General features: G+C 71.6%; 88 protein-coding genes and 1 tRNA gene (1 of these 89 cut by a window edge). 46 read left to right on the top strand and 43 right to left on the bottom strand.

What is annotated here, in order from left to right:
* Nucleotides 1-743 precede the first annotated feature (743 nt).
* Nucleotides 744-1,175 carry a DUF6069 family protein gene (locus GFD30_RS05865; RefSeq protein ID WP_153024261.1) on the top strand — a complete coding sequence of 144 codons (432 nt, stop codon included), beginning with the start codon at nt 744-746 and terminating at the stop codon, nt 1,173-1,175.
* A gap of 101 nt (nt 1,176-1,276) precedes the next feature.
* Nucleotides 1,277-4,123 (top strand): hypothetical protein, encoded by a 2,847-nt coding sequence (locus GFD30_RS05860; protein ID WP_153024260.1) that lies wholly within the window; start codon nt 1,277-1,279, stop codon nt 4,121-4,123.
* Nucleotides 4,124-4,165: 42 nt separating this feature from the next.
* Here GFD30_RS05860 and GFD30_RS05855 read toward each other — a convergent pair whose 3' ends face one another.
* From GFD30_RS05855 to GFD30_RS05845, 3 genes are all read right to left on the bottom strand, one after another.
* The gene (locus GFD30_RS05855) at nt 4,166-5,077 is read right to left on the bottom strand and encodes a glycoside hydrolase family 19 protein (RefSeq protein ID WP_153024259.1); all 912 of its coding nucleotides are present in this window, start codon (nt 5,075-5,077) and stop codon (nt 4,166-4,168) included.
* A gap of 99 nt (nt 5,078-5,176) precedes the next feature.
* Nucleotides 5,177-5,860 (bottom strand): YqjF family protein, encoded by a 684-nt coding sequence (locus tag GFD30_RS05850; RefSeq protein WP_153024285.1) that lies wholly within the window; start codon nt 5,858-5,860, stop codon nt 5,177-5,179.
* Between the two features lie 103 nt (nt 5,861-5,963).
* Nucleotides 5,964-6,719, bottom strand: a complete 756-nt coding sequence (locus GFD30_RS05845) for a VOC family protein (RefSeq protein WP_153024258.1) — start codon at nt 6,717-6,719, stop codon at nt 5,964-5,966.
* Between the two features lie 139 nt (nt 6,720-6,858).
* Between GFD30_RS05845 and GFD30_RS05840 the strand changes: the two genes are divergently transcribed.
* Nucleotides 6,859-7,467 (top strand): hypothetical protein, encoded by a 609-nt coding sequence (locus GFD30_RS05840; RefSeq protein WP_153024257.1) that lies wholly within the window; start codon nt 6,859-6,861, stop codon nt 7,465-7,467.
* Entirely contained in the window at nt 7,464-8,576 is a 1,113-nt protein-coding gene (locus GFD30_RS05835) for a PrsW family intramembrane metalloprotease (RefSeq protein WP_153024256.1), read from the top strand. Before GFD30_RS05840 ends, GFD30_RS05835 begins: the two co-directional genes overlap by 4 nt.
* A 227-nt stretch (nt 8,577-8,803) precedes the next feature.
* Here the strand turns inward: GFD30_RS05835 and GFD30_RS05830 are convergent, their stop codons facing one another.
* Nucleotides 8,804-9,304 (bottom strand): hypothetical protein, encoded by a 501-nt coding sequence (locus tag GFD30_RS05830; protein WP_153024255.1) that lies wholly within the window; start codon nt 9,302-9,304, stop codon nt 8,804-8,806.
* 266 nt (nt 9,305-9,570) lie between these two features.
* On the opposite strand from GFD30_RS05830, the gene GFD30_RS05825 reads away from it, so the two are divergent.
* The 8 genes from GFD30_RS05825 to GFD30_RS05790 all read left to right on the top strand — a co-directional run bounded on the left by GFD30_RS05825 (nt 9,571) and on the right by GFD30_RS05790 (nt 19,092).
* Nucleotides 9,571-10,287 (top strand): YqeB family protein, encoded by a 717-nt coding sequence (locus GFD30_RS05825; RefSeq protein WP_194201860.1) that lies wholly within the window; start codon nt 9,571-9,573, stop codon nt 10,285-10,287.
* 92 nt (nt 10,288-10,379) lie between these two features.
* On the top strand, nt 10,380-10,997 hold the full coding sequence (locus GFD30_RS05820; protein ID WP_153024254.1) for a LysE family translocator: 618 nt from the start codon (nt 10,380-10,382) through the stop codon (nt 10,995-10,997).
* 211 nt (nt 10,998-11,208) lie between these two features.
* Nucleotides 11,209-12,021, top strand: a complete 813-nt coding sequence (locus tag GFD30_RS05815) for a class I SAM-dependent methyltransferase (RefSeq protein ID WP_153024253.1) — start codon at nt 11,209-11,211, stop codon at nt 12,019-12,021.
* 107 nt (nt 12,022-12,128) lie between these two features.
* On the top strand, nt 12,129-12,707 hold the full coding sequence (locus GFD30_RS05810) for an RBBP9/YdeN family alpha/beta hydrolase (RefSeq protein ID WP_153024252.1): 579 nt from the start codon (nt 12,129-12,131) through the stop codon (nt 12,705-12,707).
* A gap of 95 nt (nt 12,708-12,802) precedes the next feature.
* A complete protein-coding gene (locus GFD30_RS05805) occupies nt 12,803-13,705 on the top strand; it encodes a hypothetical protein (RefSeq protein ID WP_153024251.1) in 903 nt (300 codons plus the stop codon).
* 128 nt (nt 13,706-13,833) lie between these two features.
* Nucleotides 13,834-15,072 carry a methyltransferase, FxLD system gene (gene fxlM / locus GFD30_RS05800; RefSeq protein WP_153024250.1) on the top strand — a complete coding sequence of 413 codons (1,239 nt, stop codon included), beginning with the start codon at nt 13,834-13,836 and terminating at the stop codon, nt 15,070-15,072.
* A 232-nt stretch (nt 15,073-15,304) separates the two neighbouring features.
* Nucleotides 15,305-17,179 carry a CASTOR/POLLUX-related putative ion channel gene (locus tag GFD30_RS05795; RefSeq protein ID WP_153024249.1) on the top strand — a complete coding sequence of 625 codons (1,875 nt, stop codon included), beginning with the start codon at nt 15,305-15,307 and terminating at the stop codon, nt 17,177-17,179.
* A gap of 140 nt (nt 17,180-17,319) precedes the next feature.
* On the top strand, nt 17,320-19,092 hold the full coding sequence (locus GFD30_RS05790; RefSeq protein ID WP_153024248.1) for an ABC transporter ATP-binding protein: 1,773 nt from the start codon (nt 17,320-17,322) through the stop codon (nt 19,090-19,092).
* A 374-nt stretch (nt 19,093-19,466) separates the two neighbouring features.
* Here the strand turns inward: GFD30_RS05790 and GFD30_RS05785 are convergent, their stop codons facing one another.
* On the bottom strand, nt 19,467-20,444 hold the full coding sequence (locus GFD30_RS05785; protein ID WP_322632982.1) for an aldo/keto reductase: 978 nt from the start codon (nt 20,442-20,444) through the stop codon (nt 19,467-19,469).
* A gap of 90 nt (nt 20,445-20,534) precedes the next feature.
* On the opposite strand from GFD30_RS05785, the gene GFD30_RS05780 reads away from it, so the two are divergent.
* From GFD30_RS05780 to GFD30_RS05765, 4 genes are all read left to right on the top strand, one after another.
* The gene (locus GFD30_RS05780) at nt 20,535-21,095 is read left to right on the top strand and encodes a TetR/AcrR family transcriptional regulator (protein WP_153024246.1); all 561 of its coding nucleotides are present in this window, start codon (nt 20,535-20,537) and stop codon (nt 21,093-21,095) included.
* Nucleotides 21,096-21,248: 153 nt separating this feature from the next.
* Nucleotides 21,249-22,295, top strand: a complete 1,047-nt coding sequence (locus tag GFD30_RS05775) for a glycerophosphodiester phosphodiesterase family protein (RefSeq protein WP_153024245.1) — start codon at nt 21,249-21,251, stop codon at nt 22,293-22,295.
* 257 nt (nt 22,296-22,552) lie between these two features.
* Entirely contained in the window at nt 22,553-22,783 is a 231-nt protein-coding gene (locus GFD30_RS05770; RefSeq protein WP_153024244.1) for a FitA-like ribbon-helix-helix domain-containing protein, read from the top strand.
* On the top strand, nt 22,780-23,178 hold the full coding sequence (locus tag GFD30_RS05765; protein WP_153024243.1) for a type II toxin-antitoxin system VapC family toxin: 399 nt from the start codon (nt 22,780-22,782) through the stop codon (nt 23,176-23,178). The genes GFD30_RS05770 and GFD30_RS05765 overlap by 4 nt, the downstream gene beginning before the upstream one ends.
* Nucleotides 23,179-23,214: 36 nt before the next feature.
* On the opposite strand, the gene GFD30_RS05760 is transcribed toward GFD30_RS05765, so the two are convergent.
* From GFD30_RS05760 to mscL, 3 genes are all read right to left on the bottom strand, one after another.
* Complete coding sequence (locus GFD30_RS05760) at nt 23,215-24,021, bottom strand: VOC family protein (RefSeq protein WP_153024242.1); 807 nt, start codon at nt 24,019-24,021, stop codon at nt 23,215-23,217.
* 92 nt (nt 24,022-24,113) lie between these two features.
* Nucleotides 24,114-24,929, bottom strand: coding sequence for a VOC family protein (locus GFD30_RS05755; protein WP_153024241.1), 816 nt, complete (start codon nt 24,927-24,929; stop codon nt 24,114-24,116).
* Nucleotides 24,930-25,038: 109 nt separating this feature from the next.
* Nucleotides 25,039-25,425: a large conductance mechanosensitive channel protein MscL gene (gene mscL, locus GFD30_RS05750; RefSeq protein WP_153024240.1), complete on the bottom strand. Its 387-nt coding sequence runs from the start codon at nt 25,423-25,425 to the stop codon at nt 25,039-25,041.
* Between the two features lie 144 nt (nt 25,426-25,569).
* On the opposite strand from mscL, the gene GFD30_RS05745 reads away from it, so the two are divergent.
* Entirely contained in the window at nt 25,570-26,415 is an 846-nt protein-coding gene (locus tag GFD30_RS05745) for an aldo/keto reductase (RefSeq protein ID WP_153024239.1), read from the top strand.
* A 60-nt stretch (nt 26,416-26,475) separates the two neighbouring features.
* Here GFD30_RS05745 and GFD30_RS05740 read toward each other — a convergent pair whose 3' ends face one another.
* The 3 genes from GFD30_RS05740 to GFD30_RS05730 form a co-directional block, all read right to left on the bottom strand.
* A complete protein-coding gene (locus GFD30_RS05740) occupies nt 26,476-27,087 on the bottom strand; it encodes a Uma2 family endonuclease (RefSeq protein ID WP_153024238.1) in 612 nt (203 codons plus the stop codon).
* Between the two features lie 185 nt (nt 27,088-27,272).
* Complete coding sequence (locus GFD30_RS05735) at nt 27,273-29,678, bottom strand: carbohydrate-binding protein (protein ID WP_153024237.1); 2,406 nt, start codon at nt 29,676-29,678, stop codon at nt 27,273-27,275.
* A 44-nt stretch (nt 29,679-29,722) separates the two neighbouring features.
* Nucleotides 29,723-30,730 (bottom strand): LacI family DNA-binding transcriptional regulator, encoded by a 1,008-nt coding sequence (locus GFD30_RS05730; RefSeq protein ID WP_322632981.1) that lies wholly within the window; start codon nt 30,728-30,730, stop codon nt 29,723-29,725.
* 511 nt (nt 30,731-31,241) lie between these two features.
* Between GFD30_RS05730 and GFD30_RS05725 the strand changes: the two genes are divergently transcribed.
* The 4 genes from GFD30_RS05725 (at nt 31,242) to GFD30_RS26185 (ending at nt 36,295) form a co-directional block, all read left to right on the top strand.
* Nucleotides 31,242-32,579 (top strand): ammonium transporter, encoded by a 1,338-nt coding sequence (locus tag GFD30_RS05725; RefSeq protein ID WP_153024235.1) that lies wholly within the window; start codon nt 31,242-31,244, stop codon nt 32,577-32,579.
* A 121-nt stretch (nt 32,580-32,700) separates the two neighbouring features.
* Nucleotides 32,701-34,251, top strand: a complete 1,551-nt coding sequence (gene ffh, locus GFD30_RS05720; protein WP_407648968.1) for a signal recognition particle protein — start codon at nt 32,701-32,703, stop codon at nt 34,249-34,251.
* A 303-nt stretch (nt 34,252-34,554) separates the two neighbouring features.
* Entirely contained in the window at nt 34,555-35,646 is a 1,092-nt protein-coding gene (locus tag GFD30_RS05715; RefSeq protein WP_153024233.1) for an amidohydrolase family protein, read from the top strand.
* A gap of 127 nt (nt 35,647-35,773) precedes the next feature.
* Nucleotides 35,774-36,295 (top strand): DUF4190 domain-containing protein, encoded by a 522-nt coding sequence (locus GFD30_RS26185; RefSeq protein ID WP_194201859.1) that lies wholly within the window; start codon nt 35,774-35,776, stop codon nt 36,293-36,295.
* 134 nt (nt 36,296-36,429) lie between these two features.
* Here the strand turns inward: GFD30_RS26185 and GFD30_RS05705 are convergent, their stop codons facing one another.
* The 9 genes from GFD30_RS05705 to GFD30_RS05665 all read right to left on the bottom strand — a co-directional run bounded on the left by GFD30_RS05705 (nt 36,430) and on the right by GFD30_RS05665 (nt 45,013).
* Nucleotides 36,430-36,786, bottom strand: coding sequence for a VOC family protein (locus tag GFD30_RS05705; protein ID WP_153024232.1), 357 nt, complete (start codon nt 36,784-36,786; stop codon nt 36,430-36,432).
* Between the two features lie 40 nt (nt 36,787-36,826).
* Nucleotides 36,827-37,309, bottom strand: a complete 483-nt coding sequence (locus tag GFD30_RS05700) for a Sec-independent protein translocase family protein (RefSeq protein ID WP_153024231.1) — start codon at nt 37,307-37,309, stop codon at nt 36,827-36,829.
* A 79-nt stretch (nt 37,310-37,388) separates the two neighbouring features.
* Nucleotides 37,389-38,684 (bottom strand): S1C family serine protease, encoded by a 1,296-nt coding sequence (locus tag GFD30_RS05695; RefSeq protein WP_153024230.1) that lies wholly within the window; start codon nt 38,682-38,684, stop codon nt 37,389-37,391.
* Nucleotides 38,685-38,870: 186 nt separating this feature from the next.
* Nucleotides 38,871-39,038 (bottom strand): DUF3117 domain-containing protein, encoded by a 168-nt coding sequence (locus GFD30_RS05690; protein ID WP_091053443.1) that lies wholly within the window; start codon nt 39,036-39,038, stop codon nt 38,871-38,873.
* Between the two features lie 226 nt (nt 39,039-39,264).
* Nucleotides 39,265-39,762: a hypothetical protein gene (locus GFD30_RS05685; RefSeq protein WP_153024229.1), complete on the bottom strand. Its 498-nt coding sequence runs from the start codon at nt 39,760-39,762 to the stop codon at nt 39,265-39,267.
* Between the two features lie 12 nt (nt 39,763-39,774).
* Nucleotides 39,775-40,323, bottom strand: a complete 549-nt coding sequence (locus GFD30_RS05680) for a DivIVA domain-containing protein (RefSeq protein WP_194201858.1) — start codon at nt 40,321-40,323, stop codon at nt 39,775-39,777.
* An 18-nt stretch (nt 40,324-40,341) separates the two neighbouring features.
* Entirely contained in the window at nt 40,342-40,995 is a 654-nt protein-coding gene (locus tag GFD30_RS05675) for a hypothetical protein (protein ID WP_153024227.1), read from the bottom strand.
* Nucleotides 40,992-43,532, bottom strand: coding sequence for an FtsK/SpoIIIE domain-containing protein (locus tag GFD30_RS05670; protein ID WP_153024226.1), 2,541 nt, complete (start codon nt 43,530-43,532; stop codon nt 40,992-40,994). The genes GFD30_RS05675 and GFD30_RS05670 overlap by 4 nt, the downstream gene beginning before the upstream one ends.
* A 215-nt stretch (nt 43,533-43,747) precedes the next feature.
* Nucleotides 43,748-45,013: a M18 family aminopeptidase gene (locus GFD30_RS05665; protein ID WP_227995860.1), complete on the bottom strand. Its 1,266-nt coding sequence runs from the start codon at nt 45,011-45,013 to the stop codon at nt 43,748-43,750.
* Between the two features lie 83 nt (nt 45,014-45,096).
* Between GFD30_RS05665 and folP the strand changes: the two genes are divergently transcribed.
* Nucleotides 45,097-45,960, top strand: a complete 864-nt coding sequence (gene folP, locus GFD30_RS05660; RefSeq protein WP_153024224.1) for a dihydropteroate synthase — start codon at nt 45,097-45,099, stop codon at nt 45,958-45,960.
* 51 nt (nt 45,961-46,011) lie between these two features.
* Here folP and GFD30_RS05655 read toward each other — a convergent pair whose 3' ends face one another.
* The 3 genes from GFD30_RS05655 to dapE form a co-directional block, all read right to left on the bottom strand.
* On the bottom strand, nt 46,012-46,632 hold the full coding sequence (locus GFD30_RS05655) for a Uma2 family endonuclease (RefSeq protein WP_153024223.1): 621 nt from the start codon (nt 46,630-46,632) through the stop codon (nt 46,012-46,014).
* Between the two features lie 163 nt (nt 46,633-46,795).
* A complete protein-coding gene (locus GFD30_RS05650; RefSeq protein WP_227995859.1) occupies nt 46,796-47,500 on the bottom strand; it encodes an LOG family protein in 705 nt (234 codons plus the stop codon).
* Nucleotides 47,497-48,567, bottom strand: a complete 1,071-nt coding sequence (gene dapE, locus GFD30_RS05645; protein ID WP_322632980.1) for a succinyl-diaminopimelate desuccinylase — start codon at nt 48,565-48,567, stop codon at nt 47,497-47,499. The genes GFD30_RS05650 and dapE overlap by 4 nt, the downstream gene beginning before the upstream one ends.
* A 39-nt stretch (nt 48,568-48,606) precedes the next feature.
* Between dapE and GFD30_RS05640 the strand changes: the two genes are divergently transcribed.
* Entirely contained in the window at nt 48,607-49,536 is a 930-nt protein-coding gene (locus GFD30_RS05640) for a DapH/DapD/GlmU-related protein (RefSeq protein ID WP_153024220.1), read from the top strand.
* Between the two features lie 294 nt (nt 49,537-49,830).
* Here GFD30_RS05640 and GFD30_RS05635 read toward each other — a convergent pair whose 3' ends face one another.
* Nucleotides 49,831-50,964, bottom strand: coding sequence for an Mrp/NBP35 family ATP-binding protein (locus tag GFD30_RS05635; protein ID WP_153024219.1), 1,134 nt, complete (start codon nt 50,962-50,964; stop codon nt 49,831-49,833).
* 88 nt (nt 50,965-51,052) lie between these two features.
* Between GFD30_RS05635 and GFD30_RS05630 the strand changes: the two genes are divergently transcribed.
* Nucleotides 51,053-51,892 carry a PhzF family phenazine biosynthesis protein gene (locus GFD30_RS05630; RefSeq protein ID WP_153024218.1) on the top strand — a complete coding sequence of 280 codons (840 nt, stop codon included), beginning with the start codon at nt 51,053-51,055 and terminating at the stop codon, nt 51,890-51,892.
* A gap of 37 nt (nt 51,893-51,929) precedes the next feature.
* On the opposite strand, the gene amrA is transcribed toward GFD30_RS05630, so the two are convergent.
* Nucleotides 51,930-52,514, bottom strand: coding sequence for an AmmeMemoRadiSam system protein A (amrA, locus tag GFD30_RS05625; RefSeq protein WP_194201857.1), 585 nt, complete (start codon nt 52,512-52,514; stop codon nt 51,930-51,932).
* Nucleotides 52,515-52,695: 181 nt separating this feature from the next.
* On the opposite strand from amrA, the gene GFD30_RS05620 reads away from it, so the two are divergent.
* Entirely contained in the window at nt 52,696-53,559 is an 864-nt protein-coding gene (locus GFD30_RS05620) for an SDR family NAD(P)-dependent oxidoreductase (protein ID WP_153024216.1), read from the top strand.
* Nucleotides 53,560-53,675: 116 nt separating this feature from the next.
* Nucleotides 53,676-54,335 (top strand): vitamin K epoxide reductase family protein, encoded by a 660-nt coding sequence (locus GFD30_RS05615; protein WP_322632979.1) that lies wholly within the window; start codon nt 53,676-53,678, stop codon nt 54,333-54,335.
* 36 nt (nt 54,336-54,371) lie between these two features.
* On the opposite strand, the gene cysC is transcribed toward GFD30_RS05615, so the two are convergent.
* Nucleotides 54,372-55,916, bottom strand: a complete 1,545-nt coding sequence (gene cysC / locus GFD30_RS05610) for an adenylyl-sulfate kinase (protein WP_153024215.1) — start codon at nt 55,914-55,916, stop codon at nt 54,372-54,374.
* Nucleotides 55,917-56,201: 285 nt separating this feature from the next.
* On the opposite strand from cysC, the gene ppc reads away from it, so the two are divergent.
* Nucleotides 56,202-58,961 carry a phosphoenolpyruvate carboxylase gene (gene ppc, locus GFD30_RS05605; RefSeq protein WP_153024214.1) on the top strand — a complete coding sequence of 920 codons (2,760 nt, stop codon included), beginning with the start codon at nt 56,202-56,204 and terminating at the stop codon, nt 58,959-58,961.
* 59 nt (nt 58,962-59,020) lie between these two features.
* Here ppc and GFD30_RS05600 read toward each other — a convergent pair whose 3' ends face one another.
* On the bottom strand, nt 59,021-59,506 hold the full coding sequence (locus GFD30_RS05600; RefSeq protein WP_153024213.1) for a hypothetical protein: 486 nt from the start codon (nt 59,504-59,506) through the stop codon (nt 59,021-59,023).
* A 107-nt stretch (nt 59,507-59,613) separates the two neighbouring features.
* Between GFD30_RS05600 and GFD30_RS05595 the strand changes: the two genes are divergently transcribed.
* The gene (locus tag GFD30_RS05595; protein WP_153024212.1) at nt 59,614-60,483 is read left to right on the top strand and encodes a TrmH family RNA methyltransferase; all 870 of its coding nucleotides are present in this window, start codon (nt 59,614-59,616) and stop codon (nt 60,481-60,483) included.
* A gap of 13 nt (nt 60,484-60,496) precedes the next feature.
* Here GFD30_RS05595 and GFD30_RS05590 read toward each other — a convergent pair whose 3' ends face one another.
* On the bottom strand, nt 60,497-61,393 hold the full coding sequence (locus GFD30_RS05590; protein WP_153024211.1) for an arylamine N-acetyltransferase family protein: 897 nt from the start codon (nt 61,391-61,393) through the stop codon (nt 60,497-60,499).
* A 169-nt stretch (nt 61,394-61,562) separates the two neighbouring features.
* On the opposite strand from GFD30_RS05590, the gene GFD30_RS05585 reads away from it, so the two are divergent.
* Both GFD30_RS05585 and mfd read left to right on the top strand, forming a co-directional pair.
* Entirely contained in the window at nt 61,563-62,393 is an 831-nt protein-coding gene (locus tag GFD30_RS05585) for a metal-dependent hydrolase (protein WP_227995858.1), read from the top strand.
* Between the two features lie 204 nt (nt 62,394-62,597).
* Nucleotides 62,598-66,206: a transcription-repair coupling factor gene (mfd, locus tag GFD30_RS05580; protein WP_153024210.1), complete on the top strand. Its 3,609-nt coding sequence runs from the start codon at nt 62,598-62,600 to the stop codon at nt 66,204-66,206.
* 1,993 nt (nt 66,207-68,199) lie between these two features.
* On the opposite strand, the gene GFD30_RS05575 is transcribed toward mfd, so the two are convergent.
* Nucleotides 68,200-68,922, bottom strand: coding sequence for an SDR family oxidoreductase (locus GFD30_RS05575; protein WP_153024209.1), 723 nt, complete (start codon nt 68,920-68,922; stop codon nt 68,200-68,202).
* Nucleotides 68,923-69,222: 300 nt separating this feature from the next.
* On the opposite strand from GFD30_RS05575, the gene GFD30_RS05570 reads away from it, so the two are divergent.
* The 5 genes from GFD30_RS05570 (at nt 69,223) to GFD30_RS05550 (ending at nt 73,718) form a co-directional block, all read left to right on the top strand.
* Complete coding sequence (locus GFD30_RS05570; protein ID WP_153024208.1) at nt 69,223-70,380, top strand: epoxide hydrolase family protein; 1,158 nt, start codon at nt 69,223-69,225, stop codon at nt 70,378-70,380.
* Nucleotides 70,381-70,384: 4 nt separating this feature from the next.
* Nucleotides 70,385-70,807 (top strand): hypothetical protein, encoded by a 423-nt coding sequence (locus tag GFD30_RS05565; protein ID WP_153024207.1) that lies wholly within the window; start codon nt 70,385-70,387, stop codon nt 70,805-70,807.
* Between the two features lie 60 nt (nt 70,808-70,867).
* Nucleotides 70,868-71,458 carry a hypothetical protein gene (locus tag GFD30_RS05560; RefSeq protein WP_153024206.1) on the top strand — a complete coding sequence of 197 codons (591 nt, stop codon included), beginning with the start codon at nt 70,868-70,870 and terminating at the stop codon, nt 71,456-71,458.
* An 84-nt stretch (nt 71,459-71,542) separates the two neighbouring features.
* Nucleotides 71,543-72,724 (top strand): NAD(P)/FAD-dependent oxidoreductase, encoded by a 1,182-nt coding sequence (locus tag GFD30_RS05555; RefSeq protein WP_153024205.1) that lies wholly within the window; start codon nt 71,543-71,545, stop codon nt 72,722-72,724.
* Between the two features lie 64 nt (nt 72,725-72,788).
* A complete protein-coding gene (locus GFD30_RS05550; RefSeq protein WP_153024204.1) occupies nt 72,789-73,718 on the top strand; it encodes a sigma-70 family RNA polymerase sigma factor in 930 nt (309 codons plus the stop codon).
* A gap of 94 nt (nt 73,719-73,812) precedes the next feature.
* Here the strand turns inward: GFD30_RS05550 and GFD30_RS05545 are convergent, their stop codons facing one another.
* Nucleotides 73,813-74,061, bottom strand: a complete 249-nt coding sequence (locus GFD30_RS05545; protein ID WP_153024203.1) for a DUF397 domain-containing protein — start codon at nt 74,059-74,061, stop codon at nt 73,813-73,815.
* On the bottom strand, nt 74,058-74,864 hold the full coding sequence (locus GFD30_RS05540) for a helix-turn-helix domain-containing protein (protein ID WP_153024202.1): 807 nt from the start codon (nt 74,862-74,864) through the stop codon (nt 74,058-74,060). The genes GFD30_RS05545 and GFD30_RS05540 overlap by 4 nt, the downstream gene beginning before the upstream one ends.
* A 205-nt stretch (nt 74,865-75,069) precedes the next feature.
* Between GFD30_RS05540 and GFD30_RS05535 the strand changes: the two genes are divergently transcribed.
* Together GFD30_RS05535 and GFD30_RS05530 are read left to right on the top strand one after the other, a co-directional pair.
* The gene (locus GFD30_RS05535) at nt 75,070-75,390 is read left to right on the top strand and encodes a hypothetical protein (protein ID WP_153024201.1); all 321 of its coding nucleotides are present in this window, start codon (nt 75,070-75,072) and stop codon (nt 75,388-75,390) included.
* Complete coding sequence (locus GFD30_RS05530) at nt 75,383-75,673, top strand: hypothetical protein (protein WP_153024200.1); 291 nt, start codon at nt 75,383-75,385, stop codon at nt 75,671-75,673. The genes GFD30_RS05535 and GFD30_RS05530 overlap by 8 nt, the downstream gene beginning before the upstream one ends.
* 169 nt (nt 75,674-75,842) lie before the next feature.
* Here GFD30_RS05530 and GFD30_RS05525 read toward each other — a convergent pair whose 3' ends face one another.
* From GFD30_RS05525 to GFD30_RS05510, 4 genes are all read right to left on the bottom strand, one after another.
* Complete coding sequence (locus GFD30_RS05525) at nt 75,843-76,724, bottom strand: hypothetical protein (RefSeq protein ID WP_153024199.1); 882 nt, start codon at nt 76,722-76,724, stop codon at nt 75,843-75,845.
* A complete protein-coding gene (locus tag GFD30_RS05520) occupies nt 76,724-78,703 on the bottom strand; it encodes a hypothetical protein (RefSeq protein WP_153024198.1) in 1,980 nt (659 codons plus the stop codon). The genes GFD30_RS05525 and GFD30_RS05520 overlap by 1 nt, the downstream gene beginning before the upstream one ends.
* A 161-nt stretch (nt 78,704-78,864) precedes the next feature.
* Entirely contained in the window at nt 78,865-79,881 is a 1,017-nt protein-coding gene (locus tag GFD30_RS05515) for a hypothetical protein (RefSeq protein ID WP_153024197.1), read from the bottom strand.
* Nucleotides 79,882-79,960: 79 nt separating this feature from the next.
* Complete coding sequence (locus tag GFD30_RS05510; protein WP_153024196.1) at nt 79,961-80,665, bottom strand: Crp/Fnr family transcriptional regulator; 705 nt, start codon at nt 80,663-80,665, stop codon at nt 79,961-79,963.
* 237 nt (nt 80,666-80,902) lie between these two features.
* Between GFD30_RS05510 and GFD30_RS05505 the strand changes: the two genes are divergently transcribed.
* From GFD30_RS05505 to thpD, 6 genes are all read left to right on the top strand, one after another.
* Entirely contained in the window at nt 80,903-81,472 is a 570-nt protein-coding gene (locus tag GFD30_RS05505; RefSeq protein ID WP_153024195.1) for a hypothetical protein, read from the top strand.
* Complete coding sequence (locus GFD30_RS05500; RefSeq protein ID WP_153024194.1) at nt 81,469-82,419, top strand: MazG family protein; 951 nt, start codon at nt 81,469-81,471, stop codon at nt 82,417-82,419. The genes GFD30_RS05505 and GFD30_RS05500 overlap by 4 nt, the downstream gene beginning before the upstream one ends.
* Before the next feature lie 74 nt (nt 82,420-82,493).
* On the top strand, nt 82,494-83,198 hold the full coding sequence (gene ectA, locus GFD30_RS05495) for a diaminobutyrate acetyltransferase (protein ID WP_153024193.1): 705 nt from the start codon (nt 82,494-82,496) through the stop codon (nt 83,196-83,198).
* A 106-nt stretch (nt 83,199-83,304) separates the two neighbouring features.
* Complete coding sequence (gene ectB, locus GFD30_RS05490; protein ID WP_153024192.1) at nt 83,305-84,579, top strand: diaminobutyrate--2-oxoglutarate transaminase; 1,275 nt, start codon at nt 83,305-83,307, stop codon at nt 84,577-84,579.
* A complete protein-coding gene (locus GFD30_RS05485; RefSeq protein WP_153024191.1) occupies nt 84,576-84,989 on the top strand; it encodes an ectoine synthase in 414 nt (137 codons plus the stop codon). Before ectB ends, GFD30_RS05485 begins: the two co-directional genes overlap by 4 nt.
* A gap of 36 nt (nt 84,990-85,025) precedes the next feature.
* A complete protein-coding gene (gene thpD, locus GFD30_RS05480) occupies nt 85,026-85,913 on the top strand; it encodes an ectoine hydroxylase (RefSeq protein ID WP_153024190.1) in 888 nt (295 codons plus the stop codon).
* 94 nt (nt 85,914-86,007) lie between these two features.
* Here thpD and GFD30_RS05475 read toward each other — a convergent pair whose 3' ends face one another.
* The 4 genes from GFD30_RS05475 to GFD30_RS05460 all read right to left on the bottom strand — a co-directional run bounded on the left by GFD30_RS05475 (nt 86,008) and on the right by GFD30_RS05460 (nt 89,230).
* The gene (locus GFD30_RS05475) at nt 86,008-87,591 is read right to left on the bottom strand and encodes a hypothetical protein (protein WP_153024189.1); all 1,584 of its coding nucleotides are present in this window, start codon (nt 87,589-87,591) and stop codon (nt 86,008-86,010) included.
* A 20-nt stretch (nt 87,592-87,611) separates the two neighbouring features.
* Complete coding sequence (locus tag GFD30_RS05470; RefSeq protein WP_322632978.1) at nt 87,612-88,127, bottom strand: SigE family RNA polymerase sigma factor; 516 nt, start codon at nt 88,125-88,127, stop codon at nt 87,612-87,614.
* A gap of 177 nt (nt 88,128-88,304) precedes the next feature.
* Nucleotides 88,305-88,916, bottom strand: a complete 612-nt coding sequence (locus GFD30_RS05465) for a permease prefix domain 1-containing protein (protein ID WP_153024188.1) — start codon at nt 88,914-88,916, stop codon at nt 88,305-88,307.
* Nucleotides 88,913-89,230, bottom strand: a complete 318-nt coding sequence (locus GFD30_RS05460) for a PadR family transcriptional regulator (RefSeq protein ID WP_153024187.1) — start codon at nt 89,228-89,230, stop codon at nt 88,913-88,915. The genes GFD30_RS05465 and GFD30_RS05460 overlap by 4 nt, the downstream gene beginning before the upstream one ends.
* Nucleotides 89,231-89,298: 68 nt before the next feature.
* Here GFD30_RS05460 and GFD30_RS05455 point away from each other — a divergent pair, with 68 nt between their 5' ends.
* Both GFD30_RS05455 and GFD30_RS05450 read left to right on the top strand, forming a co-directional pair.
* Nucleotides 89,299-89,895 carry a hypothetical protein gene (locus tag GFD30_RS05455; RefSeq protein WP_153024186.1) on the top strand — a complete coding sequence of 199 codons (597 nt, stop codon included), beginning with the start codon at nt 89,299-89,301 and terminating at the stop codon, nt 89,893-89,895.
* A 127-nt stretch (nt 89,896-90,022) separates the two neighbouring features.
* Nucleotides 90,023-90,097: transfer RNA gene (locus GFD30_RS05450), tRNA-Gln, on the top strand.
* 59 nt (nt 90,098-90,156) lie between these two features.
* Here GFD30_RS05450 and GFD30_RS05445 read toward each other — a convergent pair.
* From GFD30_RS05445 to GFD30_RS26180, 3 genes are all read right to left on the bottom strand, one after another.
* Nucleotides 90,157-90,564 (bottom strand): DUF7144 family membrane protein, encoded by a 408-nt coding sequence (locus GFD30_RS05445; protein WP_153024185.1) that lies wholly within the window; start codon nt 90,562-90,564, stop codon nt 90,157-90,159.
* A 98-nt stretch (nt 90,565-90,662) separates the two neighbouring features.
* Nucleotides 90,663-91,472 carry an endonuclease/exonuclease/phosphatase family protein gene (locus GFD30_RS05440; RefSeq protein WP_153024184.1) on the bottom strand — a complete coding sequence of 270 codons (810 nt, stop codon included), beginning with the start codon at nt 91,470-91,472 and terminating at the stop codon, nt 90,663-90,665.
* A 15-nt stretch (nt 91,473-91,487) separates the two neighbouring features.
* On the bottom strand, nt 91,488-91,859 hold the full coding sequence (locus GFD30_RS26180; protein ID WP_194201856.1) for a hypothetical protein: 372 nt from the start codon (nt 91,857-91,859) through the stop codon (nt 91,488-91,490).
* A gap of 406 nt (nt 91,860-92,265) precedes the next feature.
* Between GFD30_RS26180 and GFD30_RS05430 the strand changes: the two genes are divergently transcribed.
* Nucleotides 92,266-92,799, top strand: a complete 534-nt coding sequence (locus GFD30_RS05430) for an NUDIX hydrolase (protein ID WP_322632977.1) — start codon at nt 92,266-92,268, stop codon at nt 92,797-92,799.
* A gap of 68 nt (nt 92,800-92,867) precedes the next feature.
* On the opposite strand, the gene GFD30_RS05425 is transcribed toward GFD30_RS05430, so the two are convergent.
* Nucleotides 92,868-96,179, bottom strand: partial view of a LamG-like jellyroll fold domain-containing protein gene (locus GFD30_RS05425; protein ID WP_153024182.1) — the 3' portion only. The gene runs 2,622 nt beyond the window's last position; 3,312 of the gene's 5,934 nt are visible here — the last part of the coding sequence; its start codon lies off the right edge, out of view; the stop codon is at nt 92,868-92,870.

Raw genomic sequence — 96,179 nt, 5'->3', positions numbered from 1 at the left:
GGATCCGACCGCTTGCGTCGGGGGCCCTGCCTCGAAGTCAGTGTGGTCTACCGGCCGGCCAGAGGCTTGTCTCAGTCTGCTTGCACCGCCCTGCACCTGCACCGAACTCCCTGTCCCTGTGCGTACCTCAAGTATCGCACCCCTGTGCGACACCGTCATCACCCACACGCCACACGCGCACAGAACACTCACATTCGAGCACCAGTCGCCAAGCGGCCCAAGCGATATGGCCAGAACCCGAGCCCGGGGCGAGCGCAACCGGCCCCGGCCCGAGCCTCGAACACCCGCCCAGCCGACACTCCCTCGTCGCCCGCTCTGACCCCGACCCGGATGCACCCGCAGCACGCCCCCGAACCTGCGCCATGCACCGGCTTTCGTCGCCGCCGCCCTGACCCCAGCCCGCGCGAACCGGCAACACGCCCCCGAGCCCCGCACAGGACTCCCGCCCCCTTCGTCGCTGCCGCCCTGACCGCAACCCGCGCAGGCTCTCAGCTCACAACCAGGCCTCAAACCGACTCCCGCTCTTCGGTGCTGCCGCGGGGTGGCGTCCGAGGTCGGTGAAGGGAGGGTCGTGGGTCGCGTATCGGGCGCTCAAGTGGCCAAGGGTGCAACACGACCGGCCCGGACCCGACCCGAGCTGGGACGATCGGACATGAAGCGAGGACGCTCGCGGATTGGCGTCGGGCGCGGCCGGAACTACCGTCGACGGTGTTCCCCCGATTCGAGACAGTTGGAGACACCCCGTGACCGAGACCGACACCGCCGTCAACCCCAAGGCCGCCCCCGTCTGGCGCGCCCGGCTCATCGCCCTCGCGGCCGCCGCCGTCGCGACCGGCCTCACCGCCGTGATCGCCGCGGCGGCCGGCGTCGAGATGCGCGCCGCCAACCCCGGACAGGACCCGATCGAGGTCGGCTTCGCCGCCGGGGCCCTGATGACCCTCCTCGCGGGCGGGCTCGGCTGGATCGCCCGCGCGCTCCTCGACCGGTTCGCACCCCGAAAGGCCGTGCTGCTGTGGCTCATCGGCGCCGCCGTCGTGTTCGCGGTCGAGATGGTCCCGCCGTTCTACACCGAGGCCACCACCGGCACGCGGATCGTCCTGATCCTCATGCACGTCGTCGTCGCCGCGATCCTCGTGCCCGTCTTCGCCAGGCCCCGCCGGCCCGCCGAGGCGTGAGGCGCCGCGCCCGGGCCGCACCGGCCCGGGCGCGCCGACGGTGTGGACCGCTTGTGGCACACTGCCAGACACCCCGTCCCCTGCCGCAATGGAACGCCCTCATGCCGGACACCTCGCAGCTGCGCGACACCTTCGACCGCATCACCGCCGAACCCCCGGGCGAGGCCAGGACCGTCGCGCTCGAGGCGCTCCTGGAAGCCGTCGACGCCGCCGGCGAGCAGCCGCTGCTCAACGAGGTCCTCGCCGCGATCCTCGCCTCCTACCGGTGGTCCGAGGACTCCCTGCGGCACCTGACGGCGTTCGCGCGGCTGTTCCGCAACCTCCAGACCGCCCCCGAGTGGTTCGACGAGCCCATCCTCAACACCGTCTACTGGTGGATGCACAACAACGTCGAGCGGATGCTCGAGCGCCCCGACGTCCCCCTCGCGTCGATCGAGGAGTTCATCGACCGGATGCACGGCTTCTACGCCGAGGCCGGCCGCCCGCTCTACCCCGTCCACCTGGGCGAGCTCGTGCTCGCCGTCCACCTCGGCGACGACGCGCGCACCGCCCGGGCCCTCGCCGTCCTCGACGCGACCGAACCGGACTACACCGACGACTGCGAGCCGTGCGTCCGCCACTCCCTCGGCGCTATATGCGCGAACGCCGGCGACCACGACGGGGCCTTCGCCCTCTGGGAGCCGATCCTGCGCGGCGACATGACCTGCCCGAACCAGCCGCACGCGACCCTCGCCGCGTCCCTGCTCCCGCTGGTGCGCCTCGGCGAGCTCGAGCAGGCCCGCGCGAACCACCTGCACGGCTGGCGCCTCATCGACGGCAAGGACCAGATGGTCCTCCCGTTCGCCGACCACGTGCGCTTCTGCGCCCTCACCGGCAACGAGGCCCGCGCGGTCGAGCTCCTCTCCTCCCGGCCGCACCTGTTCACCGCCGCCCTCGACCCGATGTTCCGCCTCCGGCTCCTCGAATCCGTGCAGCTCACCTGCGCCGCCCTCGCCGCCCGCGGCCACGGCGACGCCGTCCTGCCCGGGCCCGACGGCGCACCCGCGCCCGCCGGCGCCCTCCACGACCGGGTCGACGCCGAGCGGCGCGAGATCGGCGCGCGCTTCGACCTCCGCAACGGCAACGACGTCCAGTCGCGCCGCTCCGCCGACCGCGTCCGGTTCACCGGCGCCCACCCGCACCTGCCCCTCGGCATCCGGACCGCCGCCGCCCGGCCGCCGGCCCCCCGGCCCTCCGGGTCGACCGCCGCGGACCTGGAACGGCTCCTCGCCGACGCCCGCGCCGCCTCGGACGCCTTCGCCGCCGACCGCCTCGAGCACTGGCGCCGCGTCGGCGACCTGGCCGACCGGCTCGGCACCGCACTCGAACCCGCCGACGAGGCCGCAGTGCTCGTCCAGCGCCTCAACGACGCCACCGACCCCGATGCGAGCCGCGACCTCGCGGAGCGGGCCGCCGCCCTCCTCCGCAAGGCCGGCCACGAGGGCAAAGCGCTCTCGCTCGACGCCTCCACCCTCGCCACCCGCCACCCCGACGACCCCGAGGCCCTTCGGGCCGAGGCCGAGCGCCTCCTCGACGACGCCGAGCGGCTCGCCGCCGACGACCCGGTCCACTCCCTGCGGACCCGCACCGCCGCCTGGTCCGCCCTCGCCCAGGCCGCCCGGCCGCTCGGCGGCGAACCGGACCCGCGCCTGCGCGAAGCGATCCGCGGCCTCGACGCCGAACTCGCCGCCAGGCCCGGTGAACGCGGCCTCACCGAGGCCCGCGCCCGCCTCTGCATGGTGGCGGCGATGCTCGCGGCGTCGGAGGAGGAGGGCCGCGCCGCGGTCCGCTCGGGCTACGAACTCGCCCGCGCCGCAGGCCACCCGCACGAGATGGTCGTCCTCGCGATCTACCACGCCGCCGCGCTCCGCCGCGAGGGCCGCTTCGAGGAGGCGCTCGAGACCGCCGAGGACGCCATCGCCGTCATCCCCGCGGCAACCCCGGACCGGACGGCCGCCGCGCTCCACTTCACGGCCGCCGAGACCGCGGTCAACCTGGGGCGCTGGCCCCGCGCCGAGCGGTACGCGGTCAAGGCCGCCCACCTCGACGACCGCTGCGGGTCGATTGTCACCGCGACCGCGGCCCGGCACCTGGCCGGGTTCGCGATGGCGATGCAGGAGCGCGACGGCGCGGCCGTCCCGCTCCTCGAAGCGGTCCTCGAGGAGCTCGCGGACGCGCCCGAGGGCGAGCAGTGGCGGGCCGTCGACGCCCGCACGCTGCTCGCCGACGCCTGCGAGCGGCTCGGCGACGTGGAGCAGGCCGCCGAGCACGCCCTGGAGGCGCTGCGGCTCATGGACACCGGCGTCGCCCACCCGGACGCGGCCCGGTACGCGCGGACGGCGCACCGGGCCGGGGAACTGCTCGACCGGATGTGGGCCGAGGAGGACGCGGTCCTCGCCTTCCGCCGCGCCGAGAACGCCTGGCGCGAGCTGGGGTCGCTGCCGATGGCCGCCCGCTCGATCCGCGCCGGGCTGCGGGTCGACGCGGAGTCCGGCGACGCCGACGAGGAGGCCGCGGCCGCCGCGTTCGCGGCACTCGAGGAGGAGCTGCGCGCGGACTGGCGCGGCGAGGAGGGCCCGCCGTCCTACCGGGACGCGTGCCGCCTCGAACTCGCCGAGACGCTGCTCCAGCACTTCGACCGCGTCCCCTTCGACCACGCCCCCTTCGACCGCGTCGGCGACGGCGCGGACGGGCGGGAGCTGCTCCGCGAAGCGCTCGCGGTGTTCGCCGAGGGCCCGTTCGACGACCGCGAGGTCCCGGCCGTCCTGCGGCTGATGCGCCTGCTCGGCGAGGCGGGCGACGCCGGCGGCGCCGCCGCGGCGGCCGCGCGGGTCCTCGACCGGCTGGACCCCGTCGAGCACGCCGACCACCGGAAGCTCATCGAGGACGCCCTGGCCGAGAACGCGTGAGCGGGCCGGCCGGACGGCTCCGGCCGGCCCGCGTCCTCATCCTCAGCAGTAGAGATTGGACCCCGGCGCGACGCCCAGGATCGACGTGAACGACTGGTAGTTGTTGACGCGGCTCTGGACCTGGGCGGGGTTGCCGCCGTTGCACTCGATCGAGCCGTTGATGGACCGGATGGACTCGCCGAAGCCGGCGCCGGTGGTCAAGGCGGTGTGCCCGGACATGCTGCCGGGGCCGCTCTGGGTGTTCCAGTACCACAGGGCGGTCTGCCATGCGACCGTGGCGTTCTGCTCGACCAGCCACGGGTTGGACAGCAGCGGCAGGCCGAGGGCGCTGCCCGCGGCGTTGTAGTTGAAGTTCCAGCTCAACTGGATCGGCCCGCGGCCGTAGTAGGCGGCCTGGCCGGCCGGGCAGCCGTATGACTGGCTCCAGTCGCAGTAGTGCGGGTAGTTGGCGGTGTTCTGCTCGACGATGTGGACGAGGCCGCCGGTCTCGTGCGCGACGTTGGCGAGGAACGCGGCGACCTCCTGGCGGCGCACGGTCTCGCCGCCGGTGGTGCCGAAGGCCGGGTACGACGCGGTCGCGTTGACGAAGCCCTGGTAGGTGTAGAACGGGTTCCGGTGGGGGAACATCTGGTTGAACTGCGCCTCGGAGACGACCAGGCCCGAGGGGTCGGGGTCGCCGGGGCCGCTGCCGCCGCCGCACGCGACGGGGTTGCGCCAGACGCCCCACTGGCCGGTGGTGCCGGGCGTCTCGCCCTGGGTCCACCACTGGGCGGTCCAGTTCTGGCCGTTGTGGGAGACGACGTGGCCCTGGGTGTAGACGGAGCCGGCGTTCCACGGTGCGGCGCAGGCGGTCTGGGCGCTCGCGGTGGACGCCGAGATCCCGGTGACCAGGGCGAGCGCGAAGACGAACGAGCCGAGTAGTGCCAGGAGTCTGCGGCGGGGTCGACGGAGCATTCGATCACCTCATATCATCAAGAAACCTTCCTTATAGATAAATGTAACTTTTCCCATGGAACGGCACAAGAGCCGGTAAACGGTGTCTGCCGGAAATTCCTACGCGCCGACGAAGCGGGGCCGCCCGAACCGCGCCCGCACGCCCGGGGAGTACAACACGCTCACCGGCGCCTCCCCGATCGTCGCGAGCCCCGCGCTCGCGACCAGGTTCTCGTCGCATTCGAGGAGTTCGGCCCGGTGCAGCGGCCACCGCGGATGCGCGTTCGGCAGGTACAGCAGCCGGCCCGCGACCGCGGTGTGGAGCCCCCACCGCGCGGTCAGGAAGTGCTCCAGGCCCGTCGGGTCGGCGATCCGCTCGCCCTTGCGGACGACGATGCGGCTGCGGGCGCCGCGCGGGCCGGGCCAGCGGCGCCCGCTCGCGTACGCGACGGTGCGCGCATCGGCGCGGACGCTCATGTTCGACCACACGTAGGGGATCCGGGGCCCGAGGCGCGCGGCCAGGACCGGCAGCAGCCGCGACGCGTCGAGCGACAGGAAGACCACCCCGCGCCGGCCCTCGCGGTCGACCGAGTACAGGCGGACGTTCGTCTCGGGGAAGCTCCCGAAGTACGGGATGCCGGGGAGTTCGAAGGGCGCGACGCCGTGCATCCGGAACGGCACCAGCCCCACGTACGCGGCGCCCTCGTACGTGTCCGGCACGGTGCCGCGCGGCAGCAGCGCGGCCACGTCCTGCGGGTCGACCTCCCAGTGGAGGAAGACGAGCTCCAGCCACGACTGGGTCATGAGCGGTCGGCGGATCGGCCGAGGAGGGTCGGCCGTGACGGGTTCTGGCTGGTGCGCGGTCACGCGTCCAGCATCGCAGGCGCCGCCCGGCCGCGCCGGCCGATCAGTCCAGGACCGCGCCGGCGTCGGGGTCGCGGGTGGTGATGCAGTACGTCAGGCCCGCCGGGTCGCGCATGACCTGCCACCCGTGGTGCCGGCGGACCGCGGTCGCGCCGAGGGCGACGTGGCGCTCGGTCTCCGCGTCGACGTCCGAGCAGGCCAGGTCGATGTGCGCGGTCGTGGACTGGCCGCGCTCGGCCACGTCCAGACGCTGCAGCAGGAACCGGAGCGGCAGTTCCGCCGGGGAGAGCAGGCGGCGGAACTCCACGGACCGGGTGCTCGCCTGCGGCCAGCCGGTGAGGCTCAGCCAGAACATGAGCTCGGGCTCGAACGCCTGCGGCGGGATGTCGACGCACACCTGGTCGGCGCGGCTGCGGTGGCCGCCGGGCCACGGCTCGGGCGCGGGCACCTTGACCTCGCCCTGGTGGCGGACCAGGCAGAACACGAAACCGCCGGGGGAGCGCAGGACCGCCAGGCCCGGCTCGGCCGCCACCACCGCCGCGCCGAGCACCTGCGCGCGTTCGGCTTCGGCCTCCACGTCGTCGACGTGCAGGTCGAGATGGTTGCCGCCCTTGCCTTCCCGCACGCGCTGCACCCGCAGGCACGGGTCGCCGGCGGGCGGCACCAGGGTCGCGAACTCGCCCTCCGGGCCGCGCCGCGGCGAGAGGGTCGAGCCGGTCGCCTTGAGCCAGAAGGCGGTGCCGTCCTCGAAGCCGTCGGCGGGGAAGTCCCAGAACGCGGTGGTCCATCGAATCGCCATGTCCCGAGACTAATACGGATAGCGACGTTCTTTCGGGTTCTCTCGCGTTCGGGTCCCTCGCGGTCCGCCTCCCGGGACGCCCGTCCGGCCGCGCCGCCGTTCCCGCGCCCGTTCCACAGGGACCGATTAGGTTGTGCAGGTGGACGATTTCAGGAGCGCGGGGAACGCGGTCCACGGCGCGCGGCGGATCTGGGTGCCGCTGGTCGTGGTGGGAGTGCTGTTCGCGCTGACGGCCGTGGAAGGGCTCGCCGCCAAGGCGCTTCCGGACGGCGAGGCGCTCGCCGCGGGGACTGTGATCGAGTTCGGGTCCGCGCGGCAGGTCGCCGTCCAGGTCGGTGAGGGCTGGACGCTCGACGAGTCGGCCAGCGACCTCCGCTCGAGGCTGGTGCTCGTCCGAGACGACGTGGTCATGCAGCTCAGCGTCATCGTGTTCAGCGCCGGCCGGCCCGACGGGGTCCGCGAGATCTGGGACGGCATGGCGCAGACGATGAAGATCGAGGAGTACCGGGGCACCGAGGTGGCGCTGGGCGAGCCCGCCGCGTTCGACACGAAGTGGACCTCCGGCGGCCTCCAAGGGAGCCTCCAGGTCGAGACCCGCGTCGGCGCCGTGTACGTGCTCCCCGCCGAGGACGGCGCGCAGGCGGTCGAGGCGACGGTCCTCGGCCCCCTCCGCCCCGACCCGGCAGTGTGGGACGCCGCCATCGCGGTCGTCGACTCCGTCGCCTTCGCCGGCGAGGAGGGCGCGTGAGCGGCGCCCCGCCCGCCGCGGCGCCCCGCGTCCGGGCCATGGACGTCAGGTCCCTCGCGTTCTGGGGCGTCATCGCCATGTCGGCCTTCGGGCTGTGGACGCTCCAGCGCAACGCGGTCCCGGCGGCGCTCGCGTTCCCGCCGAGCACGGCGCTCAACCTGGCCGTGCTCCTGTCCTGCCTCGCGGTCGGCGTGTGGCTGGCGCGGCGGGTGCTGCGGCCGGTGCAGGCGCCGCCCTGGTCCGGGACGTGGCTGGCGCTCATGTGGGGCGGCCTGGCCGCGTGCGGCATGGCGATCCTCATGAACGGCCGGCTCCTGTCGTTCTGGTCGAAGGCGCTCGGGCTCGAGGCGTCCGGCGCCTGGTCGGCCGCACTGACCGCGCCGCTGAACGAGGAGGCCGCGAAGGCCGCGGGGGTGGTGATGCTCGCGGCGGTGTCGACGCGGCTGGTGCGCAGCGCCGCGGACGGGCTCGTCTACGGCGCGCTGGTCGGCCTCGGATTCCAGATCGTGGAGAACTTCACGTACGGGTTCAACGGGATCGTGATGGCGGGCGGGGTGGAGCCGTTCGCGGCGACGTTCCAGACGCTGTGGGCGCGGATCGTGCTGACCGGGGTCGGCTCGCACTGGGCGATGAGCGCGGTCGCGGGCGCCGGCATCGGGTACCTGGTGAGCGCGTCGGGGCGGTCGGCGGCGCGGCGGGTGCGGGTCGCGTTGGGCTGCTTCGTCCTCGCGATGGCGATGCACTTCCTGTTCGACAGTCCGCTGCCCGGCGGGACTGCGGGGACGCTGGTGAAGCCGCTCGTGAACTTCGCGGCGGCCATCGCGGTCTACGCCGTGGTGCGGCGAGGCTTCCGGGCCCGGTGGGCGGCGGTGTCGCACGAGGAGACCGCGGCCGGGAGCCTCACCGCGGACGAGGCCCGGAGCCTGTCGCGCCGCGGCGCGCGCCACCGTCGCCTGCGCGGGTTCCGGTCCGGCCCCGAGCGCGAGGCGCAGGCCCGGTTGCAGCGGCTCCAGTTGGCGCTCATCGAGGAGCGGATCCCCGAGCGGCTCCCGGCCGAGGCCGCCGAGCCTTGGAGGAAGGCGGTGGCGGCGGCCCGGCCGGCGGGCTGAGTCGCGGGCGGCCGCTGGTCGGGCGGGTCTCGGCGCGTCTGCGCGAATCGGGCGCCCGGAGCGCCCCCGGTTCGATGGTGCCTCAGGGGACCGACGGTCCGGTCCGCGACTAGCGCCGGATCGGGCGCGTCTCGGAGCGTCTGTGCAAATCGGACACCTGGGGACCCCCACTGAAATCCTGCCAGGCGCATGTGACGGTTCTTGTTGCAGCGCAATGCGAGTGAGCCTCAGTTGAAGCTGAAGGCGGCGCGGTCGAGCTGGACCGAGCGCGGGCACAGGAACGAGCCCTGGACCTTCTTGCCCCGGTACGGCCCGCCGCGGTACTCACGGGAGGCGCCGTCGCGGTGGAAGACGACCCTGGTCGCCTCGTAGCCGCAGGTGAAGCCGTGCTTGACGCCGACGATCCGGAGCACGTCGGCGGTCGCGGTGCCCTTCGCGTCGTCGAAGGCGAACCGGGTGTCGCGTCCGAGGCGGAAGTCGATGCTGCCGGAGCAGTCGAACGACACGTCGCCGGACTCGATGCGCACCGGCGAGGGCGGCGCCGCGCCGACCGGTACGTCCAGCGCCGTGCAGGTGCCCTTGTTCTCGGCGAGCGTGATGTCGACGGTGTGCCCGGCCTCGGCGGCCGCGTCCGGGACCGCGGCGGCCAGCAGGAGTACGGCGGCGGCCGCGACGACCGGGAAGCGGACCGGCATCGGGAAGCGGTACTGCGGCGAGCGGAGTCGCAAGGGGATCGGCCTTTCTCGTGCGCGGCGCGCGTTCCGCGCACCGGAGATCGAACGGATCGTAGCCGCGGCATGTCCGCTTCCGGATGGTTTCAGGTGAAACCCGACGTGCTCGGGTCATACCGGAGTAGGGCCCGCCGCGACTTCGGTATCGCGCCGCGTTCTCCTTCCCCTACTTGAGAACTACTCCTTCGGGATAGAGTTTTCGCAGGTGGGAAGGCATGTTATAGGCTGGGTCCGTTCGCACTCAACGGAAAGGCGGCCGCCCGATGCCCACCGAGAACACCCACGGACACGCCGGGGCCGCCGATGCCACGGTCGTCGCCGACGCGCCCTGGACCGTCCCGGCCGTGTACACGGTCCTCCCGGTCCTCGGAGCGGCGCTGGGGTGGGGGCTGACGCGGATCGCCGAATGGGTCACCGGGCTCTCGTGGTTCCCGTTCCAGGGCCTGTTTGAGCTGTTCCTGCGCCTCCCGGACGCCGTGGAGCTCATCGCCGGCATCGCGCTCGGCACCGCCGTCGGGCTGTTCTTCGCCGTGTGGATCGCCAACGAGATGCTCACGGTCACCGTCGGGCGCGATGCGATCCGGCTCAAGCGCGGCGACTTCGAGCAGGAGGTCGCGCGCGCCGACGTCGCATCCGTGTTCGTGGAGGACAAGCTCCTCGTCGTCCTCGGCCACCGCCGCCAGGAGCTCGCGCAGGTCCACTTCGACCTCGACCGCGACCGGCTCGCCGAGGCGCTGCGCCGCCACGGGTACGGCCGGCTGTCGGACGGCGACCCGTACGGCGATCGGTTCAAACGCTGGGTGCCCGGCGCGGACGGCCTGCCGCGCGGCGCCGACGCCCTCCTCAAGGCCCGCGGCCACGCCCTGGAGAAGTCCGACGAGAGCGACCTGCGGGAGCTGCGCGAGGAGCTCGCCGGACTCGACGTGGTCGTGCGCGACAGGGACAAGAAGCAGTACTGGCGCCTCGCGGACCCCGCCTGACCGCCCGGAACCCGGTACCGGCCCCGGTCGATCGCCGGATGCGCCCGGGCCCCCATGGTGCGACGATCGAGTCCACCGGAAGGGGACTCCACATGACCATGCCGCTGATCTTCGGACTGGCGATCCTCCTGGCCGCCGCCGTCCCCGGCCCCGACTTCGCGATGGTCGTGCGCAACACCGTCCTGTCGGGCCGCGGGAGCGGCATGTGGACGGCGGTCGGAATCGGCCTCGGCATCGTCGTCTGGATCGTCGCCACCTCGATCGGGCTCGCCGCGCTCCTCGCGGCCTCTGCCGTCGCGTTCACCGCCGTCAAGCTCGCCGGCGCGGCCTACCTCGTCTACCTCGGCGTCCGCTCGATCATCACCGCGGTCAAGGAGCGGCGCAGGCCCGCCGCGGACATCGAACTGGACCGCGCGATGAGCCGCTGGGCCGCCTTCCGCTCCGGCCTCCTGTGCAACCTCCTGAACCCCAAGGCCGTCGTGCTGTTCACCGCCCTCATGCCGCAGTTCATCGGCAATGGCGAGGACTGGCCCGTGATCGCCGAGCTCGCCGCCGTCGGCATGGCCGTGTGCGCCGGGTTCTACCTGCTGCTGGCCAACCTGATCGGACTCCTGCGCACGGTCCTGGAGCGGCCGCGGGTGCGCGCCTGGATCAACGGCGCCACCGGCGCCGTCATGGTCGCGCTGGGCCTTCGCGTGGCCGCGAACTGACGGCGGCTTCCGTTGCACGCCATGGCCCGACCGACTCCCGGGGGAGCCGCGCGACAGCGCCCCGGAGCGATGCGGTGAGATAGCACAGCGGCGGCCAGCCGACCGGACCTTGCGCGCTTGCGGGAGTGCGCGGAACCGGCAGACCGGCCGCCGTTCCCGTGCGCGGGTTAACGAGTGGCGCAGGCGTTCTCACGCCGGGAGAATCGGGCCCATGAACGAATGGGAGCTCGAGTCCGAGATCGCGGCCTACTACGAGCGGGGCGGCGAACGCGAGCGGTTGCGGCACGACGCGCGCGGCCGCCTGGAGTTCGCTCGCATGCAGGACCTGCTGCGGCGCCTGCTGCCCGGTGACGGACTCGACGTCCTCGACGTCGGCGGCGCGACCGGCGCGCACTCCTCCTGGCTCGCCGCCGACGGCCACAAGGTGACCCTCGTCGACCCGGTCGCGAGCCAGGTCGCCGTCGCCGCCGAGATCCCCGGCGTCACCGCGCTGGTCGGCGACGCCCGCGAACTCCCGTTCGGAGGCGCCGAGTTCGACGCGGTCCTGCTCATGGGCCCGCTCTACCACCTGCTCGACCGGGCGCACCGGGTCCGCGCGATCGCGGAGGCGCGGCGCGTCGCGCGCGCCGGCGGCCTGGTGGCCGCGGTGACGATCAACCGGACCGCCGGCTGGAGCGACTGGCTGCTGTGGCACGCCCACGGCATCGCGCACTCGATCAGCGCGGAGGAGAGCCTGCGGGTCCTCCGGGAGGGCACGCTGCGCTACTTCGACCAGGACATCTTCACGACCGCGTACCTCTCCCACCCCGGCGAGGTCGCCGCCGAGTTCGCCGACGCCGGGTTCGACGGGCCCGTCCAGTACGCGGTGCAGGGCTTCCCCGGGTTCATCCCGGACCTGGAGGCCCTCATCGACGACGACGCGGTCCGCGCGCACCTCATGGAGGGCCTGCGGGTCATCGAGCGCGAACCGTCGCTCCTGGGCGCCAGCAACCACGTCCTGACGGTCGCGACCGTCCCCGGATAGCCGCGCCGCGGCCGGGGAGCCCGCCGGGCCCCGGCCGCGCATCCTGCCGCGCTCTCCCGTGGGACGGTTCACGCGTCCGAAACCGACTGCCGCTAGTCTCCGCAACCATGTGGACCCGAAGCTTTCTCATCCTCCACGGCGTGGAGAACCGGCGGCCCGCCGGACACTGGCAGCACGACCTCGCCCTCGACCTGCGCGCCGCCGGTGAGCAGGTGTTCTACCCGCAGCTCCCGGACCCCGACCGGCCCTCTCTCGCGGCCTGGACCGAAGCGGTCCTCGCCGAGCTGGCCCTCATGCGCGGCGAGAAGGTCGTGGTCTGCCACAGCCTCGCCTCCACCGCCTGGCTGCACGTCGCGGCCGCGGCGCCGGCCGCCGCGGACCGCGTGCTGCTGGTGAGCCCGCCCGGGCCCGCCGCGTTCGACTGGGACGCCATCGCCGGCTTCGACCCCGCCGGCCTCGACCTCGGGAGCCTGAAACTCGCCGCCGAGACCCCGCGCCTGGCCTGCTCCGACGACGACCCGTACTGCGTCGAGGGCGCCGCCGACGTCTACGGCCGCCCGCTCGGATGCGACGTCGACATCGTCCCCGGCGCCGGCCACATCTCGCTCGACGACGGCTACGGGCCCTGGCCCTCGGCCCTCGCCTGGTGCCTCGATCCGGCTGAACGGTTGGCGCCCAACCGCTGACACGCGGCGCTCCGTGTTCTGAACGGCTTCCCAAGTCGGTGCGACGGTGCCAGACTGGACGGGTCCGAGGGACGCGAGTGCCGCAGGGAGGCGCCATGCGATGGGTCCGGATCGGCGTCATCGGCGCGTTCCTGCTGGCCGCAGTGACCGCCGCGCTCACCGGCAGCGTCGCCGGACGCGACGAACCCGCGGCCACGCCCCACGCTGCCCCGACCCCCTCGGTCCCGATGCCCTCGGCCCCGCCCGACCTGAGCGCGACCGCCGAGATCCGGCGGTCCTTCATGGCGCCCGGCGTCGTCGCGATCGCCGTGACCAACCACGGCGACGCCCCGGTCCGCGTCGTCGGCGTCGAACTCGTCACGGAGTCCTTCGCGCCCATGGGCGTCCAGGAGTTCGACGCCCACGTGCCGCCCAGCGTGAACCCCCGGGACCTCCTCACCGTCTACGGAGCGGCCCGGTGCCCCGACGGCGTCGACTCGACCGCGCAGCCCGCCTCGGTCGTCCTCGACGTCGAGACCGAGGACGGCGCGGCGCACCAGGTCGTCGCCGAACTGTCGTACCCCAACGGCACGCTTGACCGGCTGCTCCGCGAAGCCTGCGCCGCCGAGGCGATCGCCGCCTCGACCGCGATCGACCTCGGCGCGCTCACCGAAGCGCCCGACGGCACCTTGGAAGGGGGACTGACACTGCGGCCGCTGGAAGGCGCCGCGATCGGTGCGACCGACGTCCGCGGAAGCGTCCTGTTCACCGTCGAATCACCGCCGTTGGCGACCGGCCCGCTCGCAGGCGCCGCCGGCGAGCCCCTCGTGGTCCCGCTCGCCTTCGACGCCTTCCGCTGCGAAGGCCACGCCGTAGGCGACGCCAAGCAGCCCTTCGGCTTCACCGTCTGGCTCACCATCGACGGCGGCGACCCGATGCCCACGCCGATCCCGGTCCCCGACGCGCAGCGCGACGCCCTCTGGGCCATGCTCGAGGCGCGCTGCGGCCACACCGACTGACCCGGCCCCGTGGGCCCGATTTGCGGCCGACGCTCCCGGGCGCTCCCGAATCGCCTCCTGGCGTGGCGGGCGTCTCCGCCGCGGAAGTGGAGGAGGCGATCGAGGCACATCGGACGTACGCTTGACTTGTGGGTGATCACACCGATACCTCCGGTAACGAAGCGCAACGACTGCGAACCCGCCTCGTCGGCGGCCTGCGCTCCATCGGTGTGCTCCGGAGCCAAGCGGTCGAGAACGCCATGCTCACCGTCCCGCGCCACCGCTTCCTCCCCGAAGCGTCGCTCCGCGCCGCCTACGCCGACGACGTCTACGTCACCAAGCGCGACAGCACCGGCGAGGCCGTCAGCTCCGCCTCCCAGCCCGCCATCGTCGCCGAGATGCTCGAGCAGCTCGACGTGCGCCCCGGCCACCGGGTCCTCGAGATCGGCGCCGGCACCGGCTACAACGCCGCCCTCCTCGACGCCCTCGCCGGCCCCGAAGGCGCCGTCACCACCGTCGACATCGACGCCGACACCGTGGGCCGCGCCCGCAGCGCCCTCGACGACGTCGGCTGCGACCGCGTGGCGGCCGTGCGCGGCGACGGCGAACTCGGCTGGCCCGACGGCGCCCCCTACGACCGCATCATCGCCACCGTCGGCACCTGGGACCTCCCCCCGGCCTGGTGGGACCAGCTCGCCGACGGCGGCCGCCTCGTCGCCCCGCTGAGCATCCGCGGCTGCGAGCACTCCGTCGCGTTCGACCACACCGGCGGCGTCATGCGCAGCCGCTCCATCGTGAGCTGCGGCTTCATGCCCATGCGCGGCCTCGGCAGCCACGAGGGCGCCGCCGTCGAACTCTCCAGCGGCCGCATCCTCACCTTCCACGTGGACAGCGAAGTCGACGCCGCCGGCGCCGAGGGCGCGCTCGACGGCCGCGGCTCCACCGTCTGGACCTCCGTGCGGCTCAAGGTGAACGAAGACGCCAGCCAGCTCTCGCTCTGGCTCGCCTGCGCCTTCCCCGGCTACGGGCGCATGAGCGCCCCCTTCGGCGACCACGGCGCCCAGCGCCTCCTCATGCGCTGGGCCAACCCGGCCGTCGTCGAAGGCGGCGACTTCGCCTACGTCGTGTGCCGAAAGGTCCCCGGCGGCAACGAGATCGGCGTCCGCGGCCACGGCCCCGACGGCGCCGCGCTGGCCGCCCGCGTCGCCGACCAGGTGAGCCTGTGGGACCGCGAGTGCCGCGACGGCGTGAGCCTCCAGATCACCGCCTACCGCGCCGGCGGCCGGGCCGAGGAGCCCGAGGAGGTCGCCGACGCGCGCTTCGTCGTCCCGAAGCGCCACACCCGCTTGGCGATCCGGGTCGCGCCCGTGTCCGAGGCCCTCGGATAGCGGCCCGCCCGTACCGGCCCCGCGGGCCGTTCTAAGGTGGTGGTTCGGTCTCCGCCGGCCTGCGCTCCCCTCCGCCACGCTCCGGGTGACCCCGAGTAGCGAATTCGCTTCAACCGGTCGCAGTGGACGCAATGCGCTAATAATGGTCGGCGCCCCGAGGACCTCCCGGCCCCACTCGCCTCCGCCCCGAGTCGGTCGGACGACACATGCAATATGAGAAAGGACGCCCCCGATGTCCGATCCGACATTCAAGCAGCGGGCTCGCTATTGGTTCGACAACACCATGTCGAAGGGCACGAAAGCGCTCATCGGATGGCTCACCGTCATCACGCTCGCACTCACCGCCATCGGCGCCCTCTTCCTGCTGATCGTGGGCGAGGGCGACGGCGTCAGCGGTACATTGTGGACTTCGTTCATCCACATCCTGGACGCGGGCACCATCACCGGCGACGCCGAAGTCGGCTATCCGTTCATGGTGATCATGTTCATCACCACGATCGGCGGCCTGGTGATCCTGTCGTCACTCGTCGGTGTGCTCACCACCGGTCTCGACGCGAAACTCGAAGACCTCCGAAAAGGCCGCTCCCTCGTCGTCGAAAAGGATCACACCGTCATTCTCGGATGGTCCGATCAGGTCTTCATCATCATCTCGGAACTGGTGGAGGCCAACGAGAGCGAGAAGCGCGCGGTCATCGCGATCCTCGCCGACCGCGACAAGGTCGAGATGGAGGACGAGATCCGCGCGAAGCTCCCCGACCTCAAGACCACGCATGTGGTGTGCCGCACCGGCGACCCCGCCGACCCCGACGACATCGCGATCGTCAATCCCGGCCAGGCCAAGAGCATCATCCTGCTCACCTCCGCCGAGGACGACCCCGACGCGCAGCTCGTGCGCAGCCTCCTCGCCGTCACCCACGGCGGCCAGGGCGACCTGAAGTGCCACGTCGTCGGCGCGGTCGCCGAGAGCCGGAACCTCCCCGCGGCGCGCCTGGCCGGCGGCCGCGCCGCGCACGTCGTGGACGCGAACGACCTCATGGCCCGCCTCATGGTCCAGACCTGCCGCCAGTCGGGCCTCTCCGTGGTCTACACCGACCTGCTCGACTTCGGCGGCGACGAGATCTACATGGTCGAGGAGCCGAACCTGTTCGGCCGCCCGCTGAGCCAGGCCCTGCACTCGTACCGGACCTCCTCGTTCATCGGCGTCCTCACCAAGGACGGCCGCTGCATCGTCAACCCGCCTTCGAACGCCCCGCTCCAGCCCGGCGACAAGCTCATCCTCATCGCCTCCGACGACTCGGCGATCCGGCTCGACGGCTCGCGCCCGGTCATCGACGAGTCCGCGATCGTCGCCCGCGCCGAGGCGGGGAACCGGCCCGAGCGCACGCTCATCCTCGGCTGGAACGCCAAGACGCGGATGGTCCTGGAGCAGCTCGACCAGTACGTGGCCCCCGGCTCGGTCACCGACGTCGTCACCGACCACCCCGAAGCGGCGGAGGCGATCCGCAAGATCGGCCCGACGATGCGCGTCCAGGGCCTGAACTTCAAGCAGGACGACACCACCGACCGGGTCCTGCTCGAATCGCTCAACCCCGGCTCGTACAACCACATCATCGCGCTGTGCTCGGACGACGTCCCGCCGCAGCTCGCGGACTCGAAGACGCTGGTGACACTGCTCCACCTGCGCGACATGTCGCAGCGCTCGGGGAAGCGCTTCAAGGTCGTCTCGGAGATGGCCGACGACCGCAACCGGACGCTCGCGCAGGTCACGCAGGCCGACGACTTCATCGTCAGCGACAAGCTCATCAGCCTGCTGCTGACGCAGACCGCCGAGAACCCGCACCTGTCGCACGTGTTCGCGAACCTGTTCAGCCCGGACGGCTCGGAGATCTACCTCAAGCCCGCCGACCACTACGTGCGCCCCGGAGTGCCGGTCAACTTCTACACCGTCGCCGAGTCGGCGCGCCGGCGCGGGGAGACCGCGATCGGCTACCGCGTCGTCGCCGAGGCGCAGCGGGCCCCCAGCTACGGCGTCCACTTGAACCCGGACAAGGCGGTGCAGATCATGCTCAATCCGGGGGACAAGGTCATCGTGCTCGCCGAGGACTGAGGGTCTTACGACCTTCGGAGGAGGCCGAATTACTTCCCCGAGCGGATGGCGGTGTCGGTCGCCCCGGGTAGCTTCGATGAGGTCCGCGGCACCCGGCGGACGCAGCACCGACGACGCTGCACCTATTGAAGGAATCCAGGATGACCGACACCACCCCAGCGGCTCCGGCCGCCGAAGCCGAGGCCCCCGCGAGGGCGCCGATCACTCGATTGTGGGCGTACGCCCGCCGGCACCTCCGCCTGCTCGCCATCGGCGGGGCCCTCTCGTTCGCGGGGGGCCTCGTCGGCCTCGTCCAGCCGCTCATCGCGATGGACGTGATCGACACCCTCGCCGCGAACGAGTCCCTCACCCGGCCGCTGCTCTACCTCGCGGCCGTGGTCGTCGTCGGCGGCGCCCTGAGCGCCCTCGGCCCCTACCTCATGCAGATCGCCGGCCAGGACGTCGTCCTGACCGTCCGCAAGGACCTCATCGGCCGCCTCGTGCGCCTCCAGGTGGCCGAGGTCGACCGGCTCAAGCCCGGCGACCTCGTCTCCCGCCTGACCTCCGACACGAACCTCCTGCGCACCGTCGCGAGCACCACCGTCATCGGCGGCGTCACCGACACCTTCATGATCCTCGGCGGCATCGGCCTCATGGCCTGGCTCGACCCGGTCCTGTTCGGCACCACCATGGCCATGGTCGTGATGGTGACGGTCATGATGCTGTTCATCATGCCGCGCATCCAGAACGCCACGGTCGACTCGCAGAAGGCCCTGGGCGACATGGGATCGCTCCTGGAGCGGATCTTCAGCGCGTTCCGCACCGTCAAGGCCTCGGGCGCGGAGGACCACGAGATCGCCCGCCTCGAGGCGGCGGCGACCACCGCCCGCGACAAGGGCGTCAAGGCGTCGCTGTGGGAGGCGCTCGCGGGCGTCGCCGCCTTCATGCCGGTCAACATCGCGTTCCTGCTGGTCCTCGGCGTCGGCGGCGCGCGCGTCGCCTCCGGGGCCATGGAGGTCGGCACCCTCATCGGCTTCCTGCTGCTGCTGTTCTACCTGATGGGGCCCATCAGCGGCCTGGTCGCCTCGCTCTCGCAGCTCCAGACCGGCCTCGCCGCGATCCACCGGGTCGAAGAGGTCGCGAGCCTCGACTCCGAAGCGGCCCAGAGCGAACCGCGCACCACCCGTTCGGGCGGACCGGCGCAGGTCGCGTTCGAGGACGTGACGTTCCGGTACGCCGACGACCTCCCGTTCGTGCACCACGGCGTGAGCTTCGCGTCGAGCGGACGCGGCCTGACCGCGCTCGTCGGGCCCTCGGGCGCGGGCAAGACCACCGTGTTCTCGCTGATCGAGCGGTTCTATCCGGTCACGACCGGGCGGGTCACCGTCGACGGCGTCGACGTGCGCGACTGGCCGCTGGAAGACCTCCGCGGCATCATCGGCTACGTCGAGCAGGACGCGCCGGTCCTCGACGGCACCCTCCGCGAGAACCTCGTGATGGCCGCCCAGGACGCCTCGGAGGCCGAGATCGAGGACGTCGTGAAGACGGCCCGGCTCACCGAGCTGGTCGAGAAGCTCCCCGAGGGCCTCGACTCGCGCATCGGCTACCGCGGGACCACCCTCTCGGGCGGTGAGCGCCAGCGCGTCGCGATCGCGCGGGCGCTGCTGCGCAAGCCGCGCCTGCTGCTCTTGGACGAGGCGACCTCGCAGCTCGACGCCGCGAACGAGGCGTCCCTGAAGCAGGTGATGCTCGACGCGGCCGAGCGCACCAACGTCCTGGTGGTGGCCCACCGGCTGTCGACCGTGACGAGCGCCGACCAGATCGTCGTGTTCGACACCGGCGTGGTCCGCGCGGTCGGCACGCACGCCGAGCTGGTGGAGAAGGACGAGCTGTACCGCGACCTGGCCGCTTCGCAGCTGCTCACGGCCGCTTAGGATGATCGGCGAAGGGTGCCCCGCGACAGGTCGCGGGGCACCGTTCTCGTCGTCCGCGAACAGGTGACGGGGCCGTCACCGCATATTTGCAGGCTTCGATCCTTGACGTTCGGCGGCGGCTGTATCAAGATGTCTTAGAAAGCGGTTCCTATCGCTTTCGAAGGCTGGACAGAGCGGTTCTCGGCTGTGGTGGCGTCGGTTGAGCGCCCGATCGCAGAAACCGGTTCCCGGATCACCGGAGCGGTAACGAGGACCGCCGCGTTCGGCCGGGGGCCGCTGCTCCGGTGACCGGACGGATGGTCGCGGTGGTGCATGCCGGGGTGGCCGCCACCGCCGGAGCGGCGGCCCCGCTCCGCGACGCGCCGCGGCGCCGTTCACCGGGTGCGGCGGGCGACCGCGAGCGAGCGCTGAGCGAGCGCGGCCGCTTCGCGCTCGCTCAGCCGCAGGTCGCCCGCGGCGGCGAGTTCGGCGGCCTGTTCGGGGCGGGAGGCCCCCGGAATCGCGACGACGGTGTCGCCGTAGCGGGTCAGGAGCCAGGCGAGCGCGACCTGTCCTCGGGTGGCCCCGTGGGCGGCGGCGACGGCGGCGAGCTCGTCGATGAGCGGCCGGGTCCGCTCGAGGGCCTTCGCGGTGAACCCGCCGAGGATCCTGCGGATCGGCAGCACCCGGGCGAGGCGCTCGGGCTCGTCGTGGAACTTGCCGGTGAGCAGGCCCGACCGCAAGGGAGAGAAGGCGATGAGGGTGACGCCGAGGTCGCGGGCCGCGGCGAGGACGCCGTCCCGTTCGGCGTTCCGGTGCAGCAGGCTCATCTGGATCTGGTTGGAGGCCAGGGAGAGTCCCTCGGCTTCGAGGACGGCGGCGGCGCGGCGCATCTGGGCCGCGCTGAAGTTCGAGACGCCGACGGCGCCGACCTTCCCGTCGAGTTGGAGCCGGGCCATGGCCTTGACCTGCGCACCGATGGGGGAGAGGCTGCCCCACGGCATGTGGATCTGGTGGAGGTCGACCGGGTGGCCCTGGAGGGCGTCGAGCCGGTCGCCGATGGTCGCGCCGATGCTGCGGGCGGTCCGCATGAGCGGCGGCCACTTGGTGGCGATGGCGACCTCGCCGGGCTTCACGCCGAGTTCGCGGAGGGCCGTCGTGAGCGCCCGCTCGGAGTGGCCGCCGCCGTACATCTCCGCGGTGTCGAACCAGTTGACGCCGCCGTCGAGCGCGGTGCGGACGATCGCGGTGGCGGCGTCCTGCGCGGTGGCGCCGTAGAAGCGCGCGCCGGCGCCGGTGTTGCTGAACTGCATGCAGCCGAGGCCGATCGCGGTGAGTTCGCGGTCGGTGCGGCCGAGTCGGCGAGTGAGCACGGACTTCTCCCGTCGTGAGGGCGGCGGCGCCGCTTTGAGACAAGCATGTCTCATCATGATACATATATGTCTCTCACGTAGGCTCCTGCCATGACCCGACGTCCCGACCCGGACCGGACGGCCGAGCGCCTCATCGACGCGGCCGCCCGCGTCTTCACCGAGCGCGGACCCGCCGCGGGCATGGCCGAGGTCGCCGCCGCCGCCGGAGTCGGCCGCGCGACCCTCTACCGCTACTTCCCGAGCCGCGACGCGCTCCTCCAGGGCCTGGTCGAAGCCGCCGCCGCGGAGGTCGAGCGGCGGGTCGCCGACGCCGACGTCGCATCGGTCGACGTGCGCGAGGGCCTCGCCCGGATCTGCCGCGGGTACATGGCCGCCGGCGCGCGCTTCGCGTTCCTCGCCCGCCTCGATGACGAGCCGCACAAGGACCCCGACCTCGACCGCCGCCTGCGCGAACCCGTCCGCGCGCTGCTCGAACGCGGCGTCGCCGAAGGCGAGCTCCGCGGCGACCTCGGCGTCGACACCCTCTTCGCGATGTTCACCGCCCTCGTCTCCCAGGCGCTCCGGCAGCTCGCCGGCGGCGGCCTCGGCCCCGAGCGGGCCGCCGCGGCGGTCGTCTCGCTCTTCCTCGACGGCGCGTCGGCCCGCGGATAGCCCCTCGGGCACCGCCGCGCCGTACGGTGAAGCGGCCATTTCAATCAGGCTTCAAGCGCCGTTCAACTACGGTCCGGCGCGAATACGGCCGCGCGGGGTTGGCTGAAGGGACCCAGTCCCCGACAGGCTCTGCCCCCAGAAAGGTGGACGTACATGTCCCGCAAGGGCGCCCTCCTCCGCGGCGCGGCCGCCGCCGCCGTCGCCGGCGCGATCGTCGGCCTCATGGCCGCCCCGGCCGCCGCCAAGCCGCACCACCCCCACCGCGACGCCGACCCGATCGTCATCGCCCACCGCGGCGCGAGCGGCTACCTCCCCGAGCACACGCTCGAGGCGTATGCCCTCGCCGTCGAGCTCGGCGCCGACGTCATCGAGCCGGACCTCGTGCTCACCAAGGACGGGGAGCTGCTCGCCCGCCACGAACCGGTCCTGGACGAGACGACCGACATCGCCCAGCACCCCGAGTTCGCGGACCGCAAGACCACCAAGCTCATCGACGGCGTCCCCGTCACCGGCTTCTTCGCCGACGACTTCACCCTCGCCGAGCTCAAGACCCTCCGCGCCGAGGAGCGGCTCCCGAGCGTCCGGCCCCAGAGCGCCGCGCACGACGGCGAGTTCGAGCTCGTCACCTACGACGAGGTCCTCGACTTCGTGGACGACCTCGACCGGCGCGTCGTCACCTACCCCGAGATGAAGCACCCGTCCTACTACGACGACAAGGGCATGAGCATCGAGGACGCGCTCGCCGACCTCCTGGAGGAGCGCCGCCTCGACAAGAAGCGCTCGCCCGTGTGGATCCAGTCGTTCGAGTACGAGAGCCTGCTGACGATCTCCGAGCGCGTCGACAACCGCGTCGGCCTGAACATCGACGGCCAGGGCCCGATCTCCGACGCCGACCTCGACGAGTACGCCGAGACCCTCGACACGGTGAGCCTCAACAAGAACCGCATCATCCCGCGCGACGCGAACGGCTACCTGGCGGAGCCGACCGACGTGGTCGAGCGCGCGCACGAGCGCGGCCTCGACGTGCACGTGTGGACGTTCCGCAACGAGAACCAGTTCCTGCCCGCCGACTTCCGCGAGGGCACCGCCGGCGCGGCCTGGGGCGACTTCGCGGCCGAGTACGAGCTGTTCTACTCGCTCGGCGTCGACGCGGTCTTCAGCGACTACCCGGACAAGGCGATCGCAGCCCGCGACTGCTGAGGCCGGTGCGAAACCCAGGATTCGCAACCGAGAAAGAGGGGCCGCCCTGCCGCCGGGGCGGCCCCTCCTCGTATTCGCGGCCAAGGTCCGTCAGGAGGGCGCGGGCGCCCGCTGTCGCAGTACTCGGCTCAGCGCGGCCCGCCGTCGCTTCTGACGAGGCTGCCAACGGGACGCGACACGCCATCGGGTTCGAAATGCAGTGATCATGTGAGAGTGAATCGTATGTTCTGCGCATGCTTGAGAGCTATTCTGGAGCCATGAAGAACATCCAGGTGAAGAACGTGTCCGACGAGGTCCACCGGGTGTGGAAGACCCGCGCCGCCGCAGCGGGCATGTCGCTGCAGGAGTACCTGCATCGGAAACTGACCGAGGAGGCTCAGCGGCCGACTACCGCCGAACTCTTCGAACGGATCGAGCATCGGGGAGGGCCGAAGCTCGACCATGAAGAGATCGTCCAGATGATCCGGGAAGACAGGGACTCTCGGTGATCATTGTCGATGCGTCGGTGATCGCATCAGTGCTCCTGTCCTTCAACGAATCCGATACGCGGCTGCGCAGCCTCCTCCTGCGACAGGAGATGGCGGCCCCGAGCCACGTCAACCTCGAAGTCATGTCGGTCTTCCGGAAACAATGCCGGAAGGGAGCGATCACCGAGGAGCGGGTCGCGATGGCACTGGTCGATCTCGGCCAGTTCCCCATCGAGCGAATGCCGACAGCGGCTCTCGAGACTCGAATCTGGGAGCTTCGCCACAACTTCACCCCGTACGACGCCGCGTACGTCGCTCTGGCCGAGCGATTCCGGGCCGAGCTGTGGACCTTCGACCGAAAACTCGCCGGTGCGCCCGGAGCCGAGTGCGTCTTCAGGGTTCCCGAGCCGGGCTGAAAGCGGTACGCCCGCCGCAGTGCGGCGGGCCACCGGCTACTCCCAAGGGCGCTGCGAATGGATCGAGACCACCGTGCCGCTCGGGGCCGCCACGCCCGCGACGAGCAGGCCCGGCACCTCCATCGGCTCGGCCGCGACCGAGCCGCCGAACTCCTTCGCGCGGGCGCACACCGCCTCGGCGTCGTCCACGGCGACCATGACGCTCCACTGCGGCGGCAGGTCCTTCTCGAACCCCGCGGCCGCATGGCAGCCGCCGAACTCCTCACCGCCCCCGTCCGGGCTCAGCGCCGCGTACGGCCGCGGATTCGACGGGTCCTCCCACGGCGGCGTCGTCACGTTCCAGCCCAGAAGGGCCGCATAGAAGCGCATGGCGTCGGCCGGCGCGCCGTCGTAGTGGTACTCCGCCCACGAGACCGTGTTCGGCTCGCCCCACGCGCCGAAACCGGTCGTCGGGTCCAGGGCCTCCACGAGCCCGAACGGCGCCCCGTTCGGGTCGGTCAGCATCGAGTACCGCAGCATCCCGCTCACCTCGCCCGGCCCGTCCTCCAGGACCGCCCCGAGCCGCACCGCCTGATCGGTGGCGGCCTCGCAGCTCGCGACCTTGAAATGGAGGTTCCAGGACTTCGAGGGCGACATGCCCGGCGGGCACGGCATGATGCCCATGACCGGGCGCCCCGCCCCCGGGGAGCCGTCGGGGATGCCGAAGGTCGTGTAGTTCCCGAACTCCTCGCCCGAATCCTCCGAGGCCCAGCCGAACAGGCCCTCGTAGAACGCGGTGTCGGCGCGGAGGTCGGAGGTGACGGAGTCCGCCCAGATCGGCGCTCCCAGTGCAATGGAGGTCATGGCCGCTGCCCCTTCAGTGAGTCGGTCGTCCCCCACACCGTGGCACGCCGAACCCGCATCCGAGCGACTTTCGCGTACTCCGGGGCCGGCGGCTACTCCCGCGCGTCCATGACCGTGAAGAACGCCCCCGTCGGCGACGTCAGCACCGCCATGCGGCCGCCCGGATCGTCCACCGGCGCCACCGCCACCGACCCGCCCAGGTCCACCGCCTTCGCCGCCGTCAGATCGACCGAGTCCGTCCCGAAGCACACGGTCCAGTGCGGCTTCATCTTCAGCTCCGGACCCAGCGCCATCCGGGCGCCCCCGAACTCGACGTGGTGCCCGGCGATCGCATGCCCCTCGTTCGTCCACAGGCCCACGTACGGCGCGTCCTGCTCCGGGTCCTCCTGCTCGGGGGCCTTCAGCGTCCAGTTCAGCAGCTCCGAGTAGAACTGCATCGCCTCCACCGGCGCCCCGTCGTACACGTACTCGAACCACACGATCGCGCCCGGCTCGTTCCGCGCCGTGAACCCCACCTTGTCGCTCAACGGCTCGAACAGCCCGAACGCGCCGCCGTCGGGGTCCCGCAGCGCCGCGTACACCAGGTCGTCGCCGACCCGGATCGGGTGGCTCGTGATCGCCGCGCCCAGCTTCTCGGCCTCCGCCGCCGACCGCACGCAGTCGCTCACATGGAACGCCACGCCCCACGACGAACCGGGCTGCCCCGACGCGCTCTCCGCGATCCCGGCGACGGCCCGCGCCTCCGAGACCGTCGTACCCAGGCACAACTCCGTGTAGTGCCCGAACTGCTCGCCCGAGTCGAACGCGGCCCAGTTGAACAGCCGCATGTAGAAGTCCACGTCCCCGGACAGGTCCGGGGTCACGGCGTCGGCCCAGATCGGCGCGCCCAGGGGAATCGAGGTCGGCATGGCTGCGGTCCTCCGGTAAGGGTCAGTGGCGTCCAGCCTCCCAGGCCGGTGCGACACCCGCAAGAGGCGGCGGCCCGGGGGCTACCCGGCGCCGCCGCCCCCGAAACCGTCAGCGCTGGCGCTGCTCCCGCAGCAGGTCGCGGATCTCCTGCAGCAGCACCACTTCGCTCGCCTGGAGCTCCTCGGTCACCTCGTCGGGAGCCATGAACCGCTCGCGCAGCTTGTTCATCGGCAGCACGATCACGAAGTACACGGCCAGCGCCGTCAGGAAGAACACCAGCAGCCCGTTGATGAACTCGCCGTACGGGAACTCGACTCCGTTGACGGTGAAGCTGCCGCCGACCTCGGCGCCGCCGGTGACCAGTGTGATGAGCGGGTTGAGGAACGCAGCGCCGAACGACGCCACGAGCGCGGTCATCGCGGCGCCCATGACGACCGCCACGGCCAGCTCGACCACGTTGCCGCGCATCAGGAATTCTTTGAAGCCTTTGATCATGCCAAGAGTCTCGCATCCGGCCCCGCCCGAATCCCCGACCTGGTCGGCAGTGTCGCTGTGACAGAGCCGATATCACCCGTGCGGAAGACTCCGGCCGCCGCCGAGGTTGCACCGGGAAATCGAACCTATGGGAAAGGCAGAACGATGAGCGACATCGTCATCGGCGGCGACCTGACCGTGGACCGGCTCGGCTACGGTGCGATGCGCCTGAGCGGCGATCCCGGCATCTTCACCCCGCCGAAGGACCGCGCGGCCGCCGTCGCCGTGCTGCGCCGCGCCGTCGAGCTCGGCGTGAACTTCATCGACACCGCCGACGCGTACGCGCTGGGCGACAACGAGCGGCTCATCGCCGAAGCGCTCCACCCGTACGCCGACGGCGTCGTGATCGCCACCAAGGGCGGCAACACCCGGCCCTCCGCCGACGAATGGGTCCCGTTGGGGCAGCCCGCGTACATCCGGCAGCAGGCCGAGTTGAGCCTGCGCCGCCTGAACGTCGAGACCATCGACCTCTACCAGCTCCACCGGCTCGACCCGAACCTCCCGGTGGCCGACCAGATCGAGACGGTCGCCGACCTCCAGAAGCAGGGCAAGATCCGCCACATCGGACTGTCCGAAGTCACCGTGGACCAGCTCAAGGAGGCCCAGCAGGTCGCCCCGATCGCGAGCGTCCAGAACCTCTACAACCTGATCAACCGCCAGAGCGAGGACGTGCTCGAGTACACCGCCGAGCAGGGCATCGCGTTCATCCCGTGGTTCCCGATCGCCGCCGGCGAGCACGCGGGCCCCGACGGCCCGGTCGGCCGGATCGCCGCCGAGGTCGGCGCGACCCCGGCCCAGACCGCGCTCGCCTGGCTCCTGCGCCGCTCGGACAACATCGTGCCGATCCCGGGCACCAGCTCGATCGCGCACCTGGAGGAGAACGTCGCCGCCCGCGGCGTGGTCCTCACCGACGACCAGTACGCGACCCTCGACGGGCTCGCTTCGGCGTAGCCGAGCCGAAGACCCGAGGGGCCCGCGCCGACATCGGCGCGGGCCCGGGCCGTTTCAGGTTCAGGATCGGTTCTGTTTCTTCGCTTGAAAGCGACTGGTGTCGATATCGATGCCGAATGGTTCTGGCAATTGCACGGGCTTCCCGAACGCGACTGGATCATGGTGCAGGTAGTTGCCCTTGCCGTCGGGCTTGCTGTACACGGTCACGGTCCCGTTGCGATCGTGGCGGTCGACAAGCAGGTAGATCGGAACCAAGCCGTAGGAATAGCTCCAAAGCTTCGTCTTGCGGTCCCGCTTGTATGTGGAGTCCGAGGTGATTTCGACAGCGAGCAGCAAGTCTTGCGAGTCGATTACGGAGGTCTCTTCGCCTTCTGTCAGCACCACCGCGGGCACCGCAACGAGATCTGGGATGAACACTTCACCGGTATGCTCGACTCGGACGCCGATTTCGGCCGTGAAATACCAGTCCTGCTCGGACCCAAGGGGCCCTATCTGTCGGTTTAGGTCGGCAAAGATCAGACTGTGCTTGCTGGTCGGGGATGGCGACAAGATGATGTCTCCCTCGATGATCTCCGCTCGGAACCCGGGCGGCGCATCGAAGTCTTCCCACGTCTTCCACAGGCGACTGCGGTCTGCCTGGCTGATGCCGGTGTCCGGTTCGGCGGCGACCATCGCGAGTCCTCCCTTGTGCGACCTCCTTTCCTGGCGTTTCGATTGCTGGTTCGAATCGGGACGGCCAGGTTCTCACCAGTATGTGACAACCCGAGCGTTCCCGCCACCGTCCCGCGCAGGACCAACGACCGTAGAGCGGAAAGGTGACGAGAACTCCTCGAACTGTCGGATACGGGACAGTCGGGTCAGGGATTGAGCGGGGCGATCAGGAACCGTTCGAACTCGGCGGTCGGCCCGTCCTCGTTGCCGAACGCGATGGTGTTGCGGCCCGCGGCGAGGTCGACGATCATCGGGTACGTCCAGAAGTCGTTCCAGGTCCAGGTGCCGCGCATCGGGTACCGCCCGGCCGGCTTGCCGTTGACGACGACGTCGCAGTGCAGGGTGACGATGTCCACGTTGTACTCGTGGCCTTCGGTGCGCTCGCCGTTGGCGTAGCTGACGACCAGGGCGTGCGGGCCGGCGGCGGCTTCGAAGGCGATGGCGGCGTCGGCGCCGCGGCCGTTCCAGCCGATCACGTGGCCGCCGCGCGCGAACTCGTTGACGATGAGGCAGGACCCGCCCGAGCGGACCGCTTCGGCCGCGTCGACCTCGAGGGGCGCGGGACCCTCGGCGGGCTCGACGACGAGCCGCGCGGCGGCGGCCCGGAGCCGGTTGATGCCGGCGTGGAGGAACACCGGGCGGGTCAGATCCACTGGGACGCACTGGTTCTGCGGTCCCAGCAGGACGCCGCGGTCCGCACCGGAGATGCGGTGGTACCGGTCCTGTGACGCGTACACGTCGAAGACCGGGCCCGCGGCGCCCTCGGCGGCGTCCTCGTGCCGGGCGAACGCGCCGTCGTAGGTCCCGCGCTCGGGGCGGTGCTCGGTGAGGACGATCTTGTCGAGCGCGACCTCGCCGCGGGCGGTCCCGATCGCGCCGGACTTCGACAGCTCCAGCGTGTTCTCGCCGGCGCGCAGCCGCACCGGGAGGTGCACGGCCGAGCGGTGCTGCCAGTTCATCGTCGACGGGTACTCGACGAACCGCTCGGCGCCGTTGACGGCCAGGACCTGCTGCGCGGGCTGGGGTTCGGTGGCCTCGGCGCCGCGGCCGTACATGTGGGCGTAGAAGACGGCGAGGTCGTACTCGCCGTCCGCGGGGACCTCGACCTGGAAGGTCACGGCCGAGTCGTTCATGTTCAGACCGCTGACGTCGTACTCGCCGGAGGCGGCGAAGCCGTTGCCCTCGCCGGGGTGGCCCTGCCGGGCGACCTCGCCGGAGGTGATCCGCGCGTGCTCCGCCTCCCACGAGCCCCGCCACGGCGGCGCCGCGAGCGGCTCGGCCTCGCCGGGCGCGATCGCCACCCAGTACGCGGCCATCCGGTCGGCTTGCGGCACAAGGAGGTCGATCCGGCCCGGCGGTGCGGTGACCCGGCTGAGCGGGACCGGTGGGCCGGCGGCGCCCTCGTACCCGGTCCAGTCGATCCGGTGCACCGTCGCGGTCACGGCCTCGCCCCACAGCGCCGGGTCGAGGCCCTCGAGGGTGATCGTGAAGTCCCCGGCGCACCCGCCCGCCAGCACCTGCGCGGTCCGCCGCTCCCGGTCGAGGCTGGCGATCCCCTGGAGCGTGTCCGGCGTGTCCGGCCGCGGCGGCGTCACGCGCACCGTCTCGCCGGTCATGCCCGAGTACGCCTTGAGCAGCCACCAGGCGCCGCTGGGGACGTTCGTCTGCGGCGCGGCGCCCGAGTAGCCGCCGGGGGCGGTCCAGAACGCCATGTCCGCGTGGACCTTCGCGTCCTCGAACAGGGCCGCCCACTGCACGAGCTGCCCGGGTACCGACAGGTCGCGGTTGTTGGCGTACTCGTCGATGTTCACCGGCCGCGGCTCGATCCCCAGGGCGCGCTCGAGCTCCCGGTACTCGGCGTGGTGCCCGCGGAAGTCGGCGAGGGACTTCGGCGACAGCTCGTGCCAGGCGATCCACTCCGGGAGCGTCCCGGTGTCGCGGGCGCGGCGCAGGAAGTGCCGCAGGAACTCGCGGTGGAAGTACGCCTCGTTCGGGCCCGCGATCGGCACGCCCGGCGCCAGGCCCCGCAGCAGCCGCACCGTGGTGGTCCAGTCGGCCATGAACCGGTCGAACCGGGCCGGGGCGTTCTCCTTGAGCGCGTACCAGATCCAGTCGGGCTCGTTGAACGGCACGAGCACCAGGCGGCCCGCGTTCGCCTCGGTGAGCATCGGCGGGACGACCGCGCACAGCCGCTCGTGGTAGACGTCGATCCCCACGTCCTCGTACGGCCACGACGCGAACAGGTCCTGGAGGTACACGAACGCCAGGCCCGCGGTCCCGCGCAGGCGCCCGTTGCGGCGCAGGACCGCGACCGCGCTGGAGGCGTCCCCGCCGGGGTGCTGTGCGCCGCCGTCGGGCCCGGCCGCCAGCGTCGTCAGGTCCAGCGCGTCGAGCAGCTCGTCGCCCGGCACGCCGTCGTCGGCCACGCCGTACAGCGACCCGGTCGCACCGTGCAGGACCGGGCCGGTGGAGACCGCGAAGTCGGCGACGAGGACCGCGTGCGGTTCAGGGCCGGGTGGCCCCGCCGGCGGTGCGGAGGGGTCGGGGTTCATGGCTGGGCCTTTCGGGGTTCTTCGGGGGCGCCTTCCCGGCCGGGTCAGTGCTCGGCCGGCGGCCCCGAGGTCTCGCGGACGATCAGCTCGGGCTCGGGCCAGCCCGGGACGGGCCGCGGGATCGAGCTGTCCACGCGGTGGCGCAGCAGCTCGAACGCACCGCGCCCGACACTCTCGAAGTCCTGGTTCACCGTGGTCAGCGCGGGGGTCGTGTACGCCGAGAACGGGGTGTTGTCGAAGCCGACGATCGACAGGTCGCCGGGGACCGAGCGGCCCGCCAGGTGCGCGGCGCGCATCGTGGCGAGCGCGAGGTGGTCGTTGCCGCAGAGGATCGCGGTGACCTCGGGGTCGGCCACGAGCGGTTGCACGGCCTTGAACGCCTCGGCGATGGTCCAGCCGGAGGGGACCGGCTCGGGGACGGGCCGGCCGGCCTCGCGCAGCACGCGGGCCCAGCCCTCGGCGCGGTGGGCCCTGCCGCCGCCGAACGTGCCGGTCGAGGTCGGGATCGCCAGGTGGTGGACGGTGGTGTGGCCGAGGTCGAGGAGGTACCTGGTGGCCTCGGCGGCGGCCTTGCCGTCGTCCATGCCGACCAGCCACGGCGAGGCCGCGAGCTCCTCGGCGGTGTAGGGGCCGATCGCGACCATCGCCTGCGGCTGGGTGTCGAGCAGGACCTGCTTGGCGCGCATGCCCGGTTCGTCGTGGGCCATGATGATGGTCGGCTCGCCGGCGCGGGGGAGGCGCGCGATGATGTCGGCGTCCGAGTGGGTGTCGGCGGGGTCGAGCACCGAGATCTGGACGCTCCAGTCGAGCGCCCGCGCGGCCTTCTCGATGCCGCGCAGGGCGGCCTCGGGGCCGTACAGGGAGATGTCGGCGGTGAGGACCGTGACCGACTCGACGGCGCCGCCGGCGAGGCTGCGGGCGAGCCGGTTGGGCCGGTAGCCGAGTTCGGTGATGGCCTCGAGGACCTTGTCGCGGGTGGCGGCGGCCACGCGCGGGGAGCCGTTGACGACCCGGGAGACGGTCTGGTGCGAGACGCCGGCCAGTCTCGCCACGTCCCAGATACTGGCTGCCTTCTTCGCTTGCGCCATCGCTGCCGTCGCTTTCCATGTTCATCCGCACGCACGCCATTCCGGGCGCGCGCAGAGCGCCCCGGTCCAGTAAAACGATACGCCGCCTCGTGTGAACGTTCACCTCATTGATGGTCCACAGACATTAGAGCACAGTTCTGTAACGGAGTGGTCATGCCGAAGTCACGGGTCATTCGAACCCATCAATACCACCAAAAGCCGCATCGGCCCCACGTGCGCCTCACACCTCGCGGAAAACCCCCGCTGTGAGAGTGAGTTCACACACTCGAAATCTTTGGCGACAACTTCTTAACACGCAGGCCCGGGTCGCGTAACACGTCGCAGTGAAGCTGGGCTCACTCCGGTAGGTAGGAGATTCACGCGCCGGCCTCGCGGCCGGCGCGTGACCACTCTCCCGAGCACCGTCGCTCCCCTCGACGCCGGATACCTGCTAAAGCCCGAAGTTTCTACCTATCCCTGGAGAGAGGAGGCGGCCATGCCCGAGCTCGACACCGGCAGCAATGCCTGGATCTTGACCTCCGCCGCCCTTGTTCTGCTCATGACGCCCGGCCTCGCCCTGTTCTACGGCGGCCTGACCCGTGCCTCGAGCGTCCTCAACATGATGATGAAGTGCCTCGTGGCCATCGGCGTGGTCTCCGTCGCCTGGGTCCTCGTCGGCGAGTCCCTCGCGATCGGCAGCACCGACCCCGAGAACCTCAGCGCCGACAACAACCTGTTCTTCGGCGACTTCAGCAGCTCGTTCGGCCTCGACTACGTCAAGGACCTCGCCGGCGTCACCGGCGGCGTCTCCAATGCCGCGCTCTCCGCCTTCGGCATGATGTTCGCGATCATCACGGTCGCCCTCATCGCCGGCGCCGTGGCCGACCGCATGAAGTTCTTCTCCTGGGTCGTGTTCGCCACCCTCTGGGTCGTCGTGGTCTACGCCCCGGTCGCCTTCTGGGTCTGGGGCGGCGGCTGGATCGAGGACTGGGGCGTGCTCGACTTCGCCGGCGGTTCCGCGGTCCACGCCAACGCCGGTGCCGCGGGCCTCGCCCTGGCCCTGGTCGTCGGCCGCCGCATCGGCTGGAAGGACGGCAACTTCGCGCCGCACAACCTGCCGCTCGTCGTCATCGGCACCGGCCTGCTGTGGTTCGGCTGGTTCGGCTTCAACGCCGGCTCGGCGTTCGCCTCGAACGGCACCGCCGGCCTGGCCCTGCTCAACACGCAGGTCGCCACCGCCGCCGCGATCCTCGCCTGGCTCATCATCGACCGCATCCGCGGCATCAAGCCCTCGGTGCTCGGCGCCTGCTCCGGCGTCATCGCCGGCCTGGTCGCCATCACCCCGGCCGCCGGGTACGTCGCCCCGCTCGGCGCGATCGCCATCGGCGCCATCGCCGGCGTGATCTGCCCCTTCGCCATCGGCCTCAAGCACAAGCTCGGCTACGACGACGCGCTCGACGTGGTCGGCCTGCACATGGTCGCCGGCATCTGGGGCTCGATCTCCGTGGGCCTGTTCGCGATCTCCGAGGCCACCGTCATCGCCGGGGTCTACGACGACGGCGTGGACGGCCTCTTCTACGGCGGCGACGCCGCCTTCGTCGGCAAGCAGGCCGCCGCGGTCCTCTCCGTGGTCGCGTTCTCCTTCGTGGTCTCCCTCATCATCGCCTTCGTCCTGAAGTTCACCATCGGCGTCAGGGTCAGCGAAGAAGAGGAGCTGGCGGGCATCGACGCCGGCCAGCACGGCGAGGCCGGCTACGACCTGCCCGTCAACGGCAACACCGGCTCGGGTGTGCCGGAGACCAACGCCGCCGCGACCGACAAGGTCAACGCGTAAGCAGCGACTTCACGTCACCGCCAGGGACGGCCGCCCCACGGGGCGGCCGTCCTGTTTTCACGCTCCGGCGCGCGCCCCGTTAAGCTCGTAGTGTCCAGCCAACCCACCGAGAGGTCCGCCCGTGTTCGACGCATTGTCAGATCGACTGTCGGGAATCTTCGAGTCGATCCGCGGCAAGGGCCGCCTGACCGATGCCGACATCGACGCCACCGCCCGCGAGATCCGCCTCGCCCTCCTCGAGGCCGACGTGGCCCTCCCGGTGGTCAAGACCTTCATCGCCCAGATCAAGGAGCGCTGCAAGGGCGCCGAGGTCTCCAAGGCCCTCAACCCCGCCCAGCAGATCGTCAAGGTCGTCAACGAGGAGCTCATCGCGATCCTCGGCGGCGAGACCCGGCGCATCAACTACGCCAAGCAGCCCCCGACGGTGATCATGCTCGCCGGCCTCCAGGGCGCCGGCAAGACCACCCTCGCCGGGAAGCTCGCCAAGTGGCTCAAGGGCGACGGCCACTCCCCGCTCCTGGTCGCCGCCGACCTCCAGCGGCCGAACGCCGTCGGCCAGCTCCAGGTCCTCGCCGAGCGCGCCGGCGTCGCCGCCTACGCCCCCGAGCCCGGCTCGGGCGTCGGCGACCCCGTGAAGGTCGCCACCGACTCCATCGCCGAAGCCAGGCAGCGCGGCCACGACGTCGTCATCGTCGACACCGCCGGCCGCCTCGGCATCGACGAGGAGATGATGCAGCAGGCCCGCGACATCCGGGCCGCCGTCAACCCCGACGAGGTCCTCTTCGTCATCGACGCCATGATCGGCCAGGACGCCGTGAACACCGCCGAGGCGTTCCGCGACGGCGTCGGCATCACCGGCGTCGTCCTCTCCAAGCTCGACGGCGACGCCCGCGGCGGCGCGGCCCTGTCGGTCCGCCATGTCACCGGCCGCCCGATCCTCTTCGCGTCCACCGGCGAGAAGCTCGAGGACTTCGACGTCTTCCACCCCGACCGGATGTCCTCGCGCATCCTCGGCATGGGCGACATGCTCACCCTCATCGAGCAGGCCGAGGCCGTCTTCGAGGACAAGCAGAAAGAGGAGTACACCGACAAGCTCCTCAAGGGCGAGGACTTCACCCTCGAGGACTTCCTCGACCAGATGCAGGCCATCCGCAAGATGGGCCCCATCGGCAACCTGCTCAAGATGATGCCCGGCATGGGCCAGATGAAGCAGCAGATCGACTCGATCGACGACAAGCAGATCGACCGGACCACCGCGATCATCCGCTCCATGACCCCCGCCGAGCGCCGCGACTCCTCGCTCATCAACGGCTCCCGCCGCCTGCGCATCGCCAACGGCTCCGGCGTCACCGTCTCCGAGGTGAACCAGCTCCTCGCCCGGTTCAAGGAGGCCCAGAAGATGATGCGCCAGATGAGCGGCGCCATGGGCATCCCCACGGGCAAGGCCACGAAGTCGCCCTACACCAAGCGCAAGGGCAAGAAGGGCGCCAAGAAGAAGACGGTCCGCCGCGGCGGACCGGCCTCCCAGCAGCAGCGCGCCCCGCAGCTCCCGCAGGGCCTCCCCGGCCAGATGCCGGACCTGACCGATTTCAACCCGGCCGACCTGCCCGACATCGACCTCGAGCAGTTCCTGAAGCAGCAGGGTTTCAAGGACCAGGGCAAGGACAAGTAGCCCGGGACCGGCGGGCGTCCCCGGAACCGCCGGGCGCGGTACGCGCCCGCACCGGCCCGGCACCGCCTCCGCACCGGCCCAGACCGTGCCCCGGCCGCACACGGCCGGGGCACGTTCGTGCGCGCGCGGACTTCGCGTGTCCTTCGCCACCACGGGCGCCGCGCAAGCGTGATCATGTCGGGGCCCGGAGCGAATCTGGCCGGGAGCATCACCCACCCAGGGTGGGAGGATCCGCCCGCCGCCCGCCGCTGATCCGGGCGCGGCGCTGGACATCCCGACCCGTCCGGGTGATACTGCGAGGCGATGACTGCACTCGAACCGCTCGCGCCGCTCCATCTCCGCGTCGTCTGGCTGCCGTACGACACGGTCTGCGACATCTATGTGGACGGCGACAGGATCACGTTCGACCCGGTGCCGGGCGCCGAGACCGTCGCCACCTCCGGGTACGCGCTCCCCGGCCTCGTGGACGCCCACTGCCACATCGGCATCCGCCGCGGCGCCGCGCCCATCGAGAGCCTCGACGAGGCCCGGTCGCTCGCGCGCACCGACCGCGACGCCGGGGTCCTCGCGATCCGCGACGCCGGATCGCCGTACCCGTACCCCGAACTCGTCGGCGAAGACGGCATTCCGCGGCTCGTCCGGGCCGGCCACCACGTCGCCGCCTCCAGGCGCTATCTGCGCGGCATCGGCCTCGAATGCGAACCCGACGAGGTCGTCGGCGCGCTGGCGCGCCAGGCGAAGCTCGGGGACGGCTGGGTGAAGCTCGTGGGGGACTGGATCGACCGCGGCAAGGGCGACCTCGCCCCGTCGTTCGAGCCGGAGGTCCTCACCGCCGCGATCCACGCCGCCCAGGCCGAGGGCGCCCGCGTCGCCGTGCACACCTTCTCCGAGGAGGCCGTCGCGTGCGTCGTCGAGGCCGGCGCCGACTCCGTCGAGCACGGCACGGGCCTCTCGAAGGACCTCCTGGACCGCATGGCCGCCAAGGGGATCTCCCTGGTGCCCACGATGATCAACATCGAGACGTTCGACGACATCGCGCGGGACGCCGACGCCAAGTTCCCGCGCTACGCCGACCACATGCGCCGCCTCAAGCGCGGCTTCCCCGAGGTCGTGCGGGCCGCCTGGGAGGCCGGCGTCAAGGTCCGGCTCGGCACCGACGCGGGCGGCGGGATCGACCACGGCCTGGCGGCCGAGGAGATGCGCCTGCTCCACGAGGCCGCCGGCATCCCGGCTCCGGAGCTGGTCGCCGCCGCGTCCTGGGAGGCCCGCGAATGGCTGGGCCTGGCCCCCGATCTGGGCGACATCGTCGTCTACGACCGCGACCCGCGAGTGGACGTGGCGGCGGTCCGCGAACCGGCGCTGATCGTCCTCCGCGGACGCCTGCTGCGCGATTAGACCCGATTCGGAACGGCCCGTGGCCGATTCGCCCTGTTTCGCGAATCGGCCTCGTCACACTGCCGTTGCGGGGGTCGGCTATCGTGAACCTCCCCGCGCCGTTTCCGCCCGAGCAGAGAGTGCAGCGATGACCTATCCTCCGACTCCGGACCAGTCCGGTCAGGGCGGCTTCCAGTACGACCCGTACGGCAGCCAGCCCGGTTCCCAGCCGCCCCAGCAGCCCGGCTACAGCCCGCAGCCGCAGCAGCCCGGCTACAGCCAGCCCCAGCAGCAGCCCGGTTACGGACCCGCCCCGCAGCTGCCGCCCGCGGCCCCCGGATACCCGCCCCCTTACGGCGCGCCCGGCCCGTACGGCCCGCAGCTTCCCAAGGGCCAGGCCGTCGCCTCGATGGTGCTCGGCATCGTCGCGGCCGTCTTCCTCTGCATCCCCTACGCCGGAGGGTTCATCGCCCTCGTCTGCGGCATCATCGCCGCGATCCTCGGCGGCATCGCCATGAAGAAGGCCAACCAGGGCCTCGCGGGCGGCAAGGGCATGGCGATCACCGGCCTGGTGCTCGGCATCATCGTCTGCGCGGTGGGCGTCTTCGCCATCATCGCCCTCGCGGCGGGCATGGCCATGCTCGGCACCGCCGGGACGGCGACGATCTGAGAACGCACACGTGAAGGGCGGCCCGGGCGGTGTCCGGGCCGCTTTCGCGTTCCACGGCCGCCGGACGGCGGCGCGCCGCACGGCCCGGCCGGCTCACCAGTTCGCGGGGACGGCCGTGCAGCAGGGCCTGAACGCTAGGTGATGACGAGGCAGAACGGGTGCCCGATCGGGTCCGCGAAGACCCGGAAGCTCTCCCCGCCGCCGTCGAGGCGCCGGGCGCCGATCTTCAGGACCGCCTCCTCGCCCGCGTCGAGGTCGTCGACCTTCACGTCGAAGTGCATCTGCTGCGGGGCGTCCTGAGTGGGCCAGGTCGGGGCCCTGAAGCCCTCGACCCGCTGGAAGGCCACTCCGGGCCGGTCCGGTGCGTCGCCGATGACGACCCAGTCGCCGTCGTCCTGGACCCTGACCATGCCGAGCAGCTCCTCATAGAACGAGGCGAGCGACGACGGGTCGGGGCAGTCGATGATGAGTCCGTGCCATTTTCCGATCATCCCGCGAGTATTCCAGCGGGATGCGACGGTCAAACCCGGATCAGGTGACGTCGTCGAAGCTGGCCGCGCGGCCGCGGGTGCGCTCGGCGGGTGCGGCCTCGTCGGAGGCGCCCGTGCCCGAGCCGTTCCCGGACCCGTTCGCCGAGCCGTTCGTCCCGCGGGTGAGCGCGCCGCGGTTGACGCTGCGGCGGGTGCCCTCGATCTCGCGGGTGGTGTCGGTCAGGCCCTCCTGGAGCGGCTTGACGCCGTCCTGGAGGTCGCGCATCGTCGACTTCAGGGGGTTCGTGAGCATCTCCTGGTCCTCTTCGCTCAGGATGTGCTTGCGGACGAACGTCTTCGGGTTGAGGTCCTCGGGGCGGATGTCGGTGCCGATCTCGCGGCTCAGGTCGGCCGCGGCGTTCGACGCCATGTTCCGGGCCTTGGAGATGAACCGTCGCAGGTTTGCGAGGGCTTTCGGCAGCTTGTCGGGGCCCCAAAGGAAGATCGCGATGAGGATGATCACGAGGAACTCGGTTCCGCCCAAGCCTCCGAACACGCTGACCCTCCGATGACCGACCGTGACTGCTGATACCTGAAAAACCTCCGCCTAGCGTACCCCCACGTCAGTCCCCGGCCGCTTCTAGAGTGACCTGCGCGCTGTGCTCCTCGCCATCGCGCTCGTACACCACCGTGACCGTCGTGCCCGGCGCGAGCTTGCGGATGAGGGCGATGAGCTGCGTGTTCTCGGTGACCGTGGTGCCGTCGAAGCTGGTCACGACGTCGCCGTCCTCCATCCCGGCGTCGTCGGCGGGCGAGCCGGCCACGATCTTGCTCAGGGTCACGCCGATGCCCAGTTCGGATTCCCCGAGTTCGGCGCCGAGGACGGCGTGCGTGGCGCTGCCGGTCGCGATGATCTCGTCGGCGATGCGCTTCGCCTGGTTGATCGGGATCGCGAACCCGATCCCGATGTTCCCGGCCTCGCCTTCGGCGGCGGTCGACGCGATCGCGGTGTTGATGCCGATGACCTGCCCGGCGATGTCGGTGAGCGGCCCGCCGGAGTTGCCGGGGTTGATGGCGGCGTCGGTCTGGATCGCGGCCATGACGGACTCGACCTCGCCGTTGTTGTTCTCGGTCAGCACGGGCCGGTCGATCGCCGACACGATGCCCTCGGTGACCGTGGAGGACAGCCCGAGCGGCGCGCCCACCGCGAGCACCGGGTCGCCGACGGCGACCTGGTCGGAATCGGCCAGGACCATCGCCGGGTGGTCGCCGCCCTCGATCTGGAGGACGGCCACGTCGGAGTCCGGGTCGGAGCCGATGACCGCGGCCGTCGTCACCGAGCCGTCGCTGAACAGGACCTGGAGGCTCTCGGCGGGTACGGACCCGCCGCCGGCGACCACGTGGTGGTTGGTCAGCAGGTAGCCGTCGTCGGAGACGATGAAGCCCGAGCCGTTGCCGCCGTCGGGCGTGAGGACCGTGACGACCGAGGGCATGATCTGCTCGACGACGCCGGCGACGGACGAGAGGTCGCGGGCGGTCTCGGGGTCGGCGCCGGTGATGGTGCCGCCGCCGTCGCCGCGGACGGCCCAGATGCCGATGGCCGCCCCGAGCGTCCCGGCGATGAGCGCGGTGATCGCCGAGACGGCGATGACGAGCCCGAGGCCGGCGCGCGCGGCGCCGCGCGGCCGCTCGGGCAGCGGCTCGACCGGCGTCGCGGCCGGGGCCGGGCGGGTCTCGATGACGGCGTGGCTGGCCGGGTCGCGCCACGGGTCGCCGGGCGCGGCCGGGTTCCACCACGCCGACTGCGCGGCCGGCTCGGCGGGCGCCGACTGCGGCCGCGCCTCGGACGGCTGCCAGGGTTGCCGGAGCCGCCACTGGTCGCCCGGATCTGCCTGGGGCGGCTGGGTGCCGGAATTCATGACAAGAGTCTATGCCGCATTTGCCGCCCCTTCACGGCCGCTGCGATTCCCTCTCGCGTCCTGTCCGAGCGTCCACTCCGGCCGGTCCGAGGGCACGAGAAAGGACCCGCTCCGCGCGACCGCGGAGCGGGCCCCCAGTCCGGACCGGCGGCGGGGTGACCGCCGAGTGGGGTGGGCTTGCTGCCGTTACTCGAGGGCGCCCTGGAGTTCCTTGTTCAAGGTCTCGGCCTCTTCCGGCGACATCTCGACCACAAGTCGGCCACCGCCTTCCAGCGGCACCCGCATGATGATGCCGCGGCCCTCCTGGGTAACCTCCAGCGGACCATCGCCAGTCCGCGGCTTCATGGCCGCCATATTCGTCTCCCCTCGATCCAAGGCCGCAGGTTGCGACTCGACGTTGCTAGATCAAGTTTCCCCGATCCGCAGGCCGAGAGCCAACTCGCCCCTCCGAGTATGTGACAAAGTTGCGGAGAAAGTGCTTAAAAGCCATGAAATCGGACAGCGAATTTGCGGATTTCCGATTCACGTGTCCACAGCACTGGAATACTGCCGGATCCTGACGGCCCCTTCCGCGCCGTGACTACTCTTCCGGGTCCTGCTCGTGCTCGGCCCCGAGCAGGAACGCGGTCCCCTCGATCTCGCGCCCGTACGGGGCCACGAACGTCGGCAGCTCCTTCGGCCCGAGCGAGCGGATGTAGGACCAGAACTGGCGCACGGCCTCGGCCTTGTCGACCGCCTCGATCGGCATGGACAGGGTCACGAGCCAGTCGCGGCGCCGCTCCGGGGTCGGCAGCGCCCGCACCAGGTCCTCCCAGGCGTCCGGCGTGAGCGAGGTCCACCCCTCGCCGGCCGCGGCGCTCTCCGCGGTCTTCTCGGGCTCCTCGAGGCGGCGGCGGTACGCGATCGCGGAGCCGTCGAACTCCCCGAGCGCGAAGACGCCCTCGGGACCGGCCAGCGCGACCTCGTCGCCGTCCCCGGCGCCCTCGGGAACGGCCCCGCTCGGCTCCACTGCCTCGACTTCGTACGCCTGTTGCTCCGCGTACTCGTCTTCGTTCAACACCAGCAGCCAATAACGCATGGGCCTATCCCATCACGAGCCGCTGCGCGGCGTCTGCTCCCCGTCGTCCTCGCGCGCTGCCTCACGTCCCGCGCCGTCGCCGTCCGCGCCGGACTCCTTGGCGAGCCGGAACGTGTCCTCGTCGAGCGGCTCGTCGAACGACTCGCCCGCCTCCTCGGCCGGTTCGAAGTCCTCGTCCCCGGTCGCGGGCTCCACGCCCTCGTCGACGGCGGCGAGCACCTCGGCCTCCGCCTCCGCCTCTGCCTCCGCCTCGGCGGCCTCCTCCGCGCCGGTGCCGAGTTCGGCGCGCAGGGCCGCGAGCTGCTCGTCCCGGCGGCCGATCTCCCATGCCAGGCGGGTCAGGGCCGCGTCGACCTGGTCGGTCCGGTAGCCGCGGGCGCCGGTGTCGAACTTGAGGGCGCCGATGGACGCCTCGCTGACCGGCTCCTCGTCGCCGAGCCCGGCCGGGGCGCCGGCGGGGGCGAGGTCCAGCAGCGTGTCGCGGCCGGTGGCCCACACGACGATCGAGAACGCGATCCACACGCCGATGACGGCGACGATGACCGGGAGCACGAGACCCACGGGAACCTCCAAGCAGCTCTAAGCGAAGAACGCGAAATAGGCGAACAGCGCCATTGTGCAGACCGCGAGGGTCACTCCCAGACGCGGGTTGCGGGGGACGACCGGCTTGACGGGTTTCCCGTGCCGGTCCGTGAGCGGCAGCCGGGGCCGGTTCGCGGCGCCCACCAGCAGATATCCCACCAGTGCCGCCAGCACCGGCGACAGGAACACGACCGACCACAGGGCCTCGCCGCCACCGCCGCTCGCGGCCAGGTAGGCGAACTGGCCGATGAGGCAGGCGATCATGCACGACCCGTAGACGAGGAGTTCGCGGAGCACGTGGTGGACGCCCGGCAGCAGCGTCGGCCGCTGCGCGGCGCGCACGGTCGCCGTCCGCGCCGCCTCGGCCTCGCGCAGCGCCGTCTGCGCGTGCGCCAGCGCCGCGTCCGGGTCCTGCACGGCCGCTTCGGCCTCCTCGACTGCGGGGTCCGGCACGAGGTCGGGGGTCGTGGTGCGCAGCGCCGAGCACAGTTCGGCGATCCGCGCGGTCTGCTCGTCCAGATCGGACCGGACGTCGGCGAGGGCGCTTCGGCGCCGCTCGAGGCGCCGGGCGGCCTGGGCGGTGCTGGCCGCCGAGTCCGCGTCCAGGCGCGCGAGTTCGTGGACCAGGTCGTCGTAGGCGCTCAGGCTCATCGGGTCTCCACCACCTCGTCCAGGCGGCCGGGCCGCACGTACGGGACCGCGAGGGTCTCGCCGCCCGCGTGCCGGTCGATGACCAGGCACCGGTTCGCGCGCGCGTCCCAGGTCCGCTCGTAGCCGCCGGTGATCGCGGCGAGGTCGTTCGCGGCGATGTTGAGCGCGACGACGCCGGCGCAGCTCTCGCGCCCGGCCGATCCGCCGATGTCGTCGAGGAACCGCCGGGCCCCGCGCCACCAGCCGATGAGGTGCGCGCCGGCCGCCGGGCCGTGCAGGAGGAGGTCGCGCAGGGTCCCGGGCTGGCCGTCGGCGCCGTCGGCGCCGAACCACACCAGGTAGACCGGTTTCCCGCGCGGCGCGGTGAGGATCGTCCCGGGTTCGAGTTCGCGGCATTCGTGCCCGGCGGCCTTCAGCTCCTCCACGAGGTCGCGCGCGACGCCCTCCGCGCCGGCCGCCGTGGCCGCGATCTGGAACTCGACGCTTCCGGGTTCGTGCTGGCGCGCCAGGGAGACCGCGGCGGAGGTGAGCACGTCGGCGGCGACGATCGAGGTGCCGAGGACGGCGAGGTGCCGGCCGGGGCTCTTGTCGAACCGGTAGCCCACTGTGGACATGTGGACGTCGACCGCGCGCCCGATCAGGGCCCGCGGCGCGTGCGTGGGCGGCGCGAGCGCTTCGAACCGCGGATCGGCGGCGAGGTGCTGCTCGTCGAACCCGCGGAACACGACCGGCTCCTCGTCCGAGTCCCGCCGCGCCCACAGGTCCCGCCGCAGGGTCGCCAGCAGCTCGTCCGCGCTCGACGCGTCGGGGAACCGGCAGGTCCGGTTGCGGCCCTTGAGCCCCCCGGCGTCGTTGATGACGGCCTGCCCGACCGACTCGACCGCCGCGTCGTTGCCCTCGTCGAGCAGGTGCTTCGCGCCCGGCAGCGCCACCCGGAGCGGGAACTGCCCGAAGATCGAGTCCTTCTTGGAGTACAGCGCCTCGATGCCCGAGATCGTCTGCGACGCGAGCACCAGGTGCACCCCGTACGAGCGGCCTTTGCGCGCCAGCTCCTCCAGGTGCGCGACCGCTTCGCCCGCGAGCCGGTCGTTCCCGGCGAACAGCACGTGGAACTCGTCGACGACCGCCACGATCCGCGGCAGCCGCACCTCGGGCCGCAGTTCGCGCAGCCGCGCCAGCCGGGTCGCCCCGGCCCGCTTCATCAGCCCGGCCCGGCGCGTCAGCTCCGCGCGGAGCGCCCCGAGGACCGCGACGCCGTACTCGCGGTCGGACTCGACGCCGACGGCCTTGACGTGCGGGATCCACGACGGGTCGAGCGGCGAGGGCGTGAACTCGGTGAACGAGACGCCCTCCTTGAAGTCCAGGAGGTACAGCTCCAGCTCGTCGGGGGAGTAGCGGGTCGCGAGCCCGTAGAGGACGTCGAGGAGGAACACGGTCTTGCCGCCGCCGGTGCGCCCGCCGATGAGCCAGTGCGGGGTCGCGTCGTCGAACGAGACCGCGACGTCGCCGCCGGCGGTGTGTCCGGCCTGGTCGCGGCCGATCACGGTGGTGAGGCCGTCGCGGCTCGACTCGGTCCACAGCTCCTGGGGGACGAGGTCGGCGACCGACAGCTCGCCGGCTTCGCGGCGCTGGCGGGCGCGGGACCCGAAGACGTTGCGCGCCAGCGCTGGCGGCGGCGGGGCGTCGAGGACGACCGGGAGCGGCAGGTTCCCGAGGCGGGCCTCGTCGCCGCATTCGAGGTAGGTGGCGTGCTCGATCGCGGGGAGCGCCTCGCGGTGCGGCAGGTTGCGCCAGCCGCAGAGGACGAGGTGGCAGCGGGCGGAGGGCCCGGCGTGCGCGAGGGCCGCGAGCCGTTCGCGCGTGGACTTGCCGACCTCCGGCGGGAGCCCGGCGACGACGATGAGGTGAAAGGGCCGGTCGGCGATCGACTGGCCGCGGGCGGCGATGTCGCGCAGTTCGGTGAGCCGCTTCTCGGCGGCGGTGAGGACCCGCCCGAGCGCGAGGTGGTCGGTGGCGACCGTGGCGGCGATCCCGGCGTCGACGAGTGCCGTGGCGGGCGCGAAGACCTGGCCGAGGGTCACGCCGTCGACGAGGGACAGTTCGAGGTTCGGGTGCGCGGCGGTGATCCGGACGAGCAGGGACTGGAGCATCCCGGCCACGCGGGGGTCGGCGGCGTCGCCGTCGCACACCAGGTGCCCTTTGCCGAGCAGGCCGACGAGGGCGGGGAACGCGGGTTCGGGGCCGTCGGCGGCGCCGTCGAGGAGGGCGGTGCCGACGCGCACCGCCGCCGTCGCCGCAGGGTCGGTCCATACGGGAGTGTTCGGGTCGGTGTCGCGGAGGTCGTCGCCGAGCCATCCGGTCGCGGCGCCCGCGGCGGCGGCGGCGAGCCGCCTCGCGAGTTCGCCTCTGCGCCGTTCGGTGTCGTCGGCGGCCAGGCGCGCGGCGGCCTCGGCGAGCAGCCGCTCGGCCCGGTCAGCGGCCCCGGCGGCTTCGCGCAGCCGCGCGGCGGCCCGCTCGAGTTCGGTCCGCCAAGTCAATGCCGCCTCCCCAGGGGTGCCGTGGTCGACACCACCTTACCGGGGCGCCGCGCCGCGTGAGGAGACCGGAGCGGAGCGCGAATGCGAGTGCACCGCACCCGGATCCGGGGCCGTCGGGGGCAGGTCCTGCGGGCCGGAGCGGTCCTGCGGCCCGTTCACCGCGTCGCCGGCGCCTGCGGTGTGGGGCACCGGTGCCCTCCGCGTCCTCGACGTCCTCAGTGCGTGAACATGCCCAAGGCCAGGTCCGCGAGGTACCCCGGGTCGTCCGAGCCGCACAGCTCGCGCGCCGAGTGCATCGACAGGATCGGGAGCCCGACGTCCACAGTGAGCATCCCGAGCTGCGTGCCCGAGAGCGGCCCGATGGTGGTCCCGCCGGGGATGTCGTTGCGGTTCACGTACGTCTGCCACGGGATCCCGGCGGCTTCGGCGGAGCGCCGGAACAGGGCGTGCTCCTCGGCGCCGCTGGCGTACCGCTGGTTCGCGCTCACCTTGATCATGGGGCCGCCGCCGGGGATCGGCCGGTGCACGGGGTCGTGCTTCTCGGGGAAGTTGGGGTGGACGGCGTTGCCGGTGTCGGAGGACATCATCGCGGAGGCGGCGATGGTCTTCGCGTACGCCTCGTCGGCGTCGCCGCCGAGGACGCGGCGGAGGACGGTCTCCAGGAACGGGCTCTGCGCGCCCGAGTAGGTCGTCGAGCCGATCTCCTCGTAGTTGAACGCGGCGAGCACGGGCACGTTCGCGCCGGTCCCCTCGGCGGCGATGAGGGCGGCGATCCCGGCGTGGGTGCTCGTCAGGTTGTCGAGCCGCCAGGCGGCGAACAGCTCCTCGTCCTTGCCGAGGTACGCGGGCGGGTCGAGCGCCACGGTGAAGAGGTCGTGCCCGAACACGTCGGCCGCGTCGACCCCGGCCTCGGCGGCGATGAACTCGAGGAACTCGCCGGGCCGGGCCGCGCCGATGCCCCAGACCGGCGTCAACTGGGTCTGGGCGTTGAGCTTCTGGCCCTCGTTCACGCCCCGGTCGAGGTGGATCGCCAGGCGCGGGATGCGCAGCAGCGGGCGGTCGACGTGCACGAGCACCTCCGAGCCGTCGCGCATGACGAGCCGCCCGGCGACCGACAGGTCGCGGTCGAGCCAGGTCTGGTGCGGCACGCCGCCGTAGACCTCGACGGCGATCTGCTTCCAGCCCGCCGAGCCGAGGTCCGGGTCGGGCTTGACCTTGAACGTCGGGGTGTCGGTGTGGGCGCCGAAGATCCTGAACGCGCCGATCGAGGGGTCGTCCACCCGCCAGGCGATGATCGAGCCGTCCCGCACGGTGTAGTGGCCGCCGGGCTCGCCGGCCGGCCAGTCGTCCGTCTCGGCGAGCCGCCGGAACCCGGCCGCCTCCAACCGCTTCGCGGCCTCGGCGCACGCGTGGTACGGGGTGGGACTGGCCTGGATGAACGCGGCGAGGTCGTCGGTGTGCGACCTGTCGAAGCGGGGCATGGCGGCTCCTCCTGTGCTCATTCACATCCCCGCGTTCACCGGTGCGGCTGGCGGGAGGCTGGTGCGGCTGTCAGCATAGATGCATGCGTGCGTTGCGACTTGGCAGACGGGTGTTCGATGGCGGCGATTACGCGGTGATGGCGATCGTCAACCGCACGCCCGACTCGTTCTACGACTCCGGGCGGACGTTCGCGTTCGATGCGGCCGTCGCCGCGGTCGACAGCGCGGTGGCGAGCGGTGCCGACATCGTCGACGTCGGCGGGGTCAAGGCCGGCGACGGGCCCGAGGTCACGGTCGCCGAGGAGATCGACCGGGTCGTCCCGTTCATCGCCGCCGTCCACGACCGCCACCCCGAGCTGGTCGTCTCCGTCGACACCTGGCGCGGCGAGGTCGCCCGCGAAGCGGTCGCCGCCGGCGCCGAGCTCATCAACGACACGTGGGCCGGCTGGGACCCGTCGGTGATCGAGGTCGCCGCCGACACCGGCGCCGGGCTCGTCGTCTCCCACACCGGCGGGCTCGAGCCGCGCACGGTGGCCGCGAAGGCCGTCTACGGCGACGTCGTCAAGGAGGTCCGCGCCGAGCTCGTCGACCGGGCCGAGGCCGCGGTGGCGGCGGGCGTGCGCGCCGACGGGATCCTCATCGACCCGACCCACGACTTCGGGAAGACCACGTACCACTCACTGGAGCTGACCCGCCGGCTCGCAGAGCTCTCCGACTCCGGCTGGCCCGTCCTGGTCGCCTTGTCCCGCAAGGACTTCGTCGGCGAGACGCTCGATCTGCCGGTGGACCGGCGCCTGAACGGCACGCTCGCGGCGACCGCGGTCTCGGCCTGGAACGGCGCCCGCGTCTTCCGCGCCCACGACGTCGCCGCCACCCGCGAGGTCCTCGACATGGTCGCGGCGATCAAGGGCGACAAGCCTCCGAAGGCCCCGCACCGGAGCCTGTGAACACCGCCGGCCGGCCCGAAACCGGACCGGCCGCAGTTGAGCATGCCTGCTTCAAGCCTTGCGTCGGCGGGACTGGAACTCCATGGTGTCCAGCTCGATGTCGAAGGGCTTCGGGAGTCGGATCGGTTCGCCGAACGGCACCGTCTGGTGCTGGAGGTAGCGGCCGGTTCCGTCCGGCTGGTGGTACACGGTGACGGTGCCCTCGCCGTCGAATTGGTCGATGACCAGGTAGATCGGGATGTTCGCCTTCGCGTAGCTCTCCAGCTTGACGGTGAGGTCGCGCTTGCGCGTCGAGTCGGAGGTGATCTCGGCTACCAGTTGCACGTCGTCAGGAGGAAGACGCCAGTCGTCGTGCTCGTCGAGGACCTCATCCGGTACCACGACCATGTCGGGCACCGCAGCTTCGTCGGTCGCGGGCAGCAGCACCGTCTCGGTGTTGATGACCGCCCAGTCGTGTTCGTTGACGACGTCATTGAGCAGTTTGGCCAGCTTGAAGTACAGCCGGTTGTGCCTGGACATCGGTGTAGGCGACAAGTAGATCGCTCCTCGCAGGATCTCCGCGCGAGAACCAGGCGGCAGATCGAGCTCTTCCCAGGTTTCCCAGAGAAGATCGCGGTCGGCTCCGTGCGTATGTCTCGGTGCCTCGGTCGCCACCATCGTCAGACCTCCCATGTCGGCCTCCTTCCTGATCGCTCGGGTTCGTTCATGACCAGGACGGATCGGCGCCTCCAGTATGCGGCAGCATGCGCACGCGCGTCACCGTCCCGCAGCGTCCAACGATCGGGTGAGAGGAAGGTGACGGACCCTAACGCTTCTGAGACGTGGCCGATATTCGTCAGCCCGCCTGCTTCATGTGCTCGACGGCCTCGTCCAGGTCGTCGGTGACCTTGAGCAGGTCGACGTCCTTGGGGTCGATCTTGCCCTGGCCGAGCATCGAGTCGCGCAGCCAGTCGACCAGGCCGCCCCAGTAGGCGGTGCCGATCAGGGCGATCGGGAACTTGCCGACCTTGCCGGTCTGCTCCAGGGTGAGCGCCTCGAACAGCTCGTCCATGGTCCCGAATCCGCCGGGGAGCGCGCAGAACCCGCGCGAGTACTTCAGGAACATGACCTTGCGCACGAAGAAGTACTTGAAGTCGAGCTCGATGTGCACGAACTCGTTGATGCCCTGCTCGAACGGCAGCTCGATGCCGAGCCCGACCGACTTGACGCCGGCTTCGACGGCGCCGCGGTTCGCGGCCTCCATCGCGCCGGGGCCGCCGCCGGTGATCACCGAGAACCCGGCCTCGCCGAGCTTGCGGCCCAGTTCGACGCCGAGCTTGTACTCCTCGGAGTCGACGGGGGTGCGCGCCGACCCGTAGACGCCGATGGCGTCGCCGAGGTCGGCCTCCTCCATCGCGTCGAAGCCCTCGACGAACTCGGCCTGGAACTTCATGATCCGCCAGGCGGCCCGCTGCTTCCACTCTTCTTCGTGGGCGACGTCCAGCAGGTGCTGGTCGGCGGTGACCCGGTGGTCGCCGCCGATGATCCGGCGCTCGCTCATGATGCCTCCACATAGGCTCGCAGCGCCGCCGCGCATTCGCGGATGCGCGGAATCTCGACGCGTTCGTCCTGCTTGTGGGCGAGGTTCGGGTCGCCCGGCCCGAAGTTCACCGCGGGGATACCCAACGTCGCGAACCGGGCCACATCCGTCCAGCCGAGCTTGGCGCGGAACTCGCCGCCGGCCGCGGCGACGAACTCGGCGGCCTCGGGCCGGTCCAGGCCCGGCCGGCACGACGGGGCGATGTCGGAGACCTCGACCTCGAACCCGGCGAACACCTCCCGCACGTGCGCTTCGGCGGCCGCCTCGTCGCGGTCGGGCGCGAAGCGGTAGTTCACGTCGATCCAGCCCTCGTCGGGGATGACGTTCCCGGCGACGCCGCCGCCGATGAAGACCGCGTTCAGGCCCTCCCGGTAGGTGCAGCCGTCGACCTCGACCTCCCGCGCCTCGTACGCGTTCAGCCGCTCCAGGGCCGGCGCGAGCCGGTGGATCGCGTTCTCGCCCTTCCAGGACCGGGCCGAGTGGGCCCGCTTGCCGCGGGTCGTCACGCGCACCCGCATGGTGCCCTGGCATCCGGCTTCGACCAGGCCGTACGTCGGCTCCAGGAGGATCGCGAAGTCGGCGGCGAGGAGCTCGGGGCGCGACTGCGACAGCTTGTTGAGTCCGTTGTGCACGGCCTCGATCTCCTCGCAGTCGTAGAACGCGAAGCTCAGGTCGAACTTCGGTTCCTCGACGGTGGCGGCGATCCAGAGCGCGAGCGCGGTCCCGGACTTCATGTCCGACGTGCCGAGCCCCCACATCACGTCCCCTTCGGTGCGCGTGGGGAAGTTGCCGTTGACCGGGACGGTGTCCAGGTGCCCGGCGAGCATGACGCGGCGGCCGCGGCCCAGCTCGGTGCGGGCCACGAGGGTGTTTCCGACCCGCTCGGTCGTCAAGTGGCCCATGCGCTTGAGGGCCGTTTCGACCGCGTCGCAGATCGCGGCCTCGTCCCGGGAGACCGACGGGATGTCGCACAGGGCCCGGGTCAGCTCGACCGGGTCCGCGAGGACTGCCTCACTCAAAACTGTCACATCCGCAGACGATACCCGCCGCGTGGATAGGCTCTGACCATGAGTGAATTCCTGACTGACGCAGCCTGGGGAGTCGGCGTGGCCACGGTCGCCCCCGACGGCACGGTCCTCGACGTGTGGTTCACCCGCCTCGGCCTCGGCGAGGCGCCGACCGGTGTGGCCGCGCCCGGAATCGACCGGGAGAACCCGACCGGGACCCGCTCCAAGGGCGTGTCGGTCCTCATCAAGTCCCTCGAGGGCGAGCCGGTCGACACCGCGGACGTCTACCTGCGGCTGCACCTGCTCTCGCACCGCTTCGCGATCCCGCACTCGATCAACCTGGAGGGCATCTTCGGGCTCCTCCCGAACAACGCCTGGACCAACCACGGCCCGATCCCGGCCGACGCGGTGAACGCCGCCCGGCTCAAGCTCCGCGCCGCGGGCGGGACGCTCGAGGTCAAGTCGCTCGACAAGTTCCCGCCGATGGCCGACTACGTGACCCCGACCGGCGTCCGCATCGCCGACGCCTCCCGGGTGCGCCTGGGCGCGCACCTCGCCGAGGGCACGACGGTCATGCACGAGGGCTTCGTGAACTTCAACGCCGGGACGCTCGGCAACTCGATGGTCGAGGGCCGCATCTCCGCCGGGGTCGTCGTCGGCGACGGCTCCGACATCGGCGGCGGCTCCTCGATCATGGGGACGCTCTCGGGCGGCGGCAAGGAGGTCATCTCGATCGGCGAGCGCTGCCTCCTCGGCGCGAACTCCGGCATCGGGATCTCCTTGGGCGACAACTGCGTCGTGGCCGCCGGCTGCTACGTGACCGCCGGCTCGAAGGTCACGCTCCCGGACGGGACCGTGGTCAAGGCCGCGACCCTCTCGGGCAAGGACAACCTGCAGTTCTGGACCAACACCCAGACCGGCGTCCTCGAGGTGCGGCCCCGCGCCGGGACGTGGGGCGAGCTCAACGCCGCCCTCCACAGCGCCCAGTGATGCGGCCCAGTGATGCGGCCCAGTGACGCGGCCCAGTGACGCGGCCCAGTGACGCGCGCCGGGTAATGCGCCTGTAGTACCCGGGTACCGCCTCTCATGCCTGAGCATGAGGGGCTTTTTCGTTCCTCGGGCCGACGCGCGGGCGCCCTGGCCCGCATACCGTGGTCGGAGAGGGGCACGCGGCGGCAGGCGCAGGCGCTCCCCGCACAGGCTTCTTTCATGGAAACCGGGAGATGGAAAGCGGCGGCACCGGCCCGCGAGGACCGGTGCCGCCGCCCGTTTCCGTTTCGGGCCCTAGACCGGGCTGAGCCCCAGCCGCTTGCCGGCGAGCGAGACCTTGCGCACCGCGAGCTGGTCCGCGATCGCGCGGATCGCGCGGGACGCCTCGCAGTCGGGGTCGGAGATCACCAGCGGCACGCCGGCGTCCCCGCCTTCGCGGAGCTTCGGGTCGAGCGGGATCTGGCCGAGCAGCGGCACCTCGGTGCCGACGTCCCGGGTGAGCGCCTCGGCGACGGTCTTGCCGCCGCCGGAGCCGAACGGCTCGATGTGGGAGCCGTCGGGCAGCTCCATCCACGACATGTTCTCGACCACGCCCGCGAGCTTCTGGTGCGTCTGCGTGACGATCGCCCCGGCGCGCTCGGCGACCTCGGCGGCCGCCTGCTGCGGGGTGGTGACGACGACGAGCTCGGCGGTCGGCAGGAGCTGCGCCACGGAGATCGCGATGTCGCCGGTCCCGGGCGGCAGGTCGAGCAGGAGCACGTCCAGGTCGCCCCAGTACACGTCGGCGAGGAACTGCTGGAGCGCGCGGTGGAGCATCGGCCCGCGCCACACGACCGCGGTGTTCCCGGGCGTGAACATGCCGATCGAGATGACCTTCATGCCGTGCGCCTGTGGGGGCATGATCATGTCCTCGACCTGCGTGGGCGCGCCTTCGACGCCGAGCATCCGCGGGATCGAGTGCCCGTAGATGTCCGCGTCGGCGATGCCGACCGACAGGCCCTTCTCCGCGAGCGCGGCGGCGAGGTTCACCGTCATCGACGATTTGCCGACGCCGCCCTTGCCGGAGGCGATCGCGAACACGCGGGTGCGCGATTCGGGCAGGTTGAACGGGATGACCGGTTCGGCGCCGGCCTTGCCCCGCAGCTTCACCTGGAGGTCGGCGCGCTGCTGCTCGCTCATGACGCCGAACTCGAGGTCGAGCTCCTCGACGCCCTCGACCCCGTCGACGGCGGCGGCGACGTCCCGCTGCAGCGTGTCGCGCATCGGGCAGCCCGCGACCGTGAGGAGGATCTTCAGGGACAGGCGCCCGCCTGCGACCGCGACGGTGTCGACCATTCCCAGCTCGGTGATCGGACGGCGGATCTCAGGGTCGTTGACGTGCGAGAGCGCTTCATGCACGGCCTCGACGACGGCGGCGTTGTCAGACATGCGTCAATCGTAGCCACGTGCCCGGAGAAGGCAATGTGAGCGTAGCCTTACCCACCGCTCGCTCAGGGAGGCGAGCTATAAGTGCGGCATGACGCTTCCGTTCGAGATCTACGACGTCTTCTCAGACCGCCCGTATGCGGGCAACCAGCTCGCCGTCGTCTACGACGGCGCGGACCTCGCGACCGCCCAGATGCAGGCGATCGCGAAGGAGTTCGGCTTCTCCGAGACCGTGTTCGTGCTCCCCGCGGCCGATCCCGGCGCCGACTATCGCGCGCGAATCTTCACCCCTGCGGAGGAACTCCCGTTCGCCGGGCATCCCACGATCGGGGCGGCGGTCGCCTCCGTGGCGTCCGGCCGCGTCACCGCGAAGGACGGGACGGTCGTCCAGGAGTGCGGCGCGGGCCTCATGACCGTCGCCGTCGACGGCGGCGCGGCGAAGCTCACGTCGACCGCGATCGCGATCGGTCCCGAGCTCGACCCCGAGACCGCCGCCGCGGCGATCGGCCTGAGCGCCGACCGGATCGTCGGCGTCCCCAAGAACGCCTCCGCCGGGCTCGACCACAACTTCGTGCGCCTCGCGGACGAGGACGTGGCCGCCGCGGTCGACGTGCCCGGGCACCTCGACAAGGTGTACGTGTACAGCTTCGACCCGGAGACCTCCGCGGTGCACGCGCGCCTGTTCCACGTGGGCGTGGGGGAGGACCCGGCGACCGGTTCGGCGGCGGTGGCGCTCGGGGTGCACCTGGTGGACGCGGGCCTGATCGCCGGCGACGGCGTGCACGCGTACGAGATCGCGCAGGGCGCCGAGATCGGGCGCCCGTCGACGCTGTTCGGAGAGGTCGTGGTGGAGGCCGGCGTCCCGGTGTCGGTCTCGGTGTCCGGTTCCGCGGTGAAGACCGCGGAGGGCTCGCTGGTCGCGCTGCCGTGAGCGCCGGTCCCTGCGGGTCCGGCGGACCCGCAGGGGCTCAACCGGTGTAGACGGTGGTCCCGTACCGCTCGGCCGTGAGCCCTGCGGGCCAGGGGGCCGTGCGGAGGTCGCCGGCCCAGAGCCGGCGCGGCCAGCCGCCCTTGCGCAGCAGGGCCGCGACGAACCGGTGCGGGTCGTGCAAATGCCCCCACACCGACGGCAGGAACGTGGCGCGGCGGCCCTCCCGGTCCTTCAGGGTGAGGCCGTCCTCGCCGGGCCGCAGCCCTTCGATCAGCGTTGAGAAGTCCTGCACCGCAACGGTTTCCGCGGGCGTGAGGACCGCGACCTCGAACGTGAGGCCGGGGACCTCGTCGGCCCTCACCGGCGCCATCCGCGGGTCCCTGGCGGCCAGGCGGGCGTTGCGGACCACGTCGAACCCCAAGGGCCGCAAGGCGACGAGCGTGCCGATGCAGCCGCGGAGGGCCCCGTCGCGCTCGAGGGTCACGAAGGTCGCGGCCTTCTCGGCCAGGGCTGTCGGGGTGTCGGCGAGGAGCTCGGCCGCCGCGGGCGGCTTCGGGCCGAACGAGGTCGCGACGGCGCTGCGCGCCAGCGCCGTCAGGACCGGGCCGAGATGCGGCTCCATCCTCCGATGGTCCCACGCGCCGCCGGCCGGGTCGCGCGGCGCCCGGGATCGCCGTCCGGCGGGGTGCGCTGCGGGACCGGTACCGGTGCGCCGGTTGGCCGATCGAACCCGGAGTGTCGGTTCTGCGCTGTTCCGCCTGCCGGTGATGGATTTGGTCGGTGGCCCGTGAGAGACTGCCCGCATGAATGAACCGCGACCGAGCCTCGACTCCTTCGATGACGGCCTCGCTGACGTGATCGACCTTCCCTCGACCGGTCAGACCCCGACCGAGTCGTCGCAGCGAGGGCGCCTCCAGGAGCTCGATTCGCTGGCCGGGAAGATCGCGCTGGTGACGGGTGCCGGTGCGCCCGACGGGATCGGGTTCGCGATCGCGACGCGGCTGCGGCTGGCGGGCGCGACGGTGGCGATCGTGTCGACGACCAAGCGGATCCACGAGCGGGCCGAGGAGATCGACGCGGTCGGGTTCGTGGCGGACCTGACCGACGAGGCCGAGGTGGGCGGGCTGGCCGACGCCGTCACGGACGCGGTCGGCGAGGTCGACATCCTCGTGAACAACGCGGGCCTGACGTCGAAGTCCGATCCCGCCGTGGTGAAGCCGGTCGCCCAGTTGTCCTATGAGGACTGGCGGTCGGAGCTGTCGCGGAACCTCGACACGGCGTTCCTGGTGTCGCGCGCGTTCGTGCAGGCCATGGCCGAGCGCGGCTGGGGCCGGATCGTGAACGTCGCCGCGACCGCCGGCGTCGTCAACGCCGTCCCCGCCGAGGCCGCCTACGCCGCCGCGAAGGCCGGCGTCACCGGGCTGACGAAGGCGCTCGCGACGGAGGTCGTCGCCGACGGCGTCACCGTCAACGCGGTCGCGCCGGGCCTGGTCCGCACCGGCTCCTCCACGGTCCCCGAGCTCCAGCAGGGCCTCGACGGCCCGATGGGCCGCCCCGGCACGCCCGAGGAGGTCGCGGCCGCGGCCGTGTTCTTCTGCGCGCCTTCGGCCTCCTACGTGACCGGGCAGGTGCTCGTGGTCGACGGCGGCCGGTCGCTGCGGGTCTGACGCAGGGCGCCGACCGCTTCGACGCCGGGCCGCCCGGCCCGGTTCCCGCCTGTCCGAATCGCCACATTCGCGCGCCCTGCGCGCAACTTCGATCGCGCCGCGCTCGTTACCCTTGCGTGATCACATCGACGGCAACCACGATCCAGGGGGCGCGCATGGACGAGGCGTTCGGCGAGACGGCGAGAGAGGCCAGGGGGCGCACGCTCACCGCGCTGGTCCTCCTCGTCGGCGGGCTCGTCGGCCTCGCGGCCGCGTTCGACCTCACCTACGAGCGGATCGCCTCGCTCATCGACCCCGACCACGTCATCTCCTGCGACTTCAACCCGGTGCTGTCGTGCGGCACCGTCATGAACACGCCGCAGGCGTCCGCGTTCGGGTTCCCGAACCCGATGATCGGGCTCGCGGCGTTCCCGCTGGTGGTCTTCATGGGGGTGCTGTGGCTCTCGAAGGTCGAGCTGCCGCGCTGGATCGTCCTCGTGTTCAACCTCGGCACGCTCGGCGGGCTCGCGTTCGTGTCGTGGCTGATCTTCCAGTCGGTGTACCGGATCGGCGTCCTGTGCCCGTGGTGCATGGCCGTCTGGGCCGTGGTCCTGCCGATCTTCTGGTTCACGACCATGCGCAACCTCAGCACCGGCGCGATCCCGGTCTCGGAGGACTGGCGCGACGCCGTCGACGACGTGCTCCGCTTCCACTGGATCGGCCTGGCCCTGCTGTACCTCGCCGTGATCGGCATCGTCGGCATCGGGTTCTGGGACTACTGGTCCACGCTGCTCTGACCGGCGGGCCCGGGCGGACGCCCGGGCCTCGTGCGTTCAGGCGATCCGCAGCCCGATCGGCTCCAGCCAGCCGCCCTCGGACAGGTACTCGAGGACCTGCTCGACGCCCTCGCCGATCGTGATCTCGCTCGTGTCGATCTCCAGCTCCGCGTGCAGCGGCTCCTCGTACGGGTCCGAGATCCCCGTGAACTCCGGGATCTGGCCCGCGCGCGCCTTCGCGTAGAGCCCCTTGCGGTCCCGCGCCTCGCACACTTCCAGCGGCGTCGAGACGTGCACGAGCACGAAGTCGGCGCCCGCGGCCTCGGCCATGCGCCGCGCCTCGGCCCGGTCGGCCTCGTACGGCGCGATCGGCGCGGCCATGCCGATGCCGCCGTGCCGCGCGACCTCGGCCGCGACGAACCCGATCCGGCGGATGTTCACCGACCGGTCCGCGCGCGTGAACCCGAGCCCGCTCGACAGGAGCCGGCGCACCACGTCGCCGTCGAACAGCGACACCGTGCGCGTCCCGTCCTCCAGGAGCGCCTCGTAGACGCCGCGCGAGATCGTGGACTTCCCCGAGCCGGACAGGCCGGTGAAGAACAGCACCAGGCCGCGCTGGCGCCGCGGCGGGCGGGCCTTGCGGAGTTCGGCGGCCACGCTCGGGGGCGTGTGCCACTCGGGGAGCCCGAAGCCGCGGTCGAGCATGTCGGCGATCTCGGCGTCGGAGAGCGCGGTGCGCCGGAACGGCGGCTCGATGTCCTCGATCGGCCGCCACTGGCCGTCGCGCGTGTCGTAGGCGAGCTCCCGCGGCACCATCGCCCGGACGCCGTCGCCGCCGCCGAGCCCGTCCGGGCCGGTCATCACGTGCGTGGCGCCGTACGCGGCCGCCACCTTCGCCGTCAGCAGGCCGTCCCGCAGCCGGTCGCCGCGCTTGGACAGCGGCACCGTCAGCACCGTCGCCGTCGGCAGCCGGTCCTTCGCCGCGAGCACCGACCGCACCAGCGCCGCCGTCGGCAGCCGCAGCTCCCGGTCGCCGTTCGTCTCGTCCCCGGTGGGGATCATGACCAGCACGTGCGCCGCGAGGTTGTGCGCGGCCCGCGCGAGCTGCGCCAGCTGGGGCCGGTGCAGCGGCTTGTCGGCGACGAGCGCGAGGACCCGCGGCTTCGTGTACGTCGTCTTCGCCTGCTCCGGGGTCGCCCGCAGGCCCGTGAAGACGCCGTGGGCGGCGTCCGCGATGCGCCGCACCGGACCGCCGACGCGGACCATGTCCGGGCCGAGCGCGTCGAGGCTGTGGCACTCCACCGCGGCGACCGGCGCCCCCTCCGGGTCGGTGATGCGAAGCACACGCCGCTTCGGGTCGGGGTTGTCGAGCATCCTCGCGATCGCGATCGGGACGTCCAGCGTCACCGGCACCGGCCACGCCGTCCCGTCCGGCAGCGCGCCCGTGGTGGTCACCGCCCGCGCCTCCGCCTCGCCCATGAACCCGCGCAGCGGCGCGTACGCGCCGTACAGCAGCAGCTCGAGGTCGGCGAGCTCGTGCGGGAGCGGGGTGTGGCTCGGCGCCTCGGCGAGGATCTCGTCGGGCAGTACCCAGTCAGACATCGGCGGTCGGGGTCCCTTCGCTGCGGATCGGTCGGGGCGGCATCGGTCTCGGTCGAACCAGGGTATGCCACCGCTCCGTCACGCACCTCACCCGCGCCGCCGCATTCGTTCCGGTCCGTCCCGCATGGCGGACTGAGAAAGTGGCGCGCCCATTACCGGTAAGTTACGCTGACAGCGCTCTTCAAACGCTCACACAGCTCCAGAGCAGCAGCAGTTCACCGCGGACAAGGACGTCGGCGCGAGCGGCCCCCTCAGGGTTTGCCCAGACCAGCAGTGGAGACCTCCATGGACTACTTCGACTCCTCCAGCGGCACTGACGACAAGCAGCTCCGCCGCGACATCCGGCGCCTCGGCAACCTCCTCGGCCAGGCGCTCGTCCGCCAGGAGGGGCCCCAGCTGCTCGAGCTGGTCGAAGAGGTGCGCGGCCTGGTCCGCCACCAGCCCGAGGCCGTCGCCTCCCGGCTCGCCAAGCTCGACGTCACCGAAGAGGTCGACCTCGCCCGCGCGTTCGCCACCTACTTCCACCTCGCGAACATCACCGAGCAGGTCCACCGCGCCCGCGACATGCGCCGCTCCCGCGCCGAGAACGGCGGCTGGCTCTCCCAGGCCCGCGCCGAGATCACCCTCGAAGACGTGCCCGCCGACCAGATCGCGGCCGCCGCCGAGCGCCTCGAGGTCCGCCCCGTCTTCACCGCGCACCCCACCGAGGCCGCCCGCCGGTCCATCCTCATCAAGCTGCGCAACATCGCCGACCTCCTCGAGGCCGAGACCGCCGAGCGCGCCGTCCTCGGCTCCGCCGACGTCGACGCCGTCAACTCCCGCCTCGCCGAGATCATCGACCTCCTCTGGCAGACCGACGAGCTCCGCGTCGAGAAGCCCGAGCCCACCGACGAGGCCCGCAACGCGATCTACTACCTCACCGACCTCTACCGCGACGCCGCCGCCCGCGTCCTCACCGACCTCAACGCCACCCTCACCGACCTCGGCGGCTCCCCCCGCCCCGGCGCCGCGCCCCTGCGCTTCGGCACCTGGATCGGCGGCGACCGCGACGGCAACCCGTTCGTCACCCCCGAGGTCACCAAGCAGGTCCTGCTCATGCAGCACGAGCACGGCATCGCGGCCGCCGAAGGCGCCGTCGCCGGGCTCATCAACGAACTCTCGGTGTCCCAGGCGGTCCGGCCCGCCTCCCAGGAGCTCCTCGACTCCGTGGGCGCCGACCTCGAGCGGCTCGGCGCCGCGATCCCCGCCCGCTACAAGCGCATCCACGCCGAGGAGCCGTACCGGCTCAAGGCCCGCGCCATCGAGGCGAAGCTCGCCAACACCCGCTCCCGCCACGCCGAGGGCCTGCCCCACCGGCCCGGCATCGACTACGCGGACGGCCGCGAACTCCTCGCCGACCTCCAGGTCATGCGCGACTCGCTCGCCCGCCAGCGGGGCCAGCTCCCCGCCAAGGGGGTGCTCGACCGCGTCATCCGCACCGTCGCCGCCTTCGGCCTCCAGCTCGCCACCATGGACGTGCGCGAGCACTCCGAGGCCCACCACGCCGTCCTCGCCGAGCTGTACGACGCCACCGGCGAACTCGACAAGCCGTACGCCGAGCTCACCGCCGAGGAGCGCAGCGCGGTCCTCGCGAAGGAGCTGTCCGGGCAGCGGCCCCTCGCGCCCGCGAACGTCGAGCTCACCGAGCCCGGCCGCCGCACCTTCGACGTCTTCCACGCCATCCGCGACGCCCAGGAGCAGTTCGGGAAGGCCATCGTCGAGTCCTACATCATCTCGATGACCCACGACGCCGGCGACGTCCTCGCCCCCGCGATCCTCGCCCGCGACGCCGGGCTCATCGACGTCGCCCGCGGCCGCGCCGACATCGGGTTCGTCCCGCTCCTCGAAGAGGTCGAGGAGCTCAGCAACGCCGACACGCTGCTCGACTCGCTGCTGAGCCTGCCCGCGTACCGCGCGATCGTCGCCGCCCGCGGGAACGTCCAGGAGGTCATGCTCGGCTACTCCGACTCCAACAAGGACGCCGGCATCACCGCCAGCCAGTGGAACATCCAGGCGGCCCAGCGGCAGCTCCGCGACGTCGCGCACAAGCACGGGGTGCGCCTGCGCCTGTTCCACGGCCGCGGCGGCACCATCGGCCGCGGCGGCGGCCCCACCCACGAGGCGATCCTGGCCCAGCCCTCGGGCACGCTCGACGGCGCCATCAAGATCACCGAGCAGGGCGAGGTCCTCTCCGACAAGTACACGCTGCCGGCGCTGGCCCGCGAGAACCTCGAGCTCACGGTGGCGGCGTCGCTCAAGGCCACGCTGCTGCACACCGAGCCGCGCCACCAGCCGGAGGTCCTGGCCCGCTGGTTCGACGTCATGGACCAGACCTCCGAGGCGTCGAAGGCCGCGTACCGGGACCTGACCGGCCGCGACGGCCTCGCCGAGTACTTCTGGGCCGTGAGCCCCACGGAGCTGCTGGGCGCGTTGAACATCGGCTCGCGCCCGTCGAAGCGCCCGAACACCGACGCGGGGCTCTCGGGCCTGCGCGCGATCCCGTGGGTGTTCGGCTGGACGCAGTCGCGCCAGATCGTCCCCGGCTGGTACGGCGTGGGCTCGGGCCTGGCGGCCGCCCGCGACGCAGGGCTGGGCGACGACATCGCCGAGATGTACGAGAAGTGGCACTTCTTCCGCAACTTCGTGTCGAACGTGGAGATGACGCTCGCCAAGACCGACCTGTCGATCGCGGGCCAGTACGTCTCGACGCTCGTGCCCGCGCACCTGCAGTCGATCTTCGAGGCGATCAAGGTCGAGCACGCGGCCACGGTCCGCGAGATCCTCGCGCTCACCGGCGGCGAGCGGCTCCTCGACGCGAACCCGCAGCTCACCCGGACGCTCGAGGTCCGGGACCGCTACCTGGCGCCGCTGCACCACCTCCAGATCTCGCTGCTGAAGCGCTACCGCTCCGAGGGCGGGGCCGACGGCGACGTCGACCCGCAGCTCAAGCGGGCGCTCCTGATCACCGTCAACGGGATCGCGGCCGGCCTGCGCAACACGGGCTGACCGGGGCGGAGCCCGGGGCCGGGCCGGCGGGCCCGGCCCGGAGCGCGCACGGCGCGGACTCAGTCCTCGTGTTCGCGTCTCGCGCCGTCGGGCCAGATCCGCGTGACCGGGACGCCGCGCCGCTCGGCTTCGGCGACGGCGTCGGCGGTGCCGCCGCGGCGCTTCGCGGGCCTGCCGTCCCACACCGCCAGGAGCTTGTCGATCGAGGCGAGCATCCGCTCGTTCGCGGCCGCGTACGCTTCGGGGTCGCTCAGTTCGAACGGCATGACGTCGACGGTCGCCGCCCGCGCGATGAGGGCGTCGAAGTGCTCGTGGTGGCTCTGCCACACCTTCGTCTCGCGGTAGTCCGCGGCGGGCAGGACGACCTCGAGGCGCCCGCCCGCTTCGAGGACCTCCTCGGCGAAGATCCAGTCCGCGCCGTACGCCATGCAGCTCACCCCGATGAGATCGGGCCCTTCCTGCGGGAGGGCCCGCTCGATGGCTTCGCGCACCAGGTCCGTGCAGTCCTCCGCCAGGTCCATGTGCCCGGTGATCCCGACTCGCATGGTCTCCCTCCGTTCCGGCCGCGCGATCGTCGCGCGGCGCCGCACCGTTCATCATGCTAGGTTCGGCGCGTCCCTCGGCGGCGGTTCACAGCAGAAGCACGGAGACCATGGCGAGAAGCTTGCGAGTCAGCGTCCGGAATGCGAAGTTCCAGCAGTGGGAGACCTTGCTGCGCAACCGGACCAAGCGGCACCGGTCCGGGTCGTTCCTGGTCCAGGGGGTCCGGCCGATCACGATGGCCGTCGAGCACGGCTGGACCGTGCAGGAGCTGCTGTACGACGCCGACCGCCCGCGCCTGTCGGACTGGGCCCGCGGCCTGCTCGACGCCCCGCACACCGAGCGGGCGGCCGTCGCCGCGCACCTCATGGCCGAGCTGGGCGACAAGGACGGCGAGGCGCCCGAACTGCTCGCCCAGGTCGCCATCCCGACGCGGCGGCTCTCGCAGCTCGAGTCGCGCCCCGGCTGGCTCGGGCTCGTCATCGACCGGCCCTCGAGCCCGGGGAACGTCGGCTCGCTCATCCGCTCCGCCGACGCGTTCGGCGCCGACGCGGTGGTCGTCACCGGCCGCAACGCCGCCGACCCGTACGACCCCAAAGCGGTCCGCGCCTCCACCGGGAGCCTGTTCGCGGTCCCGGTGATCAGCGCGGCGTCCGCGCACGAGGTCGTCGAATGGGCCGACCGGCAGCCGCACCGCCCGTCCATCGTGGGCACCGACGAGCACGGCGAGCGGGCGCTGTCCGAGCACGACCTGCGCGGCGCGACCCTGCTCGTGATCGGGAACGAGACCGAGGGCATGTCGAAGGCGTGGACCGAGCTCACCGACGCCACGGCCCGGATCCCCATGTCGCCCAAGGCCGCTTCGTCGCTGAACGCCGCGAACGCCGGCACGGTCGCGCTCTACGAGGCCGCCCGCCAGCGGGCCCTGGAGCCCGAGGGGCCGTCCGGTGAGCGGTCGTCTCCCGGCCCGTTCGCGCCATGATGCACAGGCGGTCCTAGAGGGCGCTCGCCTTCGACTCCTCGGCGAGCCTGCGCTCGTGCTGCTCCTCGGCCTTGGCCCACAGGGCCGCGATGTCGGCGTCCGGGAGGGTGAGGTTGAACCGGCCTCTGAGGAGCGACGCGAAGTCGTCGGCGTCCTCGACGACGCGGACCGACTTGAAGTCCGGCAGGGCCGGGTCGTAGACGGTGAGGGTGCGGGCGCGCAGGACCCACATGTCGTGCTCGCGCGGGTTCTGGACCGTCAGGGTCTTCACGAACGGCGACTCGGGTGAAGTGGACAGTTCGCGGCAGCGGTCGGCGAACTCCTCGGGCCGCCGGGCGGGGAGCCGGAAGTCGAACGTCAGGTTCGAGACGCGCGGGTCGATCGAGCAGCGCCACTCGTCGCCGCCGAGGCTCCACATGCCGAAGTTGAACGCGCCGACCCGATAGCTGCCGTTGCGGACCGGCAGCGGGTCGCGGAAGCCGGTGCCGATCCCGGAGTCCGCCAGGTACTCCGCGCCGTCGGTCCCGGGCTTGCCGCCGCGTTCCCCGGTGCCGGGCTTGCCGAACCGGACCACCAGCGGCATGTGGTTCCACCAGTTGCCGTCGCCCTCGGTCTCGCGGGCGACCCCGCCGAGGACGCGGCGCACGTCGAAGCCCATGGCCTCCAGCGCGAACGCCATGACGCCGTTGTGCTCGTAGCAGTACCCGCCGCGCCCGCCCGCGACCAGCTTGGCGTGCAGCGACTCCGCGTCGAGGCGGATCGGCCGTCCGAGCTGGATGTCGAGGTTCTCGTAGGGCATCGCGGCGACGTGGGCGCGGTGGACCCGCCTGAGCGCGTGCAGCGTCGGGCGCCGCGGAGCGGAGATGCCCACGCGCTCGAAGTACGCGGCGAGCATGGCGGAGTCGAACACTCCTCGACCATAGCGCGAACGGCACCGGCGCGTACCGGTCGCGATCGGACCGGTCGCGAAACCCGTTGCGGCGTCCTGATACTCCTGGGACACCGGGTTCGCGGCCGGTGTGGGATAGTGTCGCCATCCTCCCGACTGCTCTCACATTGCCCTTGAAGGAGTCCCCGTAATGGTCATGGGTCCGACCCACGCCATGTCCGGCGCCGCCCTGTGGTTGGCGGGCTCGGCCGTCGCCTCCGCCGCGTTCGGCATCGACCAGACCGCGAGCGAGCTCGCCGTCGGCACCATCGCCTGCGCCGGCGCCGCCCTGTACCCCGACATCGACTGCGCCGGACGCGTGACCGAGAACAAGGGCGGGTCCACTGTGGCCCGCTCGTTCGGGGTCGTGTCCCTGCTCTTCGCCGAGATCGTCGAACGCCTCTGCTACTGGTTCTACCTGCTGACGAAATCCAAGAAGGACAAGAAGCGGAACAACGGCCACCGCCTGTTCACGCACACGATCGTCCACGCGGGACTCGTGGGCGCCGGCACCGGGTTCCTCGCCGCCTGGGGCGGCAAGTTCGCCGTGATCGCGATCCTGTTCGTGCTCACCGGCCTCGCGGTGCGCGGCCTGATGAACTCGGTGGTGGAGAAGTACGGGTGGGTCGTGACCACCGGCATCTCGCTGGCCGTCGCCTACGGCATGTACCACCTGCTGGACGAGAACCGCTCGTACTGGCTGCTCGGCGTCGCCATGGGGGTCGGCTGCTTCATCCACATCCTCGGGGACGTGATCACGAAGATGGGCTGCCCCATGTTCTTCCCGATCCCGATCCAGAAGCGCCGCTGGCGCGAGATCGGCCTGCCCGACAGCATCGCCCTGCGCGCCGGAGGCAAGGCCGAGTACAAGATCCTGCTGCCCGCGCTCACCGTCATGGTCGTCCTCGGCATGTTCTTCTTCCTTCCCGAGGTGCAGGGCCTCCTGTTCGACCAGGGCGGCGGACAGGGCGCCACGGAATAGCACGCAGAGCGGGCGGTCCGCGGCGCGAGCCGCGCGGCCGCTGCCGCCGCCTCGTCCTCGGCGAAGCCCGCGAGCCGGGAAACGGCATCGGGCTCGCGAGGTAGACTCGACCGGTCGCCGGAACAGCCCCCCGTCAGGGCTGTCTCCGGCCATCAGTCGTGCCCTGCAAGGGCAGCATCCAGACACTGCGCAGGGAGCCCGCGAATGTCCGAAGGCAAGCCGCAGCCCAGACTCGAGCGCCTGCTCGAGGCCGCCGCGTCCGCACCCAAGCTCGCCCGCCTCGCGGAGCTGGCCTCCGGTTCCGACCGGCCGGTCGACGTCGTCGCCGTCCCCGGCGCGCGGCCGCTGGCGCTCGCGCAGGCCGCCCGGCACGCCGCCGGGCCCGTCCTCGCGATCACCGCGACCTCCCGCGAAGCCGAGGAGCTCGCCGAGTCCCTCGCCTCGTTCATCGCCGAGGACGACATCGCGTACTACCCGGCGTGGGAGACGCTGCCGCACGAGCGGCTCTCGCCGCGCTCCGACACCGTCGGCGCCCGGCTGGACCTGCTCCACCGCATCCACGCCGGCGACATACCGCGCGTCATCGTCACCCCCGTCCGCGGCGCGCTCCAACCCCAGCTCAAAGGGCTCGGCTCGCTCGAACCGGTGCACCTGCGCCGCGGCGACGAGACCGACCTGACCGAGCTCGCCGCGCACCTGGTCGACCTCGCGTACGAACGCGTCGACCTGGTCGAGAAGCGCGGCGAGTTCGCCGTGCGCGGCGGCATCCTCGACGTGTTCCCGCCGACCGCCCAGCACCCGCTGCGCCTGGAGTTCTTCGGCGACGAGGTCGATTCGATCCGCGAGTTCTCCGTCGCCGACCAGCGGTCCCTCGACGCGGTCGAGGAGATGCGCGCCGTCGCCTGCCGCGAACTGCTCCTCACCGACGACGTCCGCGAGCAGGCCGCCGCCCTCGGCGAAGCGTTCCCCGGGCTCGCCGAGATGTGCGCCAAACTCGCCCAGGGCATCCCGGTCGAAGGCATGGAGTCGCTCCTGCCGGCCCTCGCCGGCCCCGACCGGCTCGAACTGTTCCAGGAGGTCCTGCCCCGGGACGCCCTCATCGTCGCGATCGAGCCCGAACGCATCCGCTCCCGCGCCCTCGACCTCGTCGCGACCTCGAACGAGTTCCTCGAAGCGTCCTGGGCCGCCGCCGCGGCCGGCGGCGAAGCGCCCGTCGACCTCGGCGCGGGGACGTTCCGCGACCTCGCCGACGCCCGCACCGCCGCGCTCGCGAAAGGGCAGCGCTGGTGGACGGTCTCGCCGTTCGCCGCCGCCCCCGAGGACGCCGTCCAGGACGCGGCCGCCGCGGAGCTGGCCGCGATCACCGGCGAGCCGCTGACGTACGGCGGCGTCGAGGACGACGCGGTCACCGTCGACCTCGGCATCGCCGAAACGCCGCGGTACCACGGGAACACCGCCCAGCTCGTCGAGGACATGCGCGCCTGGGTCCGCGAAGGCCGCGCCGTCGCGGTCGTCTACCCGGCGCTCGGCGGCGCCGAGCGGGCCGCCGAGCAGCTCCGCGCCGAAGGGATCGGCGCGCACCTGGAGGCCTCGCCCGCGGCGTTCCGGCCCGGCGAAGTTGTCGCGTGCGTCGGCACGCTCGCGCTCGGCTTCGCGGACAAGGGGATCGTGGCGGTCACCGCCGCCGACATCGCCGGCGGCAAGGCCCTCGCGGCCCAGCGGCCCCGCAAAGGCAAGGCCGCCAAGCGCAGAGGCGCGGTCAACCCGCTCGAGCTCTCCCCGGGGGACTTCGTCGTCCACGACGCGCACGGGGTCGGCAAGTACGTCGAGATGGTCCGCCGCGCGATCGGCGGCGCCGAACGCGAGTACCTCGTCATCGAGTACGCCGCGTCGAAGCGCGGCCAGCCCGGCGACCGGCTCTTCGTCCCGACCGACTCCCTCGACCAGCTCACCCGCTACGTCGGCGGCGAGCAGCCGACCGTCCACAAGCTCGGCGGCACCGACTGGCAGAAGACGAAGCGCCGCGCCCGCAAGGCGGTCCGCGAGATCGCGGCCGAGCTGATCCAGCTCTACGCGGCCCGGCAGGCCGCCGAAGGGCACGCGTTCAGCCCCGACACGCCGTGGCAGCGCGAACTCGAGGACGCGTTCCCGTACGTCGAGACCCCCGACCAGCTCTCGGCGATCATCGACACGAAGGCGGACATGGAGGCCCGGGTCCCGATGGACCGCCTCGTCATGGGCGACGTCGGCTACGGCAAGACCGAGGTCGCGGTCCGGGCCGCGTTCAAGGCCGTCCAGGACGGCAAGCAGGTCGCGGTCCTCGTGCCCACGACGCTCCTGGCCAGCCAGCATTACGGCACGTTCGTCGAGCGCATGGGCCAGTTCCCGGTGAAGATCAAGCAGCTCTCGCGGTTCCAGTCCGCGCGCGAGGCCGCCGAGATCCAGCGCGGCATCGCCGCGGGCGAGATCGACATCCTCGTCGGCACCCACCGGCTCCTCCAGGCCGAGACCCGGTTCAAGGACCTCGGGCTCATCATCGTCGACGAGGAGCAGCGGTTCGGCGTGGAGCACAAGGAGAAGCTGAAGGCGCTGCGCACCGCCGTCGACGTGCTCACCATGTCGGCGACGCCGATCCCGCGGACCCTCGAGATGGCCGTGACGGGCATCCGCGAGATGTCGACGATCGCGACCCCGCCCGAGGAGCGCCACCCGGTGCTCACGTACGTGGGCGCGTGGGAGGCGAGGCAGGTCGTCGCCGCGATCCGCCGCGAACTGCTCCGCGACGGCCAGGTGTTCTACCTGCACAACCGGGTCGAGTCGATCGACCGGGCCGCGACGCGGCTGCGCGAGCTCGTGCCCGAGGCCCGGATCGCGGTGGCGCACGGCAAGATGGGCGAGGGCCAGCTCGAGAAGATCATGCAGAGCTTCTGGGAGGGCGAGTCCGACGTGCTCGTCTCGACCACGATCATCGAGTCCGGCATCGACATCCCGAACGCCAACACGCTCATCGTCGAGCGCGCCGACCTGCTCGGCCTCTCGCAGCTCCACCAGATCCGCGGCCGCGTCGGCCGCAGCCGCGACCGGGCCTACGCCTACTTCCTGTACCCGCCGGAGCAGCCGCTGTCGGAGACCGCGCACGAGCGGCTCGCGACCATCGCGCAGCACTCCGAGCTCGGCGCGGGCATGTACGTCGCCATGAAGGACCTGGAGATCCGCGGTGCGGGGAACCTGCTCGGCGCCGAGCAGTCCGGGCACATCGCCGACGTCGGCTTCGACCTGTACCTGCGGATGGTCGGCGAGGCCGTGACCGCGTTCAAGGGCGGCGGCGACGAGCCGCCGGCGCCGGTCAAGGTCGAGCTGCCGCTGGACGCGAACATCCCGTTCGACTACATCGAGGTCGAGCGGCTGCGCCTGGAGATGTACCGCAAGATCTCCGAGGTCCACGACGAGGCCGAGCTCGACGAGGTCCGCGAGGAGATGGAGGACCGGTACGGGCCCGCGCCCGAGCCGGTCCTGACCCTGTTCCACCTGGCGCGCTTCCGACTCCTCGCCCGCGCGCACGGCCTGACCGACATCACCTTGCAGGGCAAGAACCTTCGGTTCTCCACTGTGGAACTCCCGGATTCGCGGCAGCTCCGCCTGGGCCGCCACTACCCGGACGCGCACTACAAGGCCCCGGCCGGCCTCATCAGCGTCCCGCGGCCCACGACGTCCCGCGTCGGCGGCAAGCCCCTCGAGGGCCTGGCGCTGCTCCAGTGGTGCGCGGACCTGATCTCCGACATCGTCCCGGCGGCCGAACCCGCGAAGGCATAGGGCGGGACCGGTCTGCTCGAATCGGGGTTCGGAGTTCGGGCGATCAGCGACGGCGAAGCTAGCGACCGGGTCGGGCGGCATCGACGTGGCCGGGCCCGGCCGGTTCAATGTTCGAGCGATCAGCGACGGCGAGGCCGGGGCCGAATAGGGCGGTGTTCTCGTGGCCGGGCCTGTTCGGGTCGTGGTCGGGCGATCAGGGACGGTGCCGGCGAGGGACCGAGTCGGGTGGTGTGGTCGTGGCCGGACCCGCTCGGGTTGCGGTTCCGGCGATGGGAGACGGCGAAGGCTAGCGGCCAGGCTGGGTGATATCACCGTGGCCGGGCACGTTCGGGTCGCTGTTCAAGCGATCGGCGACGGTGTAGCTAGCGATCGGGTCGGGTGGCATTACCGTGGCCGGGCCCGTCCGGTTCAGGGTTCGGGCGATCGGCGACGGTGCTAGTGAGGATCGGGCGGGCGCAGGTGACCGTCTTGCCTGCCCGCGGTGGTGATGGCCGGTCGGGGCCCTGACGCGTCGTGCGTGGGTCGGGTGAGTGTTGCGGTGGTGGCGGGTTCGCTTCGCTCGCGAGGGAGTGCGGTTGCGCGGCTCGGCGACCGGTCGGTGCGGCGTATCGTCCCGATCTCGATGCCATGTCGCCCCCGGGGCTCGGTCGGCGTCCGGTCGGCTCGACCGTGCCGGGAGCTACGCCTTCGCGGGTACGGCACCGACGCCCGCTGTCGGTCGGCGTGGCAGCGGCGGCAGTGGCAGTGGCAGGGCAGCGAATGATCGCTCGGTCTCGCATCGTTCCTCCTTTCCTTCGCGTTCCTCGTCGTGTGCTCCAGGCCCGGTTCGCCTCGGCCCCACGCGGGGGCGTGTCGCACCCCGGCTCCGGTTTCCCCTCCCAGGGCGTCATATCCCGGCTTCGGTTCCCCTCCAGAGCGCCTTGCGACCCGGCCCTGTCCGTTCCCGGGGCGCGTCGCACCTCGGACTTCGGTTCCCCCCTTGGGTGCCTTGCGACCCGGCCCCGTCTGTTCCCGGGGCGCGTCGCACCCCTGACTTCGGTTCCCCTCCAGGCGTCTCGCGCTTCGGCCCTGCCCGCTCCCGTGGTGGTGTGGTGTCCCCCGGATGTGGTGGGCCCTTGCTCGTGTCCAGCCGGGCGCGCGGCCGGTCAGACCCGGTGGTCCAGGTCCTGGTGGCCGAATGCCGTCATCCCGTGACCGGGGCCGGGTGGTTCCGGCTGCCGGGTCTCGAGCGAGCGGTCGCAGGACCGTTCGACCCGGCTGTCGCCGTGCGGGTGGTTGTGTGCGGCGGGTTGCCGTCCGCGGACCCCGCCCGGCCTGCCCGGCCTGGCGTGTCCGCTGTGCCGTGCTTCCTGGCTGGTTGTGCCTCGTTCCGAGCACTCGCACCCCGGCCGAGGTGATCCCGTCCGGAGGTCTCCCTCCCCCTTTCGGCACTACCGGTCGGCAGGCGGGGGGAAGAACCCGATAGCACTGAGGACTCTGCGCCCCCGAGGCTGGACACCCCTGCCGCCCATCGCGGCAGGGGATGCCCGGAACTGGTGAGGAGAACGATCCCGGCCAGAGGCTTGTCTCAGTCTGCGTACACCTGCCGCCACCTGAACCAATTCCGTATCCCTGTGCGTATCTCAATCCTCCCTCGCAGGAGCGGTGGCGTCATCACCCCACGGGTTGGAGAACGCTCACGTTCCGCCCCTGAAGTCGTTGCGCCCCAAGTGGTCTCGCCCGATCGCCGACCCGCGCCCGAGACGCCCCGGAGTTGACCACAGGCGACCGCGTGGCCGCGGTCGCCGCCGCGCACGCACGGCCGCGGTGCTGGAGACTGCGAGCCCGGAGGACCGCAGACGCATCACGACCGCCCCGCCCGACTCGCCGTCGCCGCCTCAGACCGCAAGACCCGCGGCCCCGAGCCCCGCAACCGGCATGAGGCCGAACTCGACCACCGCTTCGGGGCGAGCGAACGGCGGGACGACGACGGTTCGAGAACAGACGTCGAACCCTAGACCTGCTCGAAGTAGAACGACTTGATGAAGCAGTCGCGGGGCTGCCCGATCGCGAAGCGGACGCAGTCCACGAGCGACCGGGCGCGCAGCGCGTCGCCGTTCCGGGTGGGCTCGTCCCATTCGGGCCCGAGCGGATCGGGGGTCTCGAAGTCCGGCGGGTACAGCGAGATCACGCGGACCCCTTGGGGCCGTAGCCGCTTCGAGAGGACCTCGGTGAACCCGGCCTGCGCGGACTTCGCCGCGTAGAACGCCTCGTGCGCGGCCGACCGGTGGTTCCCGTACTCCCCGCAGCCGGACACCATCGTCACGATGTCGGGCCGGTCGCTGCGCAGCAGCAGCGGCAGGACCGCTTTCGTCACGAGCACCGTCCCGGCGGCGCCCGCCGCGATCGTCTCGGCCACCTGCTCATCGGTCGCCTCGGTGAACCCGCCCGCGTCCAAGTACGGCGCGCCGTTGTTGACCAGCACGTCCACCGCGTCAGCGGTCTCGGCGAGCCCCTCGGCGAACTCCCGCACCGACTCGGCGTCCGCGAGGTCGCACTCGAACGCGTGCGCCCGCCCGCCGACCTGCCGGACCTCCTGCGCCGTGTCCTCCGCGGCCTGGAAGCGCCGCGCCGACACGAACACCTCCGCACCCTCCCGCCCGAACGCGAGCGCCAGCGCCCGCCCGAACCCGCGCCCGGCGCCCGTGACGACCACCCGATACCCCGCGAACTCCATCCCGACCTCCCGATCCGTAGAACCCTCAGTGTCCTCGCCCCCACGGACGCGTCAAGTCCTCGGACCGTCCCAGGCCCCTCCGGCGGTGCATCCGCCCGGCGAAACGGCGGACCTCGGTCGCGGGGACGGCCCCGAGTCCGTCCTCTGGCGCCCCGGGATGAGCCGCGGACCTCCTTCGCCCGACCGTTCCCGGGCTCCTCGCCCAGCCGCACCGGTCGAACCCGGTGGACGGACCCCGTCCGCTCTGATTGCATGGGGCGGAGGCCGCGCCGGCGGCCGCAGGACCCGGGAGGAACGACCATGGAACCGATCGCCGACTTCCGCATCGACGTCCCGCAGTCCGCGCTCGACGACCTGCACGACCGGCTGCGGCTCACGCGCTGGCCGGCGGGGAGCCCGGAGCCGGGCTGGGCGCGCGGCGTCCCGGTCCTGTACCTGCGGCGCCTGGCCGACCACTGGCTGCACCGCTATGATTGGCGCGTCCACGAGCGGGCGCTCAACTCGTTCCCGCAGGGCCTCACCGAGATCGAAGGCCAGCGGATCCACTTCCTGCACGTCCGCTCGCCCGAACCCGGCGCGCTGCCGCTCGTCCTGACGCACGGCTGGCCCGGGTCGGTCGTGGAGTTCATGAAGATCATCGGGCCCCTCACCGACCCGGCCGCGCACGGCGGCGACGCCGCCGACGCGTTCCACGTCGTCGCGCCGTCCCTGCCGGGATTCGGATTCTCCACGCCCCTGTCGGCGCCCGACTTCGACCACGCGCGCATCGCCGGCCTCTGGCTCGCCCTCATGGACCGGCTCGGCTACGACCGGTTCGGCGCTCACGGCGGCGACACCGGCTCCAAGGTCTCCCCGGCCCTCGGCCGCCTCGCCCCGGACCGGGTCGCCGGCGTCCACATCAACGGCGGCCTCGAACTCCCGCCGCCCGACGACCCTGCGCTCGCCTCCCTGACGGCCGAGGAGCGCGAACGCCTCCAGGCCGTCCGCGACCTCGTGCGCGACGGCACCGGGTACTCGGCCCTGCAGTCCACGAAGCCGCAGACGATCGCCTACGCCCTCAACGACTCGCCCGTCGGGCAGCTCGCGTGGATCGCCGACAAGTTCCACGACTGGACCGACCCGGCCGCGCGCCTCCCCGAGCACGCCGTCGACCTCGACCAGCTCCTCACGAACGTCACCCTCTACTGGCTCACCGGGACCGGCGCGACCTCGGCCCACCAGTACCGGGCCGTCCGCGACGAGCCAGCGCCCGCGTACTCGGACGTCCCCACGGGCGTCGCGGTCTTCCCGACCGACCCGGCGATCCGCGGACTCCTGGAGCGGACCCAGCGGATCGTCCACTGGTCCGAGTTCGACCGCGGCGGCCACTTCGCCGCCATGGAGGCCCCGGACCTCCTCGTCCAGGACCTCCGCGACTTCTTCCGGCCTTTGCGCGGCGCCGCGCATGGGGGACAATGAGCGCATGGGGGCACCGACCGAGCCGCGGCCGCTGACCGTGCGGCTGCTCATGGCCCTGCTCGTCCTCAGCTGGATCGACTTCATGGCGGTCCTGATCCCCGAGTACTTCGCGTGCGGCCCGCACGACGTCGACTGCGAGCGCATGGGCTACACCAGCCCGGTGTTCCTCACCGTCCTCGTCGTCGGCGCCTCGCTGCTGCTGCTGTACGCGCTCGGGATCTGGCACCGCCGGGCCTGGGCGTGGTTCCTCGCCACGGTCACCACCGGGATCCCCGCGATGGTGCTCCTCGCGGAGTTCGACTCCTGGCTCGCCGCACCGGTCCTCGGGAAGCTCGCGGGCGTCCTCGACCTCACCTGCCTCGGACTGCTCGTCTCGCCACCGGTGTGGCGGTGGGTGCAGGTGCGGCCCACCGGATCCGGAGAATGAGGGGACCCGCCGGCGGCTCCGCGGACGTACCCTGGAAGGACCCAGTTCCTTGGAGCGCCCGTGAACAGCCCCGACTCTCCCGGACCCGCACCGCTCTACGACAAGCCGCACTCCGTCGACCTCGCGCAGGTCATGATGGTGTTCCAGTACTTCATGCTGGTCAGCGTCAGCCTCGGTCTCGGCCCGCGCCTGCTCGGCTGGGTCGAATCGCAGTCCGACGGCATCCCGGGGCTCTCCGAACTCGAGGACGCCCTCCCGGTCGGCACCACCTTCCCGATCGCGATCGTGCTGCCCCTCATCGCGGTCCTCACGGTCCCTTACGCCGCCATCGTGTTCCAGCTCGGGCGCGGGCGCCGCTGGGCCCGGGCCTTCGCCGTCCTGTTCGCGATCGGGAACACCGCGATCGGCATCGCCGGCGTCTCGCGGACCTACGGCGACGTCACCGCCCTCGTCATCTCGCCGGTGTGGATCGTCATGGGGCTGTGTGTCATCGGCGGCCTCGCTTCGCCGACCGGCCGCCGCTGGTTCGCGCAGGGCGGCTGGGCGCCCTGGTACATCCGGTACGAGATGGACCAGGCGGACCGGCGCCGGTACATCGGCCGCGGCGGCCGCCGCCGCATCCCGGCCGGCGACGAGGACAGCGCCGACTGAGACGCACCGCATACCTCCTCACTGTCATGGATCCGGCCGCCGCCCCGTTCAAGGGGCGACACACCGCCAGACAGGAGTGAGACCATGCAGCACCGCATCGCCGTCCTCGGCGCCGGGTTCGCGGGGGCCTGGGCCGCCGGCTTCCTCGCCCGCCACCTCCGCCCCGAGGACGTGGACATCACCGTGGTGAACGCCGAACCGGACTTCGTCGAGCGCCTCCGCCTCCACCAGGTCGCCGCCGGCCAGCGCCTGCGCTACCGGGGCCTCGCCGAGATGTTCGCCGGCACCGGCGTCCACCTGCGCGTCGACCGGGTCGCCGCGGTCGACGCCGACCGCCGCCGCGTCACCCTCGACGACGGAGGCGAACTCGCGTACGACACGCTGCTGTACGCGCTCGGCAGCACCGCCGCCGACCACGGCGTCCCCGGCGTGCGCGAGCACGCCCACCACGTCGCCGCCCGGCCCGCCGCGCTGCGCCTCCGGGCCCGCCTGGACGACCTGGGCCCCGGCGGGACCGTGCTCGTCGTCGGCGGCAACCTCACCGCGATCGAGGCCGCCACCGAGATCGCCGAGTCGCACCCGCGGCTGCGCGTCGCCATCGCGACCGCCGGCGAACTCGGCGGCTGGTTCGCCGAGAAGCCGCGCCGCCACCTCCTGCGCGCGTTCGAGCGCCTCGGGATCGCGATCCACGAGCACACCGAGATCGCCGAGGTCACCGCGGACGGCGCCGTCGCCGCCGACGGCCGGGCCCTCGCGGCCGACGCGACCGTGTGGGCCGCGGGCTTCGCCGTCCACCCCATCGCGGCCGCCAGCGGCCTCGACGTCACCGACACCGGCCGGATCCTCGTCGACCGCCAGATGCGCTCGGTCTCCCACCCCGGCGTCTACGCCGCCGGCGACAGCGTCTTCACGATCGCCGAGAACGGGAAGCCGCTCCCGATGTCGTGCGCCTCCGCCGGCTTCACCGCCATGCAGGCGACCGCCGCGATCGTCGGCGACCTCACCGGCTGCGACGTCGGACGCACCGCGCTCGCCTACTACGGCAACCACATGAGCCTCGGACGCAAGGACGCCATATTCCAGCCCGTCGACCGCCGCGGCGAAGCCACGAGCTGGTCCATCCGCGGCCGCACCGCCGCGTTCCTCAAGGAGACCGTGCTCAGGACCGCCGTGTTCGGCATGGGCCACCCGACGTTCGGGATGCCGTCCCGCAGACGCGCCCTCACGGCCGAGCCGGCCGCCCGCCGCGAGGCGGCCGTCGCGTGAGTCCCGGCCCGTGAGTCCCGGCCCGGACCGGCCGGACCCGCACGAGAGGACCTAGAGTCGCGCCATGGACACCGCCACCTTGGAGCGCTTCGAGGCCAGCCGGAACCGGTTGGCCGCGCTGGCGTACCGCCTGCTCGGCTCGGCCGCCGACGCCGAGGACGTCGTACAGGACGCGTTCCTGCGCTGGCAGGCCGCCGACCGCGACCACATCGAAGTACCCGAGGCATGGCTCACCAAGGTGGTCACCAACCTCGCCCTCGACCGGCTCCGCTCGGCCAGGGCCCGGCGCGAGAAGGCCGTCGCCTGGCTGCCCGAGCCGCTGCTCGACGGGGACCCGATGCTCGGCCCGCTCGACACCGTCGAGCAGCGCGAGTCGGTCACCCTCGCCGTCCTGCTGCTGCTCGAGCGCTTGACGCCCGTCGAACGCGCCGTCTACGTGCTCCGTGAAGCCTTCTCTTACAGCCACAAGGAGATCGCGCAGATACTCGACATCTCCGAGTCGGCGAGCCAGCAGCACGCCCTCCGCGCCCGCCGCCACGTCGCCTCGGAAGGCCGCGCCGAAGTGGACCGCGCCGCCGCCCACCGCATTGTCAAGGCGTTCGTCGACGCCGCCTCCTCCGGCCGGACCGAAGCCCTCGTCGCCCTCCTCACCGACGACGCCACCGGCATCTCGGACGGCGCGGGCGCCATGGAGACCCTGCTGCAGTACACCGGGCCCGAGCGCATCGCCGCGGTCATGCGCGGCGGCTTCAAACCGACCGACGCCAAACGCCGCCGCGCCGGCGGCGACGTCGCCATGCACGTGGCGATCGTCAACAACACCCCGGCCTTGATCGCCACCGCAGACGGCCGCGTCTCCGGCGTCGTCGCCCTCGCCGTCCGCGACGGCAAGATCGCCCACGCCACCGCCATAGCCGCCCCCGCCCGCCTCCACCGACTCACCGCCCAGTGGCAGCACACCGACCACGGCGAACCCCTCATCGAACACTGGTGACCCGGGATCGCGGCGAACCCCTCATCGAACACGGTGACGCGGACAAACGCGAACGGCCCCGCCGATGGCGGGGCCGTGCTCGTTCATGTTCGGGCTACAGGTCGGCTTGCTGAAGCAGCGCGGTGAAATCCGCGGTCTTCAGGTCGAAGATCGGGGAGCCATCGCCAAGCTTGCTGTCCCGCACCTGGAAGCCGGTGCCCGCCGTGCGGGCTTCCACGCAGTCGCTGTTCGCGGTGCCCTGGCTCCGGGTCGACTTGCGCCACGGGGAGACCCGCACTTCGACGCAGTTGCTGTTCGCGGTGCCCTGGCTCCGGGTCGACTTGCGCCACCTATCCTGGCTCATCGCTGGAACTCCTTCAGTGACTTGGCTTGTCGGAGCCCTCCTTCGAAGACCTGGCTGTACTTGCCCACGGCGTCGCTGTTCTCATAGAAGCGGCGTTCATAGGGGCTCTCCAGATAGACGATGCTGGGCTCCTCGATGTTCCTGAAGGATAGTACGGAGAACGGCACATCCAACATGAGATATGGCCCGGCTGCGAGCGGAAGGTATCTGATCGTTACATGAGGGTGCTCGTCTAGCTCGAGCATTCTCGAAAGCTGCTCCTCATCGCATCCGCCGAGTAGCGACGCCTCTGAGAGGAGGAAGCGGAGTCGGATCGCGTCAAGCTTGCTTAGGAGTTCGTGCTGGCGCCCCAGTCGGTCTTCAATGAGAGCAGGGTGGCGCTCCGGAGCGACGTCGCCTCGCTTGAACAACCGCTGCATGGTTGCGACGGTTTGCAGAGGTCCCGGAATGTGCATGGTTTCGAACTTGTCGAGCCCGGCTGCCAACCGCTCGAACTCCAGGTAGGCATCCCATCCTGAGTTCTCGATCGCGTGGCTGGGCTGGGCCCAGATCTTCTCGTCGACGAACCTCCAGATGCGTTCGAGCTCGAACCGAACCTTCTGGGGAGCGCCGTAATACTCGGCGAGTCTGCCGATGATCGCGAAGGTGAGCCGCGTCGACTTGCCTTCCTCCAACCGCCGCAAGGTTCTTGTCGAACCGACGATCGCGGCCGCCTCCGGGTCCGTGACGTTGATGCCTGCGAGCTCCCGCTGCGCTTCCAGTTCGCGACCGACCTGCCTGCGGAGTTCCGAAACTGTCGACATCCACTCAGTATCGCAATGGCGACGCTTTGTGCAACCCTCCAAAACGTATGGCAGTTCGGTGGACCATACTGCCACATCCTTACGGCGCACGCGGACTGCCGCGAGCCATCGCCAACCGTCCTACCAGGTGTTTCGACTTGAGCGGCCGAATCGCTCCGCCTACTGTCGACTCCACAGCGCAGTGCCGATGGGAGGAGCACCAGCAATGCGACAAGGAGAGAACGCGTCTCGAAGCGCACCCGATCCACTCGAACGGGGCCGTTTCAGCGACGGGCGACGCCGATTCGCCGTCCGCGCGTCGAGTGAGAACGCGCCCGACTCGTTCCAGGTCTATGCCGATGGGAACCCGGCCGACATCGTCGTGGTGATCGCCGGGCTGACCTCGTGGGACCTGCACGCCACGTGGGGCGAGGGCTGGCGGTCGGCCAGCGCGGAGTGGAAGGAGTGGTGTCAGGACCAGGCGTTCCTGGCGTTCTACAACGGCCGCCCTCCGGTCCCGGGACGGACCAGGGTGTGCAATGGCTGAACCGCTTCTCGCCGATCGAGAACCCGATCCCGAGAACGACGGCTGGCTGGGCGACTTCAACCGGGGGCCGGCCGTCTTCTCGGTCTACCGCGAGGCCGCCCACCCGCTCGGTCCGCCCGAGTACCGCATCGAATGCAACGACGGCGCCGGCCCGCGGGTGATCTGCCGCTTCGTCGACGAACCCGACCCGGTCATCGAATGGTTCGGCGCCTGGAGCGGTGACGACTGGTGCGACTGGATCCTGGCCGAGGCGCGCAAGCGCATCAAAGACCCGACCCGATAGAGGAGCGCTCCGCCGCGGGGGACCCCCAGGCCCGAACCGCCGAGCGCTCCGCGGGGGCCGACCGATGTGGTGGAACCGGTCGGCCCCCGCCCCTAGACGGGCCCGAATCAAGCGCGGCGGCACGAATCAGTCCTCTTCGGACTGTTCGGCGCCGCCGCGCCCGTTCCGGTCAGATCGCGCTCATGGGCTCGCCCTCCGGGTCGTCGCTGCGCGGCGTGTCCCGGTCGGTCACGAGTTCCCTCGCCCGTGCGGCCATCGCGGGACGTCCGAAATGCTCGTAGGCGCGGGCGAGGCTGTCGAACAGCAGGCGCTGTTCCGCCGCTTCCGAGTCGTTCAAGAAGTCGTCGAGGTCCTCGGCCTGAGGGGCGAACACTCTGAAGAGGGGCGCCTCGAGGTCGTCCTGACCGCGCCGGTTGAGCGCGCGGTCGATCTCGAACATCAGCTCGGTCACTCGGGGCATCCGCTCGAGAGTCTGGTGGTCGTAGGTCTGCTTCGAGAGCCAGTAGAGGGCGGCGGTCCGCGGTTCGCTCTGGAGCCGGTCGAGCCGCTCGATCCGCTTCGTCTCCGCGGCGAAGAGCCGCTCCTCCTGATCGACCTTCAGCCAGGTCAGCTCCACCTCCTCGACCATCTGGAGCTGCCGCGGATCGACCTGGACCGTGCTGCACGCGGCGCTCAGCGAGAGGGAGTTGTCGGCGCTTTCGAGCGGATGGGCAAGCGCCCGCCGCAGCGCCGCCTCGAATTGGAGGGTCTGCGTGAGCGGATACTGCGCGGCGAGCGGACCGGCGATCCGCAGGATCTCGGCCTTGGCGTTGTCCTCGTGGTTCTGGCCGGTCTGCCGCCTGACGGTGTAGTTGATCGCGACCGGGACGGTGAACTTGAACAGCGGCTGCGAACTCGGCAGTTCGAGCCGGGTGTCGACCCGTCGCGGCGCGGCGAAGACGACCGGCTGCGGGGGAGAGTAGACGGCTTCGGGCTCGGCGGGCTGCTTCCGCACGAGGTACACGACGCCGGCGACGCCTGCCGTGATGAGCAGGATGACGAAGATGGCCATTACAGTTCGACCTTTGCTTGTGAGACGTGTTCGTGGAGGTAGGCGCGGAGCTCGTACACTTCGGGATCCGCCGATCGAGAGCCGTGGACGAGTTCGTCCGCGACGGCGTTGAGCAGTGCGAGCGCCCAGAAGTTCTCGCGGGCGACTTCGACCAGCAGGTCGGCGAGTGCGAACCGCCGCCCGGCGTCGGCTCCATCGGCGAGGACGAGCCAGGCGCCGACGGCGCGCCGAGCGGTCCCCTGCCCCGCCGACGCGAAGACCGCCCGCCAGAGCGCGCGGACCTGACCGAGCGGGTCGCGGACGAGCCAGTCGGTTCGCAGGCGGTCGCGCACGGTCTCGTCGCTGAGGAGCTTGACGACGAGCTCGGGCACGGAGACGGCCCCTTGCAGCGGACGGGCTCGCCCGGCCCATTCGCCGAGCCGGTCGATCAGCGTCGGCGGCGGGACGTACCGCGCGGCCGACACCAGCCCGTCGAGCGCGGCGATCTGCACGTCCGCGGCGTTCGAGCCGAGCAGGTGCCCGAGCCGAGTGAGGGCGTTCCGGGGGAACCGGGACGCGTACTCGGCGTCGCCGCAGACTTCGGCCACCACGCGCTGCACGAGCGGATTGCCGCCCGACCTGCCGACGGACCAGGACCACAGCCGGTGCCTGACCTGCTGGCCGATGGTCGGATCGATGGCCCCGGCGACCAGGAGTTCGGCGGCGAGGCGGCGTCGCCCGGCCGAGCCTCCGCCCGGCCCGGCCGCGATGCGCGCAGCCCGGTCGACGACGATGTCGGCCGCGCCCGTCGCCGCCGCGAAGGACAGCAGTCTCGGCATCAGGTTCGCGAGCGTGTCGTCCTTGAATCGCCCCGGTTCCAGCAGCCGGTCGAGCCAGGCCCGGATCGGGTCGCGCCAGTTCGGGAACTGGTTCCATGCGAACGGCAGGACGGCGTCCGCGATGTTCGGGTGGTTGAAGGTCGCGGTCGCCGCGGTGAGGATCGTCTCCAGGTCGCCGAACCGCTCCTCGAGGCTCCGCTGCTCCATCACCGAGCGCTTGTCCTTCTCGCCGGCGATCTGCGCGAGGTCCTGCGCCGCGAAGGAGATCGAGTCCCTGGCGGCGCCTTGCAGCGCGCCGCTGGCCAGGAGCAGCGCACGCGCGTCCCCGGCCGCGGCGGGGCCGTGGACCAGTTCGCGGAGTTCGGCCGACCAGGAGTTCGCCTGCGACTCGACCGCTTCGATGAGCGCGTCGAGGGTCGTGGTCGTCGGAGCGCCGTCGAGGAACTCGGCGATCTCGGCGGCGCGGGGCGGCCAGAGGTCCCGGACGAGGTCGAGGAACCGCTCGTCGCCCTTCAGCTCGTCGAGGCGCCCGCTGCCGCTCATGCGCTTGGCGACGACCTCGATCGGGTCGGGCCTCCCGAGCAGGTGCGCCGCCGCCCTGAAGGACCGCTCCGCCCCTTGCAGGCCGTCGATGCCGACGGCGACGACCATGTAGGCGTCCTTCTCGTGGAGCTCCGACTGCACCTTGCCGAACGCGTCCTCGGTCAGTCCCCTGACGAAGGAGGGCGTGTGCGAGACGTCGAGCAGGAGCGCGCTGGGGGCGCTCAGACGAGCGAGGTCGCCGGTGAGTTCGCTGTAGTCGTCCGCGAAGAGCCGCTCCGATGCGAGATGGGCGTTGCGGGCCGCGAACTCGTGCCACCGGTGCCTGGCGGCGGTCGACAGTCCGGTGCGCGGTCCGCCGGCCAGGACCAGGACCCTTGAGTGCTCCAACGTCGCGAGCTGCGCTTCCAGACCGGGCGGCGGGACCACCGCCCGCATCTCCCGGTCGAGGGCCTCCCGGTCGGCGGTGTACCTGATGCGCCGGTGCAGCGCCTCGATGCTGAGGTTGTACGTGTTGTTGATCTGGTCGTTCCCGACGGCGTTGACGGTGCCGCCGTGCTCGGCCGTGACCGCGCCCAGGAATTCGTTGCGGGTCGAGGACGGAACCTCTTCTCTGGGCACTTCCCTCGGATCGGGCGCGGTCGCAGGTTCCGGCGGATCAGGCGCCGACACCGGCTCGGACGACTCGGAACGCGGCGGCATCTGATCGGCCTCCGCTCGCGCTCCGTCCAGGGGAGGCTCCTGCGACGGGTCCCCGCCGGCGGGCACCAGGCTGGGATCGCTCATCGGCGGCTGCTCCGCCCGCGCGGTCCCTGGTCGCCGTTGTGCTGGTCGCCGCCGACGGCGTTGACGGTGCCGCCGCCGTCGGCGCGCACCTCGCCGTGGAACACGTTGCCGACGCGGTCCGCGCTGACGTCCGCGCGCTTCGACCGGTCGACCCGGACGTCGCTGCCCGAGCCCGCACCGATCGCGTCGGCGCCGAACCCGCTGAAGCGGTACTCCTCGGTGCGCAGGTCGTGTCCGGCGGCGCCGACGCCGGCGACCCGCCCGCCGGAGGTCGGGCGGAGTTCCATGAGTCCCTTGGCGACGACCGACTCGAGCGGTTCGAACGAGGTGTCCTCCGAGACCGCCGAGGCGGGGAGGTTCGCGAGTCCGAACCGGAGGAGGTCGCCTGACGGCGAGGGCACGTGCAAGTACGCCTCGGCGTGGTACTGCTTGTCCGCCATGTCGATCGGGACCCGCACGAACTCGCCGGCCCGGATCCGGGCAGGATCGGGCCCGATGGTGCCGGTGATGACGTGCGCGGTCACGGCGACGGCCAGGAACGTCGCCTTGTCGTCGGAGTTCTCGAGGAGCATCCGGGTGGGCTTGGCGTCGCAGATGCGGCAGGCGTCGATGACGACCTGACCGGGCGAGACGTCGACCCGGGTGTCCTCGATGCCGTCGACGGGTCCGGCGGCGACGCCGAGCCGCATGCGGATGACGGTCCCGCCGTCCAGGTACCGCGTCCGCAGCCGGTTCTGGAGCGCCGCGGGCACCCCGTCGAGGATGCTTCGCAGGTGCGCTTCATCGAAGCCGACGACCAGGCCGTCGCCGGTGTTCTGGCAGAACTCCCAGGCGTTCCAGACATCGAGCAGGCCGGCGTCCTGGAATGCGCCCTCGATGTCGTCGCGGAACTCCGAGGAGACGCGGGTCCGCTCGGAGTCGGTGAAGTCGCTGAAGCGGCGGATGTCGAAGGACAGCACCACCGAGTGGCGCCGTTCGGCGACACGTGGCCGGGGGATCGAAAGACCGTCCATGAGCTCCTCTTTCGTAAGTGGAGTTGAAGTCGATCTTCAGATCCTCGGCGATTCGCCGTGAATGGGATGTGATCCGGAATCACTTCCCCGGCGGTGACGTCGAGCACGTCGCGTCCTGCGGTGCTCGTCGCTTCAGCGCCTCGATGTCCAGCACGGTGATCGGGTCCGGCCGGGTCCGGATGAAGCCCTCCACCCGCCACTTCCGCAGCGCGCGATTGACCCATGGCCGCGTCACGCCCAGCGCGTCGCCGATCTGCCGCTGGCTCAGGTGGACCTGCGAGGCGGTGGGCCCCACCCCCGCGTACACCACCTCCAGCAGGAGCTGGGCCAAGCGCTGCTCCATCGACCGGTTCGCCGCCAGGTGGATCCGCTGCGGGTTCTGGCGCGTCTTCGCCATCATGTACCGCTGCAGCTCGTTCTCGAGGCGGGCCTCCTTGATGAACGACCCGAACGCGCCGAAGGACACCACCGTCACCTCGCACGCTTCCAAGGTCCAGACCGAGGCCGTGCGCCCTCCGGCGTCGCGCTGGGCGTACTCGCCGATGAGGTCTCCCGGGCCGCGGATCGCGATGAACGTCTCCGTCCCCTCGACCCCGGTGTAGACCACTCTGACTCGACCGGATTCCAAGGCGTACAGGCGCGACTCCCGATCACCTTGTCCGAGTAGGAGCGAGCTTCCGGGCAGCGTCTTGGGGCGCCCGCGAGCCGTCAGCGCCCGCCACCGATCCTCGCCGATGAGGGCCCTGAATGCGCGTGTCGGTGCACTTCGAGGGGGTGTGCTCACTCATCCTTTCTAGCGATCGTCCACCGGTCCGTGTGTCCGATCAACGACACTCGGACGGGTGAAACGCCCGCAGCGGCGGTTCAAGGCGGGCGGATTGTGGATGGTTCGGGCGTGAGGCTAAGGTCACAGAGGCGGCCGGGCGGAGGGCTCCGCCCTGCGGCTGTGACGGCTCTGCTTCGGAAGGGCCGCTCTGAGAAAGGCCATGTGTTGAAGGGCCGTGCTGTGAATGGAGATGCTGTGCGCACACTGAGACTGGCGGGCGTGGCCGCGGTCGGGCTTCTCGTGCTGGGGGCCTGCGGGAGCCAGCAGGGGGCCGCGCTGTTCGTCGGAGACGAGCGGGTGACCGAGTCGACGATCGACGGGTACGTCTCGACCATCGCCGACTTCCGCGAGGAGCAGGGCGAGGACCTGGCGATCCACGACTACTCGGCCGACCGCGAGCAGGTCGTCGTGTACGTGCTGTACTCCGAGCTGGGCCGCGCGGTCGGCCTCGAGCCCGCGGAGACCGGCGGCGCCGACGAGCTCGAGACCATCGCGCTCGAGGCCGAGCAGTACTTCCAGCAGCTCGTCGAGCGGTCCGAGCCCAGGTCGCTGACCGACGCCGAGATCGAAGCCGCCCAAGCGGCCGCCGAGACCGACGCGAACGTCGCCGGGTACTCCCAGGGCGACCTCGAGCTCCTCGCCGGGTTCACCGACGACCTCGCCGGCTACATCGAGGAGTACGACATCTCCGTCAACCCCCGCTACGGCGAATTCGACCTCAGCCCGCTCCCCTCGGTGTTCCCCGTCGAGGTCCCGCAGCGTTGAGCACCGTCACCTGGCTCCTGACCTCCCCGCGCATCCCCGCCGGCCTCCTCTCGGTCGAGGCGTGGGACGCGCTCCAAGAAGCCGAGGCGGTGGCAGCGTTCGACGAGACGGCCACCGTCGAGGCGATCCGCGGCGCCGGGATCGACGTCGCGATCGTCGACGACGCCGCCGAGTTCCTCGAGGAGGGCGGGGTCTGGATCGTCGGCGACGACGGCGACGAGGAGCTCCGCGAAGCCCTCGCCGAATACGTCGCCGGCGGCGAGATCGAACTCGAAGTCGTCTACGGCTCATGGGATCCGGCCGGCGCGCGTCTGCTGGACCTCGTCGAGGCCGTCGCGCGGCTCCACGCCGAGGACGGGTGCCCGTGGCATCGCGCCCAGACGCACCGGACCCTCGGCCCGTACCTGCTCGAGGAGTCCTACGAGGTCCTCGACGCCATCGCCGGGGGCGACCCGGACGAGCTGCGCGAAGAACTCGGCGACCTGCTGTTCCAGCCGCTGCTGCACGCCTCGCTCGCCGAGGACTTCGACATCGACGACGTCGCCGGGGACCTGGTGGAGAAGATCGTCCGCCGCCACCCGCACGTGTGGGGCGACGCCGACCCCGACGACCTGTACGAGCACTGGAACGAGGCGAAGGCCGCCGAGAAGCCGCACCGGGACCACCCGGCCGACGGCGTCTCGCGGCAGCTCCCGTCGCTCGCGCTGGCCGCCAAGGTGATCGAGCGCTTCAGTGACCAGGGCGAGCCGCTCGACCTGCCCGAGCTCCCCGACGGCGTCAAGCTCGCGCCCGAGGACGTCGGCGACTTCCTGCTCGCCGCCGTGAACGCCGCGAGGGCCGCCGGAGTCGACCCGGAACTGGCGCTGCGCCAAGCGATCACGGAGCGAGCGGGCCTCGAACGGCTTGACCCGCAAGGCCATGACGCGGAGAAGCCCAGCGACTTCTGAACCATTGCGGAAAACTTCACAATAACGTTCTGTTGGCCTTAACAATCGTGGCGAACTTTGTTACGGTCGTCCCCATGCCAACCGGTGACGCAAGCGCCGACGGCCCGGCAGGGGCCGGCGCCCAGGTCAGAGGATCGAGCGGCTCCCTCGCGGGGCCGCTCGATCCCGGCCTGCCGTTCGAACTGGGCTCACCGAGCCCTCGGGACGGCGGACCCATGGAACGGCTCGCCCGCGAATCGGGGGGCCTCGACGTCAACTCCAGGTACGCGTACCTGCTGTGGTGCCGCGACTTCGCGGACACCAGCGTCGTCGCTCGCGCGGGCGACCGCATGGCGGGCTTCATCACCGGTTACCGGCGCCCGGCCGCACCCGACACGCTCTTCGTGTGGCAGGTGGCCGTGGGCCCGGAGTTCCGCCGCCGCGGACTGGCATCGCGCATGCTCGGCCACCTGGCCGGGGCCGTGCGCACTCGAGGGGTCCGCTTCGTCGAAGCGACCGTGACCCCGGGCAATAAAGCGTCGCTGCAGCTGTTCGGGTCGTTCGCGGAAGCGAACGGCACCGGCATGGCGAGCGACGTGCTGTTCTCCGAGCACGAGCTCGGCTCCGACAACGGACCTGAAGTGCTGTACCGGATCGGGCCGCTCCCGGGCCCGGCCGTCGCGTCCGCCGGCCCGCTCCCCGAGCGGGCCGCGGCAGGCCCCCGTCCGTTCTCCGGGTCCTCCGAGCCGCGCCACCGCCCGTTCGAGCAGGGCGACGCGCGCGGCCCGGCGCCGGACTGAGCCCCGCCCTACCCGGGCACCGACCAGTGCCGGCCCGGGTATGCGCCCGTCCGCCCCCGCGGACGGGAAGCGGAGAGCGGCCGAACAGGCCGACCCAGAGAGACTCATGCAGATTTTCGAACAGGTCGAATCACAAGTCCGCTCCTACTGCCGCAACTGGCCCACGGTGTTCACCACCGCCAAGGGCAGCCGCATCACCGACGAGCAAGGAAGATCCTATGTGGACTTCTTTGCCGGCGCGGGGTCGCTCAACTACGGGCACAACCACCCCGCGCTCAAGGAGGCGCTGCTCGCCTACCTCTCCGAGGACAACGTCGTCCACACCCTCGACACGTACTCCGCGGCCAAGCGCCGCTTCCTGGAGTCGTTCCGCGACCTGGTGCTCGCGCCGCGGAACCTCGACTACAAGGTCCAGTTCCCCGGGCCGGCCGGGAACAACGCCGTCGAGGCCGCGCTCAAACTCGCCCGCAAGTACACCGGCCGCGAGACCGTCGTGTCCTTCACGAACGGCTTCCACGGCATGACCCTCGGGGCCCTCGCCGTCACCGGGAACTCCATGAAGCGCGGCGGCGCCGGCGTCCCGCTCAACAACGCCGCGACCATGCCCTTCGACAACTACATGGACGGCCGCACGCCCGACTTCCTGTGGCTGCGCAGCCTCCTCGAAGACCCCGGCTCCGGACTCGACCGGCCCGCCGCGGTCATCGTGGAGACCGTCCAGGGCGAAGGCGGCATCAACGTCGCCTCCGCCGAATGGCTCCGCGGCCTCGAAGCGGTCTGCCGCGAGCACGGGCTGCTGTTCATCGTCGACGACATCCAGATGGGCTGCGGGCGCACCGGGCCCTTCTTCTCCTTCGAGCGCGCCGGCATCCGCCCGGACATCGTCACGCTCTCGAAGTCCTTGTCCGGCATGGGACTGCCGTTCGCGCTCACGCTCATGAAACCGCACCTGGACGTGTGGGAGCCCGGCGAGCACAACGGCACGTTCCGCGGGTTCGCGCCCGCGTTCGTCACCGCCACCGCCGCGCTCGAGACGTTCTGGCGCGACGACGACCTCACCGCGTCCGTCGACGACCGCGCCGACTGGCTCGACGGGGAGCTGCGCGGCATCGCCGCGGCCCACCCCGAGCTGGGCATCGACACCCGCGGCCGGGGACTCGCCCGCGGCCTGGTCTTCGACGACCCCGCGCACGCCGGGCAGGTCTGCCAGGAGGCGTTCGCGAACGGCCTGCTCATGGAGACCTCCGGCGCCGCGGACGAGGTCGTCAAGCTCCTTCCGCCGCTCACGACCACGAGGGACGACTTCGAGGAGGGCATCGGCATCGTGCGCGAGGCCGTCGCCACGGTCGCCAAAGAAGCCGAGGCGGGGGTGGCCGCATGATCGTCAGAAGGCTCGACGACCTCGTCGGCACCGACGCCGACGTCGAAGGCGGCGACCGCGACCGGGCCGCCGGCACCTGGCGCTCGCGGCGGCTCCTGCTCGCCCGGGACGGCGCCGGGTTCTCGCTCCACGACACGGTCCTCTACGCGGGCACCTCCACGACGATGCACTACGCCAACCACGTGGAGGCCGTCTACGTCATCGAAGGGTCCGCGAAGCTCCGCGACCTCGAGACCGGCGAGGTCCACGCGCTCTCGCCCGGGAGCATGTACCTCCTCGACGGGCACGAGCGGCACACGCTCGACGTCGAGAGCGACCTGCGCTGCGTGTGCGTGTTCAACCCGCCGGTCACCGGCCGGGAGGTCCACGACGCGGACGGCGTCTACCCCTTGATCACCGAAGCCGACTAGAACCGCCCCTCGCGGCGCAGAGAGGAACGAACGACCATGTCGCCCACCGACCTCTACCCGACCCGGCGGTTCGACGAACCGCGGCTGATCTACCGCACCGAGGACCCCGCCGTCTGGGGCGGGCCCGCCGACGGCCCCCTCACGCAGGCGCACCTGGACGTGCACCAGGCGGACGGGTTCACGCCCGTCCAGGCGCTCCTCGAACCCGCCGAACTCGCGGCGGCCCAGAACGAGGTCCAGCGGCTCCTCCGCGACCCGTCCCTCATCGGGGACGAGCGGGTCGTGCGGGAGCGCACGACCGACGAAGTCCGCTCGGTCTTCGACGTCCACAAGCTCTCCCCGTTCTTCGCCGCGCTGATCCGCGACGACCGCATCGCCGGGGTCGCCCGCCAGATCCTCGGCTCCGAGGTGTACGTCCACCAGAGCCGGATCAACTACAAGCCCGGCTTCGGCGGCGCGCCGTTCGAATGGCACTCGGACTTCGAGACCTGGCACGCCGAGGACGGCATGCCGCGCATGCGGGCGGTCAGCCTCTCGCTGGCGATGACCGAGAACTACCACTTCAACGGCTCGCTGATGATCATGCCGGGCTCGCACCAGACGTTCGTGTCGTGCGTCGGCGAGACCCCCGCGGACAACCACCGTTCGTCGCTGGTGCGGCAGGAGGCCGGCACGCCCGACCACGGCTCGCTGCGGCTCCTCGCCGAGAAGCACGGCATCCACCAGTTCACCGGCCCGGCCGGGTCGGCCGTGTGGTTCGACTCGAACTGCATGCACGGCTCGAACGGGAACATCACGCCGTTCCCGAGGTCGAACCTGTTCATCGTCTTCAACTCGATCGAGAACTCGCTGGTCGAGCCGTTCGCGGCCGAGAAGCCCCGGCCGGAGTACCTCGGCTCGCGCGACTGGCAGATCCTGACCTGATCCGACCATTCCGGTCCCGGGGGCGGGACGCGGTGCGGGCCCGGCTCATTCGAGCCGGGCCCGCACTCTCATGGGCGCGAACGGACGCCGCGGGTCACTCCGGGACGACGGGCTCCATGTCGCGGTCGTACGTCGGCGCCGGCAGCTGCGCGACGATCGCCGCCAGCGCCTCGGCCGAGAGCGCGAAGTCCTCGTTCCCGAACTGCATCCAGACCGAGACCGCCCAGCCGTCGGGGTCGACGACCGTGACCTCGTACTCGCCCTCGAACCAGCCCGCGGCGCCGCTCCCGTCCGCCTCGTGCGTGAGCCGCTTCTCGGCGATGAAGGCGGTCCGGCCGTTCACCTCGGATTCGATGCACGTGAAGTAGCGGTTGCAGTCGGAGAGGTACGGGCCGTTCGCGTCGGCGTCGCTGAAGCCGGGCAGCCAGCCGCCGGGGAGCGTGTACGTCAGGTCGAACGGCACGTCGCCGACGGTCGTGTCCAGGACCGACTCGTAGGGCAGCGAGCCGGTCATCACGTACTGGCGCAGCGCCACCGTGTCCTCGTCCCAGTAGGCGTCCGGCGTCGGGCTCGCCGACGGCTCGTAGACCTCGCCGCCGGGCGCGAGCTCGTCGAGGGCGGTCTGGACGTCGTTCCGCGTGACCTGCGCGGAATCCTCGGCCCAGGTCCACCAGCCCGCGTCGCCGGCGAGCCAGCCGGTCGGGACCTCGATCGGGTCGATCTCGTGCAGGTTCGTCGTGTCGTAGTCGATCTGGGGCATGGCGAGGACCGCCGCCTCGAGCGCCTCGGGGTCCACCGGGACCTCTTCGCCCTCGGGGCCGCAGAGGGCCTCCCAGGTCGCCCTGAGCGCCGAGCCGTTCGGGTAGACCACGGCGAGCGCCAGTTCGCACTCGCGGTCCGCGGTGTAGAGGACCCGGCCGTCGTCGAGCTCGGTGGTCGTGAAGTCCGACTCCGCGTCGTCGATGAGGTGCTGCGGGAAGTACTGCTGCGAGGTCGGGCCCGGTTCGGCGGTCCAGCCTCCCGGCAGCAGGGTCTCGACCTCGAGCAGCAGGCGGCCGGGGTCGTCGCCGTCCGCGCCGCCACCGGCGAACGCGAGCGCCTCGTACCCGAGGAGCTGGACCTGGCCGTAGTTCCCGGGCGTCATCTCGCCGGTGAACACGAACAGGCCGTCGTCCTCGACGACGGTGAGCTCCGCTTCGGCCTGCTCGTAGGAGAGGCCGAACTCCTCGGCGAACTGCTGGATCTCCTCCTCGGTCGGGTCGTTCACGACCGTCACGAAGTCGGACGCCTCGAACAGGCCGGTCGCGATGAGCAGGTCGCCGAACGCGGCCCTGCCGGCCTCGGTCAGCGCCTCGGCCACGGCCGGGTCGCCGTAGCCGTCGGGCCCGGGCAACGGGTAGCCGGCGTTGGCGTAGTCGAAGTCCTCGGTGGCCGCGGGGACGTCGTGGTCCTCCGCTTCGTCGGAGCCGCCCCCCGGCAGGCCCGCGACCGAGAAGACGAGCACTCCGACGATGGCCGCGACACTGGTCGCGGAGGCGCCGCCGAGGACGGCGCGGTGGCGGCGGCGGGCCTTGTAGCCGTCGCTGATGATCCGGTCGAGGTCGAACGCCGCGGGCGGCGGCGTCGTGTCGGGCATGATCTCCCGGAACACCGTTCCGGGGTCGTCTTGCAGATTCATGGTGACTTCGCTTTCTTCCGCTACGCCCGGGCAGGGACGACGGAATCGGTGAGGAGTTCGCGCATCTTGGCGATTCCCTTGGCGCACTGGCTCTTCACGGTTCCCGTCGAGCAGCCCATGGCCGCGGCGGTCTCGTCAACGGACAGTTGCTCCCAGAACCGCAGAACGAGCGTCGCCCGCTGCCTCGGCGGCAGCCGGTCCAGCGCGGCGATGAGTTCGAGCCGCACGTCGACCGCTTCCTGCGGGCGGTCGAGGCGCCGCACCGGCAGCTCGTCGCTGGCGCGCTCGCGGCGCACCCACGACAGGCGGCGGTGGGAGAAGTACACGTTGGTGACGATGCGGCGCACGTACGCGGGCGCGCCTCCCGGCTCGACCCGCTTCCACGCGGCGAACATCTTCGTCAACGCCTTCTGCACGATGTCGTCGGCCTCGTACCAGTCCCCGCACAGCAGGTAGGCGTACCGCCGCAGGCTGTCGCGCTGGGCTGTCGCGAAGGAACGGAACTCGGCCTCTTGCTGCTGCTCCTCGGTCTTCACTGGGCCTCTTTCAGATGACGGGTAGGGGCCCGGCCTCGCCGCATGGTGGATGGGGCTCGACCCGGCACGCTCAATACGCGGTCCGGGCCGGAAGCGTTGTCCGCCGCGGCGGGGTTTCTAGGAGCGGGGCTTCGAGGAACAGGGTTTCCAGGAGTGCGGTCGCTCCGGGATCGGGGTTCAGCGAGGGCGGGGTCGCGACGCGCGGGCGACGACGAGCGCCCGCGCGGACGCCGTGCACACCAGGGCCGTGCCCACCGCCGAGGCGAGTGCGAGCACGACCCAGGCGCCGGCCGGCCCCTCGTCGTCGGCGACGAGGGCGATGACGGCGGAGCATCCGAGGGCCACGGCGATCTGCACGAGTCCGAGGAGGCCGCAGACGTAGGCGGCCCGGCGTTCGAGGTGGCCGGTGAGGACGAGGGCGGCCGCGCCGAAGGCGACCGCGGTCGCGGCGTCGATGACCCTCGCTAGCAGGGTGACCGCGAGCCCGGGGTCGCCGTCGCCGCTGAACAGGTCCCACATGACCGTCATGGCCGGCAGGGCGATCAGGAGCGTCCACGCGGTGCGGCGGGCCTGCGACGCCTCGAGTTCGCGCTGGACTTCGGCCGCGACGGTCCGCGGTTCGCCGAATTCGGCGGCGGCCTCGTCGAGCGCCGCTTCGCGGCTCATGCCGGCGGCGACGCGCTCGGCGACGGCCTCGTCGAAGCCGTCGCCGATCTCGGCGAGCATGTCCTCGCGGACGCGCCTCGGGCCGCGCAGGGGCGCGGCGACCGCTTCGAGGTAGTCGCTCATGCCCCGAGGACCGCCGTCATGACCTCGCGCAGGGACCTCCAGTCCGCGACGCCCTTCTCCAGTGCCTTCAGCCCGTCCTCGGTGAGCGAGTAGACCCGCCGGCGGCGCCCCGAGGACTGGGTCCAGGTGCCGCTGATGGCGCCGGTGCGCTCGAGCCGCCGCAGCGCGGGGTAGACCGTGCCGCTCGGCAGGTCGAGGCGTTCGCCGCTGTGCTCGCGCAGGGCCGCGATGATCGCGTAGCCGTGGGCCTCGCCGCGTTTGAGGGTGGCGAGGATGAGGGTGTCGAGCTGTCCGTGAATGCCGTCCGCGTCCATGGCTCCAGCGTACGCCCGCATGTGTAGACGGTCTTGTTATGTAGACGGTCTACATGTAGCCTGTCTACATGAACACACACCTTCATGTCATCTCGCTCATCGCCGGGCCCCTGCTCGGCGCTGTCGCCACCTTCTTCTGGGAGAGCGACCGCTACGGCGTCACCGCCAGCGTCGTCCTCATGTGCTCCACCGTCGCCTGGATCTACGGCCTCCTCGGGGTCTGGGAGCGCGTCGGCGAGCGGCGGCCCTGGTTCGGCGCCGTCGGCACCGTCCTCGCGCTCGCCGGCTTCGCCGGCGGCATGGCCTTCAGCCTCCAGGGCTTCTTCGAGGCGATCTTCCGGGTCTCCGGCCCCGAGTCCCTCGCGGCCGCCGCCGACCACCCGATCGCCTCCGCGGTGGTCCTCTGGATCCCCGGCCCGGCCTTCCCGCTGGCGCTCTGCGCCCTCGGCATCGCCCTCGCGTGGACGCGCCTCGCCCCGCTGTGGCTCGGCGCGCTCCTCGTCCTCTCCGGCGCGGTGTTCCCGCTCAGCCGCATCACCCGGACCGAGTCCATCGCCCACGCCGCCGACGTCCTCATCCTCGCGGCCTTCACCGCCCTCGCGGTGCTCTACGTCCGCACCGGCCTCCGCCGCCCCGGCCGCGAACCCGCATCCGCAGCCACCTGACCGACCCCGCCCCGCGCCCTTTCAACCGGGTCGTCCTGATCACAGGAACCCGTTTGGAAGGGCGCGGACGCATCCGGTACAGTTACATCCCGTCGGCGCAACGAGCTTCGAGGCGCTGCGACACCATTGGGGTATGGTGTAATTGGCAACACGGCTGATTCTGGTTCAGTTGTTCTTGGTTCGAGTCCAGGTACCCCAGCCACATTTGCTCCATCAAACAAACAGGCCCGCTGTGCGGGCCTTTCGTTTGCTCGGACCGTGCTAGCGGTCGGGCTCCTGGTCGGGGAAGCGCATGCGGTCGCCTACGGACACCAGCGCCCAGATGACGAACACGTCGAGCGCGATCACCATGATCGACCACCAGGGCTGGAACGGCAGCCACATGAAGTTCGCGATCATGGAGGCGACCGCGATCGCGATGCCGAGGGCCCGCGCCCAGTCCGAGCCGGTGAAGAGGCTGAAACCGACGAGCACCGCGATGATGCCGATGATCAGATGCACCCAGCCCCAGCCGGTGAGGTCGAACTCGTACGCGTAACCGGCGGCGGTCACAAAGAACTCGTCCTCGACCAGGGCCGCGATGCCGACGAGCACCTGCCAGGTCCCCGCGACGATCATCATCCAGGCACCGAAGACGACGCCTCCGATCGCCAGTGGTCTCCGTGCCATGACTCCTCCAAGCTCGTGTCCCTGGGGGCATCATCCGCCCGGGCGCGGTTCCGGACTGGGAATATGCGGAAGAGCCATGCGCATCGGGCCGAAAGCGCTCATAATGCCGCCGTCGAGTCGAGGCCGTCCAGGGTCGCCGCATCGACCGCGGCCGGGCGGGCCGCGGCGAGGTCGGCGATGAGTCCGAAGTGGTCGCTGATCCAGACGTCGTCGACCGGGGCGGTGAAGACGCGTTCGCACAGGCGGACTTCGAGGGCCGGGCCGTTGGGGCCGTCGTGGGCGAAGAGGTAGTCGATGCGGCGGTCGCCGAGCCGCCCGTCGTGGATCAGCGGGTCGAGCGACGGGGCGAACGTCGGCCCGGGATGGTCGCCGTTGTGCTCGCGCCAGAGGTCGCGGAAGCGGTTGCGCAGGAGGCGCACGCTCGGCGCGTCTGGTTCGGCGTCGAGGTCGCCGCCGATGACGGCGGACTGACCGGTGACGGCGAGGGCGGTGTCGAGGTAGCGGAGGAGCGCCGCGGTCTGGGCGCGGCGGAGGTCCTCCTCCTCGCTGCGCCAGGACGGCTTGTGGTTCACGACCAGGAGCGGCACGTCGCTGTCGGGCCATTGGACGTCGACCGCGAGCGATCCGGCCGGGAAGTCGCCGGCGCGCAGGTCGAACTCGACCGGCGCGCTCAGGCGCCAGCGGCTGGCGACGGCCAGACCGCCGCCGTCGGGGGCGCGGCGGGACTGGCGGAGGATCTGGAAGTTCGTGCCGAGGAGTTCGGCCGCCTGGTCGGTGCGGCCGTCGGCCACGCATTCCTGGAACAGGACGATGTCAGGCGCGATGGAGCGGAGCGCGGCAGCGAGCGGGCGGCGCCGGCGGGGCCAGTCCGCGTGCCGCGCGTAGAGGTTGAGCGTCAGGATGCGCATCTGCCCATGGCCGTGTCACCCCTCTGCGGGCTCGGCGGTCGACATCGGGCGTGATCGGCCCGGGCGCTCCTCGTCGAAGTCAGTGGAACCGCCCGAAGCGCCGTGGGAGCCGCTGCCGGAACCACCGCCGGGTGCACTGCCGGCAGAGCCGCCGGAAGCACCATGGGCATCACTGTCGAACCTGACCGTGAGGAGCGCTTTCGCGCGCTGCGCCCGTTCGCGGTCCTGCTCTTGGACCTCGAGGAGGAAGGCGGCGACCTCCGCGTCGCCGCGCTCCTGCGCGTCGTCGATGTACTGCTGGATCGTCGACGACTCCTGGAGCGTGTGGTAGAGCACGCTGACGAGGTCGTACGAGACGTCGCCGGTGCCGGTCGCATGGTGCGTCATGGTTCCTCCTTCGGTGCCGGTCCGCGCCGGCGCCCTCGGCGCTGCGTGATCTTGGAGCGATACCCGGGCTGAGGCGAGTTAACCGCCGCTGACCAGCGACGGGCCCGGTCTGCCACCGACATGTCACCGCTGTGACCTGTGAAAACCGACGAACCCCGAGCGGCCGCCGCCGAGCGTCCGGGAAGCCGGTAGGCGTCCTCCGGGACCAAGAGCGCGACGCCGGCGAGCAGCGACGCGAATCACGGCCGCGAACCCGCGCCGAGGCGGGACCGCGGCGCCACATCCGCGCACCGCGCCCAGCGCAACCGCGGCGAACCGAGGCAGCTGCCGTCGCCCGGGGGTCATGGCGGCAGCCGCCCGCGGCGGGGCCCGTCGCACCCCACGGCCGCGCTGGCAGAATGTCCCGGTGCCCATCACCGTCGCCCACCTCCAGGATCAGCTCGCCGCCTACCTCGACCGGTACCCCGAGTCCGCCGGCGAGATCAAGCCGCTCCTCGCGCTCGACTCGCCGTCCGGCTTCGACCGCTCGACGCTCCCCGGGCATGTGACCGCCTCAGCGATCGTCCTCGACGACGCCGGCGCGGTCCTCCTCATCCACCACCGGACCCTCGACCGCTGGTTCCAACCGGGCGGCCACCTCGAACCCGGCGACGACTCCCTCCCGGAGGCCGCGCGCCGCGAAGCGGTCGAGGAGACGGGCCTCGACCCGGCCGGCCTCGAACTTTTCGACCGGGCACCGATCCACATCGACGTCCACCCGATCCCCGCGAACGCCCGCAAAGGCGAAGCCGCCCACGACCACTACGACGTCCGCTACCTCTTCCGCTGCACCGAAGGCGAACTGCGCCCCCGGCCCGAGGAGGTCCACGCCGCCGAATGGCGCCCCGCGACCGACCTCGACAACCCGGACCTGATCGCCCGCCTCCAATCCCGAAAGTGACGGCGCGGCAACGAGAAGGCCGCCGGGCGCAATGCGCCCGGCGGCCTCGTCATGCCTCCTTCGCGTCGTTACATCGCCGTCGCCGTGACGGTCTGCTGCGAGTTGATCGGTATCGAACTCCATTTCACGCAGCTCAGCGGCGTGGTGCTCGCGGCGGAGATGTAGACGCCGTCCTGGCCGAAGCCGAGGGCCGCGCCGAACCTGCCGTTCAGCACCGGAGTCGAGTCGACGATCAAGGTGTCGATGTCGGCGGCCGGGACCGCCGCGCCGGTGACGTGGACGATCCCTTCGGCCGGCGCCCTGCGGTCCTCGTTCACCGCGGCGATCGCCAGCCTGAGCGTGGTGTTCGTCGCCTGGACCGACTGGTCGCGGTTGTAGAGCAGCACAGCCGAGCCCAGTTGGTCGCCCACCTCGGCCGTCTCGCCGAGCGCGCCGCCCTGGAGATAGCCGAGCATCGACGTTCCGACGCCGGTGGAACCGAAGTACATCAGGTTGACCATGCCGCCGTCCGTGTTGCCGGAGACGTCCTGCCCCGGGCTGCCGACGGCCACAGCGGTCCGAACCGCCTCGACGCCGAGCGTGGCCGGCCAATAGTCCACGGCCGAGACGGTCTGGCCCGTCCGGTCGCCGGCCTCGACGGAGTTGCTGCCGAACGGCGCGTCGGATTGGACGATCCAGCTCTGCAGGCCCGGCCAACCTTCCGGAGACAGCTGGTGGTTGAACACCGAGATGCCGCCGGTGTTGGTGAGCGTCGCCGAGGCGTCCTCGAACGGCGCGCCCGCGACGAACTTCGTCGGCGTGGCCGAGAGTGCGTAACCGAACTGGTCTCCCTCTTCGACGGCGCTGGTGGACCCGTAGGTGTTCGCATCGACCCACGCCTTCGAGCCGCCCTGCATGTACACCAACGCCCCGCCGTCGACCACTTCGGCGATCTCGGTGTCGCCGTCGCGGTAGGCGCCGGTCGTGTCGGTTTGGACGTCCTCGCCGGGCATGCCGACGATCAGGACCGGCGTGCCGTCGGTGAGGTTGGCGGCCGCGACGGTGAACCCGAACCGGTCACCGCCCTCGTTCGCGCCGGGGACCCCGGGCGATCCCTGAGTGAACCAGTACGCGCCGGCGTCGTCGATGCCTCCGGGTGCGCCCGGCAGCACGATCACCGAACCGGTCGAACTGCTCTCGCCCGGTACGCCGACCGCGATCTCGGAGCAGCCGTCGCCGTCCGCGTCGTAGGTCGCGACGGAGCGGCCGAACAGGTCGCCCGCCTCCGAAGTGCCCACGGCGCCATGGGTTTCCTCGGTGACGACGCTGGCCGCGCCGGTGGCGCCGTCGAAGAACCAGAACCCGCCGGAGTCGGTCAGGCCCTCGGCGTCGTACGACGAGTACGGCATGACCGCGTCGCGGTAGCCGTCGCCGTTGACATCGCCCGGCACGCCGAAGCAGGTGGACTCGTCCGCCCACGTCGGCCTGGCAGCATAGAACCCGGTGCCCGCCGAGTATCTCGTCCACAGCGCTCCGAGGTCGCCGTCCGTGCCGCCGCGCAGCGTCAGCAGGTCCTCCCTGCCGTCGCCGTCGAGGTCGCCGCCCGCGAGGTCGGTGAAGACCCACGGGGTGAGGTCGGCGGCGCACCCGGAGCACCGGTCGGAGTAGTCCCACTCGGCCGGTGTGGCGAAGCCGCGCCGGTCCGACAGTGCCAGAGACACGTTGAGCCGCACCCGGTTGTTGAACCGGTACGAGGCCACCAGGTCCGGTCGGAGGTCGCCGTTGACATCCGCCACGGTGACTCGGTCGCGCTCCGTGTCCCAGTTGTTCGGGGTGTCGAGCACCCACTGCGGTGAGCCGAGTCCCGATGCCGATCCGTACCTGACGTACATGTCGGCGCTGCCGTCCGCGCCGGTGCGGATCTCGGCGACATCGCCCCACCAGTCGTGATCGAAGTCTCCGACGGCGAGTTCGACCAGGCGCGGCGTGCCGGTTCCCGACGCGACCTGGGTCGGCGCGTCGAACGACTTCTTGGACTGGTTGAACTTCGCCCTCCAGATCGTGTAGGCGTACGAGCCGTCGCCACGCAGGAGCACGAGGTCGTCGGCCTGGTCGCCGGAGAGGTCCTCGAGCTGGATCTGCGTCTCGGCGAGCATCCAGGTGGGAGCGGGGAGTTCGAGCTTCTGCACGTCGTACAAGAACGGGGCACCGCTCGCGGTGCAGGTGCGGTCCCGCTTGCCGCAGGCCGGCATCGCCCAGACCTCAAAGTGATCGTTGCTCGGGACGGCCACGACGAGGTCGTCCCGCCCGTCACCGGTGATGTCGCCGGCGCGCCAGGCGGCGTCGCTGGCGCGCCACGGAAGCACCTCGTCGAGGTCCATACTGTCGGACTCGAACACCGGATTTTCTGACCTGACGAGTTTCCCGGTGCCGTCGTTGCGAAGGAGGTAGATGTGCGAATACACGCCGCCTTCCGCGTCGGACGACTCGACGACGGTCAGCGCGTCATCGAATCCATCCCCGTTGAAATCGCCGGTGACCAGTTGGCTGTGAACTTCGCGGACGGTGCCGTCGGCTAGCGCTTTGATCTGCTGGTCGTCGAAGACGCCGGAGTTCACATTCAGGCTGTCGATCGCACCGGGCCAGTAGTCGGTGACGGTGCCGAGGTGCAGGACCGAGCCGACGCGGAGCGGCCCTTCGGACGCCCACAGGGCGAACCCGGTCGCACTGGAGTCGGCTTCACCGTTCACGTAAAGGCTCGCGGTGCCCGTCGACGCCTCGTAGGTAACCGCCAAGTGCGTCCACTGTCCTACCTGGACAGGTGTATCGCCGTACAGGTTTATCCACGAGCCGCTGGTGGTCGAGTCCGAGGTCCTCGCGCGGAAGGCCCACCTGCCGGTGCTGACGTAACCGAGGTAGAACGCCCCTGTGCTGGTGCCGTCCTGACTGACCACGTTGAAGGTGCTGCCGTCGCGGTCCATGCGCACCCATGCCCCGATCGTGAAGTCCTGCGAGGTGTTGATGACCGGGCCGTCAGTCAGGGCTGTCGCGTCGACGCCGTTGAGCCCCAGGCCCGTGCCCTCGAAGCCCTCGACGAGTTCGACCGCACCTCCGGCGGACAGGTCGTTGCCGCCGCCGGAGAGGTCGGGGATCGCCGTGGTGTCGACGGTCTCGAAGTCCCAGATGCCCTCGGCGTGCTGGCCGAGGCGCTGGATCTCGCCGGCCGGGACGGCCCGGTTCCAGACCTTCACGTCGTCGACGTCGCCGGCGTAGTAGGTGGCCTTCCGCCCCTGCCACAGGTCGCGGCCGAGTGCGAAGGCGCCGGTCGCGTTCCACTCGTCGGAGAACGGCGCGGTGTTCTGGAGCTGGCCGTTGACGTAGAGCTGGAGCTGCTGACTGCC

The organism is Glycomyces albidus (assembly GCF_009451885.1).
GTDB lineage: Bacteria > Actinomycetota > Actinomycetes > Mycobacteriales > Micromonosporaceae > Glycomyces > Glycomyces albidus.
The sequence above is the reverse complement of the archived record's forward strand: the minus strand, read 5'-3'. Positions and strand labels throughout refer to the sequence as shown.

Bases quoted from the DNA above. Each gene is read 5' to 3' on its own strand.
- GFD30_RS05860 (WP_153024260.1), top strand. From the start codon at position 1,277: ATGCCGGACACCTCGCAGCTGCGCGACACCTTCGACCGCATCACCGCC.
- GFD30_RS05855 (WP_153024259.1), bottom strand. From the start codon at position 5,077: ATGCTCCGTCGACCCCGCCGCAGACTCCTGGCACTACTCGGCTCGTTC.
- GFD30_RS05850 (WP_153024285.1), bottom strand. From the start codon at position 5,860: ATGACCCAGTCGTGGCTGGAGCTCGTCTTCCTCCACTGGGAGGTCGAC.
- GFD30_RS05845 (WP_153024258.1), bottom strand. From the start codon at position 6,719: ATGGCGATTCGATGGACCACCGCGTTCTGGGACTTCCCCGCCGACGGC.
- GFD30_RS05825 (WP_194201860.1), top strand. From the start codon at position 9,571: ATGCCCACCGAGAACACCCACGGACACGCCGGGGCCGCCGATGCCACG.
- GFD30_RS05820 (WP_153024254.1), top strand. From the start codon at position 10,380: ATGACCATGCCGCTGATCTTCGGACTGGCGATCCTCCTGGCCGCCGCC.
- GFD30_RS05815 (WP_153024253.1), top strand. From the start codon at position 11,209: ATGAACGAATGGGAGCTCGAGTCCGAGATCGCGGCCTACTACGAGCGG.
- GFD30_RS05810 (WP_153024252.1), top strand. From the start codon at position 12,129: ATGTGGACCCGAAGCTTTCTCATCCTCCACGGCGTGGAGAACCGGCGG.
- GFD30_RS05805 (WP_153024251.1), top strand. From the start codon at position 12,803: ATGCGATGGGTCCGGATCGGCGTCATCGGCGCGTTCCTGCTGGCCGCA.
- GFD30_RS05795 (WP_153024249.1), top strand. From the start codon at position 15,305: ATGTCCGATCCGACATTCAAGCAGCGGGCTCGCTATTGGTTCGACAAC.
- GFD30_RS05790 (WP_153024248.1), top strand. From the start codon at position 17,320: ATGACCGACACCACCCCAGCGGCTCCGGCCGCCGAAGCCGAGGCCCCC.
- GFD30_RS05780 (WP_153024246.1), top strand. From the start codon at position 20,535: ATGACCCGACGTCCCGACCCGGACCGGACGGCCGAGCGCCTCATCGAC.
- GFD30_RS05775 (WP_153024245.1), top strand. From the start codon at position 21,249: ATGTCCCGCAAGGGCGCCCTCCTCCGCGGCGCGGCCGCCGCCGCCGTC.
- GFD30_RS05770 (WP_153024244.1), top strand. From the start codon at position 22,553: ATGAAGAACATCCAGGTGAAGAACGTGTCCGACGAGGTCCACCGGGTG.
- GFD30_RS05760 (WP_153024242.1), bottom strand. From the start codon at position 24,021: ATGACCTCCATTGCACTGGGAGCGCCGATCTGGGCGGACTCCGTCACC.
- GFD30_RS05755 (WP_153024241.1), bottom strand. From the start codon at position 24,929: ATGCCGACCTCGATTCCCCTGGGCGCGCCGATCTGGGCCGACGCCGTG.
- mscL (WP_153024240.1), bottom strand. From the start codon at position 25,425: ATGATCAAAGGCTTCAAAGAATTCCTGATGCGCGGCAACGTGGTCGAG.
- GFD30_RS05745 (WP_153024239.1), top strand. From the start codon at position 25,570: ATGAGCGACATCGTCATCGGCGGCGACCTGACCGTGGACCGGCTCGGC.
- GFD30_RS05740 (WP_153024238.1), bottom strand. From the start codon at position 27,087: ATGGTCGCCGCCGAACCGGACACCGGCATCAGCCAGGCAGACCGCAGT.
- GFD30_RS05735 (WP_153024237.1), bottom strand. From the start codon at position 29,678: ATGAACCCCGACCCCTCCGCACCGCCGGCGGGGCCACCCGGCCCTGAA.
- GFD30_RS05725 (WP_153024235.1), top strand. From the start codon at position 31,242: ATGCCCGAGCTCGACACCGGCAGCAATGCCTGGATCTTGACCTCCGCC.
- GFD30_RS05715 (WP_153024233.1), top strand. From the start codon at position 34,555: ATGACTGCACTCGAACCGCTCGCGCCGCTCCATCTCCGCGTCGTCTGG.
- GFD30_RS26185 (WP_194201859.1), top strand. From the start codon at position 35,774: ATGACCTATCCTCCGACTCCGGACCAGTCCGGTCAGGGCGGCTTCCAG.
- GFD30_RS05705 (WP_153024232.1), bottom strand. From the start codon at position 36,786: ATGATCGGAAAATGGCACGGACTCATCATCGACTGCCCCGACCCGTCG.
- GFD30_RS05695 (WP_153024230.1), bottom strand. From the start codon at position 38,684: ATGAATTCCGGCACCCAGCCGCCCCAGGCAGATCCGGGCGACCAGTGG.
- GFD30_RS05690 (WP_091053443.1), bottom strand. From the start codon at position 39,038: ATGGCGGCCATGAAGCCGCGGACTGGCGATGGTCCGCTGGAGGTTACC.
- GFD30_RS05685 (WP_153024229.1), bottom strand. From the start codon at position 39,762: ATGCGTTATTGGCTGCTGGTGTTGAACGAAGACGAGTACGCGGAGCAA.
- GFD30_RS05675 (WP_153024227.1), bottom strand. From the start codon at position 40,995: ATGAGCCTGAGCGCCTACGACGACCTGGTCCACGAACTCGCGCGCCTG.
- GFD30_RS05665 (WP_227995860.1), bottom strand. From the start codon at position 45,013: ATGCCCCGCTTCGACAGGTCGCACACCGACGACCTCGCCGCGTTCATC.
- folP (WP_153024224.1), top strand. From the start codon at position 45,097: ATGCGTGCGTTGCGACTTGGCAGACGGGTGTTCGATGGCGGCGATTAC.
- GFD30_RS05655 (WP_153024223.1), bottom strand. From the start codon at position 46,632: ATGGGAGGTCTGACGATGGTGGCGACCGAGGCACCGAGACATACGCAC.
- GFD30_RS05650 (WP_227995859.1), bottom strand. From the start codon at position 47,500: ATGAGCGAGCGCCGGATCATCGGCGGCGACCACCGGGTCACCGCCGAC.
- GFD30_RS05640 (WP_153024220.1), top strand. From the start codon at position 48,607: ATGAGTGAATTCCTGACTGACGCAGCCTGGGGAGTCGGCGTGGCCACG.
- GFD30_RS05635 (WP_153024219.1), bottom strand. From the start codon at position 50,964: ATGTCTGACAACGCCGCCGTCGTCGAGGCCGTGCATGAAGCGCTCTCG.
- GFD30_RS05630 (WP_153024218.1), top strand. From the start codon at position 51,053: ATGACGCTTCCGTTCGAGATCTACGACGTCTTCTCAGACCGCCCGTAT.
- amrA (WP_194201857.1), bottom strand. From the start codon at position 52,514: ATGGAGCCGCATCTCGGCCCGGTCCTGACGGCGCTGGCGCGCAGCGCC.
- GFD30_RS05620 (WP_153024216.1), top strand. From the start codon at position 52,696: ATGAATGAACCGCGACCGAGCCTCGACTCCTTCGATGACGGCCTCGCT.
- cysC (WP_153024215.1), bottom strand. From the start codon at position 55,916: ATGTCTGACTGGGTACTGCCCGACGAGATCCTCGCCGAGGCGCCGAGC.
- ppc (WP_153024214.1), top strand. From the start codon at position 56,202: ATGGACTACTTCGACTCCTCCAGCGGCACTGACGACAAGCAGCTCCGC.
- GFD30_RS05600 (WP_153024213.1), bottom strand. From the start codon at position 59,506: ATGCGAGTCGGGATCACCGGGCACATGGACCTGGCGGAGGACTGCACG.
- GFD30_RS05595 (WP_153024212.1), top strand. From the start codon at position 59,614: ATGGCGAGAAGCTTGCGAGTCAGCGTCCGGAATGCGAAGTTCCAGCAG.
- GFD30_RS05585 (WP_227995858.1), top strand. From the start codon at position 61,563: ATGGTCATGGGTCCGACCCACGCCATGTCCGGCGCCGCCCTGTGGTTG.
- mfd (WP_153024210.1), top strand. From the start codon at position 62,598: ATGTCCGAAGGCAAGCCGCAGCCCAGACTCGAGCGCCTGCTCGAGGCC.
- GFD30_RS05575 (WP_153024209.1), bottom strand. From the start codon at position 68,922: ATGGAGTTCGCGGGGTATCGGGTGGTCGTCACGGGCGCCGGGCGCGGG.
- GFD30_RS05570 (WP_153024208.1), top strand. From the start codon at position 69,223: ATGGAACCGATCGCCGACTTCCGCATCGACGTCCCGCAGTCCGCGCTC.
- GFD30_RS05565 (WP_153024207.1), top strand. From the start codon at position 70,385: ATGGGGGCACCGACCGAGCCGCGGCCGCTGACCGTGCGGCTGCTCATG.
- GFD30_RS05555 (WP_153024205.1), top strand. From the start codon at position 71,543: ATGCAGCACCGCATCGCCGTCCTCGGCGCCGGGTTCGCGGGGGCCTGG.
- GFD30_RS05550 (WP_153024204.1), top strand. From the start codon at position 72,789: ATGGACACCGCCACCTTGGAGCGCTTCGAGGCCAGCCGGAACCGGTTG.
- GFD30_RS05545 (WP_153024203.1), bottom strand. From the start codon at position 74,061: ATGAGCCAGGATAGGTGGCGCAAGTCGACCCGGAGCCAGGGCACCGCG.
- GFD30_RS05540 (WP_153024202.1), bottom strand. From the start codon at position 74,864: ATGTCGACAGTTTCGGAACTCCGCAGGCAGGTCGGTCGCGAACTGGAA.
- GFD30_RS05535 (WP_153024201.1), top strand. From the start codon at position 75,070: ATGCGACAAGGAGAGAACGCGTCTCGAAGCGCACCCGATCCACTCGAA.
- GFD30_RS05530 (WP_153024200.1), top strand. From the start codon at position 75,383: ATGGCTGAACCGCTTCTCGCCGATCGAGAACCCGATCCCGAGAACGAC.
- GFD30_RS05525 (WP_153024199.1), bottom strand. From the start codon at position 76,724: ATGGCCATCTTCGTCATCCTGCTCATCACGGCAGGCGTCGCCGGCGTC.
- GFD30_RS05515 (WP_153024197.1), bottom strand. From the start codon at position 79,881: ATGGACGGTCTTTCGATCCCCCGGCCACGTGTCGCCGAACGGCGCCAC.
- ectA (WP_153024193.1), top strand. From the start codon at position 82,494: ATGCCAACCGGTGACGCAAGCGCCGACGGCCCGGCAGGGGCCGGCGCC.
- ectB (WP_153024192.1), top strand. From the start codon at position 83,305: ATGCAGATTTTCGAACAGGTCGAATCACAAGTCCGCTCCTACTGCCGC.
- GFD30_RS05485 (WP_153024191.1), top strand. From the start codon at position 84,576: ATGATCGTCAGAAGGCTCGACGACCTCGTCGGCACCGACGCCGACGTC.
- thpD (WP_153024190.1), top strand. From the start codon at position 85,026: ATGTCGCCCACCGACCTCTACCCGACCCGGCGGTTCGACGAACCGCGG.
- GFD30_RS05475 (WP_153024189.1), bottom strand. From the start codon at position 87,591: ATGAATCTGCAAGACGACCCCGGAACGGTGTTCCGGGAGATCATGCCC.
- GFD30_RS05465 (WP_153024188.1), bottom strand. From the start codon at position 88,916: ATGAGCGACTACCTCGAAGCGGTCGCCGCGCCCCTGCGCGGCCCGAGG.
- GFD30_RS05460 (WP_153024187.1), bottom strand. From the start codon at position 89,230: ATGGACGCGGACGGCATTCACGGACAGCTCGACACCCTCATCCTCGCC.
- GFD30_RS05455 (WP_153024186.1), top strand. From the start codon at position 89,299: ATGAACACACACCTTCATGTCATCTCGCTCATCGCCGGGCCCCTGCTC.
- GFD30_RS05445 (WP_153024185.1), bottom strand. From the start codon at position 90,564: ATGGCACGGAGACCACTGGCGATCGGAGGCGTCGTCTTCGGTGCCTGG.
- GFD30_RS05440 (WP_153024184.1), bottom strand. From the start codon at position 91,472: ATGCGCATCCTGACGCTCAACCTCTACGCGCGGCACGCGGACTGGCCC.
- GFD30_RS26180 (WP_194201856.1), bottom strand. From the start codon at position 91,859: ATGACGCACCATGCGACCGGCACCGGCGACGTCTCGTACGACCTCGTC.